This is a genomic window from Streptomyces sp. NPDC029296, from assembly GCF_055569255.1.
In genome coordinates this window covers 93,846-205,913 of record NZ_JBVHXT010000009.1, presented here as the reverse complement: position 1 = coordinate 205,913, position 112,068 = coordinate 93,846, and the positions used below count along the sequence as shown (strand labels likewise).

At 72.8% G+C, this 112,068-nt stretch carries 95 protein-coding genes, 1 tRNA gene and 2 pseudogenes; 68 read left to right on the top strand and 30 right to left on the bottom strand.

Annotation, left to right across the window (positions count from 1 at the left end):
- Positions 1-134 precede the first annotated feature (134 nt).
- The 3 genes from thiE to ACZ4W9_RS10755 all read left to right on the top strand — a co-directional run bounded on the left by thiE (position 135) and on the right by ACZ4W9_RS10755 (position 2,781).
- Positions 135-782 (top strand): thiamine phosphate synthase, encoded by a 648-nt coding sequence (thiE, locus tag ACZ4W9_RS10765; protein ID WP_467934674.1) that lies wholly within the window; start codon positions 135-137, stop codon positions 780-782.
- Between the two features lie 118 nt (positions 783-900).
- Positions 901-1,824 carry a methylenetetrahydrofolate reductase [NAD(P)H] gene (metF, locus tag ACZ4W9_RS10760; protein ID WP_467934673.1) on the top strand — a complete coding sequence of 308 codons (924 nt, stop codon included), beginning with the start codon at positions 901-903 and terminating at the stop codon, positions 1,822-1,824.
- Positions 1,825-1,896: 72 nt separating this feature from the next.
- Positions 1,897-2,781 carry a hypothetical protein gene (locus ACZ4W9_RS10755; protein WP_467934672.1) on the top strand — a complete coding sequence of 295 codons (885 nt, stop codon included), beginning with the start codon at positions 1,897-1,899 and terminating at the stop codon, positions 2,779-2,781.
- A gap of 16 nt (positions 2,782-2,797) precedes the next feature.
- Here the strand turns inward: ACZ4W9_RS10755 and ACZ4W9_RS10750 are convergent, their stop codons facing one another.
- From ACZ4W9_RS10750 to ACZ4W9_RS10740, 3 genes are all read right to left on the bottom strand, one after another.
- Complete coding sequence (locus ACZ4W9_RS10750; protein ID WP_467934670.1) at positions 2,798-4,309, bottom strand: phytoene desaturase family protein; 1,512 nt, start codon at positions 4,307-4,309, stop codon at positions 2,798-2,800.
- 58 nt (positions 4,310-4,367) lie between these two features.
- Positions 4,368-4,970, bottom strand: a complete 603-nt coding sequence (locus ACZ4W9_RS10745) for a DUF4126 domain-containing protein (protein ID WP_467934669.1) — start codon at positions 4,968-4,970, stop codon at positions 4,368-4,370.
- A gap of 417 nt (positions 4,971-5,387) precedes the next feature.
- Complete coding sequence (locus ACZ4W9_RS10740; protein WP_467934668.1) at positions 5,388-6,017, bottom strand: TetR/AcrR family transcriptional regulator; 630 nt, start codon at positions 6,015-6,017, stop codon at positions 5,388-5,390.
- Positions 6,018-6,218: 201 nt separating this feature from the next.
- On the opposite strand from ACZ4W9_RS10740, the gene ACZ4W9_RS10735 reads away from it, so the two are divergent.
- The 3 genes from ACZ4W9_RS10735 (at position 6,219) to ACZ4W9_RS10725 (ending at position 8,308) form a co-directional block, all read left to right on the top strand.
- Positions 6,219-6,761 (top strand): SAV_6107 family HEPN domain-containing protein, encoded by a 543-nt coding sequence (locus tag ACZ4W9_RS10735; protein ID WP_467934666.1) that lies wholly within the window; start codon positions 6,219-6,221, stop codon positions 6,759-6,761.
- A 72-nt stretch (positions 6,762-6,833) separates the two neighbouring features.
- Positions 6,834-7,604 carry a methyltransferase gene (locus ACZ4W9_RS10730; protein ID WP_467934665.1) on the top strand — a complete coding sequence of 257 codons (771 nt, stop codon included), beginning with the start codon at positions 6,834-6,836 and terminating at the stop codon, positions 7,602-7,604.
- 320 nt (positions 7,605-7,924) lie between these two features.
- Positions 7,925-8,308 carry a DUF3040 domain-containing protein gene (locus ACZ4W9_RS10725; protein WP_467934664.1) on the top strand — a complete coding sequence of 128 codons (384 nt, stop codon included), beginning with the start codon at positions 7,925-7,927 and terminating at the stop codon, positions 8,306-8,308.
- Positions 8,309-8,429: 121 nt separating this feature from the next.
- Here ACZ4W9_RS10725 and ACZ4W9_RS10720 read toward each other — a convergent pair whose 3' ends face one another.
- From ACZ4W9_RS10720 to ACZ4W9_RS10705, 4 genes are all read right to left on the bottom strand, one after another.
- Positions 8,430-10,814 (bottom strand): transglutaminase TgpA family protein, encoded by a 2,385-nt coding sequence (locus ACZ4W9_RS10720; protein ID WP_467934662.1) that lies wholly within the window; start codon positions 10,812-10,814, stop codon positions 8,430-8,432.
- Entirely contained in the window at positions 10,811-12,172 is a 1,362-nt protein-coding gene (locus tag ACZ4W9_RS10715; protein WP_467934661.1) for a DUF58 domain-containing protein, read from the bottom strand. Before ACZ4W9_RS10715 ends, ACZ4W9_RS10720 begins: the two co-directional genes overlap by 4 nt.
- Positions 12,172-13,212: an AAA family ATPase gene (locus tag ACZ4W9_RS10710; protein WP_467934659.1), complete on the bottom strand. Its 1,041-nt coding sequence runs from the start codon at positions 13,210-13,212 to the stop codon at positions 12,172-12,174. The genes ACZ4W9_RS10715 and ACZ4W9_RS10710 overlap by 1 nt, the downstream gene beginning before the upstream one ends.
- Positions 13,213-13,463: 251 nt before the next feature.
- The gene (locus tag ACZ4W9_RS10705) at positions 13,464-14,075 is read right to left on the bottom strand and encodes a beta-class carbonic anhydrase (protein WP_467934658.1); all 612 of its coding nucleotides are present in this window, start codon (positions 14,073-14,075) and stop codon (positions 13,464-13,466) included.
- A 287-nt stretch (positions 14,076-14,362) separates the two neighbouring features.
- Here ACZ4W9_RS10705 and rsmH point away from each other — a divergent pair, with 287 nt between their 5' ends.
- The 16 genes from rsmH to ACZ4W9_RS10625 all read left to right on the top strand — a co-directional run bounded on the left by rsmH (position 14,363) and on the right by ACZ4W9_RS10625 (position 32,157).
- On the top strand, positions 14,363-15,319 hold the full coding sequence (gene rsmH / locus ACZ4W9_RS10700; protein WP_467934657.1) for a 16S rRNA (cytosine(1402)-N(4))-methyltransferase RsmH: 957 nt from the start codon (positions 14,363-14,365) through the stop codon (positions 15,317-15,319).
- Between the two features lie 64 nt (positions 15,320-15,383).
- Entirely contained in the window at positions 15,384-15,950 is a 567-nt protein-coding gene (ftsL, locus tag ACZ4W9_RS10695) for a cell division protein FtsL (RefSeq protein ID WP_467934655.1), read from the top strand.
- Between the two features lie 5 nt (positions 15,951-15,955).
- Positions 15,956-17,920 carry a peptidoglycan D,D-transpeptidase FtsI family protein gene (locus tag ACZ4W9_RS10690; protein WP_467934654.1) on the top strand — a complete coding sequence of 655 codons (1,965 nt, stop codon included), beginning with the start codon at positions 15,956-15,958 and terminating at the stop codon, positions 17,918-17,920.
- A gap of 178 nt (positions 17,921-18,098) precedes the next feature.
- Positions 18,099-19,619, top strand: a complete 1,521-nt coding sequence (locus tag ACZ4W9_RS10685) for a UDP-N-acetylmuramoyl-L-alanyl-D-glutamate--2,6-diaminopimelate ligase (protein WP_467934652.1) — start codon at positions 18,099-18,101, stop codon at positions 19,617-19,619.
- A gap of 4 nt (positions 19,620-19,623) precedes the next feature.
- Positions 19,624-21,039 carry a UDP-N-acetylmuramoyl-tripeptide--D-alanyl-D-alanine ligase gene (locus ACZ4W9_RS10680; RefSeq protein WP_467934651.1) on the top strand — a complete coding sequence of 472 codons (1,416 nt, stop codon included), beginning with the start codon at positions 19,624-19,626 and terminating at the stop codon, positions 21,037-21,039.
- Positions 21,039-22,109, top strand: coding sequence for a phospho-N-acetylmuramoyl-pentapeptide-transferase (gene mraY / locus ACZ4W9_RS10675; protein ID WP_467934701.1), 1,071 nt, complete (start codon positions 21,039-21,041; stop codon positions 22,107-22,109). Before ACZ4W9_RS10680 ends, mraY begins: the two co-directional genes overlap by 1 nt.
- Positions 22,091-23,527, top strand: coding sequence for a UDP-N-acetylmuramoyl-L-alanine--D-glutamate ligase (gene murD / locus ACZ4W9_RS10670; protein WP_467934650.1), 1,437 nt, complete (start codon positions 22,091-22,093; stop codon positions 23,525-23,527). Before mraY ends, murD begins: the two co-directional genes overlap by 19 nt.
- 68 nt (positions 23,528-23,595) lie before the next feature.
- Positions 23,596-24,957 (top strand): putative lipid II flippase FtsW, encoded by a 1,362-nt coding sequence (gene ftsW / locus ACZ4W9_RS10665; RefSeq protein ID WP_467934648.1) that lies wholly within the window; start codon positions 23,596-23,598, stop codon positions 24,955-24,957.
- Positions 24,958-24,963: 6 nt separating this feature from the next.
- On the top strand, positions 24,964-26,052 hold the full coding sequence (gene murG / locus ACZ4W9_RS10660; protein ID WP_467934647.1) for an undecaprenyldiphospho-muramoylpentapeptide beta-N-acetylglucosaminyltransferase: 1,089 nt from the start codon (positions 24,964-24,966) through the stop codon (positions 26,050-26,052).
- Positions 26,053-26,078: 26 nt separating this feature from the next.
- Positions 26,079-26,870 (top strand): cell division protein FtsQ/DivIB, encoded by a 792-nt coding sequence (locus ACZ4W9_RS10655; protein WP_467934646.1) that lies wholly within the window; start codon positions 26,079-26,081, stop codon positions 26,868-26,870.
- Positions 26,871-27,149: 279 nt separating this feature from the next.
- On the top strand, positions 27,150-28,358 hold the full coding sequence (ftsZ, locus tag ACZ4W9_RS10650) for a cell division protein FtsZ (protein WP_181795204.1): 1,209 nt from the start codon (positions 27,150-27,152) through the stop codon (positions 28,356-28,358).
- Positions 28,355-29,083 (top strand): peptidoglycan editing factor PgeF, encoded by a 729-nt coding sequence (pgeF, locus tag ACZ4W9_RS10645; RefSeq protein ID WP_467934644.1) that lies wholly within the window; start codon positions 28,355-28,357, stop codon positions 29,081-29,083. Before ftsZ ends, pgeF begins: the two co-directional genes overlap by 4 nt.
- A gap of 6 nt (positions 29,084-29,089) precedes the next feature.
- On the top strand, positions 29,090-29,809 hold the full coding sequence (locus tag ACZ4W9_RS10640) for a YggS family pyridoxal phosphate-dependent enzyme (protein ID WP_467934643.1): 720 nt from the start codon (positions 29,090-29,092) through the stop codon (positions 29,807-29,809).
- 128 nt (positions 29,810-29,937) lie between these two features.
- Positions 29,938-30,579, top strand: a complete 642-nt coding sequence (locus ACZ4W9_RS10635; protein ID WP_467934641.1) for a cell division protein SepF — start codon at positions 29,938-29,940, stop codon at positions 30,577-30,579.
- Between the two features lie 59 nt (positions 30,580-30,638).
- On the top strand, positions 30,639-30,929 hold the full coding sequence (locus ACZ4W9_RS10630) for a YggT family protein (RefSeq protein ID WP_059248823.1): 291 nt from the start codon (positions 30,639-30,641) through the stop codon (positions 30,927-30,929).
- A gap of 52 nt (positions 30,930-30,981) precedes the next feature.
- Entirely contained in the window at positions 30,982-32,157 is a 1,176-nt protein-coding gene (locus ACZ4W9_RS10625) for a DivIVA domain-containing protein (RefSeq protein WP_467934639.1), read from the top strand.
- Positions 32,158-32,649: 492 nt separating this feature from the next.
- On the opposite strand, the gene ileS is transcribed toward ACZ4W9_RS10625, so the two are convergent.
- Positions 32,650-35,793, bottom strand: a complete 3,144-nt coding sequence (gene ileS / locus ACZ4W9_RS10620) for an isoleucine--tRNA ligase (RefSeq protein WP_467934638.1) — start codon at positions 35,791-35,793, stop codon at positions 32,650-32,652.
- 603 nt (positions 35,794-36,396) lie between these two features.
- Between ileS and ACZ4W9_RS10615 the strand changes: the two genes are divergently transcribed.
- From ACZ4W9_RS10615 to ACZ4W9_RS10595, 5 genes are all read left to right on the top strand, one after another.
- A complete protein-coding gene (locus tag ACZ4W9_RS10615; protein WP_467934637.1) occupies positions 36,397-37,344 on the top strand; it encodes a TraR/DksA family transcriptional regulator in 948 nt (315 codons plus the stop codon).
- Between the two features lie 59 nt (positions 37,345-37,403).
- A complete protein-coding gene (gene lspA, locus ACZ4W9_RS10610; RefSeq protein ID WP_467934635.1) occupies positions 37,404-38,066 on the top strand; it encodes a signal peptidase II in 663 nt (220 codons plus the stop codon).
- Positions 38,067-38,133: 67 nt separating this feature from the next.
- Positions 38,134-39,078 carry an RluA family pseudouridine synthase gene (locus ACZ4W9_RS10605; RefSeq protein ID WP_467934634.1) on the top strand — a complete coding sequence of 315 codons (945 nt, stop codon included), beginning with the start codon at positions 38,134-38,136 and terminating at the stop codon, positions 39,076-39,078.
- Positions 39,069-39,542, top strand: coding sequence for a GNAT family N-acetyltransferase (locus ACZ4W9_RS10600; protein WP_467934633.1), 474 nt, complete (start codon positions 39,069-39,071; stop codon positions 39,540-39,542). Before ACZ4W9_RS10605 ends, ACZ4W9_RS10600 begins: the two co-directional genes overlap by 10 nt.
- 139 nt (positions 39,543-39,681) lie before the next feature.
- Positions 39,682-41,268 (top strand): Na+/H+ antiporter, encoded by a 1,587-nt coding sequence (locus tag ACZ4W9_RS10595; RefSeq protein ID WP_467934631.1) that lies wholly within the window; start codon positions 39,682-39,684, stop codon positions 41,266-41,268.
- A 7-nt stretch (positions 41,269-41,275) separates the two neighbouring features.
- On the opposite strand, the gene ACZ4W9_RS10590 is transcribed toward ACZ4W9_RS10595, so the two are convergent.
- On the bottom strand, positions 41,276-42,382 hold the full coding sequence (locus ACZ4W9_RS10590; RefSeq protein ID WP_467934630.1) for a mechanosensitive ion channel family protein: 1,107 nt from the start codon (positions 42,380-42,382) through the stop codon (positions 41,276-41,278).
- Positions 42,383-42,489: 107 nt separating this feature from the next.
- Between ACZ4W9_RS10590 and ACZ4W9_RS10585 the strand changes: the two genes are divergently transcribed.
- Entirely contained in the window at positions 42,490-43,062 is a 573-nt protein-coding gene (locus tag ACZ4W9_RS10585; RefSeq protein ID WP_467934628.1) for a dienelactone hydrolase family protein, read from the top strand.
- Positions 43,063-43,066: 4 nt separating this feature from the next.
- Here the strand turns inward: ACZ4W9_RS10585 and ACZ4W9_RS10580 are convergent, their stop codons facing one another.
- The 4 genes from ACZ4W9_RS10580 to ACZ4W9_RS10565 form a co-directional block, all read right to left on the bottom strand.
- Entirely contained in the window at positions 43,067-44,737 is a 1,671-nt protein-coding gene (locus ACZ4W9_RS10580; protein ID WP_467934627.1) for an alkaline phosphatase D family protein, read from the bottom strand.
- 78 nt (positions 44,738-44,815) lie between these two features.
- A complete protein-coding gene (locus ACZ4W9_RS10575) occupies positions 44,816-45,628 on the bottom strand; it encodes a thioredoxin domain-containing protein (RefSeq protein WP_467934626.1) in 813 nt (270 codons plus the stop codon).
- A 93-nt stretch (positions 45,629-45,721) separates the two neighbouring features.
- Complete coding sequence (locus ACZ4W9_RS10570) at positions 45,722-46,414, bottom strand: hypothetical protein (protein ID WP_467934624.1); 693 nt, start codon at positions 46,412-46,414, stop codon at positions 45,722-45,724.
- Between the two features lie 68 nt (positions 46,415-46,482).
- Positions 46,483-47,808 (bottom strand): DUF2252 domain-containing protein, encoded by a 1,326-nt coding sequence (locus ACZ4W9_RS10565; protein WP_467934623.1) that lies wholly within the window; start codon positions 47,806-47,808, stop codon positions 46,483-46,485.
- 166 nt (positions 47,809-47,974) lie between these two features.
- Here ACZ4W9_RS10565 and dnaE point away from each other — a divergent pair, with 166 nt between their 5' ends.
- Positions 47,975-51,514 carry a DNA polymerase III subunit alpha gene (gene dnaE, locus ACZ4W9_RS10560; protein WP_467934622.1) on the top strand — a complete coding sequence of 1,180 codons (3,540 nt, stop codon included), beginning with the start codon at positions 47,975-47,977 and terminating at the stop codon, positions 51,512-51,514.
- Between the two features lie 94 nt (positions 51,515-51,608).
- On the opposite strand, the gene ACZ4W9_RS10555 is transcribed toward dnaE, so the two are convergent.
- Complete coding sequence (locus tag ACZ4W9_RS10555) at positions 51,609-51,776, bottom strand: hypothetical protein (RefSeq protein WP_467934620.1); 168 nt, start codon at positions 51,774-51,776, stop codon at positions 51,609-51,611.
- 223 nt (positions 51,777-51,999) lie between these two features.
- On the opposite strand from ACZ4W9_RS10555, the gene ACZ4W9_RS10550 reads away from it, so the two are divergent.
- From ACZ4W9_RS10550 to ACZ4W9_RS10535, 4 genes are all read left to right on the top strand, one after another.
- Positions 52,000-53,220: an NYN domain-containing protein gene (locus tag ACZ4W9_RS10550; protein WP_467934619.1), complete on the top strand. Its 1,221-nt coding sequence runs from the start codon at positions 52,000-52,002 to the stop codon at positions 53,218-53,220.
- Positions 53,221-53,283: 63 nt separating this feature from the next.
- Positions 53,284-54,294, top strand: a complete 1,011-nt coding sequence (locus tag ACZ4W9_RS10545) for an ABC transporter ATP-binding protein (RefSeq protein WP_467934618.1) — start codon at positions 53,284-53,286, stop codon at positions 54,292-54,294.
- Between the two features lie 64 nt (positions 54,295-54,358).
- Positions 54,359-55,180, top strand: a complete 822-nt coding sequence (locus tag ACZ4W9_RS10540; protein WP_467934616.1) for an ABC transporter permease — start codon at positions 54,359-54,361, stop codon at positions 55,178-55,180.
- Between the two features lie 34 nt (positions 55,181-55,214).
- On the top strand, positions 55,215-55,823 hold the full coding sequence (locus tag ACZ4W9_RS10535; RefSeq protein WP_467934615.1) for an AAA family ATPase: 609 nt from the start codon (positions 55,215-55,217) through the stop codon (positions 55,821-55,823).
- Between the two features lie 12 nt (positions 55,824-55,835).
- On the opposite strand, the gene ybaK is transcribed toward ACZ4W9_RS10535, so the two are convergent.
- The 4 genes from ybaK to ACZ4W9_RS10515 all read right to left on the bottom strand — a co-directional run bounded on the left by ybaK (position 55,836) and on the right by ACZ4W9_RS10515 (position 59,962).
- Positions 55,836-56,336, bottom strand: a complete 501-nt coding sequence (gene ybaK / locus ACZ4W9_RS10530; protein WP_467934614.1) for a Cys-tRNA(Pro) deacylase — start codon at positions 56,334-56,336, stop codon at positions 55,836-55,838.
- A 19-nt stretch (positions 56,337-56,355) separates the two neighbouring features.
- The gene (locus ACZ4W9_RS10525; RefSeq protein WP_467934613.1) at positions 56,356-57,096 is read right to left on the bottom strand and encodes an LON peptidase substrate-binding domain-containing protein; all 741 of its coding nucleotides are present in this window, start codon (positions 57,094-57,096) and stop codon (positions 56,356-56,358) included.
- Positions 57,097-57,107: 11 nt separating this feature from the next.
- Positions 57,108-58,151, bottom strand: coding sequence for a hypothetical protein (locus ACZ4W9_RS10520; RefSeq protein WP_467934611.1), 1,044 nt, complete (start codon positions 58,149-58,151; stop codon positions 57,108-57,110).
- 227 nt (positions 58,152-58,378) lie between these two features.
- A complete protein-coding gene (locus tag ACZ4W9_RS10515) occupies positions 58,379-59,962 on the bottom strand; it encodes an oxidoreductase (protein WP_467934610.1) in 1,584 nt (527 codons plus the stop codon).
- Between the two features lie 276 nt (positions 59,963-60,238).
- Here ACZ4W9_RS10515 and hisD point away from each other — a divergent pair, with 276 nt between their 5' ends.
- The 9 genes from hisD to ACZ4W9_RS10470 all read left to right on the top strand — a co-directional run bounded on the left by hisD (position 60,239) and on the right by ACZ4W9_RS10470 (position 67,474).
- Positions 60,239-61,564, top strand: a complete 1,326-nt coding sequence (gene hisD, locus ACZ4W9_RS10510) for a histidinol dehydrogenase (protein WP_467934609.1) — start codon at positions 60,239-60,241, stop codon at positions 61,562-61,564.
- A complete protein-coding gene (locus ACZ4W9_RS10505) occupies positions 61,561-62,667 on the top strand; it encodes a histidinol-phosphate transaminase (RefSeq protein ID WP_467934607.1) in 1,107 nt (368 codons plus the stop codon). Before hisD ends, ACZ4W9_RS10505 begins: the two co-directional genes overlap by 4 nt.
- The gene (hisB, locus tag ACZ4W9_RS10500; protein ID WP_146468424.1) at positions 62,664-63,257 is read left to right on the top strand and encodes an imidazoleglycerol-phosphate dehydratase HisB; all 594 of its coding nucleotides are present in this window, start codon (positions 62,664-62,666) and stop codon (positions 63,255-63,257) included. The genes ACZ4W9_RS10505 and hisB overlap by 4 nt, the downstream gene beginning before the upstream one ends.
- A gap of 3 nt (positions 63,258-63,260) precedes the next feature.
- Complete coding sequence (locus tag ACZ4W9_RS10495) at positions 63,261-63,425, top strand: hypothetical protein (RefSeq protein WP_030605407.1); 165 nt, start codon at positions 63,261-63,263, stop codon at positions 63,423-63,425.
- A complete protein-coding gene (gene hisH / locus ACZ4W9_RS10490; protein WP_467934606.1) occupies positions 63,416-64,069 on the top strand; it encodes an imidazole glycerol phosphate synthase subunit HisH in 654 nt (217 codons plus the stop codon). Before ACZ4W9_RS10495 ends, hisH begins: the two co-directional genes overlap by 10 nt.
- Positions 64,070-64,072: 3 nt before the next feature.
- Entirely contained in the window at positions 64,073-64,798 is a 726-nt protein-coding gene (priA, locus tag ACZ4W9_RS10485; protein WP_467934604.1) for a bifunctional 1-(5-phosphoribosyl)-5-((5-phosphoribosylamino)methylideneamino)imidazole-4-carboxamide isomerase/phosphoribosylanthranilate isomerase PriA, read from the top strand.
- On the top strand, positions 64,795-65,190 hold the full coding sequence (locus tag ACZ4W9_RS10480) for a RidA family protein (RefSeq protein ID WP_467934603.1): 396 nt from the start codon (positions 64,795-64,797) through the stop codon (positions 65,188-65,190). The genes priA and ACZ4W9_RS10480 overlap by 4 nt, the downstream gene beginning before the upstream one ends.
- Positions 65,191-65,196: 6 nt before the next feature.
- Positions 65,197-65,952: an imidazole glycerol phosphate synthase subunit HisF gene (hisF, locus tag ACZ4W9_RS10475; protein ID WP_467934602.1), complete on the top strand. Its 756-nt coding sequence runs from the start codon at positions 65,197-65,199 to the stop codon at positions 65,950-65,952.
- 289 nt (positions 65,953-66,241) lie between these two features.
- The gene (locus tag ACZ4W9_RS10470; RefSeq protein WP_467934601.1) at positions 66,242-67,474 is read left to right on the top strand and encodes an MFS transporter; all 1,233 of its coding nucleotides are present in this window, start codon (positions 66,242-66,244) and stop codon (positions 67,472-67,474) included.
- A gap of 9 nt (positions 67,475-67,483) precedes the next feature.
- Here the strand turns inward: ACZ4W9_RS10470 and ACZ4W9_RS10465 are convergent, their stop codons facing one another.
- Positions 67,484-68,119 (bottom strand): TIGR03085 family metal-binding protein, encoded by a 636-nt coding sequence (locus ACZ4W9_RS10465; RefSeq protein ID WP_467934600.1) that lies wholly within the window; start codon positions 68,117-68,119, stop codon positions 67,484-67,486.
- 130 nt (positions 68,120-68,249) lie between these two features.
- On the opposite strand from ACZ4W9_RS10465, the gene hisI reads away from it, so the two are divergent.
- The 11 genes from hisI to lgt all read left to right on the top strand — a co-directional run bounded on the left by hisI (position 68,250) and on the right by lgt (position 77,086).
- Positions 68,250-68,651, top strand: coding sequence for a phosphoribosyl-AMP cyclohydrolase (hisI, locus tag ACZ4W9_RS10460; protein WP_467934598.1), 402 nt, complete (start codon positions 68,250-68,252; stop codon positions 68,649-68,651).
- An 11-nt stretch (positions 68,652-68,662) separates the two neighbouring features.
- Positions 68,663-70,141 (top strand): anthranilate synthase component I, encoded by a 1,479-nt coding sequence (locus ACZ4W9_RS10455; protein WP_467934597.1) that lies wholly within the window; start codon positions 68,663-68,665, stop codon positions 70,139-70,141.
- A gap of 52 nt (positions 70,142-70,193) precedes the next feature.
- On the top strand, positions 70,194-70,832 hold the full coding sequence (locus ACZ4W9_RS10450; protein WP_467934596.1) for a TIGR02234 family membrane protein: 639 nt from the start codon (positions 70,194-70,196) through the stop codon (positions 70,830-70,832).
- A gap of 138 nt (positions 70,833-70,970) precedes the next feature.
- A complete protein-coding gene (locus ACZ4W9_RS10445; protein ID WP_467934700.1) occupies positions 70,971-71,228 on the top strand; it encodes an HGxxPAAW family protein in 258 nt (85 codons plus the stop codon).
- Between the two features lie 101 nt (positions 71,229-71,329).
- Positions 71,330-71,839, top strand: a complete 510-nt coding sequence (locus ACZ4W9_RS10440) for a DUF2752 domain-containing protein (protein ID WP_467934594.1) — start codon at positions 71,330-71,332, stop codon at positions 71,837-71,839.
- A 136-nt stretch (positions 71,840-71,975) separates the two neighbouring features.
- Complete coding sequence (gene trpC, locus ACZ4W9_RS10435) at positions 71,976-72,785, top strand: indole-3-glycerol phosphate synthase TrpC (RefSeq protein WP_467934593.1); 810 nt, start codon at positions 71,976-71,978, stop codon at positions 72,783-72,785.
- A gap of 20 nt (positions 72,786-72,805) precedes the next feature.
- Positions 72,806-72,973, top strand: coding sequence for a tryptophan biosynthesis modulator TrpM (trpM, locus tag ACZ4W9_RS10430; protein WP_467934592.1), 168 nt, complete (start codon positions 72,806-72,808; stop codon positions 72,971-72,973).
- Between the two features lie 106 nt (positions 72,974-73,079).
- On the top strand, positions 73,080-74,363 hold the full coding sequence (trpB, locus tag ACZ4W9_RS10425) for a tryptophan synthase subunit beta (protein ID WP_467934590.1): 1,284 nt from the start codon (positions 73,080-73,082) through the stop codon (positions 74,361-74,363).
- Positions 74,360-75,178, top strand: a complete 819-nt coding sequence (gene trpA / locus ACZ4W9_RS10420; protein ID WP_467934589.1) for a tryptophan synthase subunit alpha — start codon at positions 74,360-74,362, stop codon at positions 75,176-75,178. The genes trpB and trpA overlap by 4 nt, the downstream gene beginning before the upstream one ends.
- A 110-nt stretch (positions 75,179-75,288) precedes the next feature.
- Positions 75,289-76,062 (top strand): DsbA family protein, encoded by a 774-nt coding sequence (locus tag ACZ4W9_RS10415; protein ID WP_467934587.1) that lies wholly within the window; start codon positions 75,289-75,291, stop codon positions 76,060-76,062.
- A gap of 82 nt (positions 76,063-76,144) precedes the next feature.
- Positions 76,145-77,086: a prolipoprotein diacylglyceryl transferase gene (lgt, locus tag ACZ4W9_RS10410; RefSeq protein ID WP_467934586.1), complete on the top strand. Its 942-nt coding sequence runs from the start codon at positions 76,145-76,147 to the stop codon at positions 77,084-77,086.
- A gap of 120 nt (positions 77,087-77,206) precedes the next feature.
- Here the strand turns inward: lgt and rbsK are convergent, their stop codons facing one another.
- Both rbsK and ACZ4W9_RS10400 read right to left on the bottom strand, forming a co-directional pair.
- On the bottom strand, positions 77,207-78,100 hold the full coding sequence (gene rbsK / locus ACZ4W9_RS10405; RefSeq protein WP_467934585.1) for a ribokinase: 894 nt from the start codon (positions 78,098-78,100) through the stop codon (positions 77,207-77,209).
- Positions 78,097-79,479, bottom strand: coding sequence for an ADP-ribosylglycohydrolase family protein (locus tag ACZ4W9_RS10400; RefSeq protein ID WP_467934583.1), 1,383 nt, complete (start codon positions 79,477-79,479; stop codon positions 78,097-78,099). Before ACZ4W9_RS10400 ends, rbsK begins: the two co-directional genes overlap by 4 nt.
- 276 nt (positions 79,480-79,755) lie before the next feature.
- Between ACZ4W9_RS10400 and ACZ4W9_RS10395 the strand changes: the two genes are divergently transcribed.
- The 3 genes from ACZ4W9_RS10395 to ACZ4W9_RS10385 all read left to right on the top strand — a co-directional run bounded on the left by ACZ4W9_RS10395 (position 79,756) and on the right by ACZ4W9_RS10385 (position 86,994).
- On the top strand, positions 79,756-80,487 hold the full coding sequence (locus ACZ4W9_RS10395; protein WP_467934582.1) for a VIT1/CCC1 transporter family protein: 732 nt from the start codon (positions 79,756-79,758) through the stop codon (positions 80,485-80,487).
- A gap of 539 nt (positions 80,488-81,026) precedes the next feature.
- The gene (gene gltB / locus ACZ4W9_RS10390; RefSeq protein ID WP_467934698.1) at positions 81,027-85,538 is read left to right on the top strand and encodes a glutamate synthase large subunit; all 4,512 of its coding nucleotides are present in this window, start codon (positions 81,027-81,029) and stop codon (positions 85,536-85,538) included.
- Positions 85,531-86,994 carry a glutamate synthase subunit beta gene (locus ACZ4W9_RS10385; RefSeq protein ID WP_467934581.1) on the top strand — a complete coding sequence of 488 codons (1,464 nt, stop codon included), beginning with the start codon at positions 85,531-85,533 and terminating at the stop codon, positions 86,992-86,994. The genes gltB and ACZ4W9_RS10385 overlap by 8 nt, the downstream gene beginning before the upstream one ends.
- Positions 86,995-87,122: 128 nt before the next feature.
- Here ACZ4W9_RS10385 and ACZ4W9_RS10380 read toward each other — a convergent pair whose 3' ends face one another.
- Entirely contained in the window at positions 87,123-87,995 is an 873-nt protein-coding gene (locus tag ACZ4W9_RS10380) for an aldo/keto reductase (protein WP_467934579.1), read from the bottom strand.
- Positions 87,996-88,054: 59 nt separating this feature from the next.
- On the opposite strand from ACZ4W9_RS10380, the gene ACZ4W9_RS10375 reads away from it, so the two are divergent.
- A complete protein-coding gene (locus ACZ4W9_RS10375) occupies positions 88,055-88,393 on the top strand; it encodes a MerR family transcriptional regulator (RefSeq protein ID WP_467934577.1) in 339 nt (112 codons plus the stop codon).
- 69 nt (positions 88,394-88,462) lie between these two features.
- On the opposite strand, the gene ACZ4W9_RS10370 is transcribed toward ACZ4W9_RS10375, so the two are convergent.
- Together ACZ4W9_RS10370 and ACZ4W9_RS10365 are read right to left on the bottom strand one after the other, a co-directional pair.
- Positions 88,463-89,344 carry a hypothetical protein gene (locus ACZ4W9_RS10370; RefSeq protein WP_467934576.1) on the bottom strand — a complete coding sequence of 294 codons (882 nt, stop codon included), beginning with the start codon at positions 89,342-89,344 and terminating at the stop codon, positions 88,463-88,465.
- 140 nt (positions 89,345-89,484) lie between these two features.
- A pseudogene (locus ACZ4W9_RS10365) lies at positions 89,485-89,889 on the bottom strand (beta-galactosidase); the annotation flags it as partial.
- Between the two features lie 207 nt (positions 89,890-90,096).
- Between ACZ4W9_RS10365 and ACZ4W9_RS10360 the strand changes: the two are divergent.
- The 6 genes from ACZ4W9_RS10360 (at position 90,097) to ACZ4W9_RS10335 (ending at position 97,331) form a co-directional block, all read left to right on the top strand.
- Complete coding sequence (locus tag ACZ4W9_RS10360; protein WP_467934697.1) at positions 90,097-90,459, top strand: chorismate mutase; 363 nt, start codon at positions 90,097-90,099, stop codon at positions 90,457-90,459.
- Between the two features lie 114 nt (positions 90,460-90,573).
- Positions 90,574-93,066 carry an aminopeptidase N gene (gene pepN / locus ACZ4W9_RS10355; RefSeq protein WP_467934575.1) on the top strand — a complete coding sequence of 831 codons (2,493 nt, stop codon included), beginning with the start codon at positions 90,574-90,576 and terminating at the stop codon, positions 93,064-93,066.
- A 125-nt stretch (positions 93,067-93,191) separates the two neighbouring features.
- On the top strand, positions 93,192-94,010 hold the full coding sequence (locus ACZ4W9_RS10350) for an NAD(P)H-binding protein (protein ID WP_467934573.1): 819 nt from the start codon (positions 93,192-93,194) through the stop codon (positions 94,008-94,010).
- Between the two features lie 172 nt (positions 94,011-94,182).
- Positions 94,183-95,559, top strand: coding sequence for a pyridoxal phosphate-dependent decarboxylase family protein (locus ACZ4W9_RS10345; RefSeq protein WP_467934572.1), 1,377 nt, complete (start codon positions 94,183-94,185; stop codon positions 95,557-95,559).
- A complete protein-coding gene (locus ACZ4W9_RS10340; protein WP_467934570.1) occupies positions 95,556-96,968 on the top strand; it encodes a lysine N(6)-hydroxylase/L-ornithine N(5)-oxygenase family protein in 1,413 nt (470 codons plus the stop codon). Before ACZ4W9_RS10345 ends, ACZ4W9_RS10340 begins: the two co-directional genes overlap by 4 nt.
- A gap of 216 nt (positions 96,969-97,184) precedes the next feature.
- Positions 97,185-97,331, top strand: a complete 147-nt coding sequence (locus ACZ4W9_RS10335; RefSeq protein WP_467934569.1) for a hypothetical protein — start codon at positions 97,185-97,187, stop codon at positions 97,329-97,331.
- A gap of 12 nt (positions 97,332-97,343) precedes the next feature.
- Here the strand turns inward: ACZ4W9_RS10335 and ACZ4W9_RS10330 are convergent, their stop codons facing one another.
- The gene (locus ACZ4W9_RS10330) at positions 97,344-99,155 is read right to left on the bottom strand and encodes a bifunctional metallophosphatase/5'-nucleotidase (protein WP_467934568.1); all 1,812 of its coding nucleotides are present in this window, start codon (positions 99,153-99,155) and stop codon (positions 97,344-97,346) included.
- 226 nt (positions 99,156-99,381) lie between these two features.
- Here ACZ4W9_RS10330 and pyk point away from each other — a divergent pair, with 226 nt between their 5' ends.
- Positions 99,382-100,818, top strand: a complete 1,437-nt coding sequence (gene pyk, locus ACZ4W9_RS10325) for a pyruvate kinase (RefSeq protein WP_467934567.1) — start codon at positions 99,382-99,384, stop codon at positions 100,816-100,818.
- Positions 100,819-100,834: 16 nt separating this feature from the next.
- Here pyk and ACZ4W9_RS10320 read toward each other — a convergent pair whose 3' ends face one another.
- Positions 100,835-101,623, bottom strand: a complete 789-nt coding sequence (locus ACZ4W9_RS10320; protein ID WP_467934565.1) for a helix-turn-helix domain-containing protein — start codon at positions 101,621-101,623, stop codon at positions 100,835-100,837.
- An 82-nt stretch (positions 101,624-101,705) separates the two neighbouring features.
- Positions 101,706-101,788 (bottom strand) — tRNA-Leu (locus ACZ4W9_RS10315).
- 96 nt (positions 101,789-101,884) lie between these two features.
- On the opposite strand from ACZ4W9_RS10315, the gene ACZ4W9_RS10310 reads away from it, so the two are divergent.
- Entirely contained in the window at positions 101,885-102,544 is a 660-nt protein-coding gene (locus ACZ4W9_RS10310) for an ANTAR domain-containing response regulator (RefSeq protein ID WP_467934564.1), read from the top strand.
- A 168-nt stretch (positions 102,545-102,712) separates the two neighbouring features.
- Here the strand turns inward: ACZ4W9_RS10310 and ACZ4W9_RS10305 are convergent, their stop codons facing one another.
- Both ACZ4W9_RS10305 and ACZ4W9_RS10300 read right to left on the bottom strand, forming a co-directional pair.
- Positions 102,713-103,204, bottom strand: a complete 492-nt coding sequence (locus ACZ4W9_RS10305; protein ID WP_467934563.1) for a hotdog fold thioesterase — start codon at positions 103,202-103,204, stop codon at positions 102,713-102,715.
- Positions 103,205-103,252: 48 nt separating this feature from the next.
- The gene (locus ACZ4W9_RS10300; RefSeq protein WP_467934561.1) at positions 103,253-105,565 is read right to left on the bottom strand and encodes an FdhF/YdeP family oxidoreductase; all 2,313 of its coding nucleotides are present in this window, start codon (positions 105,563-105,565) and stop codon (positions 103,253-103,255) included.
- A 983-nt stretch (positions 105,566-106,548) separates the two neighbouring features.
- Here ACZ4W9_RS10300 and polA point away from each other — a divergent pair.
- The 3 genes from polA to ACZ4W9_RS10285 all read left to right on the top strand — a co-directional run bounded on the left by polA (position 106,549) and on the right by ACZ4W9_RS10285 (position 110,927).
- On the top strand, positions 106,549-109,275 hold the full coding sequence (gene polA, locus ACZ4W9_RS10295) for a DNA polymerase I (RefSeq protein WP_467934560.1): 2,727 nt from the start codon (positions 106,549-106,551) through the stop codon (positions 109,273-109,275).
- A gap of 337 nt (positions 109,276-109,612) precedes the next feature.
- Positions 109,613-109,858, top strand: coding sequence for a hypothetical protein (locus tag ACZ4W9_RS10290; RefSeq protein WP_467934559.1), 246 nt, complete (start codon positions 109,613-109,615; stop codon positions 109,856-109,858).
- Positions 109,851-110,927, top strand: coding sequence for a response regulator (locus ACZ4W9_RS10285; protein WP_467934557.1), 1,077 nt, complete (start codon positions 109,851-109,853; stop codon positions 110,925-110,927). Before ACZ4W9_RS10290 ends, ACZ4W9_RS10285 begins: the two co-directional genes overlap by 8 nt.
- Positions 110,928-111,443: 516 nt before the next feature.
- Here ACZ4W9_RS10285 and ACZ4W9_RS10280 read toward each other — a convergent pair.
- Positions 111,444-112,068, bottom strand: a pseudogene (locus ACZ4W9_RS10280) (DUF4184 family protein); the annotation flags it as partial.

Genomic DNA, 112,068 nt, shown 5'->3' with positions numbered 1-112,068 from the left:
GGAAAGGGGGGGGAACCGCCACCCCAATCCCTCCTCCTTTGGACCCAACCACACGGGGGGGGGGGGGGCGGCCCCCCCCCCCCCCCCCCGCCCCCGAAAACCGTCAGGGACACCGACCACGGGGGGACCCACGCATGTCCGACACCGCTCGCGCCGCGCTCGCCGACGCCCGCCTCTACCTCTGCACGGACGCCCGCAGGCGCCAGGGCGACCTGCCCGAGTTCCTGGACGCGGTGCTGGCCGGCGGCGTCGACATCGTGCAGCTGCGCGACAAGGGCATGGAGGCCGCCGAGGAGCTGGAGCACCTGGCGGTCTTCGCCGACGCCTGCGCCCGGCACGGCAAACTGCTCGCGGTCAACGACCGGGCCGACGTCGCCCACGCGGCCCGCGCCGGGGTGCTGCACCTCGGCCAGGGCGACCTTCCGGTCCCCGCGGCCCGCGCGATCCTCGGCGACGGGGTGCTGATCGGCCGCTCCACGCACGCCGAGGAGGAGGCCGCCGCCGCGGCCGTCCAGGACGGCGTGGACTACTTCTGCACCGGCCCGTGCTGGCCCACCCCCACCAAGCCCGGCCGGCACGCCCCGGGCCTTTCCCTGGTCCGCTACGCGGCGGGTCTCGGCACCGACCGCCCCTGGTTCGCCATCGGCGGCATCGACCTCGGCAACCTGGACGAGGTGCTGGACGCCGGTGCCCGCCGGGTGGTCGTGGTCCGCGCGATCACCGAGGCGGACGACCCCGGCGCGGCGGCGGCGGAGTTCGCCGCGCGGCTGCGGAAGGCGTAGCACCCCGGCGGACCCCCGCCGTCCGGAAGGATGTCCAAGGGATGGACAGCAGCCCGACAATACGGGCAATTTCCGGGGTGCGGTTGGGGGACCGCCCACCCCTGGCTAACCTGCCCGTATGGCCCTCGGAACCCCGTCCACCAGGACTGATCGCGCACGCACCGTGCGCGATATGCTCGCCGCCGGCAAGACGACGTACTCGTTCGAGTTCTCCGCGCCGAAGACCCCCAAGGGCGAGCGGAACCTCTGGAGCGCGCTCCGGCGGGTCGAGGCGGTCGCCCCCGACTTCGTCTCGGTGACCTACGGCGCCGGCGGTTCCACCCGCGCGGGCACGGTCAAGGAGACCCAGCAGATCGTCGCCGACACGACGCTCACCCCGGTCGCCCACCTCACCGCGGTCGACCACTCCATCGCCGAGCTGCGCAACATCATCGGCCAGTACGCGGACGCCGGGATCCGGAACATGCTCGCCGTGCGCGGCGACCCGCCCGGCGACCCCATGGGCGAGTGGGTGCCGCACCCCCGGGGCCTGACCTACGCCGCCGAGCTCGTCCGGCTCATCAAGGAGTCGGGCGACTTCTGCGTGGGCGTCGCCGCGTTCCCGGAGATGCACCCGCGCTCGGCGGACTGGGACACCGACGTGGCGCACTTCGTGGACAAGTGCCGCGCGGGCGCCGACTACGCCATCACACAGATGTTCTTCCAGCCCGAGTCGTACCTCCGGCTGCGCGACCGCGTGGTGGCCGCCGGCTGTGACACTCCGGTCATCCCGGAGATCCTGCCGGTCACGAGCGTGAAGATGCTGGAACGGTTGCCGAAGCTCAGCAACGCCCTTGTCCCGGACGCCCTGAAAGAGCGGATCCTGACGGCGAAGGACGATCCGGCGGCGGTACGCTCCATCGGTATCGAGTTCGCCACGGAGTTCTGCGCCCGGCTGCTGGCCGAGGGAGTGCCCGGACTGCACTTCATCACGCTGAACAACTCCACGGCGACCCTGGAGATCTACGAGAACCTGGGCCTGCACCACCCCCCGCGGGCCTAGACCGGCCGCACCGCGATAGGACACACTGCGTAGCGGTCACGGGGAGTAGCGAACACTGGGAGAGGGGCGTACATGGGCTGGACGGTCCTCTACATCGCGTTCGGCGGCGTAGCGCTGTGGTTGCTGGGCGAGGTGCTGCTGCAGTACAAGGCGCGGCTGCGCTGGCGGCTCCTGGCCTTCGGCGGCTTCCTCGGCGTCGTGATCGGTGTGCTGTTGCCCTCCGTGATCGTGATCGGGCTGGGCGCGATCGCCTTCGCGGTCGGCCAGACCTACGTCACGCTGTCGTTCCGCCGCGGCTTCGCCTCCGGCTGGGCGGTCCGCCGGCCCGGCCCCCGGGCCGGCGGCGCCAGCAAGCGCCGTCGCGGCCGCGCCGGCCGCGAGGAGCCGGCCCCGCACGACGCGGCCCCCGCGTACCCCGGGGCCGCCGACGCCCCGGAGCCCTACGACCCGGCCCCGGCGGCCGGCGGCTTCGACGACGACCACGACCGCGACGACGTCTTCACCCCGCCCGTCCGCCCGGCCGAGCCGACCGCCGCCGGGACCACCGCCGTCCACGCACCCCCGCCGGGCGACACCGGCGGTTACGGCGCCTACGGCGACACCGCCCACCCGGCCCCCGGCCCGCAGGCCCCCGCCTACGACTACCCCGGCTACGGCCCGCAGGACTACGGCTACGACCCCGCCGCCGCACAGCAGGGCTACGCCAACTACTCCGACCCGTACGTCGGCAGCCGGCCCTACGTCTCCTACGACCAGGGCTACGCCGAGCAGTACGGGCAGCAGCCGGGCCACCCCCAGGACCCGTACGCCCCCGCCGGTTACGCCGAGACCCCGCCCGGCGGGGTGTGGGTGCCGCAGCAGCGCACCGACGACGGTCACGGCGGCGAACTCCCGCCGGAGCAGCCCTACCCGCGGCAGCCGGACGGGGCGGGCTACGACGAGCAGTACCGCTTCTGAGCCGTCCGGCCCCCGCTCACTGCGAGCCGCGGAACCGCGGCCCCTCCACGATCAGCCCGGCCACCAGGGCGCCCGACATGCCGGCGTGCGGCAGTCCGCCGCCCGGGTGGGCCCAGCCGCCGGCCCGGTACAGCCCCGGCAGCCGCGTGGTGTTCGCCGGATGCAGGAAGCGCCCCTGCCCGGCGGCGAGCGCGGGTGCCGGCACGGCCCCCGCGCGGGCGCCCGTCTCGTCCTCGGTGGCGCCCGGTGTCCGCACCTCGTGCCACAGCAGCCGGTCCCGCAGGTCCGGTATCGCCCGCCCGGCGGCCTCCAGCAGCAGGTCCGTGTACCGGGCGACCGTGCGCTCGTCGTCCCAGGGGGCCCGCGTGGACACCACGGCGGACAGCACCGCCGACTCGTGCCCGTCGTCCGGCCGCAGCGCGGGGTCGTCGGGGCGCAGCACGGTGACCGTCGGCGCGGGCGGCTCGTCACCGCCCGGCGAGGCCAGGAAGTCCCACTCCCGCTCCGGGTCCGCGGGATGCACGACCGTGCGGTGCGCGGCGCCGGGCTCCGGGGCGCCGCGCAGGGCGAGCAGCACGGTGAACCGGCCGGGCGGGGCGGCCTGCGGGTCGGCCCGCACCTCGTCCTCGCCGTCCAGCACACGCTCCGTCAGCGCCCGCAGTCGCGCCGGATGGACGTCGGCCACGACATGGTCCGCCTCCGCCACCGTGCCCCCGGCCAGCTCCACGCCCGCCGCCCGGCCGTCCTTCTCCACGATCCGGGTGACCTCGGCGCCGAAGACGAACTCCACCCGCCGCTGCAGGCACCGCTCGTACACCGCGCGGGCCAGCTCCCGGATGCCGCCGCGCACGTACCAGGTGCCGAAGGCGTGCTCCATGTACGCCAGCACGGCCGCGCTCGCCGGAGCGGTCCGGGGCTCCAGGCCGTGCGCGAGCGCATGGCTGGTCAGCAGGGCCGACAGCCGCTCGTCCCGCAGCTCCCAGGCGCCGACCTCGGCCAGTGTCGTGGCGCGGCGCGTGCGCAGCAGCCGCTTGTGCGGCACCGCCGGATACGGCTCCTTCTCGGCCAGCACCCGCCAGTTGGGCCACAGCGGCTCTTCCAGCAGCGGCCGGCGGGTGCGGTCCCAGGCCTCGCGGGCCCGCACCAGGAAGTCGCCCCAGCGCTCGCCCGTGCCCGCGCCCAGCGCCTCGTCCAGGGCCGCGACGATCCCCGCGCGCGAGGCGTTGGGCAGCGCCACCCCGCTGCCGTCCGCGAAGAGGTGCCGTGACGAGGGGTCGACCTGGACCAGCTCGACGCGGTCCTCCAGCGGCTCCTTGCCGGTCTTCACGAACAGATCGCGGTAGACCGCGGGCAGCGTGAGCAGTCCCGGGCCCGTGTCGAAGCCGAAGCCGTCCCGCTCGAACCGGCGCACCGCACCGCCGTACGTCTCCGTACGTTCGTACACCACCACCCGGTGGCCCGCGACGGCCAGCCGGGCGGCGGCCGCCATCGCGCCCGTCCCGGCGCCGATCACCGCAATCCGTGCCATGCCCGCGACTTTATCGACCGCCACCGACAATCCGGACGCCGGGCGGCCCCGGCGCAGGTCAGCGGGGCCGTGAGGCGGGCCGCCGCGCCTCGCGCCGACGGGCCCGGCGGCGCAGGAAACGACGGATGCGCGAGAACAGGAACACCAGGGCCAGCAGCCCGCCGGCCAGCAGGACGCCCGCGATCACCGCCGCCGCCACCGGATGGAACATCGCGAACGCCACCACGCCCCCGACGCCGAGGTCCTCGGCCACGCTCAGCACGATGTTGCTGAACGGCTCGGGCGAGGCGTTGACCGCCATCCGCGTCCCGGCCTTGACGGCATGGCTGGCCAGCGCCGTGGAGCCGCCGAGCAGCCCGGCCGCCACGTCGGACACCGACCCGCTCTGCCCGGCGAGCAGCGCCCCCACCCAGGCACCGGCCAGCGGACGGACCACCGTGTGCGCGGAGTCCCACAGCGAGTCCACGTACGGGATCTTGTCGGCGACGGTCTCGCACAGGAACAGCACGCCCGCGACGATCAGCACCTCCGGGCGCTGCAACGTCTGCGGCACGTCCTCGCCGATCCCCGTCACGCCGAACAGGCCGAGCAGCAGCACCACCGCGTAGGCGTTGACACCGCTGGCCCAGCCGCTGGTGAAGACCAGAGGGAGTACGGACACGAAGGCGATCGTAGCCAGCCGGCGGGCGGGCGGCGTGGGCACGCGCGCGGAGGGCTGAGTACCCGTACTCAGCCCTCCGGATGAGTACCCGCGCGGATGGGGCGCCGGCCGCCGGGACGGGAGAGTGGAGGCACGGCAGGGGGACGGCCCGGCACCGCCGACACGGGGCGGCGGAACCGGACCCGGACCGCCGGCCGCTCCTTCCGCCGATCCGTCGGCGGAAGCGAGACGGGGGGCCTCGGGGGACGACCGCCACGGGGGTCCGTACAGGGGGAACCCGTACGGGGGAGTACGGGAAGGAAGCAAGGGGGAGTACGGGGGATCACGGGGGAGACGGGGAGGCGCCGGACCGGCAACGGACCGGCGCCTCCCTCTCGTCCCCGCGGACCCGGCGGGGCCTGCCGGCGCCCGGCCGCTTCAGACGCGGCCGCTGACCCGTCCCTGGAGCAGCCGGGACAGGGCGGCGTGGACGTCGTCCAGGGAGCGCTCCGGCTGGAAGGACTTCCAGTCCAGCGCGGCCACCAGCACCATCCCGACCAGCGCCGCCGCCGTCAGCTGCACATCGATCTCGTCGCTGAACTCGCCGGCCGCCACGCCCTCGCGCAGCACCCCCTCCACCACCGCGACCGCCTGCTGCCGCACCACCATCAGGGTGGACTGCCAGGCCCGGTTGGTGCGCCACAGTTCGGCGACGTAGAGCTGGGTGAAGGCCGGATAGCGGTCGATGAAGACCAGGCCCGCGCGGACCATCGCGTCCAGCGCGTCCACCTTGCCGCCCCCGGCGCGCGCCGTCCCCTCGGCCGCCTCCTTCAGGGACGCGGTGAGCAGGCCGACACCGTGCCGCAGCAGCTCCTCGAAGAGCACGGACTTGCTGGCGAAGTTGTAGTAGACCGTGCCCTTGGCGACCCCGGCCCGCTCGGCGATCTCGTCCACCGTGGTCGCGGAGAAGCCCTGCTCGGCGATGAGTGTGACGGCCGCCTCGTAGAGCTTCTGCCGGGTGGCCTCGCGGCGCGTGCTCCCGCCGGGCCTGGCGCTGGTGCTTTCCATGGCCCCGATTCTCACAGGTGCCCCCGGCCCGGCCCGCGCAGGTGCCGTGGTCCCGGCCCGCACGGGCGCCCCCGCCCGCGAAGGCCGCGCCCGTCCCTTCGGCGGCGGTGAAAGCCCAGCTCGGAACGGATTGTCAGTGGCATACCTCACGATGGGTACATACGGCATACGTGCCGTCACCCAGACGACAGGAGGTTCGTCATGGCCCACTCGTCGGCAGCCGCCGCCCGCCGGCGCCGCGCCACCGGCCCTGCCCCCTCACTGACCGGCCCGGCGAGCGACGTGCACCCCGTGCTCCGCCGGGCCACGGCCCCGCCCGCCGCCCTCGACCTGCTCGCCAAGGCCCGGGCCGGGCTGGAGGAGGCCGCGGTCCTGGACACCCCGAACGAGCGCTATGCCACGGCCCACCTCGCCGCCCTGCGCACCGCCGCCGCCGTGCTCGCGGCCCGCGGCCGGCCCGAGAACTCCGCGCGCCGCCGGGCCCGCATCCGCAGCGCCTGGGAGGTGCTGCCCGAGATCGCCCCGGAGCTGACCGAGTGGAGCGCCCTGTTCGCCTCCGGCGCCGCGCGCCGCGCCCGCGCCGAGGCGGGCATCCGGGGCGCGGCCGGCCGGCGGGACGCCGACGACCTGATACGCGACGCGGCGATGTTCCTGCGCATCGTCGAGCGGATGCTCCATCTCCAGCCGGTCCTGCCCCAGCCCCGCCAGGACGCCGACGCACCGGGGCGGACGCCGACGCGATGACCTGCCGCGGGGCCGGAGGCAATAGGGTGGAGTCGCCTGAAGTCCTTCAGACCCGCCGAGGAGTCAACTGCCGTGTCGGACCCGTCGCGCCCCCGCGCCTCCCTGCGTACCGCCGTGGTCTGGGACGTCCTGCGGGACGCCCTCGACCGCCGGGTCAAGGCCACGGGCCGGGACTCGCTGGACGTCCTCGACACCGGGGGCGGCAGCGGGAACTTCGCCGTGCCCCTCGCCCGCCTCGGCCACCGGGTCACCGTGGTCGACCCCAGCCCCAACGCCCTGTTCGCCCTGGAGCGCCGCGCCGCCGAGGCCGGCGTCGCCGACCGGGTCCGGGGCGTCCAGGGCGACGCGCACGGCCTGTTCGACGTGGTCGAGCGCGGCGGCTACGACGCCGTCCTGTGCCACGGCGTCCTGGAGTACGTGGACGACCCGGCCGAGGGCCTGCGCAACGCCGTCGCCGCGCTGCGGCCCGAGGGCGTCCTCAGCCTGCTCGCCGCCGGCCTCGGCGGCGCCGTGCTCGCCCGTGCCCTCGCCGGCCACTTCACCGAGGCCCACCAGGCCCTCCAGGATCCCCACGGCCGCTGGGGCGGTGGCGACCCGATGCCCCGCCGGTTCACCGCCGAGCAGCTCACCGCGCTGGTCGAGGGCGCCGGCCTGCGGGTCGGCGCAGTGCACGGCGTGCGCGTCTTCGCCGACCTGGTGCCCGGCGTCCTGGTGGACACCGAGCCCGGTGCCGTGGACGCGCTGCTGAGGCTGGAGGCCGCGGCGGCCGAACTGCCCGCGTTCCGCTCCGTCGCCACCCAGCTCCACGTGCTCGGTGAGACTCCGGGTGCCACCGGGATCTGAGTGTCGCCGGGATCCGGGTGCCATGGGGGCCGCAAGCGTCCTGGGGGCACCCTCGGGAACAGCCGCTGATCAGCGCCTCGACCGCGGATGGAGTACGCCACAGGCCCCCCGGTCGAGCGGTTCGCGCCGTATGATCGAGGTACACCGCTCGGCATGACGAGTCGGCCGCCGGGGAATGGAAGCCTCAGCGAGCCGGACGGCCATGACGGAATCCGGTTGGCCAATTGGCGTAGAGGGGCGGGTTTCACGGGGGCGATTCCCTGCCTATCCTGAAGGGACCCCCCGGGTCGCCCCGGCGACCGCACGATGAGGAGGACTCCGTGCCGCTCTCAGAGCACGAGCAGCGCATGCTCGAGCAGATGGAGCGAGCGTTGTACGCCGAAGATCCCAAGTTCGCGTCGGCGCTTGAGGGAAGTGGGCTGCGGACGTACACCCGTCGGCGGGTCTACCAGGCGGTCGCGGGTTTCCTCATCGGTATCGCGCTCCTCATGACCGGAATGGTCATGCAGCTGATCTGGGTCAGCGTGGTGGGTTTCCTCGTCATGCTGGGCTGCGCCGTGCTGGCCGTCACCGGCTGGCGCAAGACGCCCAAACCGGGCGAGCAGCCACCGGGCGTCGCCCGTCGGCAGGTGCGGCCCAGACGCTCCATGATGGACCGCATCGAGCAGCGCTGGCAGCGCCGCCGGGACGAACAGGGCCGCTGATCCGGCAGACAGACGAACAGGGCCGCTGATCCGGCAGACATACGTGAGGGGCGGTCACCGCGAGGTGGCCGCCCCTCAGTCGTGCCCTCGGTCCGTGGGCTGGTGCCCTCGGCCCGTGGGCTCAGCTCTCCTGTCCCGACGGCCGTGGCGGCGCCGGCCGGGCCGCCGCCACGGCCCGCGCCCGGAGCGCCGACCAGCGGGCCGTCACCGCCCACCACGCCCGGACCGACGAGCGCGGCAGGAACAGCGCCCGCAGCCGGGTCCCGGTGCCCACCACGGCGCCCAGCCCCTCGACCACCCGGCGCACGTCCTGCGCCGCGCCCGTCGCCGGACGCGGCCGGGGCGCGTACAGCACCTGTTCCACCGCGTCCGCCACCCGGTGCACCGCGGCCCCGGCCGCCGCGTCCAGCCGCCCCAGCCGGACGATTCGCTCGGCGGCCCGGCGCGGGGTCAGCGACTCGTCCGGCGGGACGCCGTGGTCCCAGGCGCTGTCCGTCAGCTCCTGCCAGGCCGCGAGGGTGTGCGCCGCCGTGCCCTGCGGGGTCCGGGCGTGGCCGCCCAGCCGCAGCGCGCGCACCCGCTGCCGCCACAGCAGCGGTGCCAGCAGCGCCGCCAGGACCACCAGCGCGCCCGCCCCGATCAGCAGCCACGCCCACCAGTCGGTGTCGTCGTGGTCGTGGTGCGCCGCAGCCGCCGCGGACGGGCTGTCGCAGGCCCCGAGCCGGCGCGGCCCGGCGCAGCTCTCGCTCGGGGAGGCCGGCACCGAGGGCGCCGAGGACGCGCCCCGGGACGGCAGCGCCTCCTGGGGCAGCGAGCTGCCGGGAGTGTCCGACTGGGTGTACGACGGAGTGGTGCCCCGGGTCGGGGTCGGCTCGAACCGGGTCCAGCCCACGCCCTCGAAGTACAGCTCGGGCCAGGCGTGCGCGTCCCGCTGGCTGACCGCCACCGTGCCGTCGGCCTGCGGGGTGCCGGGCGCGAAGCCCACCGCCACCCGGGCCGGGATGCCCAGTGTGCGGGCCATCGCCGCCATCGTGAAGGAGAAGTGGACGCAGAAGCCCTGCTTCTTCTCCAGGAAGTTCGCGATGGCCTGCGACCCCCGGCCGACCTCCACCTGGGTGTCGTACTGGAAGCCCCCGGTGACGGCGAAGTAGTCCTGGAGCTTGACCGCCTCCTCGTAGTGACCGCGCGTGCCCTCGGTGATCTCCTCGGCGGTGCGGGCCACCACCTTCGGCAGTGAGGCCGGCACCTTCGTGTACTCGTCCCGCAGGGCGGCCGGCGGCGGGGGCGCGGCGGCCAGCTGCTCCGCGGTCGGCTCCACGTCCAGGCTGGTCACCTGATAGGTCTCGCCCCGCGTGGTCTGTCCGTGGTCGCCGACCAGGGTCATGCCGACCGGTTCGTACCGCCACCGGCCGCTGACCCGCACCTTGCTCGGCGGATACGGCATCGGCAGCCAGTCCTGGGCGTAGGAGTCCGCGGCCGTGACCGTCGTCCGTATCGTGCCGCGCCGGACCTCGTCCGCCAGGCCGGTGGGCGCGGGCAGCGGTTCCGGCACGTCGACGACATGGCGCTGGGCCGGCTTCCAGGTGGTGCCGTCGAAGTCGTCCAGGGAGACGATCCGCAAGTACAGGTCGGAGAGGTCGTTGGTGCTGGTCCGCAGGGACAGCACCTGACGGTCGTCGTCGGTGTTCAGGTTGTCGCGCAGCGACACCAGCGGGTTGACCGCCGAGATCGTGCCCCCGTCGCCGCTGCCCGCCCCCATGCCGTCGCGTGCGCCGTCCAGCAGGCCGCCGTGCAGCGAGGGCAGCGCGAGCGGCACGACCAGGGCCACGCCGAGCGCGACCGCGCCGATCCGGCGGCCGGTGCGCACCGGCGTCAGGGGACCCGTCTCCGGGGCGCCCGGCGCGCGGGGAGCGCCGCCGAAGACCCGGCCCCACTGGGCGAGCCGGTCCCGGCCCTCGGCGAGCAGCAGCATCAGATAGCCGGCCGCCGCCACCAGGAACCACAGCCAGTCGGCGCCGCCGTCGGACAGGCCCGCCGCCACCGAGTACAGCGCGAGCAGCGGCAGCCCGGCCGGGGCCGCGCTGCGGAAGGTCACCGCGAGCGTGTCCACCAGCAGCCCGATCAGCAGCACCCCGCCGATCAGCATCAGCCTGATGCCGTCGGTGACCGGCGCCGGTGTCGCGTACCGGCTGATGTCGTCCGTGCCCTCGCCGAGCAGCTCGGCGAGGTACCGGAAGGTGTCCGGGCCCGGGATCAGCCCGGCGATCGCGTGCTGCCGGGCGCACACCAGGGTCAGCAGCACCAGGGTGACCAGGAACTGCGCCGCCAGGGTCAGCGACCGGCCCAGCGGCACCCGCCGGGCCGCCGCGCCCACCCCGGTCTGCACGGCCACCAGCGGCACCAGTTGCAGCAGCCAGGTCGGCTTGGCGACCAGCGGCAGCAGCGCGCAGGACGCCATCAGCGTGGCCGCCGCCGCGCACAGCGCCAGTCGTGCCCGTCCGCTCATCCCCACGCCTTTCCGCCCAGCGACGCCAGAGCCGAGCGCTCCCGGTCCGCCCGCCGCCACAGTTCGTCCAGCGCGGCGCCGCGCGGCACGCTCAGCGCCGTCCAGCCCGCCTCGCGCAGCAGCCGCAGCCGCTCCGAGTGCCGGTCGCCGGGCCGGGGCACGTCGGTCGCCTCCCGCGTCCAGGTGTCCGGGTCCAGCACGAAGGCGACCCCTCCGCCGCCGCGCCGGCTCATCCTGGCGACCGTGGCGGCCTGCTCCTCGTCCAGGTCGCCGAGGAAGGCGATCAGCAGCCCCTCGTTCCCGGCGCGCAGCGCGTCGTAGGCGCGGGACAGGCCGGTGCCCTCGGAGTAGTCGATCACCGCGAGGGCGTCCAGCATCAGGCCGGCCGCCTCCGCCGCCTCCTGGCCGGAGCCCGCGAAGCCGTCGCCGCCCTCGCCGGGCACCGTGCCGCCGGCGTCGGTCAGCAGCCGTACCGAGAAACCTCGCTCCAGCATGTGCGCCAGCACCGAGGCGGCGGCGGAGACGGCCCACTCGAAGGCCGAGTCCGGGCCCGCGCCCTCGTAGGCGCCGCCGCGGGTGTCCAGCAGCACGGTGCACCGGGAGCGCCGGGGCTGCTCCTCGCGGCGCACCATCAGCTCGCCGTAGCGCGCGGTGGAGCGCCAGTGCACCCGGCGCAGGTCGTCGCCGTGGCGGTAGCCGCGCGGGATCACGTCGTCCTCGCCCGCGAGGGCCGGGGAGCGCCGGCGCCCCTCGCCGTACCCCTTGGCCTCGCCGGCGAAGCGGACCGGGGCGAGCGGTGTCACGCGCGGGACGACCGTCAGGGTGTCCCGCGCCGAGAAGGACCGGGTCAGCTCGCACATGCCGAAGGGGTCCGTCAGCCGCAGCTGGAGCGGGCCCAGCGGATAGCGGCCGCGCAGGTCCGAGCGGACCCGGTAGGACACCTCGCGGTGGCCGCCCGGCTCCATCCGGTCCAGCACGAAGCGGGGGCGCGGCCCGAGGACGTAGGGCACCCGGTCCTGGAGCATCAGCAGGCCGGTGGGCAGCCGGGAGACGTTGTCCATGCGCAGCTGGACCCGGGCCTCGCCGCCGGCCGGCACGTGCGCGGGGGCGAGCAGCCGGCTCCCGGCCACCCGGTGGCGGGTGCGGTAGAGCACGGTGGCGCAGATCAGGGGCAGTACGGCGAGCAGCAGGCCGACCCGCAGCAGATCGCTCTGGCCCAGCAGGAACGCGCAGACCGCGGCGGCGATGCCGGCCGCGAGGAAGGAACGGCCGCGGGTGGTCAGGCCCGCGAGGGCCGTGCGGACACCGCCCGGCTGTCCGCCGTCGGGCTCCGCCGGCCCGGTCCCCCCGGAGCTCATCACAGACTCCGCGGAGGCTGCTGGGGATAGGCCGGGACGGTCCGGCCGAGATCACCGAGGCCGCCCGGCCGGCCCGGGCCCGCGGGCACCGGGGTGTGCTGGAGGATCTCCAGCACCACCTGCTCGGCCGTCCGCCGGTTGAGCTGGGCCTGCGCCGTGGGCAGCAGACGGTGGGCGAGGACGGCGACGGCGAGCGCCTGCACGTCGTCCGGCAGCGCGTACTCCCGGCCGGCCAGGGCCGCGGTGGCCTTGGCCGCGCGCAGCAGGTGCAGCGTCGCGCGCGGGGAGGCGCCGAGCCGGAGGTCGGGGTGGGTACGGGTGGCGGCGACCAGCTCGACCGCGTACCGCCGGACCGGCTCGGCGACGTGCACCCCGCGCACCGCCTCGACCAGCTTCACGATCTCGTGCGCGTGCGCCACCGGCTGGAGGTCCTCCAGCGGGCTGACCCCGCCGTGCACGTCGAGCATCCGCAGCTCGGACTCCACGCTCGGGTAGCCGACGGAGACGCGGGCCATGAAGCGGTCGCGCTGGGCCTCGGGCAGCGGGTAGGTGCCCTCCATCTCGACCGGGTTCTGGGTCGCCACCACCATGAAGGGGCTGGGCAGTTCGTACGTCTGCCCGTCGATGGTGACCTGCCGCTCCTCCATGGACTCCAGCAGCGCGGACTGGGTCTTGGGCGAGGCGCGGTTGATCTCGTCGCCGATCACGATCTGCGCGAAGATGGCGCCCGGCTTGAACTCGAAGTCCCGGCGCTGCTGGTCCCAGATCGACACGCCCGTGATGTCGGAGGGCAGCAGGTCCGGGGTGAACTGGATGCGCCGCACCGAGCAGTCGATGGACCGCGCCAGCGCCTTGGCGAGCATCGTCTTGCCCACCCCGGGGACGTCCTCGATCAGCAGATGGCCCTCGGCGAGCAGCACGGTCAGCGCGAGCCGTACGACCTCGGGCTTCCCCTCGATCACGCCCTCCACCGAACCGCGCACCCGTTCCACGGTGGCGGTCACATCCGTGAGACTCGCTCGATCGTCATAGGTCGTCACCCCGGCCCTCCTCGGCCCGTTCTTTGCCGGGCCGACGCTGTCACTGCGCAACCGGCCCACCCCGAAACACGGGCACCACGCGGGAAAGGTTCCGCGTGCTGCCACTCCCCGCATTCTCGCCGCCGTTACCGATTCGTGTCACCGCCTGTGGACAACTGCCCCCGGCGATGGCGGTCATACGATGTGTCCGGCCGCGTTTTCGACCCGGCCGGCGGGACGCTTCCCGGGGCGGCCGGCCGGTACGTTCCGCGTCAGGCCGGGTCGACCTCGCGCAGCAGCCCGGTGCGCACGTCGAAGACGAAACCGCGGACGTCGTCCGTGTGCGGCAGGAAGGGCGAGGTGCGCACCCGCCGCATGGACTGACGCACGTCCTGGTCGACGTCCCGGAAGGACTCCACCGCCCAGGCCGGCCGCTGCCCGACCTCCATCTCCAGCTCGGAGCGGAAGTCCTCGGTCAGGGCCTCCAGACCGCAGTTGGTGTGGTGGATCAGCACGACGCTGCGGGTGCCGAGCTTGCGCTGGCTGATGGTCAGCGACCGGATCACGTCGTCGGTGACCACACCGCCCGCGTTGCGGATGGTGTGACAGTCGCCGAGCTGGAGACCGAGGGCCTGGTGCAGGTCGAGCCGGGCGTCCATGCAGGCGACCACGGCGACGTGCAGGACGGGGCTGGCGTCCATGCCCGGATCGGCGAAGGCCTCGGCGTACGTACGGTTGGCCGCGACCAGGCGGTCGGTCACGCGGTCGCCGGCCGTTATGGCGCCTTCGGATCCAGTGGGTACCGCTGCGGAAGTCGTCATGCCGACGACGTTACTGGTCACGTGGTGTCCCGGCCCGTCGTGAGAGGGGACAAAGAGCGCCATCGCGGCTCGTTGTGAGCGAACCCACAGAGCGCGCGGAGGTCGGCCGAACGGGTGGGCCGGCGCGGACGTGGTTCCCTGCGCGACGTGGTGCGCGACGCGCAGGCCGGTTGATTGACCCGGCGACGGCGTGGACTAAAGTGACGCGAAAGCGGGAGACGAGTCTCTCCCCGCTGGTGAGACCCCCGGAGACCCCGGCCCCGTCCGGACCGTCTCCCCGCGCACGCGGCGCGTACGTACGGCTCGGGGGACCGACGGTGCGTACGGCCCGCCGGAACTGAGAGGCCCCCTTGAGCCAGAGTCGACACGTCCCGGTGATGCTCCAGCGGTGCCTGGACCTGCTGGCGCCCGCCCTGGAGCGCCCCGGAGCGGTGGTCGTCGACTGCACCCTGGGCCTCGGCGGGCACAGCGAGGCGCTGCTGACCCGGTTCCCCGGCGCGCGGCTGATCGGCCTGGACCGGGACAAGGAGGCGCTGCGCCTGTCCGGCGAGCGGCTGGCGCCCTTCGGCGACCGCGCCACCCTGGTGCACGCCGTGTACGACGAGCTGCCCGACGTCCTCGACCGGCTCGGCACCGCACGCGTGCAGGGCGTGCTGTTCGACCTCGGGGTGTCCTCCATGCAGCTCGACGAGGCCGGCCGCGGCTTCGCCTACGCGCAGGACGCGCCGCTGGACATGCGCATGGACCAGACGACCGGGATCAGCGCCGCCGAGGTCCTCAACACCTACCCGCCCGGCGAACTCGTGCGCATCCTGCGCGCGTACGGCGAGGAGAAGCAGGCCAAGCGGATCGTCGCGGCGATCGTCCGGGAGCGCGAGAAGGAGCCGTTCGGCACCAGCGCGCGGCTCGTCGAACTGATCCGGGACGCCCTGCCGCAGGCCGCCAAGCGCACCGGGGGCAATCCGGCCAAGCGCACCTTCCAGGCGCTGCGCATCGAGGTCAACGGCGAGCTGTCCGTGCTGGAGCGGGCGATCCCGGCGGCCGTGAAGGCCCTGGACGTCGGCGGGCGCGTCGCCGTGCTGTCGTACCACTCGCTCGAAGACCGGCTGGTCAAGCACGTGTTCGCGGCCGGGGCGGCCTCCACCGCGCCGCCCGGACTGCCGGTCGTGCCCGAGCGGTACCAGCCGCGGCTCAAGCTGCTCACCCGTGGTGCCGAACTTCCCACCGAGGAGGAGATCGCCGAGAACCGCCGGGCGGCACCGGCCAGACTGCGGGGCGCCGAGCGCATCAGGGAGGACGTGGAGTGAGCCAGACGGGTCGGAGGGTCTCCTCCGCGCACCGGGGGAGCGGCATCCCCGTACCGGGGGAGCGGTGAGCAGGAAACCCGAGCTGAAGGGGAGGGCCGCCCGGCTGGCCCGGCTCTTCCCGGCGGGCCGTGCCCAGGCGGCCCGCACCCCGTTCGTGCTCCTCGTCGTCCTGCTCCTCGGCGGCGGCCTCATCGGGTTGCTGGTGCTGAACTCCGCCCTCAGCGAAGGCTCGTTCAAACTCGCCGACCTGCAGAAGCGGACGAAGACCCTCACCGACGAGGAGCAGGCCCTCCAGCGGGACATCGACGCCTACTCCGCCCCCGACGCCCTCCAGCGGCGCGCCCGCGAACTCGGCATGGTCCCCGGCGGCGACCCCGCCTTCCTCGGCCCCGACGGCACCGTCAAGGGCGTCCCCGGCGCGGCGCCCCGCACCGCGGCCCTCACCGGCCCGGCCGCCGCCCCGGGCACCACGTCCCTCTCCGGCCCGGCCGCCGCCCCGCAGACACCGCTCCCGCCCGGCGCCCCGCTCCCCGCGCCGGCCCCCGCCGACCCGGTGCCCGTGCTCCCGGCACCTCCCGCGGCCCCGTCCGCCGTCCCCCCGTCCGTGTCCGCCCCGACCCCCGGCAGGTGACGGAAGTGTCCGACAGGCAACCGCCGCGCCGTCGTGTGCCCGCGCCCGCCAAGCCACCGCGTCCCCGGGGGCCCGTCCGGCGGCAGCCCGGCCCGGGAGCGCGCCCGGCGCGCCGGCCCGGCGGGGCCCGGCCCATGCCGCCCGCCCCGCTCCGGCTCGGCAGCCCCCGGCCCCGGCTGCGCCTGGTCGGCGTCGCCCTGGCACTGGTGCTGCTCGTCTTCGTCGTACGGCTGCTCCAGGTCCAGGCCGTGGACGCGAGCGCGTACGCGGCGCGGGCCGAGGAGAACCGGTACGTGGTGCACACCCTGGCCGCCGAGCGCGGCGAGATCACCGACCGCAACGGCGTCGCCCTCGCGGTCAGCGAGGACGCCTACGACATCACGGCCGACCCGACGATGTTCAACGCCAAGCAGCTGAAGATCACCGACGGGCCGGAGCGGGCCGCCGCGCTGCTCGCCCCGATCCTCGGGCAGGACCAGGCCGCGCTCGTCGGGAAGCTGCGGCCCGCGAACAAGAACTCCCGCTACACCCGGCTGGCCGCCCGGCAGACCCCGCAGGTCTGGAAGCAGATCAGGGACCTGAAGACCGCGCTCGCCAACAAGTCCGGCACCGACCACACCACCGTCAACGTGCTGGCCGGCGTCTTCGCGGACCCCAGCAGCCAGCGCGTGTACCCCAACGGCGACCTGGCCGCCGGGATACTGGGCTGGGTCAACACCGACGGCAAGGGCGGCGGCGGCGTCGAGCAGCAGCTCGACAAGCAGCTCACCGGCAAGGACGGCAAGGTCCGCTACGCCCAGGCCGGCGGGCGCGAGGTGCCCACGGTCGGGTCGACGGAGACGCCCGCCGTGCCCGGCGCCGACGTCGAGCTGACCATCGACCGGGACATCCAGTGGGCCGCGCAGAACGCCATCAGCGAGCAGGTGCGCGCCTCGAAGGCCGACCGCGGCTACGTCATCGTCCAGGACACCCGCACCGGCCAGGTCCTGGCCATGGCCAACTCGCCCGGCTTCGACCCCAACGACCTGGCGAAGGCCGACGGCGACGCCATGGGCAACGCGGCCCTCCAGGACGCCTACGAGCCCGGCTCCACGGCCAAGGTGATGTCGATGGCGGCCGTGCTGGAGCGGAACGCGGCGACCCCCCTCACCCACGTCGTCGTGCCCAACCGGCTGCACCGCGGCGACCGGCTGTTCCAGGACGACATCGACCACGCCACCTGGTACCTCACGCTCAACGGCGTGCTCGCCAAGTCCAGCAACATCGGCACCATCCTGGCCACCGGCGAACTCGCCAGGAGCCAGTCCGAGACCAACAAGGTCCTCTACTCCTACCTGCGCAAGTTCGGCATCGGCGGCTACACCGGCCTCGGCTTCCCCGGCGAGACCCCCGGCATCCTCGCGCCGCCGCAGAAGTGGTCCACCTCGCAGCAGTACACGATCCCTTTCGGCCAGGGCTTCTCCATCAACGCCATGCAGGCCGCCTCCGTGTACTCGACCATCGCCAACGGCGGGGTCCGCGTGGAGCCGACCCTGGTGCGCGGCACCAAGGGCGCCGACGGGCGCTTCACCCCGGCGCCGAAGCCCAAGAAGACACGGGTGGTCGGCGAGAAGACCGCCAGGAACCTCGCCCGGATGCTGGAGTCGGTGGTCGACGACGAGCAGGGCACCGGCATCAAGGCCCGCATCCCCGGGTACCGGGTGGCGGGCAAGACCGGCACGGCCAACCGTGTGGATCCGGCCACCGGCCGCTACCGCGGCTACACCTCGTCCTTCGCCGGTTTCGCGCCCGCCGACAACCCGCGGATCACCGTCTACTGCGCCATCCAGAACGCCACCTCCGGCAGCTACTTCGGCGGCCAGATCTGCGGTCCCGTCTACAAGCAGGTGATGGAGTTCGCCCTGAAGACCCTCCAGGTCCCGCCGACCGGGGCGAGGCCCGCCAGCCTGCCCGTCGAGTACAAGCCCTGATCAGCACCCCACTGGTCAGCACGGAAACACCAGGAACGAACCCGTGACAACGATCACTCCCGACGCCGGGAACCACGAGGCCGACAGGCCCTCGCTTCGCTCCGGAGCCGGTACGCCCGGTACGCTCACCGCCGTGCCACACGCTGATCAGTCCCAAACCACCCAGAAGGGCGCTTCCGTGACATATCCGGGACCGCCGCGACCGGTTCAGGTCTCCGCCACACCCCTCGCGGAACTGGCCGATCAGCTGGGTACCGCCGCTCCGGACGCCGCCGCCGAGATCACGGGGATCACCCACGACTCGCGCGCCGTCCGCCCCGGCGACCTGTACGCCGCCCTGCCGGGCGCCCGGCTGCACGGCGCCGACTTCGCCACCCAGGCCGCCGGCCTCGGAGCGGTCGCCGTGCTCACCGACGCCGACGGCGCCGAACGCGCCGCCGCCACCGGCCTGCCGGTCCTCGTCGTGGACGACCCGCGCGGCCGGATGGGCGAGCTGGCGGCCCGGATCTACGGCCACCCCGGCCGCGATCTGCTCCAGATCGGCATCACCGGCACCTCCGGCAAGACCACGACCGCCTACCTCGTGGAGGGCGGCCTGCGGACCGCCCGCGCCACCGGCCTGGTCGGCACCGTCGAGACGCGCATCGGCGACGAGCGGATCAAGTCCGAGCGCACCACGCCCGAGGCCACCGACCTCCAGGCCCTGTTCGCCGTCATGCGCGAGCGCGGCGTCGAGGCGGTCGCCATGGAGGTCTCCAGCCACGCCCTGGTCCTCGGCCGGGTCGACGGCTGCGTCTTCGACATCGCCGTCTTCACCAACCTCAGCCCGGAACACATGGAGTTCCACTCCGACATGGAGGACTACTTCCGGGCCAAGGCGCAGCTGTTCACGCCGGAGCGCAGCAGGCTCGGCGTGGTCAACGCCGACGACGAGTACGGCCGCCGGCTCGCCGAGGAGGCGGCCGTCCCGGTCGTCACCTACTCCGCCGAGGGCCACCCGGACGCCGACTGGCGCGCCCAGGACGTCCAGATCGGCCCCATGGACTCGACGTTCACCGTCCTCGGTCCGGGCGGCGAGCGGATCCACGCCAGGTCGCCGATCGCCGGCCCCTTCAACGTGGCGAACACCCTCGCCGCCATCGTCGCCCTCGCCGCCGCCGGCCTCGACCCGCAGGCCGCCGCCGACGGCATCGCCGCCGTATCGGGCGTACCGGGCCGCCTGGAGCGCGTCGACGCCGGGCAGCCCTACCTCGCGGTCGTCGACTACGCCCACAAGACGGACGCGGTCGAGTCGGTGCTCCGGGCGCTGCGCAAGGTCACCAAGGGCCGGCTGCACGTCGTCCTCGGCTGCGGCGGCGACCGTGACCGGACCAAGCGCGCCCCGATGGGCGCCGCCGCGGCCAGGCTCGCCGACACGGCCGTACTGACCTCCGACAACCCCCGTTCCGAGGACCCCCTCGCGATCCTCGCGACCATGCTCCAGGGCGCCGCCTCGGTGCCCGCGCACGAGCGCGGCGAGGTGCTCCTCTTCGAGGACCGGGCCGCCGCCGTCGCCGCCGCCGTGGGCCGCGCCCAGGCCGGCGACACGGTGCTGGTCGCGGGCAAGGGTCACGAGCAGGGCCAGGACATCGCCGGCGTGATCCGTCCCTTCGACGACCGCCAGGTGCTTCGCGAAGCTATCCAGAAGACCCAGGGATGAACTTGTGATCGCCCTCTCCCTCGCCGAGATCGCAGCAGTCGTCGGCGGGCAGACGCACGACATACCGGATCCGTCCGTGCAGGTCACGGGACCGGTCGTCCGGGACTCCCGGGAGGTGGTGCCCGGTTGCCTGTTCGCCGCCTTCGTCGGCGAGCGTGTGGACGGCCACGACTACGCCCGGAAGGTCGTCGAGGCCGGCGCGGTCGCCGTGCTGGCCGGCCGGCCGGTCGGCGTGCCCGCCGTCGTGGTGGACGACGTCCAGACCGCCCTCGGCGCCCTCGCCCGGCACGTCGTGGGCCGGCTCGGCACCACCCTCGTGGCCCTGACCGGCTCGGCCGGCAAGACCAGCACCAAGGACCTGATCGCCCAGGTGCTCGGGCGCAAGGCGCCGACGGTGTTCACGCCCGGCTCGCTCAACAACGAGATCGGGCTGCCGCTGACCGCCCTGTCCGCCACCGAGGAGACACGGTTCCTCGTGCTGGAGATGGGCGCCCGCGGCATCGGGCACATCCGCTACCTCACCGGCCTCACCCCGCCGAGGATCGGCCTGGTGCTCAACGTCGGCTCCGCGCACATCGGCGAGTTCGGCGGGCGCGAGCAGATCGCCCAGGCCAAGGGCGAACTGGTGGAGGCGCTGCCCCCGGCCGACGAGGGCGGCGCGGCGATCCTCAACGCCGACGACCCGCTGGTGAAGGCCATGGCCTCCCGTACCAAGGCGAAGGTGGTCCTTTTCGGAGAGTCGGCCGAAGCGGACGTACGCGCCGAGAACGTACGACTCACGGACAGCGGACAGCCCGCCTTCAGGCTTCACACACCCTCCGGTGCAAGCGATGTGACGATGCGCCTGTACGGTGAGCACCACGTGTCGAACGCGCTCGCCGCGGCCGCCGTCGCCCATGAGCTGGGCATGTCCGCGGAAGAGATCGCCCTCGCGCTCTCCGAGGCGGGCTCCCTCTCCCGATGGCGCATGGAGGTCACCGAGCGCCCGGACGGCGTGACCATCGTCAACGACGCCTACAACGCCAACCCCGAGTCCATGCGGGCCGCCCTCAGGGCGCTCGCGGCCATGGGCAGGGGGCGTCGCACGTGGGCGGTGCTCGGCAAGATGGCCGAGCTGGGGGACGAGGCGCTCGCCGAGCACGACGCCGTCGGACGGCTCGCCGTCCGGCTCAACGTCAGCAAGCTCGTCGCCGTCGGGGGGATTGAGGCCTCCTGGCTGCAATTGGGCGCATATAACGAGGGTTCGTGGGGTGAGGAGTCGGTGCACGTGTCCGACGCACAGGCGGCGATCGACCTGTTGCGCAGCGAGTTGCGCCCGGGGGACGTCGTGCTCGTGAAGGCGTCCCGGTCGGTGGGGCTGGAGAGCGTCGCCCAGGCGCTCGCCGAGACCGGTGCCGAGGGTGAGGTTGCCGCCCGATGATGAAGCAGATCCTGTTCTCGGGAGTCATTGGCCTCTTCCTGACGCTGGTCGGCACCCCGCTGCTGATCAAGCTGCTGGCCCGCAAGGGCTACGGCCAGTACATCCGTGACGACGGCCCGCGCGAGCACGCCAGCAAGCGCGGTACGCCGACCATGGGCGGTATCGCCTTCATCCTGGCGACCATCGCCGCGTACTTCCTGAGCAAGCTCATCACCGGCTACGCGCCGACCTACTCCGGCCTGCTGGTCCTCGGCCTGATGTTCGGCATGGGCCTGGTCGGCTTCCTCGACGACTACATCAAGATCGTCAAGCGGCGGTCGCTGGGTCTGCGGGCCAAGGCGAAGATGGCCGGCCAGCTGATCGTGGGCATCGCCTTCGCCGTGCTGTCGCTGCAGTTCTCCGACTCCCGCGGCAACACCCCGGCCTCCACCAAGCTGTCGTTCATCACCGACTTCGGCTGGTCGATCGGCCCGGTGCTGTTCGTCGTCTGGGCGCTGTTCATGATCCTCGCGATGTCGAACGGCGTGAACCTCACCGACGGCCTGGACGGTCTGGCCACCGGCGCCTCCGTGCTCGTCTTCGGTGCCTACACCTTCATCGGCGTCTGGCAGTTCCAGGAGTCCTGCGCCAACGCGGGCACCCTGACCAACCCGGGCGCCTGTTACGAGGTGCGCGACCCGCTCGACCTCGCGGTCGTCGCCTCCGCGCTGATGGGTGCCTGCCTCGGCTTCCTGTGGTGGAACACCTCGCCGGCGAAGATCTTCATGGGCGACACCGGCTCGCTCGCCCTCGGCGGTGTCCTCACCGGCCTGGCCATCCTCTCCCGCACGGAGCTGCTGGTGGCCATCATGGGCGGCCTGTTCGTCCTCATCACCATGTCGGTCGTCATCCAGGTCGGCTCCTTCCGGCTCACCGGCAAGCGCGTCTTCCGGATGGCACCACTCCAGCACCACTTCGAACTCAAGGGCTGGTCCGAAGTCCTGGTGGTGGTCCGCTTCTGGATCATCCAGGGCATCTGTGTGATCGTCGGACTGGGCCTCTTCTACGCGGGATGGGCAGCGGACAAGTGACCTCCACCTCGGGGCCCTTCGACTTCCAGGGCAAGCACGTCACCGTGGCCGGGCTCGGCGTCTCCGGCGTCCCGGCGGCGAAAGCGCTGCACGCGCGCGGAGCCGTCGTCACGGTCGTCAACGACGGCGACGACGCCCGCGCGCGGGAACAGGCCGCGGAGCTGGAGGCGCTCGGCATCACCGTGCGCCTCGGCGACGGCGCCCTGCTGCCGGAGGGCACCGAGCTGATCGTCACCGCGCCCGGCTGGCAGCCCGACAAGCCGCTGTTCCTCGCCGCGCGGGAGGCCGGTGTGCCGGTCTGGGGCGACGTGGAGCTGGCCTGGCGGCTGCGCGGTCCCGACGCGGCCCCCTGGCTCGCCGTCACGGGCACCAACGGCAAGACCACCACCGTCCAGATGCTCGCCTCCATCCTCAAGGCGGCGGGCCTGCGCACGGCCGCCGTCGGCAACATCGGCGTCTCCCTGCTGGACGCGGTCCTCGGCGAGGAGCGGTACGACGTGCTCGCCGTGGAGCTGTCCAGCTACCAGCTGCACTGGGCGCCCTCGCTGCGCGCCCACTCGGCCGCCGTCCTCAACCTCGCGCCGGACCACCTGGACTGGCACGGCTCCATGGCGGCGTACGCGCGCGACAAGGGCCGTATCTACGAGGGCAACAAGGTCGCCTGCGTCTACAACGTCGCCGACGAGGCCACCGAGGACCTGGTGCGCGAGGCCGACGTCGAAGAGGGCTGCCGGGCCGTCGGGTTCACCCTCGGCGCCCCGGGACCGTCCCAACTCGGCGTCGTGGACGGCATCCTGGTCGACCGCGCCTTCGTCGAGAACCGGCAGCGGAACGCGCAGGAGCTGGCCGAGGTCTCCGACGTCCACCCGCCGGCCCCGCACAACATCGCCAACGCCCTCGCGGCGGCGGCCCTCGCGCGCGCCTTCGGGGTGCCCGCCGGCGCCGTACGGGACGGTTTGCGGGCCTTCCGCCCGGACGCCCACCGCATCGCGCACGTGGCCGACGTCGACGGGGTCGCGTACGTGGACGACTCCAAGGCCACCAACACCCATGCCGCCGAAGCCTCGTTGGCGGCATATGAACCGATCGTATGGATTGCGGGCGGGCTGGCGAAGGGCGCCACCTTCGACGAACTGGTCGCCAAGTCGGCGAAGCGGCTTCGCGGCGCGGTCCTGATCGGTGCCGATCGGGCCCTGATCCGCGACGCCCTCGCGCGACACGCCCCGGAGGTACCGGTGGTGGACCTCGACCGGACCGACACTGGGGCGATGCTCCAGGCGGTGACGGAGGCCAAGCGGCTGGCCCGGCCCGGCGACACCGTGCTGCTGGCCCCTGCCTGCGCCTCCATGGACATGTTCACCAACTACAACCAGCGCGGCGACGCGTTCGCGGCGGCGGTCCGCGAACTCGGCGCCTGAACCCGGCCGCCTGCCGGGCGGATCTTGGGAGGGACGCGTGGGACGGTCGACGTTCAGTGGAGGCACCGATGCCCGGTAGCCGCACCGGCCGGCCGCCCGTACAGCGGGCGTCCCGCCGTCCCGCCTCCCCTCGCACCCCGCGCGAGAACCCCGTACAGCGGCTCTACACCCGCGCACGCAAGGCCTGGGACCGGCCGCTGACCGCCTACTACCTGATCCTCGGCGGCAGCGTGCTGATCACCGTGCTGGGCCTGGTGATGGTCTACTCGGCCTCCCAGATCACCGCGCTCCAGCTGTCGTTGCCCGGGTCCTTCTTCTTCCGCAAGCAGTTCCTGGCCGCGCTCATCGGCGGCGCACTGCTGTTCGCCGCCTCCCGCATGCCGGTGAAACTGCACCGGGCGCTGGCCTACCCAATCCTCGCCGCCGCCGTCTTCCTGATGGTCCTGGTGCAGGTGCCCGGGATAGGGATGTCGGTCAACGGCAACCAGAACTGGATCTCCCTCGGCGGCTCCTTCCAGATCCAGCCCAGCGAGTTCGGCAAGCTCGCCCTGGTGCTGTGGGGCGCGGACCTGATCGCCCGCAAGCAGGAGAGGCGGCTGCTGGCCCAGTGGAAGCACATGCTGGTCCCCCTGGTCCCGGTCACCTTCCTGCTGCTCGGACTGATCATGCTGGGCGGCGACATGGGCACCGCGATCATCCTCACGGCGATCCTCTTCGGCCTGCTGTGGCTCGCGGGCGCGCCGACCCGGCTGTTCGCCGGGGTACTGTCGGTGGCCGGCCTGATCGGGGTGCTCCTGATCAAGACCAGCCCCAACCGGATGGCCCGGCTCGCCTGCATCGGCGCCACCGAGCCCAAGAGCGGGGTCGCCGACTGCTGGCAGGCCGTGCACGGGATCTACGCGCTCGCCTCCGGCGGACTCTTCGGCTCGGGACTCGGTGCGAGTGTGGAAAAATGGGGCCAACTCCCGGAAGCCCACACCGACTTCATCTTCGCCGTCACCGGTGAGGAACTGGGTCTGGCGGGGACGCTGTCGGTGCTCGCCCTGTTCGCGGCTCTAGGCTATGCGGGTATCCGCGTGGCCGGACGCACGGAGGACCCCTTCGTGAGGTATGCCGCGGGAGGCGTGACCACCTGGATCACCGCCCAGGCGGTGATCAACATCGGTGCGGTGCTCGGCCTGCTGCCGATCGCCGGCGTCCCGCTCCCGCTGTTCTCCTACGGAGGGTCCGCCCTGCTGCCGACCATGTTCGCCATCGGGCTGCTGATCGCCTTCGCGCGCGACGAGCCCGCTGCGCGGGCAGCGCTTGCGATGCGGCAACCCCGCTTTGGTAGAAAGCGGGCGGGAGGCTCCGGTGCCGAGCGGGGGCCTCGGAGATGGAACACGATGCGACGGCGTGCCTCGGCGGCGCGTTCGTCCGGAGAGCGGTGAATTTCGGTGCATGTCGTACTCGCCGGTGGGGGGACCGCCGGCCACATCGAGCCCGCGCTCGCCCTCGCGGACGCCCTGCGCAGGCAGGACCCGACCGTGGGAATCACGGCCCTGGGCACGGAGCGCGGCCTGGAGACCCGGCTCGTCCCGGAGCGCGGCTATGAACTGGCCTTGATCCCGGCGGTGCCGCTGCCCCGCAAGCCCACCCCCGAGCTGATCACCGTCCCGGGCCGGCTGCGCGGCACGATCAAGGCCGCGGAGCAGATCCTGGAGCGCACCAAGGCGGACGTCGTGGTCGGCTTCGGCGGCTATGTCGCGCTGCCCGGCTATCTGGCCGCCAAGCGCCTCGGGGTGCCCATCGTGATCCACGAGGCCAACGCCCGGCCCGGCCTGGCCAACAAGATCGGCTCGCGGTACGCGGCCCGGGTCGCCGTCTCCACCCCGGACAGCAAGCTGCGCGACGCCCGCTACATCGGCATCCCGCTGCGCCGCTCCATCGCCACGCTGGACCGTGCCGCGGTCCGCCCCGAGGCCCGTCACCGCTTCGGCCTCGACCCCAACCTGCCCACGCTGCTCGTCTCCGGCGGCTCGCAGGGCGCCCGGCGGCTGAACGAGGTGACGCAGACGGTCGCCCCCTGGTTCCAGCAGGCCGGCGTCCAGATCCTGCACGCGGTCGGCCCGAAGAACGAACTGCCGCAGGTGCAGCAGATGCCGGGAATGCCCCCTTACATCCCGGTAAGTTACCTGGACCGGATGGACCTCGCGTACGCCGCGGCCGACATGATGCTCTGCCGCGCGGGCGCGATGACCGTGGCCGAACTCTCCGCCGTGGGCCTGCCGGCCGCGTACGTCCCGCTGCCCATCGGCAACGGCGAACAGCGGCTGAACGCCCAGCCGGTGGTGAAGGCCGGCGGCGGACTCCTCGTCGACGACGCGGAACTGACGCCCGAGTGGGTGCAGCAGCATGTGCTGCCCGTGCTCGCCGACCCGCACCGGCTGTACGAGATGTCCCGCTCGGCAAGCGAGTTCGGCCGCCGGGACGCCGACGAACTGCTCGTCGGCATGGTGTACGAGGCGATCGCCTCGCGCCGTTAGGACCGTATGACGAAAGGGCAGTGACGGTGGCCGGACCGACTACCGCCGAGCGCGGGGAACGCCAGCAGGGGTCGTCCGGCCCGCCGTCCGCCCGCGGACCCGGACGGCGCCTTCGTAGGATCGTCATCCTGGCCGTGGCCGTCGTGCTGCTCGGGGCGGGTGGCGCCTGGGTGTTGTACGGCTCGCAGTGGCTGCGGGTGCGGCACGTCTCGGTGTCCGGCACGCGCGTGCTGACCCCGGCGGAGGTCCGCGAGGCGGCGGACGTGCCCGTCGGGGCTCCGATGGCGTCCGTCGACACGGAGGCCATCGAGGCCCGGATCCGCCGGAAACTGCCCCGGATCGACACCGTGGACGTGGCGCGCACCTGGCCGCGGGGAATCGACCTGGAAGTGAGCGAACGCACTCCGGTTCTCCTGATCCGAAAGGGCCGGGACTTCATCGAGGTCGACGACGAAGGTGTCCGTTTCGGCACCGTTTCGCAGGCGCCAAGAGGCGTTCCCCGTCTGGAGTTGTCCGCCTCCCGGAAGGGCCCCGGCGCGGCCAGCCTGCGCCGTTTCGGCACCGGCCGGCTGGTGCGCGCGGCCGTCCGGGCCGCCGGCGACCTGCCCGCCCCCGTGGCGCGCACCGCCCGGACCGTCCGGGTGCGTTCCTACGACGCCATCTCGGTCGAGTTGGGTGACGGCCGCACGGTGGCGTGGGGCAGTGACGAGCACGGCCGCGCCAAGGCACGGGCCCTCACGGCTCTCATGAAAGCAGCCCCGGGCGCACGGCACTTCGACGTCACCGTTCCCACCGCCCCCGCGTCATCGGTGAGTTGACGCACATCAGCCCAGGCCAACCCCCTGGTTGGGCACCGCTACGGCTGATCACATAGGGTGAAAAGAAAAACGGGAGGTTCGGCGTGTTCGTTGAACGGGCGCCACTTGTCGACTTAGTGTCCTGTTCGGAAGACTCCAGGGAACAGACACACTGGTAACCCTAAACTTCAAGGTTAGGGTTCGGGTCGGCGCTACGGACCGTCCCATTCGGCATCCGTCGTCCCGGCGCGGGGCACCGCACGGCGGCGACAACGTAATTCGAGGCGAGAGGCCTTCGACGTGGCAGCACCGCAGAACTACCTCGCAGTCATCAAGGTCATCGGTGTCGGCGGCGGTGGTGTCAATGCCATCAACCGGATGATCGAGGTCGGTCTCAAGGGCGTCGAGTTCATCGCCATCAACACCGACGCACAGGCGCTGTTGATGAGCGACGCCGACGTCAAGCTCGATGTCGGCCGCGAACTCACCCGCGGACTCGGCGCCGGAGCCAACCCGGCCGTCGGCCGCAAGGCCGCCGAGGACCACCGCGAGGAGATCGAGGAGGTCCTCAAGGGGGCCGACATGGTCTTCGTGACGGCCGGTGAAGGCGGCGGCACCGGCACCGGCGGGGCGCCCGTCGTGGCCAACATCGCGCGCTCGCTCGGCGCCCTGACCATCGGCGTGGTCACGCGCCCGTTCACCTTCGAGGGACGGCGCCGCGCGAACCAGGCCGAGGACGGCATCGCCGAACTGCGCGAAGAGGTCGACACCCTCATCGTCATCCCGAACGACCGGCTGCTGTCCATCTCGGACCGCCAGGTCTCGGTCCTGGACGCCTTCAAGTCCGCGGACCAGGTCCTGCTCTCCGGTGTTCAGGGCATCACCGACCTCATCACCACCCCCGGCCTGATCAACCTGGACTTCGCCGACGTGAAGTCGGTCATGTCCGAGGCGGGTTCGGCCCTCATGGGCATCGGCTCGGCCCGCGGCGACGACCGCGCGGTGGCCGCCGCCGAGATGGCGATCTCCTCGCCGCTGCTGGAGGCGTCCATCGACGGCGCCCGGGGCGTGCTGCTCTCCATCTCCGGCGGCTCCGACCTCGGCCTGTTCGAGATCAACGAGGCCGCCCAGCTGGTCAGCGAGGCCGCCCATCCCGAGGCCAACATCATCTTCGGCGCGGTCATCGACGACGCCCTCGGCGACGAGGTGCGGGTCACCGTGATCGCGGCCGGCTTCGACGGCGGCCAGCCGCCGGCCCGCCGCGACAACGTCCTCGGCTCGGCCTCCGGATCGGCCCCCGCCCGCCGCGAGGAGCCCGCCCCGGCCCGGCCGAGCGAGCCCAGCCGCCCGTCCTTCGGCTCGCTGGGCAGCGTCAAGCCGAAGGAGGAGCCGGAGCCGGCCCCCGAGCCGGTGCCGGACATCCCGGTCGCCCCGCCGGTGACCCCGGCGCCCCGGACCTACTCGGACAGCGCGGCCGAGGAACTGGACGTCCCGGACTTCCTCAAGTGATAGGACGGCGCGAGAGCGTGAGCGGCGCGCACTTCGCCTTCACCGACCGGTGGGGCGGGGTGAGCGCCGCTCCGTATGAGGAGCTGAACCTCGGCGGCGCGGTCGGCGACACGCCCGAGGCGGTGCGCGGCAACCGCGAACTGGCGGCCAAGTCGCTCGGCCTGGAGCCGGACCGGGTCGTCTGGATGAACCAGGTGCACGGCGCCGGGGTCGCCGTGGTGGACGAGCCGTGGGGCGCGAGGCCGGTGCCGGAGGCCGACGCGGTCGTCACCGCCCGGCGCGGACTGGCCCTGGCCGTCCTGACCGCCGACTGCGTGCCGGTGCTGCTGGCCGACCCCGTCGCGGGGGTCGCTGCCGCGGCGCACGCCGGCCGGCCGGGCATGGTCAAGGGGGTCGTCCCCGCAGCCGTACGGGCCATGGCCGAACTCGGCGCCGAGCCGGGCCGGATCGTCGCCCGCACCGGACCGGCCGTCTGCGGCCGGTGCTACGAGGTGCCGGAGACGATGCGCGCCGAGGTGGCCGCCGTCGAACCGGCGGCGCACGCCGAGACGAGCTGGGGTACGCCGGCGCTCGATGTGAGCGCCGGGGTGCACGCGCAGCTCGACCGGCTCGGGGTGCGCGACCGGGCGCGTACGCCGGTGTGCACGCTGGAGTCGCAGGACCACTTCTCGTACCGCCGCGACCGCACCACCGGGCGGCTCGCCGGCTATGTCTGGCTGGACTGATAGGGCATGACGGACCGTAGGGACGAACTCGCCGCGAATCTGGCGAAGGTGGAGGAGCGCATCACCGCCGCGTGCGTGGCGGCGGGGCGCAAGCGGGAGGAGGTGACCCTGATCGTGGTCACCAAGACCCACCCGGCGAGCGATGTGCGCATTCTCGCGGAACTCGGTGTGCGCCATGTCGCCGAGAATCGCGACCAGGAGGCGGGCCCGAAGGCCGCCGCCTGCGCGGATCTGCCGCTGAAGTGGCACTTTGTCGGCCAGTTGCAGACCAACAAAGTGCGATCCGTGGTCGGTTACGCCGATGTCGTGCAGTCGGTCGACCGTTCCCGGCTCGTCACCGCGCTGTCGAAGGAGGCGGTGCGGGCGGGGCGCGAGGTGGGCTGCCTCCTCCAGGTCGCGCTCGACGCCGGGGCGAGCGCCCGGGGCGACCGCGGCGGCGTGGCCCCGGGCGGAATCGAAGAGTTGGCCGACCTCGTCGCCGACGCGCCCGGGCTGCGGCTCGACGGACTGATGACCGTCGCCCCGCTCACCGGGGAATACGCGGGACGCGAACAGGCGGCGTTCGAGCGGCTCATGGATTTGTCGACCGACCTGCGCCGGGCTCATCCGGCTGCGACCATGGTGTCGGCAGGGATGAGCGCGGACCTCGAGCAGGCCGTGGCCGCCGGGGCGACACATGTGCGCATTGGCACCGCGGTACTCGGTGTCCGCCCCAGGCTCGGGTAACGTCGCCAGGAAGTCGGACCACAGCAGAAAATATGGTCAATGCCCGTGAAGTTGGGCACTACGACCACGTGGATCGCGGGCACTTGGCAGTCGTCAGCCGATCCACCACAGAGCGGAGGACTCAGAGCATGGCCGGCGCGATGCGCAAGATGGCGGTCTACCTCGGCCTCGTGGAGGACGATGGGTACGACGGCCGTGGATTCGACCCCGACGACGACTTCGAGCCCGAGTTGGACCCCGAGCCCGAGCGGGACCATCGGCGGCACGAACCGTCACATCAGCCGCATGGTGCGCATTCGCCCCAAAGGGACGAAGAGGTGCGGATCGTGCAGCCCCCCGCGCCTCGCGAACCGGTTGCCCGTTCGACTTCGCTCACCGCGGAATCCGGACGTCCGGCGCGCATCGCGCCCGTGGCATCCATCACACAAGAACGTCAGTCCCTGGAGAAGAACGCGCCGGTGATCATGCCCAAGGTTGTGTCGGAACGAGAGCCTTACCGAATCACCACGCTTCACCCGCGGACCTACAACGAAGCCCGTACCATCGGGGAACACTTCCGTGAGGGCACCCCGGTGATCATGAATCTGACTGAGATGGATGACACAGACGCGAAGCGACTTGTCGACTTTGCGGCCGGTTTGGTGTTTGGTCTTCACGGCAGCATCGAGCGGGTGACGCAGAAGGTGTTCCTGTTGTCTCCTGCTAACGTCGATGTCACGGCGGAGGACAAGGCCCGCATCGCAGAGGGCGGGTTCTTCAACCAGAGCTGAGACGCAACGCAGGACCGAAGCACGGAAAAGCATGGACAGGGGAGAGGGAACCGCAGGGCATGAGCGTGTTCGCGCAGGTGATCTACATCGCGCTGATGGTGTTCCTCGTCGTGCTCATCTTCCGGCTCGTCATGGACTACGTCTTCCAGTTCGCCCGCTCGTGGCAACCCGGCAAGGCGATGGTGGTCGTTCTGGAGGCCACCTACACTGTCACCGATCCACCGCTGAAGCTTCTGCGGCGGTTCATCCCGCCGCTGCGTCTCGGGGGCGTGGCGCTCGACCTGTCCTTCTTCGTACTGATGATCATCGTCTACATTCTCATCTCCATCGCGCAGAGCTTCGTGAGATGAGGGTGGGCGATCCGGTCTTGCCGACTGCCGATGACTACGTTGAGGTGAAGAGATGCCGTTGACCCCCGAGGACGTGCGGAACAAGCAGTTCACGACCGTCCGCCTCCGAGAAGGCTATGACGAGGACGAGGTCGATGCCTTCCTCGACGAGGTCGAAGCCGAACTGACCCGACTGCTCCGCGAGAACGAGGATCTGCGCGCCAAGCTGGCCGCCGCGACGCGAGCCGCCGCGCAGAACCAGCAGAACGCGCGCAAGCCCCCGGAGCAGGAACAGCAGCAGCACCCCCAGCAGCAGCAACACCCCCAGCAGCACCCCCAGCAGCAGCACCCCCAGCAGGGCATGCGAGGTCCCGGCCAGCCGGTGCCCGCCGGGATATCGGGCCCGCCGCAGCAGCAGATGGGTGGCCCCATGGGTGGTCCGCCCCAGCTGCCGAGCGGTGCCCCGCAGCTGCCCGCCGGCCCCGGCGGTCAGGGCGGCCCGCAGGGTCCCGGCCCGATGGGCCAGGGTCCGATGGGTCAGGGCCCGATGGGCGGCCAGCCGCCCATGCAGCAGCAGATGGGCGGCCCGATGGGCGGTCCCATGGGTGGCCCCATGGGCGGTCCGATGGGCGGCCCCGGTCAGGGCCCCGGCGGCGACAGCGCCGCCCGTGTCCTCTCGCTGGCCCAGCAGACCGCCGACCAGGCGATCGCCGAGGCCCGTTCCGAGGCCAACAAGATCGTCGGCGAGGCCCGCAGCCGCGCCGAGGGTCTGGAGCGGGACGCCCGTGCCAAGGCCGACGCCCTGGAGCGGGACGCGCAGGAGAAGCACCGCGTCGCCATGGGCTCCCTGGAGTCCGCGCGCGCCACGCTGGAGCGCAAGGTCGAGGACCTGCGCGGCTTCGAGCGCGAGTACCGCACGCGGCTGAAGTCGTACCTGGAGTCGCAGCTGCGTCAGCTGGAGACCCAGGCCGACGACTCGCTGGCCCCGCCGCGCACCCCGGCCACCGCTTCGCTGCCGCCGTCCCCGGCGCCCTCGATGGCCCCGGCCGGCGCGGGTGCCCCGTCCTACGGCGGCAACCAGTCGATGGGCGGCTCGCAGGCCCCGTCCGGTCCGTCCTACGGCGGCCAGCAGCAGATGACCCCGGCCATGACGCAGCCCATGGCCCCGGTCCGGCCGCAGGGTCCGTCCCCGATGGGCCAGGCTCCCTCGCCGATGCGCGGGTTCCTGATCGACGAGGACGACAACTGAGCACCGGTCACGGTGCGTAGGTAGGACGCCTCAGGCGTCGGCAGCATTCAGGGCGCGGCCCCGGGTTACGATCCGGGGCCGCGCCCTTTTCGCGCGGGTCGTGGTCCGGGGGCCACGGCCCCTCGCGCCGGCCCGGGCCGGGGTTCCGGGGACCGCGCCTCCGCGCGGCGGTGATTCCGTGCGCCGGGCGTGCGGAGTCGTTTCGTGGGTGGTGTGCCGTGGGAGTGCGCGGGCGTACGGCGGCCGGCGACCGGTGCGCGGTGGCGCGCGTACGGCGGGCCGCGCTCCCGGAAGCCGTTGGGCCACGATGATCGTTTTCGGGTAGCCTTCACCGCGTGCCGGGGTGCGTAGCGCAGATGGTCGTCGCGCCTCGATGGCATCTAGGAGGACGCCGGTTCGAATCCGGCCCGCCCCGGCACACCCGGTCGCTGTCCGGTGACGCCGAAGGCCCGGCTCCCCGCACGGGGAGCCGGGCCTTCGGGTGTCCGGCCGTTACGCCTTGCGCAGGCGGAACGTGAGGGACAGGCCCTCGTCGGTGAAGGGTTCGCCGTAGCCGCCGTCGGCCTCGCCCTGGGCGAAGTCGGTCGCGAGGACCTCGTCGGCGATCAGTCCGGAGTGCTCGGACAGGGCCGCGACGACCGCCGGGTCCGTGGAGGTCCAGCGCAGCGCGATCCGGTCGGCGACGTCCAGGCCGCTGTTCTTGCGGGCTTCCTGGATCAGCCGGATCGCGTCCCGGGCCAGACCCGCCTGCCGCAGCTCCTCGGTGATCTCCAGGTCCAGCGCCACCGTGGCACCGGAGTCGGAGGCCACCGACCAGCCCTCGCGCGGGGTCTCCGTGATGATCACCTCGTCCGGGGCGAGAGCGACGGTCTCACCGTCGACCTCCACGGACGCCGTGCCCTCGCGCAGCGCGAGGGACAGCGCGGCGGCGTCGGCGCCCGCGATGGCCTTCGCCACGTCCTGCACCCGCTTGCCGAACCGCTTGCCCAGCGCCCGGAAGTTGGCCTTGGCGGTCGTGTCGACCAGGCTGCCGCCGACCTCGGACAGCGACGCCAGGGACGAGACGTTCAGCTCCTCGGTGATCTGCGTGTGCAGCTCGCGGTCCAGGGACTCGAAGCCGGTCGCCGCGATCAGTGCGCGGGACAGCGGCTGACGGGTCTTGACGCCCGACTCCGCGCGCGTGGCACGGCCCAGCTCCACCAGCCGGCGGACCAGCACCATCTGCCGGGACAGCTCCGGGTCGATCGCCGCGAGGTCGGCCTCGGGCCAGGCGGCCAGGTGCACGGACTCCGGCGCGCCCGGCGTGACCGGGACGACCAGGTCCTGCCAGACCCGCTCGGTGATGAACGGGGTGATCGGCGCCATCAGCTTGGTGACCGTCTCCAGCACCTCGTGCAGCGTGCGCAGCGCGGCCTTGTCGCCCTGCCAGAACCGGCGGCGCGAGCGGCGGACGTACCAGTTGGACAGGTCGTCGACGAACGCGGACAGCAGCTTGCCGGCGCGCTGGGTGTCGTACGCCTCCAGCGCCTGGGTCACCTGGTCGGTCAGGGCGTGCAGTTCGGACAGCAGCCAGCGGTCCAGCAGCGGGCGGCCGGCCGGCGCCGGGTCCGCCGTGGACGGCGCCCAGTTCGACGTACGCGCGTACAGCGCCTGGAAGGCGACCGTGTTCCAGTAGGTCAGCAGCGTCTTGCGGACGACCTCCTGGATGGTGCCGTGGCCGACCCGGCGCGCGGCCCACGGGGAGCCGCCGGCCGCCATGAACCAGCGCACCGCGTCCGCGCCGTGCTGGTCCATCAGCGGGATCGGCTGCAGGATGTTGCCGAGGTGCTTGGACATCTTGCGGCCGTCCTCGGCCAGGATGTGGCCGAGGCAGACGACGTTCTCGTACGACGACTTGTCGAAGACGAGCGTGCCGACGGCCATCAGCGTGTAGAACCAGCCGCGGGTCTGGTCGATGGCCTCGGAGATGAACTGCGCCGGGTACCGGCTCTCGAACAGCTCCTTGTTCTTGTACGGGTAGCCCCACTGCGCGAACGGCATCGAACCCGAGTCGTACCAGGCGTCGATGACCTCGGGCACGCGCGTGGCGGTCCTGCCGCAGCCCTCGTGCGGGCAGGCGAAGGTGACGTCGTCGATGTACGGCCGGTGCGGGTCGAGGCCGGACTGGTCGGTGCCGGACAGCTCGGTCAGCTCCGCGCGGGAGCCGACGCAGGTGAGGTGGTCGTCCTCGCAGCGCCAGATCGGCAGCGGGGTGCCCCAGTAGCGGTTGCGGGACAGGGCCCAGTCGATGTTGTTGTTCAGCCAGTCGCCGTAGCGGCCGTGCTTGACCGTCTCCGGGAACCAGTTGGTCTTCTCGTTCTCCTGGATGAGCCGGTCCTTGACCGCCGTCGTGCGGATGTACCAGGAGGGCTGCGCGTAGTAGAGCAGCGCGGTGTGGCAGCGCCAGCAGTGCGGGTAGCTGTGTTCGTAGGGCAGGTGCCGGAAGAGGAGGCCGCGCTGCGACAGGTCCTCGGTGAGCCGTTCGTCCGCCTTCTTGAAGAAGACGCCGCCGACCAGCGGGACGTCCTCGGCGAAGGTGCCGTCCTGGCGGACGGGGTTCACCAGCGGCAGCCCGTAGGCGCGGCAGGTGCGGAGGTCGTCCTCGCCGAAGGCCGGGGACTGGTGGACCAGACCGGTGCCGTCCTCGGTGGTGACGTAGTCGGCGTTCACCACGAAGTGCGCCGGCTCGGGGAACTCGACCAGCTCGAACGGGCGCTGGTACGTCCAGCGCTCCATCTCGGCGCCGGTGAAGGTCTGGCCCGTGCTCTCCCAGCCCTCGCCGAGCGCCTTGGCGAGCAGCGGCTCGGCGACGACCAGCTTCTCCTCGCCGTCGGTCGCGACGACGTAGGTGACCTCGGGGTGCGCGGCGACCGCCGTGTTGGACACCAGCGTCCAGGGGGTCGTCGTCCACACCAGGAGCGCGGCCTGGCCGGCGAGCGGACCGGAGGTGAGCGGGAAGCGGACGTACACGGACGGGTCGACGACCGTCTCGTAGCCCTGCGCCAGCTCGTGGTCGGACAGGCCGGTGCCGCAGCGCGGGCACCAGGGGGCGACGCGGTGGTCCTGGACCAGCAGGCCCTTGCCGAAGATCTCCTTCAGCGACCACCACACGGACTCCACGTACTCGGGGTCCATCGTGCGGTAGGCGTCGTCCAGGTCGACCCAGTAGCCCATGCGGGTGGTCAGCTCGGTGAAGGCGTCGGTGTGCCGGGTCACCGACTCGCGGCACTTGGCGTTGAACTCGGCGATGCCGTACGCCTCGATGTCCTGCTTGCCGGAGAAGCCCAGCTCCTTCTCGACGGCCAGCTCCACGGGCAGGCCGTGGCAGTCCCAGCCGGCCTTGCGTGCCACGTGGTAGCCGCGCATGGTGCGGAAGCGGGGGAAGACGTCCTTGAAGACGCGCGCCTCGATGTGGTGGGCGCCGGGCATGCCGTTGGCGGTGGGCGGGCCCTCGTAGAACACCCATTCCGGGCGGCCCTCGGACTGGTCCAGGGTCTTGGCGAAGATCTTCTGCTCGCGCCAGAAGTCGAGCACGGCGTGCTCAAGAGCGGGCAGGTCGACCTGTGCGGGCACCTGGCGGTACGTCGGCGCTGTCATCTGCGAGCATCCTCCAACGGACTTGCTGCCTTCCGTCGGAGGGACGAGAGCCTTCGTTTCCGTGTACGCCGTGTGCGGCGCGCTCCCGCGGTACCACCCTCCTTGGCCCCCCGGTACGCCGTACGCGCCGGTGAGCCCCCTCATTGGGGCGCGAAGCCGGTTCTACTCGCCGCCGCCCTCGGGCTGCGGCTTTCTTCCGGCGGCTCCGGGGTGATCTTCACGTCGCGCTCGCCCCCGGGCTCACACCGTCCCCGGGTCGCTCTGGGCTGCGTACGCCGCTACTCGTCCCCATCCACGCTTCTCGCTCCGCCCAGTGTACGGCGCCGCGCGGACAGCGGCGGACCGGTTTTCCCCGGGGCGGGGGCGGACGGCCGGGCGGCCGGGCCGGGTGACCCGAATGGCGAGGGGTGCGCGGCCGGGGCCGGGCCGGCCGCGCGTGGCGGATTACCCGGCGGGGAGCTGGGCACAACGGATGCAGGCCCGTGGCTTCGGGGGTGCGGGCGGGCGAATCGGGCGGTGTGCCCCGTTGCCGCGGGACTCAAGTCGATTTATCGTCCCAGCACGATTCACCGGAAAGATCACCATATGTAAGGGGCCGCGGCCATGGTGGCGAAGAAGACCGCCGTACAGCAGCCGGCGACCGGGAACACCGGCGCGCGTCCCGCCGCCGGGAAGACGGCCCCGGACGAGACGGCCGCCGCCACGAAGACGGCCGCGAAGAGGAAACCGGCCGCCAAGAAGCCGGTCGCCAAGAAGACGGCCGTCACGAAGAAGACGGCGGCCGGGAAGAAGGCGGTGGCCGGCAAGGACACGGCGGTCACCGGCAAGACGGCGGTCACGGGCAGGACGGCGGCCGGCGGGAAGGCGGCGGCCACGAAGAAGGCGGCCAGGGAGAAGGGGGCCACGAAGGACGCGGTCGACGTGGGGACGGCCGCCGGCAAGACCGTCGCCGGGAAGTCCGCCGCTCCCGGGGAGGCCGCTCCCGGGAAGGCCGCGGCGCCGGAGGCGGCACACACGAGCACGGCCAAGAAAGCGGGCGCGGCGCGGGCCGCGGAGCAGACGGGAGCCACGACGGTGGTTGCGAAGAACACTCCTGGCACGGCCACGGCGGAACAGACCGCCGTTCCCAAGGCGCGGACAGGCGCGGCGGAGCCCGGCGAACTGGCGGTGCGCCCCGGTGAGGATCCCTGGAGCCCGGAGGAGGCCGGCGAGGCGCGTGCGGAGCTCCAGTCCGAGCTGGAGCGGCTGCGGCGGGAGATCAGCTCCTCCGAGGCGTCCCTGGCCGGCCTGATGCGGGATTCCGGGGACGGCGCCGGCGACGACCAGGCCGACACCGGCACCAAGAACATCACGCGCGAGCACGAACTGGCGCTGGCCGCCAACGCGCGCGAGATGCTCACCCAGACCGAGCGCGCCCTGGAGCGGCTGGACGCGGGCACCTACGGTCTGTGCGAGAACTGCGGCAACCCCATCGGCAAGGCCCGGATGCAGGCGTTCCCCAGGGCGACGCTGTGCGTGGAGTGCAAACAGAAGCAGGAACGCCGCTCCTGAGGGCGCCCCGCCGTGCCGTAGTCTCGTGCCCAGTCAGGCACCTAGGTTGAGGGACTCACGTGGCAGAGGCGGAGCGCATCATCGGTACGCCGGACACCCCGGACGACGACCATCAGCAGACGGAGCCGGGCGGAGCACCCGCCGGCTCCGCGGCCGCCGGTGCGTCCGGCGAGGCCGGTGCCTCCGGGGAGGCCGGCGCGGACCAGCGGCAGGCCCGGGCGGCGCGCAAGGCCGGCCGCGCGCGCCGGATCGCCGTGCTGTTCGCGGTGGCCGCCTTCGCGTACGCCCTCGACCTGATCAGCAAGATGCTCGTCGTCTCCCGGCTGGAGGGCCGCGCGCCGATCCGGGTCGTCGGCGACCTGCTGGAACTGCACGTCATCCGCAACCCCGGCGCCGCCTTCAGCTTCGGCGCGGCCTTCACGGTGATCTTCTCGCTGATCGCCGCGATCGTGATCGTGGTGATCATCCGGCTGGCCCGCAAGCTGCACAGCTTCCCCTGGGCGGTCGCCCTCGGCCTGCTGCTCGGCGGCGCGCTCGGCAACCTCACCGACCGGATCTTCCGGGCGCCCGGCGTCTTCGAGGGCGCGGTGGTGGACTTCATCGCGCCCAAGGGGTTCGCGGTGTTCAACCTCGCCGACTCGGCCATCGTGTGCGGCGGCATCCTGATCGTAGTGCTGTCCTTCTACGGCCTGGACCCGGACGGCACCGTCCACAAGGACTGAGACCGGGGCCACCGGGTTTTCCACAGGCTCGTTCGGTGTGCGTCGGCCCGTCCGGCATACTCGACGGGTGAGCACGATTCCCGAGATCCGTACCCTGCCCGTGCCCGACGGCCTGGAGGGCGAGCGCGTCGACGCCGCCATCTCCCGCATGTTCGGCTTCTCCCGCACGAAGGCGGCGGAGCTGGCCGCGGCCGGCAAGGTCCAGGTCGACGGCGCGGTGGTCGGCAAGTCCGAGCGGGTGCACGGCGGCGCCTGGCTGGAGGTCGAGATGCCGCAGGCGCCCGCGCCGGTCCAGGTGGTCGCCGAGCCGGTCGAGGGCATGGAGATCGTGCACGACGACGACGACGTGGTCGTGATCGGCAAGCCGGTCGGCGTGGCCGCCCACCCGTCGCCGGGCTGGTCCGGCCCGACCGTCATCGGCGGCCTCGCCGCCGCCGGGTACCGGATCTCCACCTCCGGCGCCGCCGAGCGCCAGGGCATCGTGCACCGCCTGGACGTCGGCACCTCGGGCCTGATGGTGGTCGCCAAGTCCGAGTACGCGTACACCTCGCTCAAGCGCCAGTTCAAGGAGCGCACGGTCGACAAGCGGTACCACACGCTGGTCCAGGGCCACCCGGACCCGACGAGCGGCACCATCGACGCCCCCATCGGCCGCCACCCGAACCACGACTACAAGTGGGCGGTCACGGCCGAAGGCAAGCCCTCCGTGACCCACTACGACCTCATCGAGGCCTTCCGTGCCGCCTCCCTGCTGGACGTGAAGCTGGAGACGGGCCGCACCCACCAGATCCGCGTCCACATGGCCGCCCACCGCCACCCGTGCGTCGGCGACCTCACCTACGGCGCCGACCCGACCCTCGCCAAGCGGCTGCGCCTGACCCGCCAGTGGCTGCACGCCGTCCGCCTCGGCTTCGAGCACCCCGGTGACGGCCGCTGGGTGGAGTTCGCGAGCGACTACCCCGAGGACCTCCAGGCGGCCCTCGACCAGGTCCGGGAGGAGACATGGGCGTGAGCCCGCGGTACACCGTCCGGGTCGCCGGGGACACCGCCGACCGCGAGGCCTGCTTCGCGGTCCGCAAGGAGGTCTTCGTGGCCGAACAGGGTGTCCCGGAGGACATCGAGTACGACGCCTACGACGCGGTGGCCGTGCACGTGCTGGCGGTCCGCGAGGACGGGCTGCCGCTGGGCACCGGGCGGCTGCTGCACGGTGACGCGGCGGCGGCCAAGACCGGCGGGGACGCGTCGGTCGGCTCGCTGGGCCGGCTCGCCGTCAGCCGGGCGGCGCGCGGGCTCGGCGTCGGCGCCGCCCTGGTGCGCGCCATCGAGGAGGCGGCACGCGCGCGGGGCCTGACGGCGGTCGACCTGCACGCGCAGACCCGGGCCCTGGGTTTCTACGAACGCCTGGGCTACACCGCCTACGGCCCTAAGTTCCCCGACGCCGGCATACCCCACCGGGCGATGCGCCGGTCCCTGTAGACACGGCGGACCGGAGTCGGCCCGGGCCGTGACCGGGCGCCCACGGGACGTCGGCCGGCCGGGACGTCGTACGGTATCCGCAGGTCGCGATGGCAGACTGGAACCGGCCGTGTGATCGTCAACCCCCGGAGCGCCGTCCGTGGACCAGCTGGCTCTGTTGTTCGTACTGCTGCTCGGGGCCCTGGTGAGCGTCCCGGTCGGAGACCGGCTGGGAGTGCCGGCACCCGTCCTGATGACCCTGTTCGGCGGGGTCCTGGCGGTGGCCGACTTCGTGCCCAACGTCGACATCCCGCCCGAACTGATCCTGCCGGCGCTGCTGCCGCCGCTGCTGTACGCCGCCGTCCGCCGCACCTCATGGCGGCAGTTCGCGGCCAACGTCCGCCCCATCTTCCTGCTGGCGGTCGCCCTGGTGTTCGTCACGACGGTGTGCGTGGCGTTCGTCGCCCACCAGATCGTGCCCGGACTGCCGTTCGCCGCCGCCGTCGCGCTCGGCGCCCTCATCGCCCCGCCCGACCCGGTCGCCGCGACCAGCGTCGCCGGACAGCTGGGGCTGCCGCGCCGGCTGGTGTCGATCCTGGAGGGCGAGGGGCTGTTCAACGACGTCACGGCCATCGTCCTGTACCACGTGGCGATCGCCGCCGCCGTCAGCGGGACCTTCTCGCCCTGGCAGGCCGGGCTGGACCTGGTGCTGTCCGCCGTCGTCGCGGTGGCCGTGGGCCTGGCGCTGGGCTGGGGCGCGAACAAGCTGATGGACCTGCTGGGCGATCCGACGCTGCAGATCGGCATGACCCTGCTGGTGCCGTACGCCTCCTATGTGCTCGCCGAGCGGCTGCACGGCTCCGGGGTGCTCGCCGTGCTCACCACGGCCCTCTTCCTCGCCGAGTACGCCACCGGCGCCGACGACGTGATGACCCGGCTCGCCGGACACACCTTCTGGGACATCATCGACACCCTCGTCACGGGCGTCGCCTTCGGGCTCATCGGGCTGGAGCTGCACAACGCCATCCACACCGCCCAGGGCCGCTGGGGCCAGATGCTCGGCTGGGCGGCGGCCGTCGTGGGCGTGGTGGTCGTCGTACGGCTGCTGTGGCTGCTGCCGGCTTCCTGGCTGACCAAACGGCTGCACGCCCGCCGGGACTACGACGAGGAGATCCCGGTGAGCTGGCGGGAGACCGTCGTGATGTGGTGGGCCGGGATGCGCGGGGTGGCCTCGGTGGCGCTGGCGCTGGCCGTGCCGCTGCGCACCGGCGACGGCACCCCCTTCCCCGACCGGGACGAGATCGTCTTCATCGCCTTCGGGGTGATCGTCGCCACGCTGGTGGTGCAGGGGCTGACCCTGCCCTGGCTGGTGCGGCGGCTCGGGGTGCGGGCCGACTCCGCGCGGGAGAAGGAGTTCGAGAAGGAGCTGGCGGTGCGGGCCGCCAAGGCGGCCAAGCGCCGGCTGCGGGAGATCGAGCAGGTGGAGGAACTGCCTGAGGAGCTGTCCGAGCAGATGCTGCGGCGGGCCTTCGAGATCGGCATCCGGATCAGCCCGGACATGGGGGAGGAGGAGCGGCGCGAGGCGCAGCTCCAGCGGGTCAAGCGGATCAAGCGGGTGCGGCGCATCCAGAACGAGATGCTGAGCGCCGCGCGGCACGAGGTGCTGGCCGCGCGGAGCGAGCCCGGCGCGGACCCGGAGATCGTGGACCGGGTGCTGCGCCATCTCGACGTACGCAGCCTGCGCTGACGTCCGCTCAGCCGCGGCCCGCGCGCGGGAACTCGTAGGCCCTGCGGAAGGAGGTGCCCTCGGGGGAGGGCGCCTGGTGCGGCGGGAGGAACGCGTCGGCGGTGTTCACCCGGGGCAGGGCGTAGGGGTGTTCCGCGGCCAGCCAGGTGATCATCTGCTCGCGGACCGCGACCCGGACCGTCCAGATGTCGTCCGCGTCCTTCGCCGTCACCAGGGCCCGCACCTGGACGGTGCTGGGCGTGCTGTCCGTCATCTGCAGGCCGTAGGCGCGGCCGTCCCAGGCCGGGCACGCGCGCAGGATGTCCCGCAGCTTCTCGCGCATCGCCTCCATCGGCGCGCTGTGGTCCAGGTGCCAGTAGACGATCCCGGTCATCTGCGGGGTGCCCCGGGACCAGTTCTCGAACGGCCTGGAGGTGAAGTACGACACCGGCATGGTGATCCGGCGCTCGTCCCAGGTCCGGACCGTCAGAAAGGTCAGGGTGATCTCCTCGACCGTGCCCCACTCGCCGTCCACCACCACCGTGTCGCCGATCCGGACCATGTCGCCGAAGGCGATCTGCAGCCCGGCGAACAGGTTCGACAGCGTCGACTGGGCGGCGACACCGGCCACGATGCCGAGGACACCGGCGGAGGCCAGCAGGGACGCGCCGGCCGCGCGCATCGCCGGGAACGTCAGCAGCATCGCCGCCACGGCGACCACCCCGACGATCGCCGACACCACCCGCATGATCAGCGTCACCTGGGTGCGCACCCGGCGGACCCGGGCCGGGTCGTGGTGGGCGCGCGCGTAACGGGTGTACGTGGACTCGACTATGGCCGCCGCGATCCGGATCACCAGCCAGGCCGCCGCCCCGATCAGCACCAGGGTCAGCGTCCGGCCGACGCCCACCCGGTGCTCCTGGAGCAGTTCGGCCTCGTCGTAGGTCCCTCTGAGCACGGCCGCGCACAGCACCAGCTGGTAGGGCACGCGGCCGCGCCGCAGCAGGTTCCACAGCGGGGTGTCGCCACGGCTTCCGTCGGCCTTGCGCAGCAGCAGGTCCGTGGCCCAGCCGACCAGCAGGGTCAGCACCACGGCACCGCCGACCACGATCACGGGGCGGAGTATCGTCTCCATGCCTCCGAACGTAACCGGTCCCGGCAGGTCATGAACATGTGTCTTCGGGGCGCGCGTGGGTAGGCCCGTGCCGCGGCCGCGCCGGATCCGGCTGGCACCATGGCCTCATGAACATCATGCTCTTTCACTCGACCTACGGCCTCAGGCCCGCGGTGCGCGAGGCCGCGGACCGGCTGCGCGCGGCGGGCCACGAGGTGTGGACGCCGGACCTCTTCGAGGGGCACACGTTCGACACCGTCGAGAAGGGCAGGGAGTTCAACGAGGGGATCGGCAAGGAGGAACTGCTGAAGCGGGCCGTGCTGGCGGCGGCGCCGTACTCCGACCGCGGGCTGATCTACGCCGGGTTCTCGCTCGGCGCCGCCGTCGCCCAGACCCTCGCCCTCGGCGACGACAAGGCGCGCGGCCTGCTGCTCCTGCACGGCACGTCGGACATCGCGCCCAACGCGCGGGTGGACGGGCTGCCGGTGCAGCTGCACGTGGCCGAGCCCGACCCGTTCGAGCCGGACGACTGGCTGAGCGCCTGGTACCTGCAGATGGGCCGCGCCGGCGCCGACGTCGAGGTCTACCGGTACGCCGGGGCCGGCCACCTCTACACCGACCCCGGGCTGCCGGACTACGACGCGGAGGCCGCCGAGGCCACCTGGCGGGTGGCGCTCGGCTTCCTCGAGACGCTCGGGTGAGGGATCACACAGGGTCGTAGGTCCGCTCCACCTTCCGCGTGCCGCTGCGGGTGCGGTAGGAACGCGCCCAGGTGGAGCGGGCGTCCGGGTCGGTACGGTCGGACAGGACGTAGTAGTCCATCTGCGCCCGCTCGGCGGTGATGTCCAGCACGCCGTAGCCGTGCCGGTCCGTGTCCACCCAGTGGACGTGCCGGTTGGCGGCCTTGATGACCGGGGCGGCGACCGCGGAGACCGTGCCCTCGGGCACCTTGACGATGTCGTCCAGATTGTCGGAGGTCACCGACGTCACCACGAACTCGGTGGCCGCCGACGGCGACAGCGGGTAGGTGCCCGCGTCCACCGGCACGTCGTTGGCCCACGCCATGTGGATGTCACCGGTCAGGAACACGGTGTTGTCGATGGCGTTCGCGCGCAGGTGCGCCAGGAGCTCGCGGCGGTCGTCGGTGTAGCCGTCCCACTGGTCGGTGTTGAGGGCGATGCCCTCCTGCGGCAGGCCGAGCAGCTCGGCGAGCGGCCCCAGGAGGTCGGCGGAGAGCGAGCCGACGGCGAACGGCGAGATCATCACCGAGTTGCCGACCAGCCGCCACCTGGTGTCGGAGGCCTTCAGGCCGGCCTTGAGCCAGTCGAGCTGGGCGCGGCCGGTGAGCGTGCGGTCCGGGTCGTCCACCGAGCCGCTGGCCGTGGACGCCTGCCGGGAGCGGAAGGAGCGCAGGTCCAGCAGGGACAGATCGGCGAGCCTGCCGAAGCGCAGCCGCCGGTAGGTGGTGCCGGCGAGGGCCGGGCGGACCGGCATCCACTCGAAGTAGGCCTGCTTGGCGGCGGCCTGACGGGCCGCCCAGGTGCCCTCGGCGCCCTCGGTGTGGTTGACCGCGCCGCCCGGCCAGGCGTTGTCGGCGAACTCGTGGTCGTCCCAGATCGCGATGACGGGCGCCTTCAGGTGCAGGGCCTGGAGATCGGGGTCGGTCTTGTACTTCGCGTGCCGGATCCGGTAGTCGGCGAGGGTGAGGATCTCGTTCGCCGGCGCGTGCGGGCGGACCACCTTGCCCCGGGCGCCGTACTCGCCGGAGCGGTATTCGTAGATGTAGTCGCCCAGGTGCAGCCAGGCGTCCAGGTCGCCGCGCGCGGCCAGGTGGCGGTAGGCGGAGAAGTACCCGGCCTCCCAGTTGGCGCAGGAGACCACGCCGAAGCGCAGGGAGGAGACGTCCGCGTCCGCCGCCGGCGCGGTGCGGGTGCGCGCCACCGGGGAGTCGGTGCCGCCGGAAGAGAAGCGGAACCAGTAGTCCGTGGCCGGGGCGAGGCCCCGGACGTCGGCCTTGACGGTGTGGTCGGAGGCGGCCGTGGCGGTGACGGAGCCCTTGGCGACGACGTCCGTCAGGGCCTTGTCGCGGGCGACGACCCAGCCGACCTCGGTGTCCGGGCCGAGCCCGGAGCCGGGTATCGCCTCCGGGACCGGGGTCACCCGGGTCCACAGCAGCACTCCGTCGGGCAGCGGATCGCCGGAGGCGACGCCGTGCGGGAAGGCGGGGGCGTCTCCGGCGGCGCGGGCCGGCAGGGCGGCGGCCAGCGGGCCGGCCAGCACGGCGGTGGCCGCCGCGGCCTTGACGACCGTACGGCGGCGGGGCGAAAGCGGGCCGGGGTCCTGAGCGGCCCCGGCTGATCTGTATCGACTGGTCACGACCGATCAGGTTACTGATCGGTATGCTCCCGGGCGGGCGAACTCGCGAAAGTTCGCCCGCGGTTCGGCGTGTCGTCGTCAGCCCTTGAGGGCCGCCTCCAGCGCGGTGTCGAACTCCTCGACGGTCATCGGCGCGTTCTTGCCGTCGGCACCCGTCAGGGCCTTGCCGTCCATCTTCAGGGTCGGGGTGCCCTCGATGCCGTCCTTGTCGAAGACCTTGGACTCCTCCAGCGCCCACCGGTCGAAGGTGCCGTCCTCGACGTCCTTCCGGAACGCCGCGTTGCCCTTCAGGGCGGGGACCGTGTCGGCGACCTCGATCAGGTAGGAGTCGTCCTTGAACTTGTCGTCGTTCTCCTGGGGGTGCCACTTCTTGGAGTACAGCGCGGTCTTGTACTCCAGGAACGCCTCGGGGCTGACGTTCAGCGCCGCGCCCAGCGCGCTCAGCGCGTTCTTCGAGCCCTCGCCGGTCAGGCCCTTGTCGAGGAAGGTGGCGCCGACGAACTGGATCCGGAACCTGCCGGCGTCCAGGCCCTTCTTGACGGTCGGGCCGACCGTCTGCTCGAAGGTGGCGCAGACCGGGCAGCGCGGGTCCTCGTACATCACCAGCGTCTTCTTGGCGGTGCTCTTGCCGAGGAGGACCGTCGTGCCGTCCTTGCCCGAGGTGTTCGCCGGCTTGACCAGCTTGGCGTCCTTGGCGGACTCCCAGTAGGCGGGCTTGTTGGCCTGGACGACGGCGTAGCCGATGCCGCCGGCCGCGGCCAGCACGGCGACGACCGAGCCGGCCACGACCAGCTGCCGCCTGACCTTGTCGCGCTTGGCCTGCCGCTCGCGCTCCTGGCGCAGCCGCTCCCGGGCCGCCATCTTCGCCGACTGGCTGTTCCGCTTGCTCATGGTGGTGATCTCCCTGGGGACGCGCACCTGTCGTGCGCGCGATGGATGGGGGCTGACGTGCTCGGGTGCCGTCCGCCGCGCGGGAGCCGTGGCTCAGGCGAGGGCGGAGCGGGCGGAGCGGGAGCACGGTGGGCCCCGCCGTCCCAGGGAGTGCACGAGGAGCAGATCGCGGGCGGCGGCCCGGCGCGGGGCCGGGCGGGGCGGCCGGCGGGCGGGCAGCGGCCGTACGACGACCGCGGCCACCGCCAGCAGCAGCGGCCGGAAGGTGGTGGCGGCGACCGCCCGCACCAGCTGGGTCAGCGCCCGCTCGCCCCGGCGCAGCCAGGCCGCGGCGAGCAGGCCCACGCCGACGTGCGCGGCCAGCAGCAGCCAGGCGGCGCCCGGACCGGCGTGCGCGAACAGCTCTCCCGCGCGGTCGGAGCCGCCGGCCATCCGGGCCAGCGGGGAGCCCACCGGGCCCTCGCACAGCACGTCCAGGCCGACCGCGCGCAGCGGGCCGGCGACCGGGCCGCCCGCCCGGCCGTAGCAGGCGTGCTGGCCGGTGGTGAACACCGTGTCGGCGGCCAGCTCCAGCGGGATCAGCAGGGCCGCGATCCGGCCGAAGCCGCGCTCGCGCCCCGCCAGCCCGTACGCCGCGGCGAACACGCCGGCGGCGACCGCGCCCACGGTCGCCGGCGGCAGCGGGGCACGGGACAGCAGCACGTGCGACGCGGTGCCGAGCGTCACGACGAAGGCCGTGAACAGCGCCGCGCGCACGGCTCTGAGCTGGGTCCCGGATATGTCCATAGCGAAAGGAGAGTGTGTCACGTCCGTGGGTAAGGGACCCCTAAAGGATGCCTGTGAACGCGCGGTGGTTACAGCCCCGGAATCCGGCCGTTGCGGAACAGGTCCACGAAGATCTGGTGGTCGGCACGCGCGCGTGCGCCGTAGGTGTGCGCGAAGTCCGCCAGCAGGGGCGCGAAGCCCTCCTCGTCCGCCGCGATCGCCGCGTCGATGGCCCGCTCGGTGGAGAACGGCACCAGGGACTCGCCGGAGGTGTCGTCCGCCGCCGCGTGCATGGCGGCGGTGGCCCGGCCCAGGTCGGCGACGACGGCCGCGATCTCCTCCGGGTCGTCGATGTCGCCCCAGTCCAGGTCCACCGCGTACGGCGAGACCTCGGCGACCAGCTGGCCCGCGCCGTCCAGCTCGGTCCAGCCCAGCCACGGGTCGGCGTGCGCCTGCAGGGCGCGCTGGGAGATCACCGTGCGGTGGCCCTCGTGCCGGAAGTACCCGGCGACGGCCGGATCCGTGATGTGCCGGGAGACGGCCGGGGTCTGGGCCTGCTTGATGTAGATCACCACGTCGTTCTCCAGGGCGTCGCTGTGGCCCTCCAGGAGGATGTTGTACGACGGCAGCCCCGCCGAGCCGATGCCGATGCCCCGGCGGCCCACCACGTCCTTGACCCGGTAGGAGTCCGGGCGGGCCAGGGAGGAGTCCGGCAGGGTCTCCAGATAGCCGTCGAAGGCCGCCAGGATCTTGTAGCGGGTGGCGGCGTCCAGCTCGATGGAGCCGCCGCCCGGGGCGAAGCGGCGCTCGAAGTCGCGGATCTCGGTCATCGACTCCAGCAGCCCGAACCGGGTCATCGCCCGGGCGTCACGCAGCGCGTCCAGCAGCGGACCCTGCGCGGTGTCCAGCGTGAACGGCGGCACCTCGTCCCGCTTGGCGCCCGTGGCCAGGGCGTGGATCCGCTCACGGTACGCGTGCGCGTAGACGGTCACCAGTTCGGTGATCTGCGCGTCACCGAGCGCCTTCGCGTACCCGATCAGCGCGACGGACGCCGCGAAGCGCTTGAGGTCCCAGGTGAACGGGCCGACGTAGGCCTCGTCGAAGTCGTTGACGTTGAAGACCAGCCGGCCGTTCGAATCCATGTACGTGCCGAAGTTCTCCGCGTGCAGGTCGCCGTGGATCCACACCCGCGAGGTGCGCTCGTCCAGGTACGGACCGCCGCGCTTGTCGGCGTCGAGGTCGTGGTAGAAGAGGCAGGCCGTGCCCCGGTAGAACGCGAAGGCCGAGGCCGCCATCTTCCGGAACTTCACCCGGAACGCGGCCGGGTCGGCGGCCAGGAGCCGGCCGAAAGCGGTGTCGAAGACGGCGAGGATCTCCTCGCCGCGCTGCTCCTCGTCGAGCTGGGGGACCGACATCGCGGGGTGCCTCCTGGTGCATGTGTACGACAGCGTTTCTGCCGACTCCAACGCACGACGGTACGCGCACGTGCCCGACGACTGTCAGCGGCGAGGCATAGACTTCGACGCTGACCCCAGAACTGTCCGCCAGACCGTCGCCCAGTGTTTCCCCGGAGGCTCAACCGTGTCGAAGCCGCCCTTCACGCACCTGCACGTCCACACCCAGTACTCGCTGCTGGACGGTGCCGCGCGGCTGAAGGACATGTTCAATGCCTGCAATGAAATGGGCATGACGCACATCGCCATGTCCGACCACGGCAACCTGCACGGCGCGTACGACTTCTTCCATTCCGCGAAAAAGGCCGGAATCACCCCGATCATCGGGATCGAGGCCTATGTCGCCCCGGAGTCCCGGCGCAACAAGCGGAAGATCCTCTGGGGCCAGCCGCACCAGAAGCGGGACGACATCTCCGGCTCCGGTGGTTACACCCACAAGACGATGTGGGCGGTGAACAGGACCGGGCTGCACAACCTCTTCCGGCTCTCCTCCGACGCCTACGCCGAGGGCTGGCTGCAGAAGTGGCCCCGGATGGACAAGGAGACCATCGCCAAGTGGTCCGAGGGCATCGTCGCCTCCACCGGCTGCCCCTCCGGCGAGGTGCAGACCCGGCTGCGCCTCGGCCACTTCGACGAGGCCCTGAAGGCCGCCGCCGAATACCAGGACATCTTCGGCAAGGACAAGTACTTCCTGGAGCTGATGGACCACGGCATCGAGATCGAGCGCCGGGTCCGCGACGGCCTGCTGGAGATCGGCAAGAAGCTCGGCATCCCCCCGCTGGTCACCAACGACTCGCACTACACCTACGCGCACGAGGCGGGCGCCCACGACGCCCTGCTGTGCATCCAGACCGGCAAGAACCTCTCCGACCCCGACCGCTTCAAGTTCGACGGCACCGGCTACTACCTGAAGTCCACGGACGAGATGTACGCCATCGACTCCTCGGACGCCTGGCAGGAGGGCTGCGCCAACACGCTCCTCGTCGCCGAGATGGTGGACACCGACGGCATGTTCGAGAAGCGCGACCTCATGCCCAAGTTCGACATCCCCGAGGGCTACACCGAGGTCACCTGGTTCAAGGAGGAGGTCCGCCGCGGCATGGAGCGCCGCTTCCCGGGCGGCATCCCCGAGGACCGCCAGAAGCAGGCCGAGTACGAGATGGACACCATCATCTCGATGGGCTTCCCCGGCTACTTCCTCGTGGTCGCCGACTTCATCATGTGGGCCAAGAAGCAGGGCATCGCGGTCGGCCCCGGCCGAGGCTCCGCCGCCGGCTCGATCGTCGCCTACGCGCTCGGCATCACCGACCTCGACCCGATCCCGCACGGCCTGATCTTCGAGCGGTTCCTCAACCCCGAGCGCATCTCGATGCCCGATGTCGACATCGACTTCGACGAGCGCCGGCGCGTCGAGGTGATCCGGTACGTGACCGAGAAGTACGGCGCCGACAAGGTCGCCATGATCGGCACCTACGGCACCATCAAGGCCAAGAACGCGATCAAGGACTCCGCGCGCGTGCTGGGCTACCCGTACGCGATGGGCGACCGCATCACCAAGGCCATGCCCGCCGACGTCCTCGGCAAGGGCATCCCGCTGTCCGGCATCACCGACCCCGCGCACCCCCGCTACAGCGAGGCCGGCGAGGTCCGCGCGATGTACGAGAACGAGCCGGACGTGAAGAAGGTCATCGACACCGCGCGCGGTGTGGAGGGCCTGGTCCGCCAGATGGGCGTGCACGCCGCCGGCGTGATCATGTCCAGCGAGACCATCACCGAGCACGTCCCGGTGTGGGTGAGGCACACCGACGGCGTGACCATCACCCAGTGGGACTACCCGAGCTGCGAGTCGCTCGGCCTGCTGAAGATGGACTTCCTGGGCCTGCGCAACCTCACGATCATGGACGACGCGGTCAAGATGGTGAAGGCCAACAAGGGCCTCGACATCGACCTGCTGTCCCTGCCGCTGGACGACCCCACGACCTTCGAACTGCTCCAGCGCGGCGACACCCTCGGCGTCTTCCAGTTCGACGGCGGCCCCATGCGCTCCCTGCTCCGGCTGATGAAGCCGGACAACTTCGAGGACATCTCCGCCGTCTCGGCCCTGTACCGGCCGGGCCCGATGGGCATGAACTCGCACACGAACTACGCGCTGCGCAAGAACGGGCAGCAGGAGATCACGCCGATCCACCCGGAGCTGGAGGAGCCGCTCAAGGAGGTCCTGGACGTCACCTACGGCCTGATCGTCTACCAGGAGCAGGTGCAGAAGGCCGCCCAGATCATCGCCGGCTACTCGCTCGGCGAGGCCGACATCCTCCGCCGCGTGATGGGCAAGAAGAAGCCGGAGGAGCTGGAGAAGAACTTCGTCATCTTCCAGGCCGGCGCCCGCAAGAACGGCTACAGCGACGAGGCCATCCAGGCGCTGTGGGACGTGCTGGTCCCGTTCGCCGGCTACGCCTTCAACAAGGCGCACTCGGCCGCGTACGGCCTGGTGTCGTACTGGACGGCGTACCTGAAGGCGAACCACCCCGCCGAGTACATGGCCGCCCTGCTCACCTCCGTCAAGGACGACAAGGACAAGTCGGCGGTCTACCTCAACGAGTGCCGACGCATGGGCATCCGGGTGCTCCCGCCGAACGTCAACGAGTCGGAGGCGAACTTCGCCGCCCAGGGCGACGACGTGATCCTCTTCGGCCTGTCCGCCGTCCGCAACGTCGGCACCAACGTCGTCGAGTCGATCATCAAGTGCCGCAAGGCGAAGGGGAAGTACACCTCCTTCCCCGACTACCTCGACAAGGTCGAGGCGGTGGTCTGCAACAAGCGCACCACCGAATCGCTGATCAAGGCCGGCGCCTTCGACTCCATGGGCCACACCCGCAAGGGACTCACGGCGCAGTACGAGCCGATGATCGACAACGTGGTCGCGGTCAAGCGCAAGGAGGCCGAGGGCCAGTTCGACCTCTTCGGCGGCATGGGCGAGGAGACCAGCAGCGAGCCCGGCTTCGGGCTCGACGTGGAGTTCTCCACCGACGAGTGGGACAAGACCTATCTGCTCGCCCAGGAGCGGGAGATGCTCGGTCTGTACGTCTCCGACCACCCCCTCTTCGGTCTGGAGCACGTCCTCGCCGACAAGGCCGACGCGGGCATCTCCCAGCTCACCGGCGGCGAGCACGCCGACGGCGCGGTGGTCACCATCGGCGGCATCATCTCCGGCCTCCAGCGCAAGATGACCAAGCAGGGCAACGCCTGGGCCATCGCCACCGTGGAGGACCTCGCCGGCTCCATCGAGTGCATGTTCTTCCCGGCCACCTACCAGCTCGTGTCGACCCAACTCGTCGAGGACGCCGTGGTGTTCGTCAAGGGCCGGCTCGACAAGCGGGAGGACGTGCCCCGGCTCGTCGCCATGGAGCTGATGGTCCCGGACCTGTCCAACGTGGGCGCCAACGCTCCCGTGGTGCTCACCATCCCGGCGGTCAAGGTGACCCCGCCGATGGTCAGCCGCCTCGGCGAGATCCTCAGCCACCACAAGGGCGACAGCGAGGTCCGGATCATGCTCCAGGGCCCGCGCAAGACCACCGTGCTGCGCCTGGACCGGCACCGGGTCAAGCCCGACCCGGCCCTGTACGGCGACCTGAAGGTGCTCCTCGGCCCGTCCTGCCTGGCCGGCTGAGACCCGCACCGGGAACGCCGCGGTCACCGCGGCGGAAAGGGGGCGCACCCGGCACGGGTGCGCCCCTCACATGTGCCCGGGCTCCAACTGCCCTTTAGTTGTGGCCGAAGCTCTTCTGCTTCTTGCGCGCGCCCTCCGCCGGGCCGCCCTGGATGTGGGAGACCGGCGACTCGTGCTCCTCCGCCGGGGGCCGCTGCGGGTGCTCGCCCTGCTGCGCGCGGTTCTTCGGGCCGGCCTGCTTGCGGTTCTTGTTCTTGGCCATGGTGGTGCCTCCTGTGGGGGATCTAGGGGCCAGGGCCGGGACCAGATTCACATATGCCGACAACAGCCGCATGTCGGATAATTACCGTCTGTGACAGGGCGGGTGGACGGACGAGAACCGGAAACGCCACGCCGAAGATCGAGTTCGGGCCGTTAAGCTCCGCGCGGTCGGGCAGACTCGAAGCAAGTCCGAAGCAAAGCCTCCCGGGAAGAGGGTGAGTCGCGTGGACCGCTGCATCGTCCTGGTGGACGCCGGGTACCTGCTGGGCGCCGCCGCCAGCCTCCTCGCGGGTGAGCCCTCGCGGTCCCGGATCACCGTCGACCACACCGCGCTGATCCAGGCGCTGCGCGAACGGGCGGAGTCCGACACCGAGCGCCCGCTGCTGCGCATCTACTGGTTCGACGGCGCCCCCGACCGGGTTCCCCAGCCGGAGCACCGCCGGCTGCGCGTGATGCCCCGGGTCACCGTCCGGCTGGGCGCCCTGACCCGCAGCGACGGACGCTGGGCGCAGAAGGGCGTGGACGCCGCCATGCACGCCGAACTGACCGAACTGGCCCGCAACCGCGCCTGTTCCGACGTCGTCCTGGTCACCGGCGACGGCGATCTGCTGCCCGGCATGATGGCCGCCAAGGAGCACGGCGTCGCCGTCCACCTGTGGGCCGTGCAGGCCGCCGACGGCGACTACAACCAGTCCGAGGACCTGGTCGCCGAGGCCGACGAGCGGCGGGTGCTGGACCGCGCCTGGATCACCCAGGCCGTCCGCGCCAAGGAGCTGACCGGCGTGTGCCCCCCGCCGCCCGCGCCCCGCCCCGAGATCGCCGCGATCCTCTCCGCGCCCCTGCCCGAGTCCGCGCTCACGGCGGCCGAACGGCCCGCCGAACAGCCCGCGCACCCCCCGGCCGCCACGGCGACGCGGAACGGCACCCCCGAACGGGTCCCCGCGGCCAAGGGCGTCCCCACCCCCAAGGACCTGGCCGCGCTGCGCGCACCCGGCGCCCAGAGCGCGCAGCACCCGACGACCGCGACCCTGCGCTGGTCCTCCGACAAGGGCTGGGTCGACCGGCCGGGCGTGGCCGCCGAGCCCCCCGAGGCCGCCTCCCTGCCCACCCTGGCCCAGCTCACCACCGCCGAACAGCGGTGGGCCGACCGGGAGGAGGACATCACCACCGTCGGCGGCGATCCGTACGAGGTGGGGCAGGTCTTCGCCCGCCGCTGGATCTCCCGCCTCGGCGACCAGGGGCACTTGCAGCGCCTGTCGCAGATGTACCCGCGCATCCCGCACCGGATCGACGGCGAGCTGCTGCGGTACGCGGCCCGGTTCGGGCTGCTCGCGCACAAGGACGACCAGATCGACGAGCACGACCGTTACGCCATCCGGGCGGGGTTCTGGCGCGAGTTCGACATCCCGGCGGCCGCCGAACAGCACGCGCCCGCCGCCGACTGAAGCCGCGGGAGCCGCCCCCAAAGGCGAGTAAAGCGCCCGGACCCCGTACTCTCGTCCCTTGTGATGACGCGCGCGGGAGAGGCACTCGGGTACGACGCGGTCGTACGCGTGCGCGGGCTCGGCAAGACCTACCCGGCCGTCCGGGGGCGGCGCGGCACTCCCGGCACCCCCGAGGTGCGGGCCACCGACGGGGTGGAGCTGGACGTGCGGCGCGGCGAGGTGTTCGGGCTGCTCGGCCCGAACGGCGCCGGCAAGTCCACCCTCGTCCGGCAGCTCACCGGGCTGCTGCGGCCGGACACGGGCAGCGTGGAGATCCTCGGCCACGACATCGTCCGGCACCCCGAGCGGGCCGCCCGGATCCTCGCCTACCTCGGCCAGGAGTCCAGCGCCCTGGACGAGCTGACCGTCTCCCTCGCCGCCGAGACCACCGGACGCCTGCGCGGCCTGGACGTACGGCGGGCCCGGGCCGAACGGGACGCCGTGCTGGAGGAGCTGGGGCTGACCCCGATCGCCGGCCGGGCGCTGAAGAAGCTGTCCGGCGGGCAGCGGCGGCTCGCCTGCTTCGCCGCCGCCCTGGTGGGCCGGCGCCCGCTGCTCGTGCTGGACGAGCCGACCACCGGCATGGACCCGGTGGCCCGGCGCGCGGTGTGGGCGGCCGTGGACCGGCGGCGGGCCGAGCACGGCACGACCGTGCTGCTGGTCACCCACAACGTCATCGAGGCCGAGACGGTGCTGGACCGGGTCGCCGTGCTCGACCAGGGCCGGGTCATCGCCTGCGACACCCCCGCCGGGCTCAAGGCGCGGGTCGCCGGCGAGGTGCGGGTGGAGCTGGTGTGGCGCGAGCGGGCGCCGCTGGAGGTGCCCGAGGTGGCCGTGCTGCGCGAGCGGGCGGCGGAGTCCGGCCGGCGCTGGACGCTGCGGCTCGCGCCCGAGGAGGCCCGCGCCGTCGTCGCCACGGTGACCGGCGGGGCCGCCTTCGCCGCCCTGGACGACTTCACGCTCGCCACGCCCAGCCTGGAGGACGTCTATCTCGAGCTGGGCGGGGCGGCCCGGCAGGGACTGGTGAGGGCGTGAGCGAACGGGCCCCGCAGCGCGTCGGGGTCTGTGCCGCCGCCGTAGGGAAGAGGAGCAGCTCGTCGTGAGTGTCGTACCCGCCGAGGTCCTGCCCGGCGGCCCCCGGGCCGTACCGGAGCCGGCGCCGCACGCGGCCGAGCTCGGGCCGCGTGCGCGGCTGTGGCCGTCGCTGGTGGCCGTCTACCGGGCGCAGCTGTCCCGGGCCCGGGTGGCACGGATCCCGCTGCTGTTCGTGGCGACCTTCCAGTCCGTCGGCATCGCCGTGATGATGCGCGGGGTGGTCGACAGCGGCCACGAGGCCCAGTCCGTGGTGGCCGGGTCGTCGGTGCTGGTCGTCGCCTACGTGGCGCTGAACCTGCTGTCGCAGTACTTCGGGCAGCTGCGGGCCAGCGGCGGACTCGACCACTACGCCACACTGCCGGTGCCGCCGGCGGCGGTGGTGCTGGGCGCGGCGGCGGCCTACGCCTCCTTCACCGTGCCGGGCACCCTGGTCACCGCCGTCTTCGGCTGTGTGCTGTTCGGGCTGCCGCTGACCAACCTGTGGGTCCTGCTGGCCGTCATCCCGCTCGCCGGGGCCGCGCTGGCCGGGCTCGGCGCCGCCTGCGGGCTGCTCGCGCCCCGGCCGGAGCTGGCCACGCTGCTCGGCCAGCTGGGCATGTCGGCGGCGCTGCTGCTGGGCGTGCTGCCGGCCGACCGGATGCCCCAGGCGGTCCGGCTGGCCCGCGACCTGCTGCCCTCGACCTACGGCGTGGAGGCGTACGCGCGCACCTTCGGGGACCATCCCGACTGGGTGCTGGTCCTGGTTGACCTGGGCGTGTGCGCGGGCGTCGGCGTCATCTCGCTGGCCGTGGCGACCCGGGCCTACCGCAGGGCCGCCGTCCGGTGACGCGGCGCACAGCGCGACCTGGCACGATGGCAGGGTGACCGCACCGTTGACTCCACCGCCGCACGACGACTCCGCGCACCAGGTCTGGCAGGCCCCGCCCCCCGCGGGGCACGGGCGGGACGGGGACGGTCCCGGGATGCGGACGGAGCTGCGGGAGGCCGCCGTCATCACGGTGGCGCTGGTGCTCGCCGGGGTGCTGCTGGGGCTGCTGTGGTGGTGGCTGGCACCGCGGGTGCCGCTGGTCGGCGACGTGCTGGACAGGAACTGGGTCGTCTATCTGAAGGACAGCGAGGGCGAACAGGCCGTCGGGGTCGACGGAACGTTCACTCTGCTGGGGCTCGGCTTCGGTCTTCTCAGCGCGGTCGTCGTCTTCCTGCTGCGCCGGCGCGGCGGAGTGCCCCTGGTGGTCGCGCTCGGCCTCGGGGGCCTGCTCGGGTCCCTGCTGGCCTGGCGGCTCGGGATGTGGCTCGGCCCCGACGCGGACGTGCTGGCGCACGCCCGGGCCGTCGGCGAGGGCGTGACCTTCCCGGCGCCGCTGAAGCTGTCGGCGAAGGGCGCGCTGCTGGCCTGGCCGCTCGCCGCGCTGCTCGCCCACCTGGGGCTCACCGGGCTGTTCGGCCCCCGGGACCCCGAGACGCCGTAACGGCCCGGCCGGTCAGCCCTTCCCGATCGGCGCCAGGACCGCGTCCGTCAGCTCGGCCAGGTCCTTCGGGGCCAGTTCGACCTCCAGGCCCCGGCGGCCCGCCGAGACGCAGATCGTGGGGTGGGCCCCGGCCGAGTCGTCGAGGACCGTGCGGAGCTTCTTGCGCTGGCCGAGCGGGGAGATGCCGCCGCGGACGTAGCCCGTGGTGCGCTCGGCGAGCGCCGGGTCGGCCATCGCCGCCCGCTTGCCGCCCACCGCCGCCGCCAGGGCCTTCAGGTCCAGCGAGCCGGCCACCGGGACCACGCCGACCACCAGGGAGCCGTCCACCTCGGCCACCAGCGTCTTGAAGACCCGGTCGGGGGAGACGCCCATGGCCTCGGCCGCCTCCTCGCCGTAGGACGGGTGGGAGGGGTCGTGGTCGTAGGCGTGGACGGTGAAGTCCACGCCCGCCGCCGTCAGGGCCACCGTCGCGGGCGTACCCCCGGACTGCTGCTTCTTCGGCTTCTTCGCCATGCTCGCGCTCCCCGGTCCCTCAGTTCAGGCTCGTCGGCGTCCGCGTCAGCTCGAACGCGGGCAGCGACGGCAGGCTGCGGATGATCGACGTCTCCGCGCGCAGGAGTCTCAGCTCGTCCCGCAGCCGGGAGGCGGTGTCCGGGGCCTGGAGCAGCCGCTGCTTGGTCGGCGTGTCGTGCACCATGGCCGCGGCCACCAGGTACGACACCACGCCCGGGTCGTCCGGCAGCTCCGTGCCGCCGGACAGCGAGCGTTCCCGGGCGCCCGCCAGCCGCTTCTGATAGCGGCGGAAGGACCGCAGGACGTCCTCGGCCAGCGCGCCGGCCTCGTCCCCGGGCTCCTCCGCCAGCTCCTCCAGCTCCGCGGTCAGATACGGGCCGGCGGCGTCCACGGACAGCAGCCGCACCCGGGTCGTGCCGGTCGCCAGCACCTCGAAGGTGCCGTCGGACCGTTCCCGGATCGTCGCCGCGTCCGCCACGCACCCCACCCCGTGGAAGGCCCGCAGCGGGTCGGCGCCGAAGCCGGCGGCCGGGCCCCGTTCGGGCTGTGCGGTGGGATCGGGCATGCCCGGGGCGCTCGGCGCGACCTCGTGGCCGTCCCGGATGGCGACGACGGCGAACCGGCGCGGTTCGTCCTCGGGGGCCTTCAGCAGATCGCGCATCATGGCGCGATACCGCTCCTCGAAGACGTTCAGCGGCAGTACGAGACCCGGGAAAAGCACCGAGTTCAGCGGAAAGAGCGGCAGACGGACGGTGGTCACGGCGCCCCAGCCTAGTGGTCCGCGGCGCGGACGTGTCCGCCGTGGCCGCCACCGGGCTCCGGCGGCGCCCCCAGCAGCCCGGCCAGGACGCTCCGCGGAGCCGCCGTCTCCAGGTGCTCGCGCAGCCGCAGGAAGTGGCCGAGCGGGTCCTCGGAGAACCGGTCCCAGGGGAACGACGTGGCGTACGGGCCGATCAGCCGGAGCTGGCCGCGGGCGTCCTCGAAGCGCTCCAGCCGCAGCAGGAGGTACAGCAGCTTGTTGCGCACCTCGGCCGGCGCCGGATCGGCCGCCGGCAGGCGCGCGGACAGCGCCATCGCCCGGTCGGCCGCCGCGTCCAGCCGGGCGCGCGGCACCGTCGCGCCGCAGCCGTCGGTCAGATAGCCGAAGGCCGCGCGGGCGGGCAGCGCCTGGACCAGCGAGTCGGCCGGGGCGTCCTGCGCGGCCCGGTCGGCGAAGTCGAAGCACTCGCGGTGCGAACCGTGCCAGGAGGCGGCCAGATAGCGCAGGGCGGCCACATGGCAGCCGTAGTGGTGCGGCGCGCGCCGGACGGCCGCCTCCCACAACTCCTCGAAGTAGCGGTGCCCGGCCCGGGTGCCGCGCGCGTGGTCGAGCGCGATCCGCCAGGGCACCGGGTCGCGGTCGTCGGCGCGGGCGGCGGCGGTGATCAGCGGGCTCACCTCGCGCAGCAGCTCGGCCCGGGCCGGCGAGGGCCAGGCGCGGTCCACCGCCAGCTGGGCCCCGACCAGCAGCGCGCCGGCGTCGCCGGGGGCGGCGGCGCGCCACTCCTCGTACCACTCCGGGCGCGAGCGGGCGAAGGCGGCCAGGCGGCGGGCGTACCGGTCCCGGTGCTCCCAGTCGGCCGCCGCCCGGGTCTCGGCGAGCAGGCCGGCGGCGACGGCGTACTCGCCCCGGCCGGCCGCGACGAGCGCGGGCGAGAGGCGGTCGTCGGGCGCGTCGAGCACGGCCTCCTCCGCGGCCGGTGGCCGGTGGGCCGGGCGCGCGGGGCGTTTGGTCATCCGGCGGGCGGGGCGGATGAACGAGGGCAGCAGAGCCATGGTGCCGACCATTGAAAGTCCGCAGGTCGGGGCGGCGCCAGAGGGGCAAGGCAAGTCGTGGAAGGTTGTACGACCGACGGTAAAGGTGCTGTAAAGGGTGAATGTGCGTCTTGTGCGGAGGTGGTGAACTTGTGCGGGTGCGGTGAGGGTGACGGTGTCTTCCGGAGCGGCACACTCCGCGTTCCCGGGGACTCCGCCGCCCGCCGGGAACGCCCGTCGCCGGCCCGTCAGCTCCGGCGCAGCAGCCGGGTCGCGCCCGCCGCCACCGTGGTCGCCAGGACCCACCCGGCGAGCACCATCGCCGTCGCCAGCCACTGCCAGCCGCCGCGCAACTGCCACTGCCCCACCTGGCCGAGGTCGATCACCGGCAGCAGCAGGTCCAGCGTGAACAGCGCCGGGCTCCACTCGGGATGGCCGCCGGAACCCATCGGCGGATGGTGGGCGTGCGCGAACGCCAGCGTGCCCGCCGCCCACAGCACCGCCATCCAGACCGCGGCCCGGCCCGGACGGTAGCCGTAGGCCACCGTCCAGTCCTGCGCGAACCCCCAGACCTTGGCGGCCGGCGGCAGCGTCTCGCGCCGCCGGCGCTGCTTGGCGAGCAGCACCTCGCGCGCGTCCTCGTCCTCCCCGGCGGAGCGCAGCACCGAGGCCAGCCGCTCGTACGGCTCCGGCGCGTACTCGGCGGTGGCCGCCGCCACCCAGTCCAGGCGCCGGGTCAGCGGGAACGGGCCCTGCGGCACCAGGTTCTCGTAGGTGAACCCGCCCATGTGCAGACTGCCCGCCTCCGGCCAGCTGCTCGCGCGGTCCACCAGGTTCACCACCCGCGCGCCCGACAGGAGCACCTTGCCGCGCTGCGGCTTGTCCGCGAGGAAGCGCAGCTCCGGCGTCTGCACCCGGCGCAGCGACAGCTCCTGGTCGTCGGTGAGGGAGAACCGGGCCCGCTCCAGGTCGACGGCGTCCCCGAACCGCCCGTCGTCCAGCCGCACCCCGCCCCGGCACTCGAACCGCTGGATGCGCGTCCCGTGCGCGGGCGTGGTGCCGCTCAGCGCCGGGCCGCCCACCCCGGCCGGGGTCAGATAGAGGGTGCGCTCGACCGTGAGCTGGGGGGCGTTCAGGGCGAACCGGGCGTAGGGGTTGGCGAGTCTCGCGCCCCGGAAGCTGAGCGAGCCGCCGACCTGGGCGCCGCGCAGGCTCAGCTCGCCGTGCGACTCCAGCAGCTCCGCCTGGAGGTCCTGGCCGACGGTCATGCCGTCCGCCGCGATCGACCGGTTGCCGCGGTCGCGGTACACGATGGCCTGGTTGAGCAGCAGATCGGTGCCGATGTGCGCGTCGGTCAGCCGGACGCCGTTCTGGAACCGGCAGCGCGGCAGGTGCAGATCGCCCTCCGTGTGCACCCGGGCCGCCTCCAGGCGCGGCGCCGCGCAGTCCACCAGGCGCACGGTCGTGAACCGGGCCTCGGGCAGCCGGACCTCCTGGTCGAAGCGGCAGCCCGTCAGTTCGACGTACGGCGTCACCTGGCCACCGGCCAGATCCAGCACCCCGGCGATCCGTACGCCGACGAGTTTCAGCGCGGACACCCGGCCGGCCAGCGCCGGCGGGCCGTCCAGCAGCAGCCAGCAGACGATGCGGGCGCGCACGGTCCGCTCCGGGCCCCAGGGATGCCCGCCGTGCGGATCGTCCGCGGCGAAGTCACCGCTGCTCAGGTCGTACACGCTGCCGTTGCGGAAGGCCTGCCACATGCCCGCCTCGGTCGCGGTCAGGTCGTCCGGCAGGTCCCCTTCGCTGATGCGGACGCCGGCTCCCTCGGTCACCGCTCTCCTCTCTCCGTGCCACGCGTTTCGTACAGCCGTTCATGCCCGCTGCGTGACCTGTCGAACACCGCACGTGAAGGGGATCTTCCGGGTTCCGGCCACTCTCTGTACCGGCCATTGGCCCAGGAGAAGCCGGCTCACGGGGGGCGGCGGACCGGTTTCCGGGCCCCGGCGCACCCGTTCGCGCCCACGGTGGGCCAGCCATTGGCCCACGCTCTGTATCAGCCACTGATACGCGCGGACGGGCCGCGACGGCGGTCTGAGAGAATTGGGACTGTGATTTCCCGAATCGATCTGCGCGGCGACGCCCTTCCCGAGGGCCCCGCCCTGCGCGACCTGCTGCCCCGAGCCGACTTCGACGTTCAGGCCGCCTTGGAGAAGGTGCGTCCGATCTGCGAGGCCGTGCATCATCGTGGCGACGCGGCGCTGATCGACTTCGCCGAGAAATTCGACGGAGTACGGCTGGAAAACGTCCGTGTCCCGGCGCACGCGCTCACCGACGCGCTCGCCGCCCTCGACCCGGCCGTGCGCGCCGCCCTGGAGGAGTCCATCCGCCGGGCCCGGCTCGTCCACCGCGCCCAGCGCCGTACGACCCACACCACCCAGGTCGTCCCGGGCGGCTCGGTCACCGAGAAGTGGGTGCCGGTCGAGCGGGTCGGGCTGTACGCGCCCGGCGGCCGCTCGGTGTACCCGTCCTCCGTCGTGATGAACGTGGTGCCCGCCCAGGAGGCCGGCGTCGAGTCCATCGCGCTCGCGTCCCCGGCCCAGGCCGAGTTCGGCGGCCTGCCGCACCCGACGATCCTGGCCGCCTGCGCCCTGCTCGGCGTGGACGAGGTGTACGCCGCGGGCGGCGCCACCGCCGTCGCGATGTTCGCGTACGGCACCGAGTCCTGCCCGCCCGCGAACATGGTCACCGGCCCCGGCAACATCTGGGTCGCCGCCGCCAAGCGCTACTTCACCGGCAAGATCGGCATCGACGCCGAGGCCGGCCCGACCGAGATCGCGATCCTCGCCGACGACACCGCCGACCCGGTGCACGTGGCCGCCGACCTGATCAGCCAGGCCGAGCACGACCCGCTCGCGGCGGCCGTCCTGGTCACCGACTCCGCCGAGCTGGCCGAAGCGGTGGAGAAGGAGCTGGCACCGCAGGTCGCGGCCACCAAGCACGTCGACGACCGGATCGTGCCCGCCCTGGCGGGCCGGCAGTCCGCGATCGTCCTCGTGGACGGCGTCGAGGAGGGCCTGAAGGTGGTCGACGCCTACGGCGCCGAGCACCTGGAGATCCAGACGGCCGACGCCGCCGCGGTCGCCGACCGGGTCCGCAACGCGGGCGCGATCTTCATCGGCCCCTGGGCCCCCGTCTCCCTCGGCGACTACGCGGCCGGGTCCAACCACGTCCTGCCCACCGGCGGCTGCGCCTGCCACTCCTCGGGCCTGTCCGTCCAGTCCTTCCTGCGCGGCATCCACATCGTGGACTACACCCGGGACGCCCTCGCCGAGGTCGCCCACCACGTGGTGACGCTGGCGGAGGCGGAGGACCTGCCGGCGCACGGCGCGGCGGTCAAGGCACGGTTCGGCTGGAAGGTACCCGAGAGCAAGTGACAGGCATCGACGATCTGCCCGTACGGGACGAGCTGCGCGGCAAGTCCCCCTACGGCGCGCCCCAGCTGGACGTGCCCGTACGGCTGAACACCAACGAGAACCCCTACCCGCTGCCCGAGGCGCTGGTCGAGCGGATCGCGGAGCGGGTGCGCGAGGCCGCCCGCGATCTGAACCGCTACCCCGACCGGGACGCGGTCCGGCTGCGCACCGAGCTGGCCGAGTACCTGACGAAGACCGGCGGGTACCCCCTCGCCATCGAGAACGTCTGGGCCGCCAACGGCTCCAACGAGGTCATCCAGCAGCTGCTGCAGACCTTCGGCGGGCCGGGCCGCACGGCCATCGGCTTCGAGCCGTCGTACTCGATGCACGCGCTCATCGCGCGCGGCACCGGCACCGGCTGGATCTCCGGTCCGCGCGGCGAGGACTTCACCATCGACCTCGCCGCCGCCGAGCGCGCCATCGCCGAGCACCGGCCGGACGTCGTCTTCGTCACCACCCCCAACAACCCCACCGGCAACGCGGTCCCGCCGGAGACGGTGCTCGCGCTGTACGAGGCGGCGCAGGCGGCCAAGCCGTCCATGGTGATCGTGGACGAGGCGTACGTCGAGTTCAGCCACGGCGCCTCGCTGCTGCCGCTGCTGGAGGGCCGCCCGCACCTGGTGGTCTCCCGCACGATGTCCAAGGCGTTCGGCGCCGCCGGCCTGCGCCTCGGCTACCTGGCCGCGCACCCGGCCGTCGTCGACGCCGTCCAGCTGGTCCGGCTGCCGTACCACCTGTCGGCCGTCACCCAGGCGACCGCTCTGGCCGCCCTGGAGCACACCGACACCCTGCTCGGCTACGTCGAGCAGCTGAAGGCCGAGCGGGACCGGCTGGTCGCCGAGCTGCGCGCGATCGGCTACGAGGTCACCGAGTCCGACGCCAACTTCGTGCAGTTCGGCCGGTTCGCCGACGCCCACGAGGCCTGGCGGAAGATCCTCGACCGGGGCGTGCTGGTCCGGGACAACGGCGTACCGGGATGGCTGCGGGTGTCCGCCGGCACCCCGGAGGAGAACGACGCGTTCCTCGACGCGGTACGGGAAGTCAAGAAGGAGCAGAGTTCATGAGCCGCGTTGGACGCGTGGAGCGCACCACCAAGGAGACCTCGGTGCTGGTCGAGATAGACCTCGACGGCACCGGCCGCACCGACATCGCCACCGGCGTCGGCTTCTACGACCACATGCTCGACCAGCTCGGCCGGCACGGCCTGTTCGACCTGACCGTGAAGACCGACGGCGACCTGCACATCGACTCCCACCACACCATCGAGGACACCGCCCTCGCGCTGGGCGCCGCCTTCAAGCAGGCCCTCGGCGACAAGGTGGGCATCTACCGCTTCGGCAACTGCACGGTCCCGCTGGACGAGTCCCTCGCCCAGGTCACCGTCGACCTGTCCGGCCGCCCCTACCTCGTGCACACCGAGCCCGAGAACATGGCACCCATGATCGGCGCGTACGACACGACGATGACCCGGCACATCCTGGAGTCCTTCGTCGCCCAGGCGCAGATCGCGCTGCACGTGCACGTGCCCTACGGCCGCAACGCCCACCACATCGTGGAGTGCCAGTTCAAGGCGCTGGCCCGGGCGCTCAGGTACGCCTCCGAGCGCGACCCGCGCGCGGCCGGCATCCTCCCGTCGACGAAGGGCGCGCTGTAACCCATGACCGGTCTGTCGACCCTTCTGATCGTCGTCGGCCTCTTCCTGGTCGGCGGCATCATCTCCTTCGTCAAGCAGAAGATGCCCACCAGCCTGATCGTGCTGCTCTCGATCGGCGCGGCCCTGTGCCTGGTGGCGGGCGTCATGCGGCTGGAGGTGTGGAATTGAGCACCGAGAAGGCCAAGAAGGTCGTCGTCTTCGACTACGGCTTCGGCAACGTCCGCTCCGCCGAACGCGCCCTCGCCCGCGTGGGCGCCGACGTCGAGATCACCCGTGACTTCGACAAGGCGATGAACGCCGACGGGCTGCTGGTGCCGGGCGTCGGCGCGTTCGACGCCTGCATGAAGGGCCTGCGCGACGCGCGCGGCGACTGGGTCGTGGACCGCCGGCTGTCCGGCGGGCGCCCGGTCATGGGCATCTGCGTCGGCATGCAGATCCTGTTCGCGCGCGGCATCGAGCACGGCGTGGAGGCCGAGGGCCTGGACGAGTGGCCCGGCACGGTCGAGCCGCTCCAGGCCGACGTGGTGCCCCACATGGGCTGGAACACCGTGGACGCCCCGGCCGGCTCACGGCTGTTCGCGGGCCTGGACGCCGGCGCCCGCTTCTACTTCGTGCACTCCTACGCCGTCCACGAGTGGTCCCTCGAGGCCCACAACCCGGTGATCGAGGCCCCGAAGGTCACCTGGACGACGCACGGCAAGCCGTTCGTGGCGGCGGTGGAGAACGGCGCCCTGTGGGCCACCCAGTTCCACCCCGAGAAGTCCGGCGACGCCGGAGCCCAGCTCCTCACCAACTGGATCGGAACCCTGTAGACCATGGCCAAGCTCGAACTGCTTCCCGCCGTCGACGTCCGTGACGGCCAGGCCGTCCGCCTCGTGCACGGCGAGTCCGGCACCGAGACCTCCTACGGCTCCCCGCTGGAGGCCGCCCTCGCCTGGCAGCGCGCCGGCGCGGAGTGGCTGCACCTGGTCGACCTGGACGCCGCGTTCGGCACCGGGGACAACCGCGCGCTGATCGCCGAGGTCGCCGGGGCCATGGACATCAAGGTGGAGCTGTCCGGCGGCATCCGCGACGACGACACCCTCGCCGCCGCCCTCGCCACGGGCTGCACCCGGGTGAACCTCGGCACGGCCGCCCTGGAGACCCCCGAGTGGGTCGCCCGGGTCATCGCCGAGCACGGCGACAAGATCGCCGTCGGCCTGGACGTCCGCGGCACCACCCTGCGCGGCCGGGGCTGGACCCGCGACGGCGGCGACCTCTACGACACGCTGGACCGCCTGAACAAGGAGGGCTGCGCCCGCTACGTCGTCACCGACATCGCCAAGGACGGCACGCTCCAGGGCCCGAACCTGGAGCTGCTGCGCAACGTGTGCGCGGCGACCGACCGCCCGGTGGTCGCCTCCGGCGGCGTCTCCTCCCTGGACGACCTGCGCGCCCTCGCCGGCCTGGTGCCCCTCGGTGTCGAGGGCGCCATCGTAGGGAAGGCGCTGTACGCGAAGGCGTTCACCCTGGAAGAGGCCCTGGAGGCTGTGTCGTCATGACGTCCGAAACCGTACGGCGTGTGCAGAGCGGAAGTCCCTGGGAAGAGTCCTTCGGTTTCGCACGCGCCGTGGCGGCGGGCGACCGGGTGCTGGTGGCGGGCACGACGTCCTTCAAGGGGACGGTGCTGTACGGCGAGGGCGACCCGTACGAACAGGCCAAGGTGGCCTTCACCGGCGCCCTGGAGGCGATCGCGGAGTTCGGCCTCGGCATCGAGTCCGTGATCCGTACACGGATGTACCTGACCCATGCGCGGGACGTGGACGCCGTCGGCCGGGCCCACCAGGAGCTGTTCGGCTCCGTGCGGCCGGTCTCGACCCTGCTGGTCGTCGAGGGCTTCGTCGACCCGCGCATCCTGGTCGAAGTGGAACTAGAAGCATTCAGAGGAGCCTGAGCAGTCATGACCCTGGCGGTCCGAGTCATCCCCTGCCTGGACGTGGACAACGGCCGGGTCGTCAAGGGCGTGAACTTCCAGAACCTGCGGGACGCGGGTGACCCCGTCGAGATGGCCAAGGTGTACGACGCCGAGGGCGCCGACGAACTGACGTTCCTGGACATCACCGCGTCCTCCGGCGACCGGGAGACGACCTACGACGTGGTGCGCCGCACCGCCGAGCAGGTGTTCATCCCGCTGACGGTCGGCGGGGGCGTGCGTACCGCCGAGGACGTGGACAAGCTGCTGCGCGCGGGCGCCGACAAGGTGGGCGTGAACACCGCCGCGATCGCCCGTCCCGACCTGATCCGCGAGATCGCGGAGCGCTTCGGCCGCCAGGTGCTGGTCCTGTCGGTGGACGCCCGCCGCACCCCGGAGGGCACCTTCGAGGTCACCACCCACGGTGGCCGGCGCGGCACCGGGCTCGACGCGGTGGAGTGGGCGCACCGGGCGGCGGAGCTGGGCGCGGGGGAGATCCTGCTGAACTCCATGGACGCGGACGGCACGAAGGACGGCTACGACCTGGAGCTGATCACGGCGGTGCGCGAGCACGTCACCGTCCCCGTGATCGCCTCCGGCGGCGCCGGCAAGCTCGCCGACTTCCCCCCGGCCGTCGAAGCGGGCGCCGACGCGGTCCTGGCCGCGTCCGTCTTCCACTTCGGCGACCTCCGCATCGGCGAGGTGAAGCAGACCCTCCGCGCGGCGGGACACCCCGTACGGTGACGCTGAGCCGACCTTGTCGGAGGCAGGAGGGTCGCGCCGGTTCGCGGCGCGGCCCTTCTTTCCTGTACACCGCCGGTTCCTTCCGGTAGGCGCATGCGGGTGTGGGCCCGGTCGTCCCCGCTCCGAGAACAGACTTCCGGGACGCGCCCGAGAAGGCCGCCGCGCACCTCGCGGCTGTTCCCGGAGCAGCGCGTGGAGAGGTACCGGGGACGTGCCCGCGAGGCCGCTCCGCCCCTGACCCCCGCCGCCGTCTCCGCCCCGCCTCCGCGCCCGAGAGGACACCCCCTCCGTGACCGCCACGCTCATACCGACCGCGTCCGTGCGCGCCCACCGCGACCCCAACGTGCTGCGCTGGCTCGGTGCCTACACCTCCTCGATGCTCGGCGACAACGTCTACTACCTCGCCCTGTCCTGGGCCGCCGTCCAGGCCGGCACCCCCGCGCAGGCCGGCCTCGTGATGTCCGTGAGCGCGCTGCCCCGGGCCGTGCTGATGCTCGGCGGAGGCGTGATCGCCGACCGGCTCGGCCCGAGAAGGGTCGTGATCGGCAGCGACGCCGTGCGCTGCGCCGCCGTCCTCGCCGCGGCCGCCCTGCTCTTCCTCACCCACCCCGGCCTGTGGCCCCTCGCCCTGCTCGCGTGCGTCTTCGGCACCGTCGACGCCGTGTTCATGCCGGCCGTGGGCGCCCTCCCGGCCCGGATCACCGGCAAGGACCAGCTCGCCCGCGTCCAGGGCCTGCGCGGCCTCGCCATCCGCGCCGCGAGCGTCGTCGGCGCCCCGCTCGGCGGCCTCGGCGTGGCCCTCGGCGGCGCCCCGGCGGCCTTCGCCCTCGCCGGAGCGCTCATCGCGCTCTCGCTGCCCCTGCTGCTGTCCGTGCGCGTACGGGACCTGCCCGCCGGTACCGAGCGCGCCACCACCGCCTGGGCCGACCTGAAGGCCGGACTGCGCCACGTCCGCCGGCACCGCGTCCTCGGCCCCCTCATGGTCGCCATCGCGCTCGGCGACCTCGGCTTCGTCGGCCCGCTGAACGTCGGCCTGACCCTGCTCGCCGACCACCGCGGCTGGGGCGCCGCGGGCATGGGCTGGATCCTGGCCGGGTTCGGCGCCGGCGCGGGCGCCGCCTCCCTGCTGCTCGCCGCCCGCGGCCGGCTGCCCCGCGCGGGACTGCTCACCGGGTGCGCGTGCGCCGCGGGCTCCGTGGCCGTCGGCGCCCTCGGCTTCGTCCCCGGCCTGGCCGCCGCCGTCGGCACCGCCCTGCTCGTCGGCCTGCTCACCGGACTCAGCGGCGCGCTGTGCGGCGCCCTGCTCCAGACCCAGGCCGACCCCGCCTACCTGGGCCGCGTCACCGCCGTCTCCAGCCTCGTCAGCCTCGGCCTCACCCCGCTGAGCATGCCCTTCGCCGCCGCCGCGACCGGCGCCTTCGGACTCGGCCCGGTCTACGCCGTCAGCGCCGCCGTCTGCGGACTCGGCGGCCTCGTCTTCCTCGCCGTACCGGCCCTGCGCCGCGCGGAACTCCCCGGCTGACGGACCCCGTCAGATGCCCAGCTGCTTCGACGCGTGCAACCGGTCGATCGCGTCCCCGTCCCCGTCCAGCTCCACCCTGGCCGCGCTCTGCCGCCCGTACGCGAACATCAGCAGCTCCGACGGCTCACCGGTCACCGTGACCACCGGCGTCCCCCGGTGCGCCACCACCGTCTGCCCGTCCGGGCGGCGCAGCACCAGCCCCGTCGGAGCGCCCTTGCCCAGCAGCCGCGCGGCCCGCTCCAGCCGCGACCACAGGGCGTCCTGGAACACCGGGTCCAGCTCGCGCCGGGTCCAGTCCGGCTGGGCGCGGCGGACGTCCTCCGTGTGGACGTAGAACTCGATGATGTTGGCCGCCTCGTCGACCTGCTTGAGCTGGAACGGCGAGAACCGCGGCGGCCCGGTGCGGATCAGCCGGATCAGCTCCTCGTACGGCTTCGCGGTGTACTCGGCCATCACCTTCTCCAGGCGCGGCGCGAGCTGCCTCACCAGCGTGCCGCCCGCCGCGTCCGGGCGGCGCTCGCGCACGATCACGTGCGCGGCGAGGTCCCGGGTCCGCCAGCCCGCGCAGAGGGTCTCGGCGTCCGGACCGGCGGTTTCCAAGAGATCGGCGAGCAACAGCCGTTCACGCTTGGCGAAGGTCGACATGAAGCCAGCCTACGACCAGGTGATCGCCCCGCCCACCCGTCGCCCCCGGGCGGGGCGCCTGCGGTGCCCCCGTGACCGCCCCGTGGACGCGCCGGGCCCGCTGCCGGCGCGGCGCGGCACAATGGCACGCATGACCAGTACGACCGGCAGCCCCCGGCCCAGCAGCCTCGACCCGGAGATCGCCGCGCGGCTCAAGCGCAGCGCCGACGGGCTCGTCCCCGCCATCGCCCAGCAGTACGACACCGGCGAGGTGCTCATGCTCGGCTGGATGGACGACGAGGCACTGCACCGCACGCTCACCACCGGCCGCTGCACCTACTGGTCGCGCAGCCGCCGGGAGTACTGGGTCAAGGGTGACACCTCCGGCCACGTCCAGCGGGTCAAGTCGGTCGCCCTGGACTGCGACGGCGACACCCTCCTGGTCAGGGTCGACCAGGTGGGCGCCGCCTGCCACACCGGCGCACGCACCTGCTTCGACGAGGACGTGCTCCTGAAGGACGCGGATTCCGCCGCTCCGGCGTCCGCTCAGTAAGGTCAGCCGCCATGGATCTCGAGACCTTCCGCAAGCTGGCCGGCGACCGGCGCGTCATCCCGGTCACCCGCAAGCTCCTCGCCGACGGCGACACGCCGGTCGCGCTCTACCGCAAGCTCGCCGCCGAACGCCCCGGCACCTTCCTGCTGGAGTCCGCGGAGAACGGCCGCTCCTGGTCCCGGTACTCCTTCGTCGGGGTCCGCAGCGCCGCCACCCTCACCGCCCGCGACGGGCAGGCCCACTGGATCGGCACCCCGCCCGTCGGCGTCCCCACGGACGGCGACCCCCTCGCCGTCCTGCGCGCCACCCTCCAGACCCTGCACACCCCGCACCAGGAGGGCCTGCCGCCCTTCACCGGCGGCATGGTCGGCTATCTGGGCTACGACATCGTCCGCCGCCTGGAGAAGATCGGCCCCGGCGAGCACGACGAGCTGCGGCTGCCCGAGCTGACCATGCTGCTGACCAGCGACCTCGCCGTGATGGACCACTGGGAGGGCTCGGTCCTGCTGATCGCCAACGCGATCAACCACAACGACCTGGACACCGGCGTCGACGAGGCCTACGCGGACGCCGTGGCCCGCCTGGACGCCATGGAGGCCGACCTCTCCCGCCCGGTCGCCCAGCCCCCGGCCCACCTGCCGCCCTCCGCCCTGCCCGAGTACACCGCCCGCTGGGGCGGCCCCGACTACCAGCGGGCCGTGGAGGACATCAAGGAGCGCATCCGCGCGGGCGAGGCCTTCCAGGTCGTGCCCTCCCAGCGCTTCGAGACCCCGTGCACGGCGAGCGCCCTGGACGTCTACCGGGTGCTGCGGGCCACCAACCCCTCGCCGTACATGTACCTCTTCCGCCTCGACGGCTTCGACGTCGTCGGCTCCTCCCCGGAGGCGCTGGTGAAGGTGGAGGACGGGCGCGCGATGGTCCACCCCATCGCCGGCACCCGGCACCGCGGGGCCACCCCGCAGGAGGACCAGGCGCTCGCCGAGGAACTGCTCGCCGACCCCAAGGAACGCGCCGAGCACCTGATGCTGGTCGACCTCGGCCGCAACGACCTCGGCCGGGTCTGCGAGCCCGGCTCGGTCGAGGTGGTCGACTTCATGTCCATCGAGCGCTACTCGCACGTGATGCACATCGTCTCCACCGTCACCGGCAGGGTCGCCCCCGGCCGCACCGCCTTCGACGTGCTCACCGCCTGCTTCCCGGCCGGCACCCTGTCCGGCGCCCCCAAGCCCCGCGCGATGCAGATCATCGACGAACTGGAGCCCTCCCGGCGCGGCCTGTACGGCGGCTGCGTCGGCTATCTGGACTTCGCCGGCGACTCCGACACCGCCATCGCCATCCGTACGGCGCTGCTGCGCGACGGCACCGCGTACGTCCAGGCCGGCGCGGGCGTCGTCGCCGACTCCGACCCGGTCGCCGAGGACCAGGAGTGCCGCAACAAGGCGGCGGCGGTGCTGCGGGCGGTGCACACGGCGAACCGCCTCGGGCGATAGGGCGCTTCTCATAGCAACCCCGGGTGACGGTTCGCCCGGGGTGCAGGCGATAGTGGAGTACGTGACTGCCGTACCTCCCCCTCGTACCGAAGCCGCCGCACCCGCCCGGTCCGGCCGGCGGAGCCTCGCCGCGGCCCTGCTGTTCGGCGCCCTCGGCGCGGCCGTGACGCTGCTCGCGACCCGGCAGCGCTGGGCGGACGGCACCGCGACGGTGGCCGGCGGCGCGTTCCCGCTGACGGCCAAGGGCAGCGACGTCACGGGCGTCCCCGCGGCCCTCGCCATAGTGGGCCTCGCCGCGCTCGTCGCGGTCTTCGCCGTCCGCCGGGCCGGCCGCCTCGTCGTCTCCGGGCTGCTCGCGCTGTCCGGCGCCGGCATCGCCGCAGCCGCCCTGGCGGCCGTCTCCGACGGCTCCGCGCTCGACGAGCGGGCCGCCGAGGTCAGCGGCGACAGCTCCGCCACGGTCCACGCGCTCACCCACACCGGATGGCCGTACGTCGCGGCCGCCGGCGGGCTGCTGATCCTGCTCGCCGGCCTGCTCGCCCTGCGCTACGGCCGCCTGTGGCCGGCGATGTCCGGCCGGTACGAACGCGGCGCCGCCCGCCCCCGGCGCACCGCCCGCCCGGCCGACCCGGAGCGCCCCGAGGAGATCTGGAAGGCCCTGGACCGGGGCGAGGACCCGACCGGCGCCTGAGCGGTCACGGCCGCCCCGGCGGTGTGGCGAACCAGACGCCACCCCCGCGTCCGGCGCGCCCGGGGCTACGCGACAATGGACGGCGAGCGTACGACGCGTAGGTACGACACGTACATGAGCAACAACGAGGAGCAAGTCATGGCGGGCAGCAGCCACGGCCACGGTCACACCCCGGCCGCCTGGACCGGAAGCATCATCGCCTTCATCGGTTTCTGCGTCGCGGGCGCCTTCATGGTGATGGCCCAGCCCGCCGGCTTCTGGGCCGGCATGGTGCTCACGGTCCTCGGCGGCGTGGTCGGCGGCATCATGCGCGCCATGGGCCTCGGCCAGCCGAAGCAGAACCACGCCGTGCGGCGGACCGCCGCGACCCCCGAGCCGGCCACCGCGGGCCACTGAGCCCGGGCTCTTCCGACAGGCGGTCCGGCATCCCAGGCGATGCGGACCGCCTTTCGCGTTCCCGGCGGGCGGTCCCGCACCGGGCGGGGCAGAATGCCCGCGTGAACGCCGACAGCCGTGCCCTCCCGTCGGAGGCGCCCCGCGGCGCCCCCCGCCCCGCGCCACCCCCCGCCCCCCTCGGCCCACCGCGCCCGGCGCCGGCTCCCGCGTCCCCGTCTCGGCGGCTCGCCGTACCCGTCGGGGTGTTCGCGGCCGTGGCCGGGGCCTTCGGGTACGTCGGCGCGGTCGACCCGAACGAACCCGGCCACTATCCGGTCTGCCCGCTGTACCTGCTCACCGGCCTGTACTGCCCGGGCTGCGGCGGGCTCCGCAGCGCGCACGCGTTCGCCCACGGCGACCTGCTCACCGCGCTGCGCGACAACGCCGCGGCCGTGGCCGCCTACCTGGGCTTCGCCGTACTGTGGACCCTCTGGATCGCGCGCGCCGCGCGCGGCCGGCCGCCGCGCACCGGCTCCGGCGCCGGCCCCGCGCACCTGTGGACCGTCGGCGTCCTGCTGCTGGCGTTCACCGTGCTCAGGAACCTGCCGTTCGGCGGCTGGCTCCGCCCGTGACGCGCCCGGGACGGATGTCCACGGAGTGGGACCGCCGTCAACCGGATGCGAGGCCACCGCACCGCGGCGGATACCATCGCATTGACCACGGCTTTCAGAGCCCGAAGGAACCACCGTCTGGAAGGGGGCCGCTCGCGTGAGTGTGCTCGACGAGATCATCGACGGAGTCCGTGCCGACCTCGCCGAGCGGCAGGCACGCGTCAGCCTCGACGAGCTCAAGGAGCGCGCGGCCAAGGCCCCCGCCGCCAAGGACGGGGTGGCCGCGCTCAAGGGCGACGGCGTCAAGGTGATCTGCGAGGTCAAGCGCTCCAGCCCCTCCAAGGGCGCGCTGGCCGCCATCGCCGACCCGGCCGCACTCGCCGCGGACTACGAGGCGGGCGGCGCGTCCGTCATCTCCGTCCTCACCGAACAGCGCCGCTTCGGCGGCTCGCTCGCCGACCTGGAGGCCGTGCGCGCCCGCGTGGACATCCCGGTGCTGCGCAAGGACTTCATCGTCACGTCGTACCAGCTGTGGGAGGCCCGCGCGTACGGCGCCGACCTCGCGCTGCTGATCGTGGCCGCCCTCGACCAGCCGGCCCTGGAGTCGCTGATCGAGCGCGCGGTGTCCATCGGCCTGACCCCGCTCGTCGAGGTCCACGACGAGGACGAGGTCGAGCGGGCGGTGGACGCGGGCGCCAAGGTCATCGGCGTCAACGCGCGCAACCTGAAGACGCTGGAGGTCGACCGCGGCACCTTCGAGCGGGTCGCCCCGGAGATCCCCGACCACCTGGTGAAGATCGCCGAGTCCGGCGTGCGCGGCCCGCACGACCTGATCGCCTACGCCAACGCCGGCGCCGACGCCGTCCTGGTCGGCGAGTCCCTGGTCACCGGCCGCGACCCGAAGGCGGCCGTGGCCGACCTGGTGGCGGCGGGCGAACACCCGGCACTGCGCCACGGCCGCGGCTGAATCCCGCTAGGCTGGCGCCGATGACTTTCACCACGACGACCCCGGACCGGCACGCGCGCCTGGCGCGCGGCTGCCGTCCGCGCGGCTGCCGCGCGCCCGCGCGCCGCGTCCACGGCCGCCGGGTGAGGTACGTCATCGGTGCCGAACCCGGGCAGGTGAACGGGCGTCGATGGCACCGTGCCCCTTAGGGGCGCGGGGAACTGCGCGACACGCCACGCACGGCACGCAGCCGACAGACGACCCGAGCCCCCACGGCGATCAGTTTTCCCACGAAACTCACCGTGAGGTATCCGCATGCCCAGCGAGTTCTTCATCCCCGACCCGGAGGGTCAGGTCCCCACGCCCGAAGGCTACTTCGGCGCGTTCGGCGGCAAGTTCATCCCGGAGGCCCTCGTCGCCGCCGTGGACGAGGTCGCCGTCGAGTACGACAAGGCCAAGCAGGATCCCGGGTTCGCCCGCGAACTCGACGACCTGCTGGTCCACTACACCGGCCGCCCGTCGGCGCTCACCGAGGTCCCCCGCTTCGCCGAACATGCCGGCGGCGCCCGCGTGTTCCTCAAGCGCGAGGACCTCAACCACACCGGCTCCCACAAGATCAACAACGTGCTCGGCCAGGCCCTGCTCACCAAGCGCATGGGCAAGACCCGGGTCATCGCCGAGACCGGAGCCGGCCAGCACGGCGTCGCCACGGCCACCGCCTGCGCGCTGTTCGGCCTGGACTGCACCATCTACATGGGCGAGGTCGACACCCGGCGGCAGGCCCTGAACGTGGCCCGGATGCGCATGCTCGGCGCCGAGGTCGTCGCCGTGAAGTCCGGCAGCCGCACCCTGAAGGACGCCATCAACGAGGCGTTCCGGGACTGGGTCGCCAACGTCGACCACACCCACTACCTGTTCGGCACGGTCGCCGGCCCGCACCCCTTCCCGGCCATGGTCCGCGACTTCCACCGGGTCATCGGCGTCGAGGCCCGCCGCCAGCTGCTGGAGCGCGCCGGGCGCCTCCCGGACGCGGCCGTCGCCTGCGTCGGCGGCGGCTCCAACGCCATCGGCCTCTTCCACGCCTTCATCCCCGACGAGGGCGTCCGCCTGATCGGCTGCGAGCCGGCCGGCCACGGCGTCGAGACCGGCGAGCACGCGGCCACCCTCACCGCCGGCGAGCCCGGCATCCTGCACGGCTCCCGCTCCTACGTCCTCCAGGACGACGAGGGCCAGATCACCGAGCCGTACTCCATCTCGGCCGGCCTGGACTACCCGGGCATCGGCCCGGAGCACTCCTACCTCAAGGACTCCGGCCGCGGCGAGTACCGCGCGGTCACCGACGACGCGGCGATGCGGGCACTGCGCCTGCTGTCGCGCACCGAGGGCATCATCCCGGCCATCGAGAGCGCCCACGCCCTGGCCGGCGCCCTGGAGGTCGGCCGGGAACTGGGCCAGGACGGCCTGATCGTCGTCAACCTGTCCGGCCGCGGCGACAAGGACATGGACACCGCCGCGCGCTACTTCGGCCTGTACGACACCGACGCCGAGGTCGCGGCCGACGCCGCCGACACCGCCGAGATCGAGGGGGACGCCAAGTGAGCGGGAACATCCAGCTGCTGTCGGACACCCTCGCGGGCGCCCGGGCCGAGGGCCGCTCCGCGCTCATCGCCTACCTCCCGGCCGGGTTCCCGACCGTGGACGGCGGCATCGACGCGGTCAAGGCCGTCTTGGAGGGCGGCGCGGACGTGGTCGAGGTCGGCCTGCCGCACAGCGACCCGGTCCTGGACGGCCCGGTCATCCAGACCGCGGACGACATCGCCCTGCGCGGCGGCGTGCGGATCGCCGACGTGATGCGCACGGTCCGCGAGGCGTACCAGGCCACCGGGAAGCCGATCCTGGTCATGACCTACTGGAACCCCATCGACCGCTACGGCGTCGAGCGCTTCACCGCCGAGCTGGCCGAGGCGGGTGGTGCCGGCTGCATCCTGCCCGACCTGCCGGTGCAGGAGTCGGCGCTCTGGCGCGAGCACGCCGAGAAACACGGCCTGGCGACGATCTTCGTCGTGGCGCCGAGCAGCAAGGACACGCGGCTCGCCGAGATCACCGCGGCGGGCAGCGGTTTCGTCTACGCCGCCTCCCTCATGGGCGTCACCGGCACCCGCGAGTCCGTCGGCGAGCAGGCCCAGGACCTGGTCCGGCGCACCCGCGCGACCGGCACCGGCCTGCCCGTCTGCGTCGGCCTCGGCGTCTCCAACCGGGCCCAGGCCGCCGAGGTCGCCGGCTTCGCCGACGGTGTGATCGTCGGCTCGGCGTTCGTGAAGCGGATGCTGGACGCGCCCGACCACGCCTCCGGTCTCGCGGCGGTCCGCGAGCTGGCCGGGGACCTGGCGAAGGGCGTGCGCGGACAGGCGTGACGGACGGGCACGCGGGACCGCCGTGTCCCGTACCGCATGATTCGGTCACTCGAACGGGTGGACCTCGGACCGGGGAGGCGCGCTGCGCCTCCCCGGTTCGTTCTGGGGGTGTGAGCGAGAAGAACCGTGACGGAAAGCGCACCGCCCGGGAGCGGCTGGCGGTCGAGCGCGAGAAGCAGAGGTCCGCGGACAAGCGACGGCGGGCGCTGATCGTGGGCGCGAGCGTCGTCTGCGTCCTGGGCCTGGCGGCGGTGATCGGCGTCGTCGCCGCGAACGCCGGCAAGGACAAGAGCACCGACGCGGGCCCGGCCGTGGCCCCCTCGGGCGCGCAGGGCAAGGACAGCCTCGCCATCCCGGTCGGCGAGGACGGCGCCAAGTCGACGCTCACCGTCTGGGAGGACTTCCGCTGCCCGGCCTGCCAGGCCTTCGAGGTGGCGTACCGGCCGACGCTGCACGAACTCGCCGACGCCGGCAAGCTCAGGGTCGAGTACCACCTGGTCCGGCTGATCGACGGCAACCTCGGCGGCACCGGTTCGCTGCGCGCCGCCAACGCCGCGGCCTGCGCCCAGGACGCCGGGAAGTTCCGTGACTACCACGACGTGCTGTTCGCCGGCCAGCCCAAGGAGACCGACGACGCCTTCGCGGACAACGACACGCTGATCCGGCTGGCCGGCAAGGTGAAGGGCCTGGACACGCCCGCCTTCCGCACGTGCGTGAAGAACGGCACGCACGACGGCTGGGTGGACAAGTCCCACCAGGCGTTCAAGTCCGGCGACTTCGGCGGCACACCGACGGTGCTGCTCGGCGGCAAGAACATCTACCAGGACCGCACGATGACCCCGGCCAAGCTCAAGCAGATGGTGGAGGCGGCCGACCGGGGCTGAGCGTTTCACCCCGCCCCGTTATGGACCCGTAGCCGGGCTGCTTGCCGTCCCCACGGCCCGGCACGGTAGCGTCGGACCTGCCATGAACCTTGCCTACATCCCCAGCCCGTCGCACGGGGTGCTGTACCTCGGCCCCATCCCGCTGCGCGGCTACGCCATCTGCATCATCATCGGCGTCTTCGTTGCCGTCTGGCTCGGCAACAAGCGCTGGATCGCCCGCGGCGGGCAGTCCGGCACGGTCGCCGACATCGCCGTCTGGGCCGTGCCGTTCGGCCTGGTCGGCGGCCGGCTCTACCACGTGATCACGGACTACGAGCTGTACTTCAGCGAGGGCCGTGACTGGGTGGACGCCTTCAAGGTGTGGGAGGGCGGCCTGGGCATCTGGGGCGCCATCGCGCTCGGCGCGCTCGGCGCGTGGATCGGCGCGCGGCGCCGGGGCATCCCCATGCCCGCCTACGCCGACGCCGTGGCACCCGGCATCGCGTTCGCGCAGGCCGTCGGCCGCTGGGGCAACTGGTTCAACCAGGAGCTGTACGGCCGGGAGACCCACGTTCCCTGGGCGCTGCACATCACCTCCGCCGAGGGCGGCCGGGTGCCCGGGTACTACCACCCGACGTTCCTCTACGAATCCCTGTGGTGCGTCGGCGTCGCCCTGCTGGTGATCTGGGCGGACCGCCGCTTCAAGCTGGGGCACGGCCGGGCGTTCGCCCTGTACGTCGCCGCGTACTGCGCGGGCCGCGCCTGGATCGAATACCTGCGCGTGGACGACGCCCACCACATCCTGGGCATCCGCCTCAACGTCTGGACCGCCCTGATCGTCTTCCTGCTGGCGGTGGCGTACATCGTGGTGTCGGGGAAGAAGCGGCCGGGCCGGGAGGCCGTGGTCGAACCCGCGGTCGCCTCCGCCGGTCCGGCCGGGGAGACGGAGGCGGTCGCGGAGGGCGAGGAGAAGAAGCCCCAGGACGCCGAGGAGCCGCCGGAGAAGTCGCCGGACGACGAGGCGGAGTCGGCCAAGAAGGTCTGACCGCCGGTTCCACGCCTTCGAGGGCGCCCGGAGTGTTCCGGGCGCCCTCGGCGTGTTCCGGGAGGGGGGCACTCCGTCGCGGGGCCGGTCCGGTCGTCGCACCCGTCGGCGGGCGGCTGTTCAGGTGCTGTAGCGGGCCTCGATCTCCGGGCGGTACGGCATCGACGCGGACGCTCCCTGCCGCTCGACGGAGATCGAGGCCGCGGCGGCGGCCCAGGTCAGAGCCTCGCGTACCGGTCTCTCCTCGGCGAGGGCCACGGCGAGCGCGCCGACGAAGGTGTCACCCGCTCCGGTGGAGTCGACGGCGGTCACCCGGGGCGCGGGGACCACGAGCGGCTCGGTACCCCGGGACAGGTACAGGCAGCCCGTCGCGCCCAGGGTGACGACGACCTCCGGCACCCGCTCCAGCAGGGCCGCCGCCGCCTCGCGCGGGCCGGTGCGGCCGGTCAGGGTGAGCGCCTCGTACTCGTTCGGCACCAGCAGGTCGACGGCGCGCAGCAGTTCGGGCGGCAGCGGCCGGACCGGGGACGGGGTGAGCACCGTACGGACACCGTGCCGGCGGGCGGCCTGCGCGCCCGCGACGACCGCCGCGAGCGGGATCTCCAGTTGCAGCAGCAGCGCGTCGGCGGTGGCGATCACCCCCTCGTCGCCGGGGGAGAGGTGGTCGATGGTGCCGTTGGCGCCGGGGATGACGACGATCGCGTTGCCGCCCTCGGCGTCCACCACGATGTGCGCGGTGCCGGAGGGACCCTCCACCGTGCGCAGGAAGTCGGTGTCCACCCCGGAGTGTTCGAGGGTGTCGCGCAGCCGCGCGCCGTGGGCGTCGGTGCCCACCGCGCCGATCATCGAGACGGTCGCGCCGGCGCGGGCCGCGGCGATGGCCTGGTTGGCGCCCTTGCCGCCGGGCACCGTGCCCAGCTCCCGCCCGGTCACGGTCTCCCCGCGCCGGGGTGCCCGGTCGACATAGGTGACGAGGTCCATGTTGGTGCTGCCGAGGACCGCGATATGGGTCATGAGCGGATCGCCTCCAGACGGGTGAGGTGGGCGAGGGTGTCGAAACCGGTGCCGTCGAACTCGGCGAGGGTGCTGGCGAGCCGGTTCTTCAGCGGGGCCCGCCAGCGGTCGGGGAGCGCGCCGGGGGCGCCGGCGAGCAGCCCGGCGACGCTGCCGGCCGTCGCGCCGGCGGAGCCCGTGCCCCAGCCGCCGGAGACGGCACGGCAGACGGAGCCGGAGAAGTCGCCGTCGGCGTGGGTGAGCGCGGCGGCGATCAGCGCGGTGGCGGGGACGGCGTGGGCCCGGTGGTGGGTGACCGTGTAGCGGGCGTGGAGCGCGTCCACGACGTCTTCGAAGTCCGCGCTGCGGCGGGCCAGCGCGACGGCGTGGTCGACGGCCGCCGCCAGCCGGGAGCGGGGCGGGACCACCGCGCGGCCGGCCCGCAGACAGGCGTGGACGTCGTGGGTGCCCGGGGCGGCGGTGGCGATGACGGCGGCGGTGAACATCGCCGCGTAGACGCCGTTGGCGGTGTGGCTGAGGACCGCGTCCCGGTGCGCCTGTTCGGCGGCGGCGGCCGGGTCGCCGGGGTTGGTCCAGCCGTGCGCGTCGGCGCGGACCAGCGCGCCGGTCCACTCGCGGAACGGGTTGCGGTGGCGGGCGGTGTGCGGGGGCTCGATGCCGCAGAGCAGATTGCGGTAGGCGAGGCGCTCGGCGGCGCGGGTGCGGCCGGGCGGGAGCGCGTCGAGCCAGAGCCGGGCCACGTCGTCGGTGGAGAAGCGGCGTCCGTGGCGCCGCAGCAGCAGGAGGTTGAGGAGCAGGTGGTCGAGGTCGGCGTCCTCGGGCATGCCGTCGATGTTCTCGGCGAGGCAGGTGGCGGCGGAGCGGGGGTCCCAGGGGTGGGCGGCGAGCAGTTCGGCGGGGACGCCCCGGGCGGTGAAGTAGCCGGTGAGCGGCCGGTTCCCGGCCGCCTCGGCGAGGGCGCGGACGCCGTCGGGGGGGAGCTGCCCGACGGGCCTGCCGAGGAGGCGGCCGGCGGCCCGGCCGAGCCAGGCGGCTTCGAGGGCGCGCGGACCGGGCGCGGTGGCGGGACGGCGCGCGGGCCAGTCGGGGCACAGGGACTTGACGCGGGCCAGGTCGGTCGGCTCGTCCTCGGCGAACCGGCCGGGCAGGTCGGCGAGTTCGTCGAGCAGGTCCGCCGCCAGCAGACGCAGATAGCGGGAGACCCCGTGCGCCGAGGCGCCCGCCCGCCCCGGCGCCTCCGGGCCGGCCCCCGGCGCCTGGGGGCCGCCGGCCGCCCGCCAGCGCGCCTCGACCGCCTTGGGCTCGCGCCCGTCCAGCCGGGCCTGGCGCAGTTCGTGGCCGAGCAGGTCCTCCGGCTGGACCCAGGTCAGACGGAGCACGGGCGGCCTCCGAACGCGGTGCCCACCCGTCCGTGCGCGTCGTGGTCGTTGCTTTGTTCCGCTGTGGGTGTCATGCCCCGAATCATCCAGCCTGTGGTGGGTCGTACGGGCCTCTTTGCGGATGTGTCCCACGGGAGGGTGCCGACGCGCCCCGGGGCCTCGCTTAGCACAGCCTTTCCTTGCTGGCGAGGGGTCGCGCGAAGGCGTAGGTTTGGATCTGTCGAAAAGTAGAACTCGTCCAAAGTTAGCTTTGGCTAAGCTTTCCTGGGGGCCCGCATGGCGATCATCGAAACCGAGGCCGCGCTGCACGAAGCGCACCGCGACAACCACACCCACCGTGACGTCAGCGGGGGATGGCTGCGGCCCGCCGTCTTCGGCGCCATGGACGGCCTGGTCTCCAACCTCGCCCTGATGACCGGTGTGGCCGGCGGCTCCGTGAGCCCGCACACCATTGTCATCACCGGCCTCGCCGGTCTCGCGGCCGGTGCCTTCTCCATGGCGGCCGGCGAGTACACCTCCGTCGCCTCCCAGCGCGAACTGGTCGAGGCCGAGCTGGACGTCGAGCGCCGTGAGCTGCGCAGGCACCCGCAGGACGAGGAGGCGGAACTGGCCGCGCTGTACGTCGCCCGCGGGGTCGAGCCGGACCTGGCCCGGCAGGTCGCCCGGCAGCTGTCCAGGGATCCCGAGCAGGCCCTGGAGATCCACGCCCGCGAGGAACTGGGCATCGATCCCGGTGACCTGCCCTCCCCGCTGGTCGCCGCCGTGTCCTCGTTCGGGTCCTTCGCCCTCGGCGCCCTGCTGCCCGTCCTGCCGTTCCTGCTCGGCGCGACCGCGCTGTGGCCCGCCGTGCTGCTCGCCCTCGCCGGGCTCTTCGCCTGCGGTGCCGTCGTGGCCAAGGTGACCGCGCGGGCCTGGTGGTTCAGCGGTCTGCGGCAGCTCGCGCTGGGCGGTGCGGCGGCCGGTGTGACGTACGCCCTGGGCAACCTGTTCGGTACGGCCGTAGGATAGGCCGACCGGTACTTATGCGATGGGCCGCATAGATACCCGTTACTCACTGGTTTCGACTGCTTTGCCACGGGGCATGAGCCGTAAGCGCTGTGGGCAATGACGCCTGCCGCGCCCTCGCGGGGCGGGCGATGAAGCCCTCCCCGGCCCCCCAGGGCCGCCGGACGCCGATCCGACCGATCGTGTCCGTCACGGTCCCCCCACGACGTCGCCGTCACCGCACGGCACCGCCGTCCTCGTACGGCACCCGAGCCGTCACCGCACGGCGTTCGCCGCGCCCGCGCGGCACCTCCGCCGCCACCGCGGCGTCCGCATGCTGGAACGAAGTATCCGGTTCCCGGGAACCGCTCCATCATGTAACCTGCACGAAATTTTGATCTCACCGAAGATCTCACGCAGAGGGCCAACGTCGTCCCTCGGCACCTGCCACATGCCACATGACGACGACGGGAGAGCCGATGCGTACGCCGCGCCAGCCGTCCCAGCACTCCACGAACGGCCGAAACTGGTCGTTCATGGATGCTCGCCCTGCTGCGCAGGGTATGTACGACCCCCGCAACGAACACGACGCGTGCGGCGTCGGTTTCGTCGCCACTCTTACCGGCGAGGCCTCCCACACCCTGGTCGAGCAGGCGCTCACCGTCCTGCGCAACCTGGAGCACCGCGGCGCCACCGGCTCCGAGCCGGACTCCGGCGACGGTGCGGGCATCCTCTCCCAGGTGCCGGACGCCTTCCTCCGTGATGTGGCCGGATTCGACCTTCCCGCCGCCGGTTCCTATGCGGTAGGCATCGCCTTCCTGCCGGAGGAGGGAACCGAGGACGCCGTCTCACGGATCGAGACGATCGCCGCCGAGGAGGGCCTGACGGTCCTCGGCTGGCGCGTGGTCCCGGTCGCCCCCGAGCTGCTGGGCGCCACCGCCCGCTCCACCATGCCGGTGTTCCGGCAGGTCTTCGTGACCGACCGGGCCAGCGAGGGCATCGCCCTGGACCGCAAGGCGTTCGTGCTGCGCAAGCGCGCCGAGCGCGAGGCCGGGGTGTACTTCCCCTCCCTGTCCGCGCGGACCATCGTCTACAAGGGCATGCTGACCACCGGCCAGCTCGAACCCTTCTTCCCGGACCTGTCCGACCGCCGCTTCGCCTCCGCGATCGCGCTCGTGCACTCCCGGTTCTCCACCAACACCTTCCCGTCGTGGCCGCTCGCGCACCCGTACCGGTTCGTCGCGCACAACGGCGAGATCAACACCGTCAAGGGCAACCGCAACTGGATGGTGGCCCGCGAGTCCCAGCTGGTCTCCGACCTGTTCGGCCCGCAGGAGAAGCTGGACCGCCTCTTCCCGGTCTGTACCCCGGACGCCTCCGACTCCGCCTCCTTCGACGAGGTCCTGGAGCTGCTGCACCTGGGCGGCCGTTCGCTGCCGCACTCCGTGCTGATGATGATCCCGGAGGCGTGGGAGAACCACGCCTCCATGGACCCGGCCCGGCGCGCGTTCTACCAGTACCACTCCACGATGATGGAGCCCTGGGACGGCCCCGCCTGCGTCACCTTCACCGACGGCACCCAGGTCGGCGCCGTGCTCGACCGCAACGGCCTGCGCCCCGGCCGCTACTGGGTCACCGACGACGGCCTCGTCGTCCTCGGCTCCGAGGTCGGCGTCCTCGACATCGACCCGGCCAAGGTCGTCCGCAAGGGCCGCCTGCAGCCCGGCCGGATGTTCCTCGTCGACACCGCCGAGCACCGCATCATCGAGGACGACGAGATCAAGGCGTCCCTCGCGGCCGAGAAGCCCTACGCCGAATGGCTGGAGGCCGGCGAGATCGAGCTGGGCGACCTGCCCGAGCGCGAGCACATCGTCCACACCCACGCCTCGGTCACCCGCCGCCAGCAGACCTTCGGCTACACCGAGGAAGAGCTGCGCGTCATCCTCGCCCCGATGGCCCGCACCGCCGCCGAGCCGATCGGCTCCATGGGCACGGACTCCCCGATCGCGGCCCTGTCCGAGCGCCCGCGGCTGCTCTTCGACTACTTCACCCAGCTGTTCGCGCAGGTCACCAACCCGCCGCTGGACGCGATCCGCGAGGAGCTGGTCACCTCCCTGCGCAGCGCGCTCGGCCCGCAGGGCAACCTGCTGGAGCCGACCGCCGCCTCCTGCCGGTCCGTCGTGCTGCCCTTCCCGGTGATCGACAACGACGAGCTGGCCAAGCTCATCCACATCAACGCCGACGGCGACATGCCCGGCTTCAAGGCCGCCACGCTCTCCGGTCTGTACCGGGTCTCCGGCGGCGGCGACGCCCTGGCCGCCCGCATCGAGGAGATCTGCGCCGAGGCCGACGCCGCCATCGAGAACGGCGCCCGGCTGATCGTCCTGTCCGACCGCCACTCCGACGCCGAGCACGCGCCGATCCCGTCGCTGCTGCTCACCGCGGCCGTCCACCACCACCTCATCCGCACCAAGCAGCGCACCCACGTGGGCCTGCTGGTCGAGGCCGGCGACGTCCGCGAGGTCCACCACGTCGCCCTGCTCATCGGCTACGGCGCCGCCGCCGTCAACCCGTACCTGGCGATGGAGTCGGTGGAGGACCTGCTGCGCGCGGGCACCTTCCTCAACGGCCTGGAGCCCGAGCAGGCCATCAAGAACCTGATTTACGCCCTCGGCAAGGGCGTGCTGAAGGTCATGTCCAAGATGGGCATCTCCACCGTCGCCTCCTACCGCGGCGCCCAGGTCTTCGAGGCCGTCGGCCTGGACGAGGGCTTCGTGACGAAGTACTTCAACGGCACCGCCACCAAGATCGGCGGCGTCGGTATCGACGTCATCGCCGAGGAGGTCGCCGCCCGCCACGCCAAGGCCTACCCGGCCTCCGGCATCGCCCCGGCACACCGCGCGCTGGACATCGGCGGCGAGTACCAGTGGCGCCGCGAGGGCGAACCGCACCTGTTCGACCCGGACACGGTCTTCCGCCTCCAGCACTCCACGCGGACCGGCCGCTACGACATCTTCAAGAAGTACACCTCCCGGGTGAACGAGCAGTCCGAGCGCCTGATGACGCTGCGCGGCCTGTTCGGCTTCAAGTCCGGCCGCGCGCCGATCCCGGTCGACGAGGTCGAGCCGGTGAGCGAGATCGTCAAGCGCTTCTCCACCGGCGCCATGTCGTACGGCTCCATCTCCAAGGAGGCGCACGAGACCCTCGCCATCGCCATGAACCAGCTGGGCGGCAAGTCCAACACCGGTGAGGGCGGCGAGGACCCCGAGCGCCTGTACGACCCCGCGCGGCGCAGCGCCATCAAGCAGGTCGCCTCCGGCCGCTTCGGCGTGACCTCCGAGTACCTGGTCAACGCGGACGACATCCAGATCAAGATGGCCCAGGGCGCCAAGCCCGGCGAGGGCGGCCAGCTGCCCGGCCACAAGGTCTACCCGTGGGTCGCGAAGACCCGGCACTCCACGCCGGGCGTCGGCCTGATCTCCCCGCCGCCGCACCACGACATCTACTCCATCGAGGACCTGGCCCAGCTGATCCACGACCTGAAGAACGCGAACCCGCGGGCCCGGGTCCACGTGAAGCTGGTCTCCGAGGTCGGCGTCGGCACGGTCGCGGCCGGCGTGTCCAAGGCGCACGCGGACGTGGTGCTGATCTCCGGCCACGACGGCGGCACCGGCGCCTCCCCGCTGACCTCCCTCAAGCACGCGGGCGGCCCCTGGGAGCTGGGCCTGGCCGAGACCCAGCAGACGCTGCTGCTGAACGGGCTGCGCGACCGGATCGTCGTCCAGACCGACGGTCAGCTGAAGACCGGCCGGGACGTGGTCATCGCCGCGCTGCTCGGCGCCGAGGAGTTCGGTTTCGCGACCGCCCCGCTCGTCGTCTCCGGCTGCGTGATGATGCGCGTGTGCCACCTGGACACCTGCCCGGTCGGTATCGCCACCCAGAACCCGGTGCTGCGCGACCGCTTCGCCGGCAAGGCCGAGTACGTGGTGAACTTCTTCAAGTTCATCGCCGAGGAGGTCCGCGAGCTGCTGGCCGAGCTGGGCTTCTGCTCCATCGAGGAGGCCGTCGGCCACGCCGAGGTGCTGGACGTCGAGCGCGCGGTCGGCCACTGGAAGGCGCAGGGCCTGGACCTGGAGCCGCTGTTCCACGTGCCGGACCTGCCCGAGGGCGCCGTCCGCCACCAGATCGCCGCCCAGGACCACGGCTTGGAGAAGGCCCTGGACAACGAGCTGATCAAGCTCGCCGCCGACGCCCTGGCCGCGGACGACGCGACCGAGGCCCAGCCGGTGCGCGCCCAGGTCGCCATCCGCAACATCAACCGCACGGTCGGCACCATGCTCGGCCACGAGGTGACGAAGAAGTTCGGCGGGGCGGGCCTGCCCGACGACACCATCGACATCACCTTCACCGGCTCCGCCGGCCAGTCCTTCGGCGCGTTCCTGCCGCGCGGCGTCACGCTGCGCCTGGAGGGCGACGCCAACGACTACGTCGGCAAGGGCCTGTCCGGCGGCCGGATCGTCGTCCGCCCGGACCGGGCCGCCGACCACCTCGCCGAGTACTCGACCATCGCGGGCAACACCATCGCCTACGGCGCCACCGGCGGCGAGCTGTTCCTGCGCGGCCGTACCGGTGAGCGGTTCTGCGTCCGCAACTCCGGCGCGCTGGTCGTCTCCGAGGGCGTGGGCGACCACGGCTGCGAGTACATGACCGGCGGTCACGCGGTCGTCCTCGGCCCGACCGGCCGCAACTTCGCGGCGGGCATGTCCGGCGGCATCGCCTACGTCGTCGACCTCGACCGCGACCACGTCAACGCCGGCAACGCCGGTTCGGTCGAGGCGCTCGACGAGACGGACAAGCAGTGGCTGCACGACGTGGTGCGCCGCCACGCCGAGGAGACCGGCTCGACCGTCGCCGCGAAGCTGCTGGCCGGCTGGGACACGGCCGTGGAGCGCTTCAGCAAGATCATCCCCAGCACGTACAAGGCAGTGCTCGCCGCCAAGGACGCCGCCGAGCGAGCCGGTCTCTCCGAGACCGAGATCACCGAGAAGATGATGGAGGCGGCGATCAATGGCTGACCCGAAGGGCTTCCTGAACCACGGCCGTGAGGTCGCCAAGACCCGCCCCGTCGCCGAGCGGGTCAAGGACTGGAACGAGGTCTACGTCCCCGGCTCCCTGCTGCCGATCATCAGCAAGCAGGCCGGCCGCTGCATGGACTGCGGCATCCCGTTCTGCCACAACGGCTGTCCGCTGGGGAACCTGATCCCCGAGTGGAACGACTACGCCTACCGCGAGGACTGGGGCGCCGCCTCCGAGCGGCTGCACGCGACCAACAACTTCCCGGAGTTCACCGGCCGCCTCTGCCCGGCCCCGTGCGAGTCGGCGTGCGTGCTCGGCATCAACCAGCCGCCGGTCACCATCAAGAACGTCGAGGTCTCGATCATCGACAAGGCGTGGGAGACCGGGGACGTCGCCCCGCAGATCCCCGAGCGCCTGTCCGGCAAGACGGTCGCGGTCATCGGCTCGGGCCCGGCGGGCCTGGCCGCCGCCCAGCAGCTGACCCGGGCCGGCCACACGGTCGCCGTCTACGAGCGCGCCGACCGCGTCGGCGGCCTGCTGCGGTACGGCATCCCCGAGTTCAAGATGGAGAAGCGGCACATCAACCGCCGCATCGAGCAGATGCGCGCGGAGGGCACCCGCTTCCGTACCGGTGTGGAGATCGGCCGCGACATCAAGGCGACCGACCTGAAGAAGCGGTACGACGCGATCGTGATCGCCGCCGGCGCCACGACCGCCCGCGACCTTCCCGTTCCCGGCCGGGAGCTGAAGGGCGTCTACCAGGCCATGGAGTACCTGCCCCTGGCCAACAAGGTGCAGGAGGGCGACTACGTGGTGGCGCCCGTCTCGGCCGAGGGCAAGCACGTCGTCGTCATCGGCGGCGGCGACACCGGCGCGGACTGCGTCGGCACCGCCCACCGGCAGGGCGCGGCCTCCGTCACCCAGCTGGAGATCATGCCCCGCCCGGGCGACGAGCGGCACCCGGTGAACCAGCCCTGGCCGACCTTCCCGATGCTCTACAAGGTCACCTCGGCCCACGAGGAGGGCGGCGAGCGGGTCTACTCCGTCTCCACCACCCACTTCGAGGGCGACGAGGACGGCAACGTCCAGTGGCTGCACCTCACCGAGGTGGAGTTCGTCGACGGCAAGCTGACCGCGAAGCCCGGCACCGAGCGGAAGATCCCGGCCCAGCTGGTCACCCTCGCCATGGGCTTCACCGGCACCGACCGGGAGAACGGCCTGGTCGAGCAGTTTGGTCTGGACCTCGACGCACGGGGTAACATCGCCCGCGACGCCGACTTCCAGACCAACGTGCCGGGTGTGTTCGTCGCCGGCGACGCCGGCCGCGGCCAGTCCCTGATCGTCTGGGCGATCGCGGAGGGCCGCTCGGCCGCCCGCGGAGTCGACCGCTACCTGACCGGGGCCAGCGACCTGCCGGCCCCGATCCGCCCGACGGACCGCGCCCTGGCGGTCTGACGCGCGACCCACCGGACCCGAGGTCCGCAACAGACGTTACGTACAAAGGCGTACGGAACACAGACGGCGCCTGCCCGCCTGTCCCCGACCGGACACTGGGCAGGCGTCGTTGCATGTCCGCCCGGGCCTCACGCCCCCGCGTCGATCCGCTTGAACTGCTCCTCTCCGAGGGCGAGTCCGAGCGCGGCGGTGTTCTCCGCCAGGTGGGCGGGGGAGGAGGTGCCGGGGATCGGGACGACGTTCGGCGCGCGGTGCAGCAGCCAGGCGAGGGCGGTCTGCGCGCGGGTGGCGCCGAGTTCGGCGGCGACGGCGGCGAGCGGCCCGTCGGCGGCGGCGTGCGCGCCCATGGCCACCGGGAAGTACGGCAGGAAGGCGATGCCGGCCTCGGCGGTGTGGTCGATCACCGGGTCGTGGTCCCGGGTCGCCAGGTTGTACACGTTCTGCACACTGGCGACCGGCGCGATCGCCGAGGCGGCGGTCAGCTCCTCGACCGACACCTCCGACAGCCCGATGTGCCGCACCTTGCCCTCCTCCTGGAGCTGCCTGAGGGCGCCGATCTGGTCCGCGAGCGGATAGGCGGGGTCGACGCGGTGCAGCTGGAACAGGTCGATGCGGTCGGTGCGCAGCCGGCGCAGGCTCAGCTCGGCCTGCTGGCGCAGGTACGCCGGATGCCCGTGGGTGATCCACTCCGTGGGGCTCGGCCGCAGCACGCCGGCCTTGGTGGCGATCACGATGCCGTCGCGGTACGGGTGCAGCGCCTCGGCCAGCAACTCCTCGTTGGCGCCCAGCGCGTAGGCGTCGGCGGTGTCGAAGAGGTTCACGCCCAGCTCGGCGGCCCGGCGCAGCAGCCGTACGGCGTCGGCGCGGTCGGTGGGGGCGGTCCAGATGGGCGCGGTCGTGCCGGACCGCTCGTGCGGGGCGTTCGCCAGGCGCATCGCGCCGTAGCCGATCCGCCGTACCTCCAGGTCGCCGCCGATGCGGAATACAGTCGGGTTCGTCATGGCTGTGACGCTAGGAGCTGACATGGATGTGAGCTTCAAGCGGATGTGAGGGGGATCACATGAGAATCGGGGAGCTGGCCCGCGCGACCGGCGTGAGCGTCCGGCTGCTGCGGTACTACGAGGAGCAGGGCCTGCTCGTCGCCGACCGCACCCCCGGCGGGCAGCGCGTGTACGACGACACGGCTCCCCGGACCGTACGCCGGATCCGCACCCTCCTGGACGCCGGACTGCCCACCCGGGTCATCCGCGAGGTCCTGGACTGCGTGTGCGGCGGCGAGGCCGAGGTCGAGCCGTGCCTGACCCCCGTGCTGGTGGAGCAGCTGCACGGCATCGAGGAGCGCATCGCCCGCCTGGAGGGCTCCCGCGCCTCGCTGACCCGGCTGCTGACCGCCTCCTAGGACCCCTTCGGCGCGGCCCGGGGCCCGGGCATGCGTGCCGACCAGGAAGAAGCCCCGGGTGACGGAAGGCTACGTGTCGCACTCCAGCACCGTCCGGCACAGCCCGCACCGGGCCCGTACCCGCCCCCGCACCGGCACCCTGATCCGCTGGTGGCAGGTGGGGCAGGGGAAGGAGACCCGCAGTCCGCCGGCGGGGTCGGCGGCGAAGGCGTAGGCGGTGGCCGGCGGGCCGCCGCCGGCGTGCCGGCGGTCGTGGGCGTAGCGGCGGCGGCCCGCCCAGCCGGCGGCGGCCAGCGGCGGCTGCCGCCCGTCCCGGCGGGCCCGGTCCCTGCCCTTGGCGTAGGCGGTGAAGGCCTGCGGGCTGGTGAACCACGGCGACGGGTCCTCGCCGAACAGCAGCGCCCGCTTGGCCAGGACGTACCCGAACTCCTCCGGGGTGAGATAGCCGAGCTTCCGGCAGGAGACCGCGTCCTCCCGGTAGGCGTCCAGCAGCAGCCAGCCCGCTCCCAGGTACGTGGTCACCGTGTCCGTCAGGATCTCGTTCTCCGCCGTCGTGGGGAAGGCGAGACCCAGGCGCTGCAGATAGACGTGCGCCACCTCGTGGGCGAGGGCCGCCCCGATGTCGGCGCGGTGGGTGCGGAACCGGTCGTTCAGCTCCACGAAGTACTCGGGGCCCGCCGCCAGTTCGACGTTCGCCGCGTGGGTCATCTCCCGGAAGCCGACGATCAGCCGCGCGTCCGGCAGCCGGAAGTGCCGCACGATCTCCCGGGCCACCCGCTGCGCGCCCAGGTGCAGGTCGTCGGTGCCGCCGAACGCCACGTCGGCGGGGGCCACGCTGACCGGGAACGTCTCGATGGTGTCGCGCGACAGCCGCCGGTACAGCGCGGTGACGGCGGCCCGCACCGTCTCCAGATGCGGGTAGCCGTGCTCGACCGGTCCGCCATCGCCCACGCCGGCACCCCCTGAAGCCACCGGAACCCCCCTCCACTGTAGGCGGGCGGCAGCCTCGGCGAACGGGGACGCGCGACGGCGGGCCGGGCGACGGCACCCGCGGCGGCCGTAGCGGCCGTGCCGCCGCCCGCCCGGCCCTCCACCGGCAGCAGACGCGGAGGACCCGCGTCCGGATCCCCCGCGTCCAGGTCCAGCACCCACACCTCGTTCTCACCCTCCCGCAGCACCGGGCCGGGCACATACAGCGACCGCTGGGGGCCCACCGACCAGTAACGGCCCAGGTTGAAGCCGTTGATCCAGGCGAACCCGCGCGTCCGGCCGGGCAGCTCCAGGCGGGCGTCGCCGGCCCCCCGGACCGTGACCGAGCCCCGGTACAGCCCCGGCGCGTGCCTGCCGGGCGGCGGGCCGAAGGGCACCGCGGCCACGCCGTCGGCGAACGCGTCCAGATCCAGCCCCCGCGCACGCACCCCGTGCAGATACCGCCGCTCGTGCAGGACGCCGCCGGTGATGCGCCGCGACCCGTCCGTCCGCCCCACCCTCGCCCCCTACCGGCACCCGGCGCCATGGACGCCTACTTCTCCCGGCTGTTCACCCGGCGCGTCGGCCTCGCCCCCGTACGCTTCCGCGCCCAGCAGGGCCGTACCGTGCCCGGCGGCTGGAGCGACCGCGTCCCCGACCCCGGCGATCCGCCGCTGATCCAGTCCTCGGACACCCCGTGGACGCGTCCGGCGCAGCGCATAGGGTTGGCCCCCATGACCACCAGCAACACCGGCCCCGGTGCCACGGACCCCGAGGTCCGCCAGGAACTGGAGCGGCTGCGCGACAGCATCGACAACATCGACGCGGCCGTCGTCCACATGCTCGCCGAGCGTTTCAAGGCCACCCAGCAGGTGGGCCGGCTCAAGGCGCTGCACCAGCTGCCGCCCGCCGACCCGGCCCGCGAGGCCCGGCAGATCGCCCGGCTGCGCCGCCTCGCCGAGAACGCCAAGCTCGACCCCGCCTTCGCCGAGAAGTTCCTCAACTTCATCATCGCCGAGGTGATCCGCCACCACGAGCGGATCGCCGAGCACAGCCAGGGCGGACAACCCGCGCACGACGCCCCGGCGGGCGACTGACCAGGCGCCGCACCGGACCACGGGACGGCGGCCGGACCGGGCGCGCACGGGAGACGAAGGCGATGTACCCCTCCGCCCTGTGCGCTGCCGGTCCCATCAGGCAGCATGGCCTCCATGTCCGTACTCACGCGCGATGAAGCGCAGCTCCGAGCAGAGATCCTCGACGTCCACCGGTACACGGTCGAACTCGACCTGACCACCGGTGACGAGACCTTCGACTCCCGTACCGCGATCCGGTTCACCGCCCGGTCCGACGGGGACACGTTCGTCGAGCTCAAGCCCGCCGAGCTGCACAGCGTCACGCTCGACGGACAGCCGCTCGACCCGCGGACGCTGACCGAGAACCGGCTGCCGCTGAAGAACCTCACCGCCGGCGAACACGAGCTGCGCGTCCACGCCGCCATGCGCTACTCCCGCACCGGCGAGGGCATGCACCGCTTCACCGACCCCAGCGACGGCGAGACGTACGTCTACACCCAGCTGTTCATGGAGGACGTCCAGCGCGTCTTCACCGCCTTCGACCAGCCCGACCTGAAGGCCGTCTTCGAGGTCCTGGTCAAGGCGCCCGAAGGCTGGACCGTCCTCGCCAACGGCATCACCACCCGCCGCGCCGACGGCGTCTGGCAGGCCGCCCCCACCCCGCTGATCTCCACCTACCTGGTCGCCGTCGCCGCCGGCCCCTGGCACTCGGTGCGCACCGAACACCGCGGCCTGCCCTTCGGCATCCACTGCCGCCGCTCCCTCGCCCCCCACCTCGACACCGACGCCGACGAGATCCTCGACGTCACGCGCGCCTGCTTCGACCGCTACCACGAGAAATTCGAGGAGCCCTACCCCTTCGACTCCTACGACCAGGCGTTCGTCCCCGAGTTCAACGCCGGCGCCATGGAGAACCCGGGCCTGGTCACCTTCCGCGACGAATTCGTCTACCGCTCCGCCGTCACCGACACCGAGCGGCAGACCCGCGCCATGGTCATCGCGCACGAGATGGCCCACATGTGGTTCGGCGACCTCGTCACCCTCAAGTGGTGGGACGACATCTGGCTGAACGAGTCCTTCGCCGAGTACATGGGCTACCAGACCACCGCCGAGGCCACCCGGTTCACCGGCCCCTGGACCGAGTTCGGCGTCACCCGCAAGGCCTGGGGATACGACGCCGACCAGCGGCCCACCACCCACCCGGTCGCCCCCGACGACGTGCCCGACACGGCCTCCGCCCTGCTCAACTTCGACGGCATCTCCTACGCCAAGGGCGCCTCCGCGCTGCGCCAGCTCGCCGCCTGGCTCGGCGAGAAGGACTTCCTCGCCGGCATCAACACCCACTTCGCCCGGCACAAGTTCGCCAACGCCACCCTCGCCGACTTCATCGACTCCCTCGCCTCGGCCACCGACCGCGACGTCCACGCCTGGGCCGACAGCTGGCTGCGCACCACCGGCGTCGACACCCTCACCCCGGTGATCACCGCCGCCGACGGCACCTGCGCGCTCACCGTCGACCACGCCGGCAGCCGCCCGCACCGCCTCGCCGCCGGCCTGTACGACCACGACATCGCCGACGAGGGCCGCCTCGTGCTCCGCGAGCGCGTCGACCTCGACGTCCCGCGGACCGCCCCGCAGCCCATCGGCAAGCGCCCCGCCCTCGTCCTCCTCAACGACGGCGACATCACCTACGCCAAGATCCGCTTCGACGCCGCCTCGGCCGAGACCCTCCGCACCGGACTGTCCGGACTGCCCGACCCGCTCACCCGCGCGGTCGTCTGGAACGCCCTCCGGGACGCCGTACGCGACGGCGAACTCCCGCCCGCCGCCTACCTGGAGACGGCCCGCGCCCATCTGCCCCGCGAGACCGACCTGGCCGTCGCCCAGGGCGTCCTCGCCTTCGCCGCCGGCCAGCTCGCCGAGCAGTACCTCGCCCCGGCCGACCGGCCGGCCGCCCTGGCCACCCTCACCTCCCTCTGCCGCGACCTGCTGCGCCGCACCGAGGACGGCGACCACCCCGGCCTGCGGCTGATCGCCGTACGGCACCTGATCGACGTGGCCGCCCACCCCGAGCCCATCGCCGCCTGGCTCGCCGACGACACCGTGCCCGGCGGACCGGAACTCGACCAGGAGCTGCGCTGGCGCGTCCTCGCCCGGCTCGCCGTCCTCGGCGCCACCGACGAGGCCGCCATCGCCGCCGAACTGGCGAACGACCCGAGCGCCACCGGCCGGGAGGGCGCCGCCCGCTGCCGCGCCGCACTGCCCGACCCGGAGGCCAAGCGCGCCGCCTGGGAGGCGATGTTCGCCGGCGACGACCTGTCCAACTACCTCTTCACCGCCACCGCCCAGGGCTTCTGGCAGCCCGAACAGGCCGAGCTGGTCCGCCCGTACGTACCCCGCTTCTACACCGACGTGGCCGCCGTCGCCGCCCGCCGCGGCCCCGCCATCGCCGTCGCCGCCGGCCGCTGGTGCTTCCCCGCCCACGCCGTCGACACCGAGAACCTGCGGCTCGGCGAGGAGTGCCTGCGCGCCGGCGACCTCACCCCCGCGCTGCGCCGCACCCTCGCCGACCGCCTGGACGACCTCGCCCGCGCCCTGCGCGTCCGCGGCGTGCGCACGACCCGGTAGGCAGGCGTACGTCCGGCGACGTAGGGCGCGGCTGGTCCCTGCCGACGATGCGCCGGACGGACCGGACTTCCTAGGCTCGGGCGGTCAGCGATCGACCGAGCCCTGGAGGCAGCACCGTGATCGTAGTGACCGGAGCGACCGGCAACGTAGGCCGCGCCCTCGTCGACCGACTCCTCGCCGCGGGACATTCCGTCCGGGCCCTGACCCGGGACCCGCGGCGGGCCGCCCTGCCCGAGCGGGCCGAGGTGGCGCGGTTCCGCCCGGAGGACCCCGCCGCCCTGTTCACCGGGGCCACGAAACTCTTCCTGTACGCCCAGGCCGTCACCGCCCCGCTGCTGGCGGCGGCCCGCGAACACGGCGTGCGCCACGCCGTCCTGCTCTCCAGCGGCCTCGTCCGGGAGGGCGCCGACGCGACCCACCCCATCCACGTCCTGCACGCCACCGCCGAGCGGCACATCCGCGACAGCGGGCTCGCCTGGACCTTCCTGCGGCCCAACGCCTTCGCCACCAACGCGCTCCAGTACGCCCCGCAGATCCGCGCGGGCGGCGACACCGTCCGCGGCGTCTACGCCGACGGACTGTCCGCGCCCATCCACGAGGACGACATCGCCGCCGTGGCCGAGCGCGTCCTGCTCGACGACGGCCACGAGGGCGCCGCGCACCGGCTGACCGGACCCGCGGCCATCAGCAACGCCGGCCAGGTCGCCGCCATCGGCGACGCACTCGGCAGGAAGCTGACGTTCGCGGAGGTCGACCCGGCCGAGGCCGGCCCGGAGCTGTTCCCGTTCGTGCCGCCGCAGATGCTCGGCCGGCTGCTGGAGACGTTCGCGGAGACCGTCGGCGTGCCCCCGGAGATCACCGGCACCGTGGAAGAGATCACCGGCACCCCGGCCCGCGCCTTCGACCGCTGGGCCCACGACCACGCCGGGGACTTCCGGGCCTGACCGGCCGGCCCCCACCGTCCCTCCCGGCACGGCAGTACACACTTTCGGGTTCCGTTCGCCGGGCTTGCGGGACACAGGGCTCTCCTCCGGTACAAGCTGGCACTCCACCCACACGCCATGTGCCCGGGCCCGGCGGGCCCGCCCCGCGTTCCCGCGCCCCGGAGGAGAGCCCATGACCGCCGAAGCGGCCCTGAGCACACCGCCGCTCGCCTCCGGCCCCGGCGGCCCCGAGGCCCTGCGACCCCTCCTCGCCACCGTGCTCGACGCGCTCGCCGCCGGCGCCGCCGAGCGCGGCGGCCCGCTGCCCGCCGGCGGCCCGCGAGCCGTCACCGCACGCGTCGACGCCGCCCTCGGCGACCCCCTGCCGGACACCGGCGACCCGGGCGCCCTGCACACCCTCGTCCGCGCCCTCGCCGCGGGCGCCGCCGACCCCGCCGACCCGCTGTGCGCCGCCCACCTGCACTGCCCGCCGCTCGCCGTCGCCACCGCCGCCGACCTCGCCGCCAGCGCCCTCAACCCCTCCCTGGACTCCTGGGACCAGGCCCCGGCCGCCTCCGCCCTGGAAGCCGCGGTCACCCGCGCCCTCGCCCGCACCGCCGGCCTCGCCGACGCCCTCGTCACCACCGGCGGCACCGAGTCCAACCAACTCGCCCTGCTGCTCGCCCGCGAGGCCCACGGCAGCGGCGTCCGCCTCGTCTGCTGCGCCGGCGCCCACCACTCGCTGCCCCGCGCCGCCTGGCTGCTCGGCCTGCCCGCCCCGGTCGTCCTCCCGGCCCCCCGCGGCACCCTGGACCCGGCCGCCCTCGCCGAAACCCTCACCACGCTCCCCGGCCCCCTGCTGGTCGCCGCCACCGCCGGCACCACCGACGCCGGCCTCGTCGACCCCCTGCCCGAGATCGCCGCCCTGTGCGCCGCCCACGGCGCCCGCCTGCACATCGACGCGGCCTACGGCGGCGGCCTGCTCTTCAGCGACCGGCACCGCCACCTCCTCACCGGACTCGACGCCGCCCATACCGTCACCCTCGACCTGCACAAACTCGGCTGGCAACCGGCCGCCGCCGGCCTCCTCGCCGTCGCCCGCCCCGACGAACTGACCACCCTCCACCAGCGCGCGGACTACCTGAACGCCGCCGACGACACCGAGGCCGGCCTCCCCGACCTGCTCGGCCGCTCCCCACGCACCACCCGCCGCCCCGACATCCTGAAGATCGCCGTCACCCTGCGGACACTGGGCCGCGCCGGCCTCGGCGCCCTGACCGACCAGGTCTGCTCCCACGCCCGCGAACTCGCCGCCCTGATCGACCGGCACCCCGGCTTCGAGCTGTACGACCACCCCGTCATCAGCACCGTCCTGTTCCGCCCCGCCGGAGCCGACGACGACACCGTGGCCGCCGTCCGCCGCGGACTCCTGCACGAGGGCCGGGCCGTGCTCGGCCGGGCCCGGCTCGCCGGCCGGCTCTGGCTCAAGGCCACCGTCCTCAACCCCCGAACCCGGCCGGACGACCTGGCCCGCCTGCTCGCACTCGTCGAAGGAAGCACCCCCGGATGACCCACCCCCCACGCCACGAGCCGACCTCCCCACGCGACCTCGTCGGCATCGGCATCGGCCCCTGCAACCTCTCCCTGGCCGCCCTCGCCCACCCGCTCGCCGAACTCGACGCCGTCTTCTACGAACAACGCCCCGGCTTCGCCTGGCACCCCGGGCTGCTCATCGAGGGCGCCACCCTCCAGGTGCCGTTCCTCGCCGACCTCGTCACCCTCGCCGACCCCACCAGCCCCTGGAGCTTCCTCAGCTACCTCAGGCAGCACGAACGCCTCTTCCCCTTCTACTTCGCCGAGCACTTCCACATCCAGCGCGCCGAGTACGACGCCTACTGCCGCTGGGCCGCCCGGCAACTGCCCGGCCTGCGCTTCCGCCACCAGGTCGACGCCGTCCGCTGGGACCCCGAACGGGACGTGTTCGAGGTCGACTTCACCCAGCTCGGCGCCGACGGCGAGACCGAGGCCCTGGGCCGCACCCACACCCGCAACATCGTCCTCGGCGTCGGCACCGCCCCCTACGTACCCGACGCCCTCCAGCCCCTGGTCGACGCGCCCGGCGTACCCGTCCTGCACGCCGCCGACTACCTCGACCACCGCGACACCGTCCTCGCCGCCGGACACGTCACCGTCGTCGGCTCCGGACAGTCCGGCGCCGAGGTCTTCCTCGACCTGCTGCGGCACCGCCCGGCCGGCCGGGAAGGACTGCACTGGATCGGCCGTACCGAGGCGTTCGCCCCCATGGAGTACTCCAAACTCGGCCTGGAACACTTCACCCCCGACTACACCCGCTACTTCCACGCACTCGCCGAACCCGTCCGCGACCGCCTCGTCGCCGCCCAGTGGCAGCTGTACAAGGGCATCGACGCCGGCACCCTCGCCGCCATCCACGACGAGCTGTACCGGCGCACCCTGGACGGCGGCTGGCCCGACGCCGTCCTCACCCCCGGCGTCCGCGTCCGCACCGCCGGCCGGATCGCCGCCACCAGGATCGAACTGCACCTGGAACACCTCCAGCAGGGCAGCCGCACCCGGCTCGCCACCGACGCCGTCGTCCTCGCCACCGGCTACCGCCAACGCCCCCTCGGCCGCCTCCTCGCCGGACTCGACCCCTACATCCGCCGCGACAGCGGCGAGCGCCCCCGCGTGGACGAGGAGTTCCGCCTCGTCCTGGACCCCTCGGTCACCGGCTCGGTCTACGTCCAGAACGCCGAACTGCACACCCACGGCGTCGGCGCCCCCGACCTCGGCCTCGCCGCCTGGCGCAGCGCCACCATCCTCAACTCCCTCACCGGAAAGGAGACCTACCCACTGCCCTCCCGGACCGCCTTCACCTCCTTCGGTCTCGAGGACCCCGCGGACCGGGTGCCACAGGCCCGGCAGCCCGCGCGGCTCACCCCGCTCGTCGACGGACCGTGACCGGCCGGAACAAGCCACCCCGCAACGCTGTCGGGGCCGGCCACGACCACCACCCGGACCGCCGCCCACCGCGGCCCCGTCCTCCGCCCCGACGAGCCCTTCCACGTCCTCGAACCACGCGGCACGGTCTACGAGGGCTACGACACCGAAGCAGGCCAGGCCGTACGACGCGAGGTCAACGCCTGGCTGCGCGGCGACACCCACCCCTTCCACGCCGTGGCGGACGTCGCCGCCGCCGTCACCGACCCGGCCGCAGCCGAGCGCATCCGCCCGGAGTTCGACAGCGGCGACGGCCTGCACGTCAACGACGCCGGCGCCAAGGCCGTCGCCGACGCCGTCGACCTGTCCCTGCTGGAACCGTAGACAGCGCGGCGCCTAGAACACCGGCGTGCCGCCGCGCACCAGCCTCCAGTCCACCGACGCGAAGTCCTTCGGGTCCAGCACCCCCTTCGCGGTCACCCACTCCGCGATCCGGGTGCGGATCTCCGTCGACTCCGACCACAGCTCCTTGGCCGTGGCGACATGCGGGAAGGCACCGCCGCCGTTGGCCCGGTAGTTGTTCACCGCGAGCACGAACCGCTGGGCGTCGTCCAGCGCGGCCCCCTGGAAGGTCAGATTCCTGATCCGCGAGCCGGCCGGCTGGGCGATGTCGATGTCGTACGACAGACCGGACACGTAGTCGTAGTTGTAGTCCGGCCGCCCGCCGGCGTTGGTCAGCTTCTCCACGTCGACCGCGGCACCGGGGGCCGTCTGGACGTAGTACTCCGCCGAGTACTCCAGGTACGCGCGGACCTGGGCACCCGTCAGCAACTTGGCGACCAGCGTGTTGTCGTAGACGTACAGGCTCGACAGGTCCCGGATCGTCACCTCGCCGGCCGGGATCTGAGAGGTCCGGGAGAACGGCGAGGCCTGGGCGAGCACCGGCAGCGACGCGTACTCCGTGCCCGCCAGCGCCGCCTTGACCACGTCCTCCTGGACCTTGGTGATCAGGTCGATGATCGGGGCGTCCCGGTAGCGGGCCTCGACCGTCGTCAGCGTCTCGGTCGCCCGGCCGACGACCTGGTTGACGTACGCGACGACCTTCTTGTGCTGGTCGGCGAGCAGCCGGGTGATCTCCGGGTCGTCGGCCACGGTGCCGGAGTCGCGCAGGGACGCGGAGACCGACTCGACCTCCCAGCGGCCCTTGCGGAACACCAGCTCGATGTCGAAGAGGGTGAGCCGCTCGGCGTAGCACAGCGGCTCGGACAGGACGACGGTCCTGCCGGTCTTCTCGTTGACGACCCTCAGCTCCGGGATCTCCACGTGCGCGTGACCCACCAGGATCGCGTCGATCCCCGGCACCTTCCGGGCCACCTCGGCCGCCGCGTTCTCCAGGTACGGCACCTGGTCCCCGTACGAGGAGGTGCCCGAGGTACCCGAGTGCGCCGAGACCACGACCACGTCGGCACCCATGGACCGCAGCTTCGGCACCCACTTGGCGGCCTGCTCCTCCAGCCCCGGGAACGCCAGCCTGCCCTGGACATAGGCCTTGTCCCAGATCGCGATGCCCGGGTTGGTCAGGCCGAGGACGGCGACCTTGACCGGCTTGGCGCCGGGCACGTGGAAGGTCTTCATGAAGTACGGCGGGAAGGCCGGCCGCAGCGTCTTCGCGTCCACCGCGTTGGCGCCGAGCAGCGGGAAGTCCAGCTGGTCCTCGAACTTCCGCAGTGTCTCGATGCCGTAGTTGAACTCGTGGTTGCCGAGGGCCGCCGCGTCGTACCCGATCGCGTTCATCGCCCGCGCCATCGGGTGCACCGGGCCGCCCTTGGCGGTGATCGGGTCGACCTTGGCGTAGTAATAGGTCAGCGGGGTGCCCTGGATCGTGTCGCCGGCGTCCAGCAGCAGGGTGTTGCGGCGGCCCTTCTCCTCGCGCACCTGGTTCACCAGGGTGGCGACCCGGGCGAGGCCCATCGCGTTGCCCGCCTTGTCGGAGTACTCCGCGTCCTTGAAGTAGTCCCAGTTGAAGACGTGACCGTGCAGGTCGGTGGTGCCCATGACGGTCAGCGAGTGCCGCTTCAGGGGGTGCCCGGGACGCCCGGGACCGCGCTCCTGCGCCGCCTCGGCCGCCGGGGCCGCCGCCGCGGCGACCGCCACTCCCGCTCCGGTGACGGCGGACTTCTTCAGGAACTTGCGGCGGTTCAACGGCATGTCTCGGTCTCCTCGGCGATGTGGACAACGCGCGTAGATTCTGACCTGAGCATGACTTACGGCAACAGGGCCGGAAGGTTGCGATCTGGTGACCTGTCCACCGGGCACGCTCATCGGAGCGGCTTCCCGCACAGTTAAACCCTTGTCAAAAACCCTTCGCCCAAAGTCCGTTGAGTAGTCATACGCCGCCAATTCCCTACCCACCGGTAAGCCCTAGGCTCGACTCATGCGCCGAGCGAAGATCGTCTGTACATTGGGGCCCGCCACCGACTCGTACGACCAGATCAAGGCACTGGTCGAGGCCGGAATGGACGTCGCCCGGTTCAACCTCAGCCACGGCACGCACGCCGAGCACGAGGAGCGCTACCGGCGGGTGCGCAAGGCGGCCGACGAAACCGGCCGCAGCGTCGGCATCCTCGCCGACCTTCAGGGCCCGAAGATCCGGCTCGGCCGCTTCGCCGAGGGACCGGTACTCCTTGAACGCGGCGACACCTTCACCATCACCGTCGAGGACGGCGTCGAAGGCGACCGCCACCGGTGCGGCACCACCTACGCCGGTCTCGCCGCCGACGTCACCCCCGGCGAACGCGTCCTCGTCGACGACGGCAAGGTCTGCCTGGAGGTCACCGAGGTCGACGGCCCCCGCGTCCACACCCGGGTGGTCGAGGGCGGCGTCGTCTCCGACCACAAGGGACTGAACCTCCCCGGCGTGGCCGTCTCCGTCCCCGCCCTGTCCGAGAAGGACGAGGACGACCTGCGCTGGGCGCTGCGCACCGGCTTCGACGTGGTCGCCCTCTCCTTCGTCCGCAGCGGCGACGACGCCCGCGACGTCCACCGGATCATGACCGAGGAAGGCCGCCGCCTCCCGGTCATCGCCAAGATCGAGAAACCGCAGGCCGTACGGAACCTCGACGGCATCGTGGCCGCCTTCGACGGACTGATGGTCGCGCGCGGCGACCTCGGCGTGGAAATGCCGCTGGAGCAGGTGCCGATCGTCCAGAAGCACGCCATCACCCTCGCCCGGCGCAACGCCAAACCCGTCATCGTCGCCACCCAGATGCTGGACTCGATGATCGAGAACTCCCGGCCCACCCGCGCCGAGGCCTCCGACGTGGCCAACGCGGTCCTGGACGGCACGGACGCGGTGATGCTCTCCGGGGAGACCAGCGTCGGCAAATACCCGGTCGCGACCGTGCGCACCATGGCGAAGATCGTCACGGCCGCGGAAGAGGACATGCTGGCCAAGGGGCTGCCGCCGCTGACCGAGCGGAGCAAGCCGCGCACCCAGGGCGGCGCGGTCGCCAGGGCCGCCGCCGACATGGGCGACTTCCTCGGCGCGAAGTTCCTGGTCGCGTTCACCCAGTCCGGGGACACCGCCCGCCGGCTCTCCCGCTACCGCTCGCCCATCCCGCTGCTCGCCTTCACCCCCGAGCCGGCCACCCGCTCCCAGCTCAGCCTCACCTGGGGCACCGAGACCTTCCTCGGCCCGCACGTGGACTCCACGGACGCCATGGTCGACCAGGTCGACGAGCTGCTGCTGAAGTACGGCCGCTGCCGGAAGGGCGACGTCGTCGTCATCACCGCGGGCTCCCCGCCCGGCGTCTCCGGCTCGACCAACATGGTCCGAGTCCACCACATCGGCGAGGACGACAGCCCGAAGTGACACCCGGGGCCCCTGGTCAGTGCTTGGGGCCTACGTGGGTGTCCATGAGGGCTACGGAGGCCTTGCGGGCGATGGAGACGCCGAACGGGTCGTTGCCACGGGCCAGAACGGTCCACTCGACGCCGACCAGGTCCAGGGCGTCCGTGAAGAGCCTCCTGATGTCGTCCGACTTGTTGGAGAAGAAGTAGCGCGGATACTCGTACCGCTTGCGCTCCCCGGCGACCGTGCGGGTGGTCCAGTTGGTGACACGGCAGCCGTCGGAGTGGATGAGGCCGCGGACGAACTCCCAAGGGTGGACGCCGATGACGGCCTGCTGCCAGGGTTCGAGATGGATGGGGCGCTCGTGCTTCTTGCCCGCGCCGTGCTGAGGGAAAAGGCAGTACAGGTGCTGCGAGTAGACCTTCACGTTGTGGCAGCCCTTCTTCCGGACACGGCAGACCGAGTTTCCGGGAAACACGGCACGCATGGCGCGCTCGCACGCGTCCATGAGGCCGGCCCATGCGTCCGAACAAGTGATCATGAGGTTGGGTGTTCGGTGCCCGGAGTAATGGCTGACGTGGCCGTCGCCGAGATAGAGGCCCAGCAAGTAGCTGTAGGCCGCTTCGTCGAGCGGGCGGCCGTCGCAGCGCGGGCAAAGGGGACGGTGCCGTCCCGGACACTCTCCGCGCCGGGCCCGGTCGAGATGCTTCCAGTAGCTGATCGTTCCCTCGGGTACGTTCAGCCTCCGCGCCACATCCGTGTTCTTCGCGCCGGCTCGAAGGAGCTCCAGGGCCTTGTGTCGCACGTCAGTGCCATGGAGGTGCATACGGACACTCTGAGTGAGTGATCCTGTCGGCGCGCAGCGAAAAGCGGAGAATCACGCGAACGTGAGTCTCCGCTTCGATGGGTGCCGGGTGCGGGATTCGAACCCGCAAGCCCTTTCAGGCAGAGGTGTTTGAGACCTCCGTGTATGCCGTTCCACCAACCCGGCAGGCACTGCGGAGAGTGTACCGGGTCATCGTACGCCGTTGCTGCTAGGTAGGCTCTTGAGAAGCAGTACCTGCCTGCCCTGGACCAAGGAGCCTCAGTGACCGCCCCCGAGTCGCCCCAGCCCGTAGACGTGACCGACGACGACAAGTCGCACGTGCCTCCGCTGACGACCCGTGTCGTCATCGCCGAGGACGAGGCCCTGATCCGGCTCGATCTCAAAGAGATGCTGGAGGAGGAGGGGTACACCGTCGTCGGCGAGGCCGGAGACGGTGAGCAGGCCGTCGAGCTGGCCCGCGAGCACAAGCCCGACCTGGTCATCCTGGACGTGAAGATGCCCAAGCTCGACGGCATCTCCGCGGCCGAGAAGATCGCCGAGGAGTCCCTCGCGCCCGTCCTGATGCTCACCGCCTTCTCCCAGCGCGACCTCGTCGAGCGCGCCCGGGACGCCGGTGCCATGGCCTACCTGGTCAAGCCCTTCAGCAAGAGCGACGTCGTCCCTGCCATCGAGATGGCCGTCTCGCGGTTCGCGGAGCTGAAGCAGCTGGAGCAGGAGGTCGCCGACCTCAGCCAGCGGCTGGAGACCCGCAAGCTGGTCGACCGGGCGAAGTCCATCCTGCAGACCGAGTACGGCCTGACCGAGCCGGCCGCGTTCCGCTGGATCCAGAAGACCTCCATGGACCGCCGCATGTCGATGCAGCAGGTCGCCGAGGCGGTCATCGCGGACAACGAGGAGAAGAAGGCGGCCAAGAAGGGCTGAGCGCCCCCGGTACGGCACGGCCCGCGTCCCCGGGGAAGGGGGCGCGGGCCTCGTCCTGTCCGGACGGCTCGGTCCTCGCCCGGGTACGCCTCGCGTACCGACGCGTCGTGCAGAGGGCACCGGACCGGACGATGGCGGGCGGCGCTTGCCGGCGGGGAGGGCCCGGGGTCAGCTCGTGGCCGGGTGGGCGGAGGGCTCGCCGTCCGCGCGGGCGTCCCGGAGCAGGCAGGTCAGGCGGGCGGTGCAGACCCGGCGGCCCTGCTCGTCGCTGATCACGATCTCGTACGTCGCCGTCGACCGGCCCCGGTGCACCGGCGTCGCCACGCCCGTCACCAGGCCCGAGCGGACCCCGCGGTGATGGGTGCAGTTCAGGTCCACACCGACCGCGATCTTCGAGACGCCCCCGTGCAGCATGGAGCCCACCGAGCCGAGCGTCTCCGCCAGCACCGCGGAGGCGCCGCCGTGCAGCAGGCCGTACGGCTGGGTGTTGCCCTCCACCGGCATGGTCCCGACCACCCTGTCCGCCGAGGCCTCCAGGATCTGCACGCCCATGCGCGTGCCGAGGTGGCCGGCCGAGAACAGGGCGGGCAGGTCCACGCCGAGCGCGGCGTACTCGTCGACGACCTGCTGTGGGAACTTCACTTGCTGCTGCTCACCCATGGGCCCGGCTCCGTCCGTCGTCCGCCACTCTGCTCGCTGAGCAAACGCTCACTCGGCCGCCGATTGTTCCAGACGGCCGGCCGCGTCCTCCGTGTGGGCTTCGAGGCGGACGACGACGGACTTGCTGGCCGGGGTGTTGCTGGTGTCGGCGGTCGCGTCCAGCGGCACCAGGACGTTCGTCTCGGGGTAGTACGCCGCCGCACACCCCCGGGCCGTCGGATACGGCACCACCCGGAAGCCGGGCGCCCGCCGCTCCACCCCGTCCTGCCACTCGCTGACCAGGTCGACGTACGCCCCCTCGGCGAATCCGAGCGCCCGCGCGTCCTCGGGGTGCACCAGCACCACCCGGCGGCCGCCCTTGATGCCGCGGTAACGGTCGTCCAGGCCGTAGATCGTGGTGTTGTACTGGTCGTGCGAGCGCAGGGTCTGCAGCAGCAGCCGGCCCTCGGGCAGTGCCGGGTACTCCACCGGCGCGGCCGTGAAGTTGGCCTTGCCCGTGGCGGTCGGGAAGCGGCGTTCGTCGCGCGGGGCGTGCGGCAGCGCGAAGCCGCCGGGCCGGGCCACGCGCGCGTTGAAGTCCTCGAAGCCGGGGATCACGCGCGCGATGCGGTCCCGGATCGCGCCGTAGTCGTCGGCGAACTCCTCCCACGGCACGACACTGCGTGCGCCCAGCACCCGGCGCGCCAGGCCGCAGACGATGGCCGGCTCGGACCTCAGGTGCGGGCTCGCGGGGGCCAGGCGCCCGCGTGAGGCGTGCACCATGCCCATGGAGTCCTCGACCGTCACGAACTGCTCGCCGCCGGCCCGTACGTCGCGCTCGGTCCGGCCCAGGGTGGGCAGGATCAGTGCCCGGGCGCCCGTGACCACGTGCGAGCGGTTCAGCTTGGTCGACACGTGCACGGTCAGCCGTGCCCGGCGCATCGCCGCCTCGGTGACCTCGGTGTCGGGGGAGGCGGACACGAAGTTGCCGCCCATGGCGAAGAAGACCTTCGCCGCGCCGTCGCGCAGCGCGCGGATGGCCCGGACGACGTCGAGGCCGTGCTCGCGCGGCGGCGCGAACCCGAACTCCTTCTCCAGGGCGTCCAGGAAGGCCGGGGCGGGCCGCTCGAAGATGCCCATGGTGCGGTCGCCCTGGACGTTGCTGTGTCCGCGCACCGGGCACACGCCCGCGCCCGGGCGGCCGATGTTGCCGCGCAGCAGCAGGAAGTTGACCACTTCGCGGATGGTGGGGACCGAGTGCTTGTGCTGGGTGAGGCCCATGGCCCAGCACACGATCGTCCGCTTCGAGGCCAGGACCATGCCGAGGGCCCGCTCGATCTCCGTGCGGGTGAGGCCGGTCGCGGCCAGTGTCTCGTCCCAGTCGGCGGCACGCGCGGCGCTCGCGAACTCCTCGAAGCCGTGGGTGTGCTCGCGGACGAACTCGTCGTCGACCGCGCCCTTCGTCTGGAGGATCAGCTTGTTCAGGAGCCGGAAGAGGGCCTGGTCGCCGCCGATGCGGATCTGGAGGAAGAGGTCGGTGAGGGCGGCGCCGCGGAGCATGCCCTGCGGGGTCTGCGGGTTCTTGAAGCGCTCCAGGCCCGCCTCGGGCAGCGGATTGACGCTGATGATCCTCGCGCCGTTCGCCTTGGCCTTCTCCAGCGCGGAGAGCATGCGGGGGTGGTTCGTGCCCGGGTTCTGGCCCGCCACGATGATCAGGTCGGCCTGGTACAGGTCCTCCAGCAGGACGCTGCCCTTGCCGATCCCGATGGTCTCGCCGAGCGCCGACCCGGACGACTCGTGGCACATGTTCGAGCAGTCCGGCAGGTTGTTGGTGCCCAGCTCGCGCGCGAAGAGCTGGTACAGGAACGCGGCCTCGTTGCTGGTGCGGCCCGAGGTGTAGAAGACGGCCTCGTCCGGGGAGCCGAGGGCGGTGATCTCCTCGGCGATGATGTCGAAGGCCCGCTCCCAGGAGACGGGTTCGTAGTGCGTGCCGCCCTCGGGGAGGTACACGGGGTGGGTGAGCCGGCCCTGCTGGCCGAGCCAGTAGCCGCTGCGGCCGGACAGGTCGGCGACGGAGTGGGCGGCGAAGAACTCCGGGGTGACCCGGCGCAGCGTGGCCTCCTCGGCGACCGCCTTGGCGCCGTTCTCGCAGAATTCGGCCGCGTGCCGGTGGTCCGGCTCCGGCCAGGCGCAGCCCGGGCAGTCGAAGCCGTCCTTCTGGTTCACGCGCAGCAGCGTGAGCGCGGTGCGCTTCACGCCCATCTGCCGCTGGGCGACGCGCAGCGTGTGCCGGATGGCCGGCAGCCCCGCCGCCGCGTGCTTCGGCTCCGCGACCTGCGGCGCGTCCTGGACCGGATCACCCTTCGGCGGCTTCGTCGCCATCGCGCGCTCCCCTTCGACTGCGTGTGAGAAGTACCGCCGACGATCCTCCCACGGGGGGCTGACACCGGTACCGGCCGGGCGTACGAAGGCGGTGCCCCTCGCTCGCACCCGTACGCGTCCTGCACCACCCTTTACCGACGGTCGGCGTCCGGTTGACCGTTCTTGCGTGCCGGGGGCGGCTGCCGGCGCTCGTCTCCTGTGTGCCGGTGGTGGCCGCTCGCTCGCGTCGTCCCGGTGCGGCGGGGGCCGGCGGCTCGTCCCTGGGGGGCCGGGGGAGAGTGGCCCTTCGCGCCCCTGCGGGCCGGGGGCGGTGACCGGCTGCTCGGCTGTCCTTCCGGGGTGGTGACCGCTGATCGTGTCCTGGGTGCCGGGGGCGGTTGGCGATGCTCGCCCTCCTGCGTGCCGGGGTGGTGACCGGTCGCGTGGTTCGTCCCGGTCGGGCGGTAGCCGGCCGCTTGTCCTTCGGACGCCGGGAGGGGCGTGGCGAACGGCCCCGCGCCCCCTGTGCGCCGGGGCGGCGACCGGCCGCTCGGCTCGTCCTGCCGTAGCGGTGACCGGCCGCTCGGCCCCTCCCCGCCCGGACGGCCGCCGGCCGCTCACCACCCCGGCACCGCTGGCCCCGGGCCCATCCCGGCTCCCGCCGCCGGCTCCGGTCCCGTGCCGCCCAGCCCATCGCGGCTGCACCGGTCCCAGCCGATGCCGGCACCGCTGGCCTCGGCCCACCCCGGCTCCGCCGGTCCCGGCATACCCCCGCTCCGCCGCCGGCTCCGGTCCGGTACCGCCCGGCCCATCCCGGCACGGCCGGTCCCAGCCGATGCCGGCTCCGCCGGTCCCGGCCCACCCCGGCGCACCCCGACACCGGTCCGGCGCGGCCTGGCACCGCCCCCGTACACCCCGGCGCCGTCCCGTTCACCGTGTCCGTGCTCACACCCGCCGCGGGCGGGCGGTCCGGGTTGTCGGTGGCTCGTGGCAGGATCGGTGGCGTGGCAGAGACAGCACCGAAGCAGACCGACAAGACCCCCGGCGGCACCCGTCCCCGGCTGATGCTCATGGACGGGCACTCGCTGGCCTACCGCGCGTTCTTCGCGCTGCCCGCGGAGAACTTCACGACCGCGACCGGCCAGCCGACGAACGCGATCTACGGCTTCGCGTCGATGCTGGCCAACACCCTGCGTGACGAGGCGCCCACGCACTTCGCGGCGGCCTTCGACGTCTCCCGCAAGACCTGGCGCTCCGAGCGCTTCACCGAGTACAAGGCGAACCGCTCCAAGACCCCGGACGAGTTCAAGGGCCAGGTCGAGCTGATCGGCGAGCTGCTCGACGCGATGCACGCCCCGCGCTTCGCCGTCGAGGGGTTCGAGGCGGACGACATCATCGCCACCCTCGCCACGCAGGCCGAGGCCGAGGGCTTCGAGGTGCTGATCGTCACCGGCGACCGCGACTCCTTCCAGCTGGTCACCGAGAACATCACCGTGCTCTACCCCACGAAGGGCGTCTCGGAGCTGACCCGGTTCACCCCGGAGAAGGTTTTCGAGAAGTACGGCTTGACGCCCGCCCAGTACCCGGACTTCGCAGCCCTGCGCGGCGACCCGTCCGACAACCTCCCCGGCATCCCCGGTGTCGGCGAGAAGACCGCCGCGAAGTGGATCAACCAGTTCGGCTCGTTCGCCGAGCTGGTGGAGCGCGTCGACGAGGTCAAGGGCAAGGCGGGCCAGAACCTCCGGGACCACCTGGAGTCCGTCAAGCTCAACCGCGTCCTCACCGAGCTGGAGCGGCAGGTCGAGCTGCCCAGGACGGTCGCCGACCTGGAGCGGGCGCCGTACGACCGCAAGGCCGTGTCGATGGTCCTGGACACCCTGGAGATCCGCAACCCGTCCCTGCGCGAGCGCCTCTTCGCCGTCGACCCCGGCACGGAGGAGACCGAGACGGCCCCGGTCACCGCCGACGGCGTCGAGATCGACGGCACGATCCTGCGCACCGGCGAGCTGGCCTCCTGGCTCGCCGAGCACGGCGCCGGGCCGCTGGGCGTCGCCACCGTCGGCACCTGGGCGCTGGGCACCGGCTCGGTCGCCGAGGTCGCGCTCGCCGCGGCCGGGGGAGCGGCGGCCTGGTTCGACCCGTCGGAGCTGGACGAGGCCGACGAGAACGCGTTCGCCGCCTGGCTGGCCGACGCCGGCCGGCCCAAGGTGCTCCACGACGCCAAGGGCGCCATGCGGGTCTTCGCCGAGCACGGCTGGCGCGTCGAGGGCGTCGGCATGGACACCGCGCTCGCCGCGTACCTGGTCAAGCCGGGCCGCCGCTCCTTCGACCTGGACGCGCTGTCCCTGGAGTACCTGCACCGCGAGCTGGCCCCCGCCGCAGCGGCCGACGGCCAGCTGGCCTTCGGCGCCGACGAGGGCGCCGAGGCGGAGGCGCTGATGATCCAGGCCCGCGCGGTGCTGGACCTGGGCGAGGCGTTCGAGGAGCGGCTGGCCGAGGTCGGCGCGGCGGACCTGCTCCGGGACGTGGAGCTGCCCACCTCCGTGCTGCTCGCCCGCATGGAGCGGCACGGCATCGCGGCCGACCGGGCGCACCTGGAGGCCATGGAGCAGATGTTCGCGGGCGCGGTGCAGCAGGCCGTGAAGGAGGCGCACGCGGCGGCCGGCCACGAGTTCAACCTGGGCTCGCCCAAGCAGCTGCAGGAGGTCCTCTTCGGGGAGCTGGCGCTGCCGAAGACGAAGAAGACCAAGACCGGCTACACCACCGACGCCGACGCGCTGGCCTGGCTCGCCGCCCAGACCGACAACGAACTGCCGGTGATCATGCTCCGCCACCGCGAGCAGGCGAAGCTCCGGGTGACCGTCGAGGGCCTGATCAAGACGATCGCGGGCGACGGCCGTATCCACACGACGTTCAACCAGACGGTGGCCGCGACCGGACGCCTGTCGTCCACGGACCCGAACCTGCAGAACATCCCCGTGCGCACCGACGAGGGCCGGGCGATCCGCCGGGGCTTCGTGGTCGGCGAGGGCTTCGAGTCGCTGATGACCGCGGACTACAGCCAGATCGAGCTGCGCGTGATGGCCCATCTGTCCGAGGACGAGGGCCTGATCCGGGCGTTCACCTCGGGCGAGGACCTGCACACCACGGCCGCGTCCCAGGTGTTCGGGGTCGAGCCGGGGGCGGTGGACGCGGAGATGCGCCGCAAGATCAAGGCGATGTCGTACGGCCTGGCCTACGGCCTGTCCGCGTTCGGCCTGTCCCAGCAGCTGAACATCGACGCGGGTGAGGCCCGCGCCCTGATGGACGCCTACTTCGAACGCTTCGGCGGGGTGCGGGACTATCTGCGCCGGGCGGTCGACGAGGCCCGGGCCACCGGCTACACGGCGACGCTGTTCGGCCGCCGCCGCTACCTGCCCGATCTCAACAGCGACAACCGCCAGCGCCGCGAGGCGGCCGAGCGCATGGCCCTCAACGCGCCCATCCAGGGCACGGCGGCGGACATCGTGAAGATCGCCATGCTGAGGGTGGACGAGGCGCTGCGGGCGGCGGACCTGAGGTCCCGCATGCTCCTGCAGGTCCACGACGAAATCGTGCTGGAGATCGCCCCCGGCGAACGAGCGGCCGTGGAGGAGCTCGTCCGCCGCGAGATGGCGAACGCCGTCCACCTGAGGGCGCCCCTGGACGTCTCGGTCGGCGTCGGCCCGGACTGGGAATCGGCGGCGCACTGACCCACGGCAGGCGGCGGAGAACCGGCCCACGACCGGAGCGCCACGCTCCGGTCCGGGCGCCCTCTCCGCCGCCGCGCCCGCCCGCACGTGTTGCCGAAGAGCCACGGCGTTGCGGAGCAACGCCCCGGCAACACGCCGGCCGTCGGGTCCCCGACCGGCCAGGATCACGGCACGAGCGGTGGGAAGCCTCGTGCAACGGACGGTCTTCGCTGCCCCGCTTCCGGATCCCGGGCCGCAACACCCTCGCCTTCATCCATTCTGGTCCCACCGTCCGCGATCGGCCGGACGGGCGCCAAGTGCCGTCGTACGTCGGCGGGTTGGATGAATGGAGCACACGGTGGACCGTCCTCTGCTGTCCTTGAGATCGGCCTTGGTCTTTCTGCTCGCCCTGCTCACCGGCGCGGCGGCCGGCGGACTGACGGTCGTCGCCGGGGAAGGCACGGCGCGCGGCCTGCTCGCCGGTCTTGCCTGCGCCGGCGTGGCCGTGCCGTTCTTCGACCGCCTCATCGCCGCCGAGGACGGTGCCGTCCGGCCGGCGGTCCCCGTGGCCGCCGGCACGGCCGAGGGGGAGAGCGATGGGTGAGCTGCGGCCTCTGGGGGACGACCTCAACGAGGCGTCCCGGGCCCTGGCCGAGGCGTTGCGCGAGCTGTTCGAGAGCCTTGACGTGTCCGTCCGCCGGTACGCGGCCCGGCGCCGGATCGACCCGGGCACGGTCTCGCGCTACCTGAACGGCACCCGGCTGCCGCCCTGGCAGGTGATCAGCGACCTCTTCGCGGATGTCGCCGAGCACCGGGGGACCGCGGTCACCACCGAGGCCATCGAGCTGGTCCGGGGCCTGTACGGATCGGCCGTGGACGCCGCCTCGTCGCCCAGGCACGCGGTGGAGATCCTGGAGCGGCAGCTGGCCGACGCCGACCACGTCTCCCGGCGGTCCAGCGTCTGCGGCGACGTCCTGGGCGACGCGCTGCTGGACCGGACCCAGCGCATCGCCGACCTGGAGACCCGGCTCAACCAGCTGGAGGCCGACCGCATCGCGGAGCGGAGGCGGGCGGACGAGTTCGCGAAGGCGCATCCGGATGTCCACGGCCTGATCCAGGAACGCGACACGCTCCGAAGGGAAGTCGAGCGCCTCGGCGCGGCCCTGTGGGAGGCCCAGGTCCAGCGTGCGGCGGCGGAGGACCGCTGCTCGCTGCTCGAACGCCAGCTGGACGCCGTCGAGCAGGCCACGGAGGCCGTGCTGCCGGCGGGACGGCAGGGCATGCCCAAGATCCTCGTCGTGGACGACCAGCCGGACAACCTGCTGGCGATGACGGCGGTCCTGGCGACGCTCGAGCAGGAACTCGTCACCGTCTCCTCCGGCCGGGAGGCGCTCAAGGCCCTGCTCGACCACGACGACTTCGCCGTCATCATCATGGACGTGCAGATGCCCGAAATGGACGGCTACGAGACGTGCGCCCACATCAAACGCCGCCGCAGGACCCGGGACGTGCCCATCATCTTCCTGACCGCGATGGGCACCGGATCCGAACACTCCGCCCGCGGCTACGCGGCCGGCGCCGTCGACTACATCAGCAAGCCCTTCGACCCATGGGCCCTGCGGGCCAAGGTCGCCGTGTTCACCTCCATCCACCTGGAGCGACACGGCCGGTAGGCCCCGGCCGGGCACACCACCCGGGGCGGCCGGAAAGGCCACGGCCCCGCACCGGGGTGACGGCGACCGCCGCCCGGCCCCGTCCCGGGGGAGGAGGGGCCGCCGGTGCGCATCCGGCGAAACCCCCGAAGGGCCCCGTCACTCTCGTGGCCCCTGTCAGAACGCCCCCCACCGCCCGTAGCCGCAACACTGCGGGCATGGGTATACGCATGCTCCACCGCCGGACGCCCGAGGCAGCCGCCGGGGCCTGGGCGGGTGCCGCCTCGGCGCAGGCCGTGCCCGCCGCGCCGGTCCCGGCCCTCGCGGGCGGCGCAAGCACCGCCCGCATCCCGGCCGACCCGGCCACGACCGTCCGCGGCGTCACCAGGCGCGTCGGCCGCGGGCTCGCCGCCCGCCCGGCCCGAGTCCCCGACTGGCGCCAGTGGGCCGACCTGGCCCGCGGCTATCTCGCCCTCGCCCTCACCCTGGTCCCGAGAGCGCGCCCCCGGCGCGAACTCACGGTCTTCGTGGCGTCCCTCACCGAGCGTCCGGCCGCCCGCCGCCCGCACCGACCCCCGCACCGTGATCCCCGTGGTCCCCGTGACCCGTGTGATCCCCGGGACCGGCGGCCGGACGCCGGAGCCTGACCCCCACGGAGTACACCAGCAGCCCCAGCACCACCCCGGCGCCCGCCCCGAAGCACAGGGTGGGCGCCAGCTCCCACGGCCGCGGGCCCGTACCGCCCCGCTCCCGCCACAGCGCCGTCCGCCGCACCGCCCCCGCCGTCGCGCAGCCGCCGATCACCGCGAACGCCCACCACCGGTCCCGTACGGACAGCGCCGGCACCCCCGCCGGCGCCCCACCGGGCACCCGCCGCAGTGCCCGGACCACGAACACCACGATCAGCACGGCACCCGCCGCCGACGACCCGTACTGCAGCCAGGTGTACAGCGGTACGCCCGCCGGGCCCTCCCGCCCGACCGCCGGGAGCAGCCGCGTACCCCACCGGTCGTGATGGGTGAACGCGTCCCACACCACATGGGTCAGCGCGCCGAGCACCGCGGAGCCGTACCACCGGGCCACCGGCGCGGCCCGCACGCGTACGCGTGGCGCCCCGCGGCGCAGCAGGGCGGCCGGCCGCCCTGCTGCGCCGCGGGGCGCC

Excerpts from the sequence above, each read along its gene's own strand:
- thiE (WP_467934674.1), top strand. The coding sequence starts at position 135 with ATGTCCGACACCGCTCGCGCCGCGCTCGCCGACGCCCGCCTCTACCTC.
- metF (WP_467934673.1), top strand. The coding sequence starts at position 901 with ATGGCCCTCGGAACCCCGTCCACCAGGACTGATCGCGCACGCACCGTG.
- ACZ4W9_RS10755 (WP_467934672.1), top strand. The coding sequence starts at position 1,897 with ATGGGCTGGACGGTCCTCTACATCGCGTTCGGCGGCGTAGCGCTGTGG.
- ACZ4W9_RS10750 (WP_467934670.1), bottom strand. The coding sequence starts at position 4,309 with ATGGCACGGATTGCGGTGATCGGCGCCGGGACGGGCGCGATGGCGGCC.
- ACZ4W9_RS10740 (WP_467934668.1), bottom strand. The coding sequence starts at position 6,017 with ATGGAAAGCACCAGCGCCAGGCCCGGCGGGAGCACGCGCCGCGAGGCC.
- ACZ4W9_RS10735 (WP_467934666.1), top strand. The coding sequence starts at position 6,219 with ATGGCCCACTCGTCGGCAGCCGCCGCCCGCCGGCGCCGCGCCACCGGC.
- ACZ4W9_RS10720 (WP_467934662.1), bottom strand. The coding sequence starts at position 10,814 with ATGAGCGGACGGGCACGACTGGCGCTGTGCGCGGCGGCGGCCACGCTG.
- ACZ4W9_RS10715 (WP_467934661.1), bottom strand. The coding sequence starts at position 12,172 with ATGAGCTCCGGGGGGACCGGGCCGGCGGAGCCCGACGGCGGACAGCCG.
- ACZ4W9_RS10705 (WP_467934658.1), bottom strand. The coding sequence starts at position 14,075 with ATGGCGCTCTTTGTCCCCTCTCACGACGGGCCGGGACACCACGTGACC.
- mraY (WP_467934701.1), top strand. The coding sequence starts at position 21,039 with ATGAAGCAGATCCTGTTCTCGGGAGTCATTGGCCTCTTCCTGACGCTG.
- murD (WP_467934650.1), top strand. The coding sequence starts at position 22,091 with ATGGGCAGCGGACAAGTGACCTCCACCTCGGGGCCCTTCGACTTCCAG.
- ftsW (WP_467934648.1), top strand. The coding sequence starts at position 23,596 with ATGCCCGGTAGCCGCACCGGCCGGCCGCCCGTACAGCGGGCGTCCCGC.
- ACZ4W9_RS10640 (WP_467934643.1), top strand. The coding sequence starts at position 29,090 with ATGACGGACCGTAGGGACGAACTCGCCGCGAATCTGGCGAAGGTGGAG.
- ACZ4W9_RS10635 (WP_467934641.1), top strand. The coding sequence starts at position 29,938 with ATGGCCGGCGCGATGCGCAAGATGGCGGTCTACCTCGGCCTCGTGGAG.
- ACZ4W9_RS10630 (WP_059248823.1), top strand. The coding sequence starts at position 30,639 with ATGAGCGTGTTCGCGCAGGTGATCTACATCGCGCTGATGGTGTTCCTC.
- ACZ4W9_RS10625 (WP_467934639.1), top strand. The coding sequence starts at position 30,982 with ATGCCGTTGACCCCCGAGGACGTGCGGAACAAGCAGTTCACGACCGTC.
- ileS (WP_467934638.1), bottom strand. The coding sequence starts at position 35,793 with ATGACAGCGCCGACGTACCGCCAGGTGCCCGCACAGGTCGACCTGCCC.
- ACZ4W9_RS10615 (WP_467934637.1), top strand. The coding sequence starts at position 36,397 with ATGGTGGCGAAGAAGACCGCCGTACAGCAGCCGGCGACCGGGAACACC.
- ACZ4W9_RS10600 (WP_467934633.1), top strand. The coding sequence starts at position 39,069 with ATGGGCGTGAGCCCGCGGTACACCGTCCGGGTCGCCGGGGACACCGCC.
- ACZ4W9_RS10590 (WP_467934630.1), bottom strand. The coding sequence starts at position 42,382 with ATGGAGACGATACTCCGCCCCGTGATCGTGGTCGGCGGTGCCGTGGTG.
- ACZ4W9_RS10585 (WP_467934628.1), top strand. The coding sequence starts at position 42,490 with ATGAACATCATGCTCTTTCACTCGACCTACGGCCTCAGGCCCGCGGTG.
- ACZ4W9_RS10575 (WP_467934626.1), bottom strand. The coding sequence starts at position 45,628 with ATGAGCAAGCGGAACAGCCAGTCGGCGAAGATGGCGGCCCGGGAGCGG.
- ACZ4W9_RS10570 (WP_467934624.1), bottom strand. The coding sequence starts at position 46,414 with ATGGACATATCCGGGACCCAGCTCAGAGCCGTGCGCGCGGCGCTGTTC.
- ACZ4W9_RS10565 (WP_467934623.1), bottom strand. The coding sequence starts at position 47,808 with ATGTCGGTCCCCCAGCTCGACGAGGAGCAGCGCGGCGAGGAGATCCTC.
- ACZ4W9_RS10555 (WP_467934620.1), bottom strand. The coding sequence starts at position 51,776 with ATGGCCAAGAACAAGAACCGCAAGCAGGCCGGCCCGAAGAACCGCGCG.
- ACZ4W9_RS10545 (WP_467934618.1), top strand. The coding sequence starts at position 53,284 with ATGACGCGCGCGGGAGAGGCACTCGGGTACGACGCGGTCGTACGCGTG.
- ybaK (WP_467934614.1), bottom strand. The coding sequence starts at position 56,336 with ATGGCGAAGAAGCCGAAGAAGCAGCAGTCCGGGGGTACGCCCGCGACG.
- ACZ4W9_RS10520 (WP_467934611.1), bottom strand. The coding sequence starts at position 58,151 with ATGGCTCTGCTGCCCTCGTTCATCCGCCCCGCCCGCCGGATGACCAAA.
- hisB (WP_146468424.1), top strand. The coding sequence starts at position 62,664 with ATGAGCCGCGTTGGACGCGTGGAGCGCACCACCAAGGAGACCTCGGTG.
- ACZ4W9_RS10495 (WP_030605407.1), top strand. The coding sequence starts at position 63,261 with ATGACCGGTCTGTCGACCCTTCTGATCGTCGTCGGCCTCTTCCTGGTC.
- priA (WP_467934604.1), top strand. The coding sequence starts at position 64,073 with ATGGCCAAGCTCGAACTGCTTCCCGCCGTCGACGTCCGTGACGGCCAG.
- ACZ4W9_RS10480 (WP_467934603.1), top strand. The coding sequence starts at position 64,795 with ATGACGTCCGAAACCGTACGGCGTGTGCAGAGCGGAAGTCCCTGGGAA.
- hisF (WP_467934602.1), top strand. The coding sequence starts at position 65,197 with ATGACCCTGGCGGTCCGAGTCATCCCCTGCCTGGACGTGGACAACGGC.
- ACZ4W9_RS10465 (WP_467934600.1), bottom strand. The coding sequence starts at position 68,119 with ATGTCGACCTTCGCCAAGCGTGAACGGCTGTTGCTCGCCGATCTCTTG.
- hisI (WP_467934598.1), top strand. The coding sequence starts at position 68,250 with ATGACCAGTACGACCGGCAGCCCCCGGCCCAGCAGCCTCGACCCGGAG.
- ACZ4W9_RS10455 (WP_467934597.1), top strand. The coding sequence starts at position 68,663 with ATGGATCTCGAGACCTTCCGCAAGCTGGCCGGCGACCGGCGCGTCATC.
- ACZ4W9_RS10445 (WP_467934700.1), top strand. The coding sequence starts at position 70,971 with ATGGCGGGCAGCAGCCACGGCCACGGTCACACCCCGGCCGCCTGGACC.
- trpM (WP_467934592.1), top strand. The coding sequence starts at position 72,806 with ATGACTTTCACCACGACGACCCCGGACCGGCACGCGCGCCTGGCGCGC.
- trpB (WP_467934590.1), top strand. The coding sequence starts at position 73,080 with ATGCCCAGCGAGTTCTTCATCCCCGACCCGGAGGGTCAGGTCCCCACG.
- lgt (WP_467934586.1), top strand. The coding sequence starts at position 76,145 with ATGAACCTTGCCTACATCCCCAGCCCGTCGCACGGGGTGCTGTACCTC.
- rbsK (WP_467934585.1), bottom strand. The coding sequence starts at position 78,100 with ATGACCCATATCGCGGTCCTCGGCAGCACCAACATGGACCTCGTCACC.
- ACZ4W9_RS10395 (WP_467934582.1), top strand. The coding sequence starts at position 79,756 with ATGGCGATCATCGAAACCGAGGCCGCGCTGCACGAAGCGCACCGCGAC.
- gltB (WP_467934698.1), top strand. The coding sequence starts at position 81,027 with ATGTACGACCCCCGCAACGAACACGACGCGTGCGGCGTCGGTTTCGTC.
- ACZ4W9_RS10385 (WP_467934581.1), top strand. The coding sequence starts at position 85,531 with ATGGCTGACCCGAAGGGCTTCCTGAACCACGGCCGTGAGGTCGCCAAG.
- ACZ4W9_RS10380 (WP_467934579.1), bottom strand. The coding sequence starts at position 87,995 with ATGACGAACCCGACTGTATTCCGCATCGGCGGCGACCTGGAGGTACGG.
- ACZ4W9_RS10375 (WP_467934577.1), top strand. The coding sequence starts at position 88,055 with ATGAGAATCGGGGAGCTGGCCCGCGCGACCGGCGTGAGCGTCCGGCTG.
- ACZ4W9_RS10360 (WP_467934697.1), top strand. The coding sequence starts at position 90,097 with ATGACCACCAGCAACACCGGCCCCGGTGCCACGGACCCCGAGGTCCGC.
- pepN (WP_467934575.1), top strand. The coding sequence starts at position 90,574 with ATGTCCGTACTCACGCGCGATGAAGCGCAGCTCCGAGCAGAGATCCTC.
- ACZ4W9_RS10345 (WP_467934572.1), top strand. The coding sequence starts at position 94,183 with ATGACCGCCGAAGCGGCCCTGAGCACACCGCCGCTCGCCTCCGGCCCC.
- ACZ4W9_RS10340 (WP_467934570.1), top strand. The coding sequence starts at position 95,556 with ATGACCCACCCCCCACGCCACGAGCCGACCTCCCCACGCGACCTCGTC.
- ACZ4W9_RS10330 (WP_467934568.1), bottom strand. The coding sequence starts at position 99,155 with ATGCCGTTGAACCGCCGCAAGTTCCTGAAGAAGTCCGCCGTCACCGGA.
- pyk (WP_467934567.1), top strand. The coding sequence starts at position 99,382 with ATGCGCCGAGCGAAGATCGTCTGTACATTGGGGCCCGCCACCGACTCG.
- ACZ4W9_RS10320 (WP_467934565.1), bottom strand. The coding sequence starts at position 101,623 with ATGCACCTCCATGGCACTGACGTGCGACACAAGGCCCTGGAGCTCCTT.
- ACZ4W9_RS10305 (WP_467934563.1), bottom strand. The coding sequence starts at position 103,204 with ATGGGTGAGCAGCAGCAAGTGAAGTTCCCACAGCAGGTCGTCGACGAG.
- ACZ4W9_RS10300 (WP_467934561.1), bottom strand. The coding sequence starts at position 105,565 with ATGGCGACGAAGCCGCCGAAGGGTGATCCGGTCCAGGACGCGCCGCAG.
- ACZ4W9_RS10285 (WP_467934557.1), top strand. The coding sequence starts at position 109,851 with ATGGGTGAGCTGCGGCCTCTGGGGGACGACCTCAACGAGGCGTCCCGG.